Annotated in this window: 112 protein-coding genes and 1 pseudogene (1 of these 113 only partly in view); 2 read left to right on the top strand and 111 right to left on the bottom strand. The window is 53.5% G+C overall.

The annotated features are described in order from the left end of the window. From BCV73_RS07150 to BCV73_RS07135, 4 genes are all read right to left on the bottom strand, one after another. Positions 1-126 carry the 5' end (the start) of a PqqD family protein gene (locus BCV73_RS07150; RefSeq protein ID WP_089546584.1) on the bottom strand. 273 nt of this gene lie to the left of the window's left edge, so the window shows 126 of its 399 coding nt (coding positions 1-126); its start codon is at positions 124-126; its stop codon lies off the left edge, out of view. Between the two features lie 4 nt (positions 127-130). Further along, the gene (locus BCV73_RS07145) at positions 131-2,044 is read right to left on the bottom strand and encodes an OPT family oligopeptide transporter (protein ID WP_089546583.1); all 1,914 of its coding nucleotides are present in this window, start codon (positions 2,042-2,044) and stop codon (positions 131-133) included. A gap of 167 nt (positions 2,045-2,211) precedes the next feature. Then, the gene (locus tag BCV73_RS07140) at positions 2,212-2,550 is read right to left on the bottom strand and encodes a four-helix bundle copper-binding protein (protein ID WP_076169531.1); all 339 of its coding nucleotides are present in this window, start codon (positions 2,548-2,550) and stop codon (positions 2,212-2,214) included. A gap of 77 nt (positions 2,551-2,627) precedes the next feature. Continuing rightward, positions 2,628-3,737, bottom strand: a complete 1,110-nt coding sequence (locus tag BCV73_RS07135) for a CobW family GTP-binding protein (RefSeq protein ID WP_089546582.1) — start codon at positions 3,735-3,737, stop codon at positions 2,628-2,630. A gap of 211 nt (positions 3,738-3,948) precedes the next feature. Between BCV73_RS07135 and BCV73_RS07130 the strand changes: the two genes are divergently transcribed. Further along, positions 3,949-4,470: a MogA/MoaB family molybdenum cofactor biosynthesis protein gene (locus BCV73_RS07130; protein WP_089546581.1), complete on the top strand. Its 522-nt coding sequence runs from the start codon at positions 3,949-3,951 to the stop codon at positions 4,468-4,470. A gap of 77 nt (positions 4,471-4,547) precedes the next feature. Here the strand turns inward: BCV73_RS07130 and BCV73_RS07125 are convergent, their stop codons facing one another. The 103 genes from BCV73_RS07125 to BCV73_RS06610 all read right to left on the bottom strand — a co-directional run bounded on the left by BCV73_RS07125 (position 4,548) and on the right by BCV73_RS06610 (position 110,516). Continuing rightward, positions 4,548-5,057, bottom strand: a complete 510-nt coding sequence (locus tag BCV73_RS07125) for a hypothetical protein (RefSeq protein ID WP_089546580.1) — start codon at positions 5,055-5,057, stop codon at positions 4,548-4,550. 99 nt (positions 5,058-5,156) lie between these two features. After that, positions 5,157-6,167, bottom strand: a complete 1,011-nt coding sequence (locus tag BCV73_RS07120; protein WP_089546579.1) for an acrylyl-CoA reductase family protein — start codon at positions 6,165-6,167, stop codon at positions 5,157-5,159. 389 nt (positions 6,168-6,556) lie between these two features. Then, positions 6,557-8,008 (bottom strand): nicotinate phosphoribosyltransferase, encoded by a 1,452-nt coding sequence (locus BCV73_RS07115; protein ID WP_089546578.1) that lies wholly within the window; start codon positions 8,006-8,008, stop codon positions 6,557-6,559. Positions 8,009-8,073: 65 nt separating this feature from the next. Next, positions 8,074-8,622, bottom strand: a complete 549-nt coding sequence (locus BCV73_RS07110) for a cysteine hydrolase family protein (protein ID WP_089546577.1) — start codon at positions 8,620-8,622, stop codon at positions 8,074-8,076. A gap of 14 nt (positions 8,623-8,636) precedes the next feature. Then, positions 8,637-9,389: an NUDIX hydrolase gene (locus tag BCV73_RS07105; protein WP_076169533.1), complete on the bottom strand. Its 753-nt coding sequence runs from the start codon at positions 9,387-9,389 to the stop codon at positions 8,637-8,639. Positions 9,390-9,582: 193 nt separating this feature from the next. Beyond that, positions 9,583-9,999, bottom strand: a complete 417-nt coding sequence (locus BCV73_RS07100; protein WP_343219883.1) for a PaaI family thioesterase — start codon at positions 9,997-9,999, stop codon at positions 9,583-9,585. 304 nt (positions 10,000-10,303) lie between these two features. Beyond that, positions 10,304-10,747 carry a YlbF/YmcA family competence regulator gene (locus BCV73_RS07095; protein ID WP_076167971.1) on the bottom strand — a complete coding sequence of 148 codons (444 nt, stop codon included), beginning with the start codon at positions 10,745-10,747 and terminating at the stop codon, positions 10,304-10,306. A 32-nt stretch (positions 10,748-10,779) separates the two neighbouring features. Then, positions 10,780-12,342 (bottom strand): tRNA (N6-isopentenyl adenosine(37)-C2)-methylthiotransferase MiaB, encoded by a 1,563-nt coding sequence (miaB, locus tag BCV73_RS07090; RefSeq protein ID WP_076167973.1) that lies wholly within the window; start codon positions 12,340-12,342, stop codon positions 10,780-10,782. A 231-nt stretch (positions 12,343-12,573) separates the two neighbouring features. Then, on the bottom strand, positions 12,574-13,146 hold the full coding sequence (gene pduL / locus BCV73_RS07085; RefSeq protein ID WP_076167976.1) for a phosphate propanoyltransferase: 573 nt from the start codon (positions 13,144-13,146) through the stop codon (positions 12,574-12,576). Between the two features lie 185 nt (positions 13,147-13,331). Then, the gene (locus tag BCV73_RS07080) at positions 13,332-14,327 is read right to left on the bottom strand and encodes a dipeptidase (protein WP_089546576.1); all 996 of its coding nucleotides are present in this window, start codon (positions 14,325-14,327) and stop codon (positions 13,332-13,334) included. Positions 14,328-14,489: 162 nt separating this feature from the next. Then, complete coding sequence (locus tag BCV73_RS07075) at positions 14,490-14,750, bottom strand: stage V sporulation protein S (protein ID WP_006286829.1); 261 nt, start codon at positions 14,748-14,750, stop codon at positions 14,490-14,492. A 131-nt stretch (positions 14,751-14,881) separates the two neighbouring features. Further along, on the bottom strand, positions 14,882-15,676 hold the full coding sequence (locus BCV73_RS07070; RefSeq protein WP_089550131.1) for a TIGR00282 family metallophosphoesterase: 795 nt from the start codon (positions 15,674-15,676) through the stop codon (positions 14,882-14,884). 70 nt (positions 15,677-15,746) lie between these two features. Then, entirely contained in the window at positions 15,747-17,288 is a 1,542-nt protein-coding gene (rny, locus tag BCV73_RS07065; RefSeq protein ID WP_076167981.1) for a ribonuclease Y, read from the bottom strand. Between the two features lie 326 nt (positions 17,289-17,614). Then, on the bottom strand, positions 17,615-18,391 hold the full coding sequence (locus BCV73_RS07060; RefSeq protein ID WP_089546575.1) for a regulatory protein RecX: 777 nt from the start codon (positions 18,389-18,391) through the stop codon (positions 17,615-17,617). Positions 18,392-18,550: 159 nt separating this feature from the next. After that, positions 18,551-19,612 carry a recombinase RecA gene (gene recA, locus BCV73_RS07055; RefSeq protein ID WP_076167984.1) on the bottom strand — a complete coding sequence of 354 codons (1,062 nt, stop codon included), beginning with the start codon at positions 19,610-19,612 and terminating at the stop codon, positions 18,551-18,553. A gap of 332 nt (positions 19,613-19,944) precedes the next feature. Further along, the gene (locus BCV73_RS07050) at positions 19,945-21,231 is read right to left on the bottom strand and encodes a competence/damage-inducible protein A (protein ID WP_089546574.1); all 1,287 of its coding nucleotides are present in this window, start codon (positions 21,229-21,231) and stop codon (positions 19,945-19,947) included. A 128-nt stretch (positions 21,232-21,359) separates the two neighbouring features. Continuing rightward, on the bottom strand, positions 21,360-21,947 hold the full coding sequence (gene pgsA / locus BCV73_RS07045) for a CDP-diacylglycerol--glycerol-3-phosphate 3-phosphatidyltransferase (protein WP_076167990.1): 588 nt from the start codon (positions 21,945-21,947) through the stop codon (positions 21,360-21,362). 255 nt (positions 21,948-22,202) lie between these two features. Next, on the bottom strand, positions 22,203-22,694 hold the full coding sequence (locus BCV73_RS07040; protein ID WP_076169539.1) for a YajQ family cyclic di-GMP-binding protein: 492 nt from the start codon (positions 22,692-22,694) through the stop codon (positions 22,203-22,205). Between the two features lie 240 nt (positions 22,695-22,934). Further along, positions 22,935-23,105, bottom strand: a complete 171-nt coding sequence (locus BCV73_RS34960) for a hypothetical protein (RefSeq protein ID WP_163872676.1) — start codon at positions 23,103-23,105, stop codon at positions 22,935-22,937. A gap of 100 nt (positions 23,106-23,205) precedes the next feature. After that, positions 23,206-24,312 (bottom strand): RodZ domain-containing protein, encoded by a 1,107-nt coding sequence (locus BCV73_RS07035; RefSeq protein ID WP_089546573.1) that lies wholly within the window; start codon positions 24,310-24,312, stop codon positions 23,206-23,208. A gap of 25 nt (positions 24,313-24,337) precedes the next feature. Continuing rightward, on the bottom strand, positions 24,338-25,084 hold the full coding sequence (locus tag BCV73_RS07030; RefSeq protein ID WP_179232129.1) for a DUF3388 domain-containing protein: 747 nt from the start codon (positions 25,082-25,084) through the stop codon (positions 24,338-24,340). A gap of 210 nt (positions 25,085-25,294) precedes the next feature. After that, a complete protein-coding gene (locus BCV73_RS07025; RefSeq protein WP_076167995.1) occupies positions 25,295-25,549 on the bottom strand; it encodes a DUF3243 domain-containing protein in 255 nt (84 codons plus the stop codon). A 103-nt stretch (positions 25,550-25,652) separates the two neighbouring features. Next, a complete protein-coding gene (ymfI, locus tag BCV73_RS07020) occupies positions 25,653-26,426 on the bottom strand; it encodes an elongation factor P 5-aminopentanone reductase (protein ID WP_076167998.1) in 774 nt (257 codons plus the stop codon). Next, on the bottom strand, positions 26,426-27,706 hold the full coding sequence (gene yfmH, locus BCV73_RS07015; protein ID WP_089546572.1) for an EF-P 5-aminopentanol modification-associated protein YfmH: 1,281 nt from the start codon (positions 27,704-27,706) through the stop codon (positions 26,426-26,428). Before yfmH ends, ymfI begins: the two co-directional genes overlap by 1 nt. 3 nt (positions 27,707-27,709) lie before the next feature. Beyond that, positions 27,710-28,990, bottom strand: coding sequence for an EF-P 5-aminopentanol modification-associated protein YfmF (gene yfmF / locus BCV73_RS07010; RefSeq protein ID WP_089546571.1), 1,281 nt, complete (start codon positions 28,988-28,990; stop codon positions 27,710-27,712). A gap of 181 nt (positions 28,991-29,171) precedes the next feature. Next, positions 29,172-29,996, bottom strand: coding sequence for a spore cortex-lytic enzyme (sleB, locus tag BCV73_RS07005; RefSeq protein WP_076168007.1), 825 nt, complete (start codon positions 29,994-29,996; stop codon positions 29,172-29,174). A gap of 220 nt (positions 29,997-30,216) precedes the next feature. Next, the gene (locus BCV73_RS07000) at positions 30,217-32,895 is read right to left on the bottom strand and encodes an FtsK/SpoIIIE family DNA translocase (RefSeq protein WP_089546570.1); all 2,679 of its coding nucleotides are present in this window, start codon (positions 32,893-32,895) and stop codon (positions 30,217-30,219) included. 78 nt (positions 32,896-32,973) lie between these two features. Further along, positions 32,974-33,192 (bottom strand): YlzJ-like family protein, encoded by a 219-nt coding sequence (locus BCV73_RS06995; protein WP_076168012.1) that lies wholly within the window; start codon positions 33,190-33,192, stop codon positions 32,974-32,976. After that, a complete protein-coding gene (locus BCV73_RS06990) occupies positions 33,189-33,947 on the bottom strand; it encodes a ClpP family protease (protein WP_275541916.1) in 759 nt (252 codons plus the stop codon). The genes BCV73_RS06995 and BCV73_RS06990 overlap by 4 nt, the downstream gene beginning before the upstream one ends. Before the next feature lie 257 nt (positions 33,948-34,204). Continuing rightward, complete coding sequence (locus BCV73_RS06980; RefSeq protein ID WP_076168017.1) at positions 34,205-35,884, bottom strand: ribonuclease J; 1,680 nt, start codon at positions 35,882-35,884, stop codon at positions 34,205-34,207. A 304-nt stretch (positions 35,885-36,188) separates the two neighbouring features. After that, positions 36,189-37,076, bottom strand: coding sequence for a 4-hydroxy-tetrahydrodipicolinate synthase (gene dapA / locus BCV73_RS06975; protein WP_076168019.1), 888 nt, complete (start codon positions 37,074-37,076; stop codon positions 36,189-36,191). A gap of 50 nt (positions 37,077-37,126) precedes the next feature. Next, complete coding sequence (gene dapG, locus BCV73_RS06970; RefSeq protein ID WP_076168022.1) at positions 37,127-38,344, bottom strand: aspartate kinase; 1,218 nt, start codon at positions 38,342-38,344, stop codon at positions 37,127-37,129. Positions 38,345-38,801: 457 nt separating this feature from the next. Continuing rightward, the gene (locus BCV73_RS06965; protein WP_076168024.1) at positions 38,802-39,398 is read right to left on the bottom strand and encodes a dipicolinate synthase subunit B; all 597 of its coding nucleotides are present in this window, start codon (positions 39,396-39,398) and stop codon (positions 38,802-38,804) included. Next, complete coding sequence (gene dpsA, locus BCV73_RS06960; protein ID WP_076168027.1) at positions 39,395-40,294, bottom strand: dipicolinate synthase subunit DpsA; 900 nt, start codon at positions 40,292-40,294, stop codon at positions 39,395-39,397. The genes BCV73_RS06965 and dpsA overlap by 4 nt, the downstream gene beginning before the upstream one ends. A gap of 250 nt (positions 40,295-40,544) precedes the next feature. Continuing rightward, entirely contained in the window at positions 40,545-40,991 is a 447-nt protein-coding gene (dut, locus tag BCV73_RS06955; RefSeq protein WP_076168030.1) for a dUTP diphosphatase, read from the bottom strand. After that, entirely contained in the window at positions 40,966-42,195 is a 1,230-nt protein-coding gene (locus tag BCV73_RS06950; protein WP_412974024.1) for a M16 family metallopeptidase, read from the bottom strand. The genes dut and BCV73_RS06950 overlap by 26 nt, the downstream gene beginning before the upstream one ends. Positions 42,196-42,385: 190 nt before the next feature. After that, positions 42,386-43,375, bottom strand: coding sequence for a polysaccharide deacetylase family protein (locus tag BCV73_RS06945; RefSeq protein WP_089546567.1), 990 nt, complete (start codon positions 43,373-43,375; stop codon positions 42,386-42,388). Between the two features lie 588 nt (positions 43,376-43,963). After that, entirely contained in the window at positions 43,964-46,060 is a 2,097-nt protein-coding gene (gene pnp, locus BCV73_RS06935; protein WP_076168037.1) for a polyribonucleotide nucleotidyltransferase, read from the bottom strand. Between the two features lie 150 nt (positions 46,061-46,210). Continuing rightward, the gene (rpsO, locus tag BCV73_RS06930) at positions 46,211-46,480 is read right to left on the bottom strand and encodes a 30S ribosomal protein S15 (protein WP_076168040.1); all 270 of its coding nucleotides are present in this window, start codon (positions 46,478-46,480) and stop codon (positions 46,211-46,213) included. Positions 46,481-46,641: 161 nt separating this feature from the next. Further along, positions 46,642-47,622, bottom strand: a complete 981-nt coding sequence (locus tag BCV73_RS06925) for a bifunctional riboflavin kinase/FAD synthetase (RefSeq protein ID WP_373309536.1) — start codon at positions 47,620-47,622, stop codon at positions 46,642-46,644. Beyond that, positions 47,622-48,542, bottom strand: a complete 921-nt coding sequence (gene truB, locus BCV73_RS06920; RefSeq protein WP_089546565.1) for a tRNA pseudouridine(55) synthase TruB — start codon at positions 48,540-48,542, stop codon at positions 47,622-47,624. The genes BCV73_RS06925 and truB overlap by 1 nt, the downstream gene beginning before the upstream one ends. Further along, complete coding sequence (locus BCV73_RS06915; protein ID WP_089546564.1) at positions 48,539-49,516, bottom strand: DHH family phosphoesterase; 978 nt, start codon at positions 49,514-49,516, stop codon at positions 48,539-48,541. Before BCV73_RS06915 ends, truB begins: the two co-directional genes overlap by 4 nt. A gap of 25 nt (positions 49,517-49,541) precedes the next feature. Next, complete coding sequence (rbfA, locus tag BCV73_RS06910; RefSeq protein ID WP_076168050.1) at positions 49,542-49,895, bottom strand: 30S ribosome-binding factor RbfA; 354 nt, start codon at positions 49,893-49,895, stop codon at positions 49,542-49,544. Between the two features lie 14 nt (positions 49,896-49,909). Next, the gene (gene infB, locus BCV73_RS06905; RefSeq protein ID WP_089546563.1) at positions 49,910-52,534 is read right to left on the bottom strand and encodes a translation initiation factor IF-2; all 2,625 of its coding nucleotides are present in this window, start codon (positions 52,532-52,534) and stop codon (positions 49,910-49,912) included. Then, positions 52,527-52,850, bottom strand: a complete 324-nt coding sequence (locus BCV73_RS06900; protein ID WP_076168054.1) for a YlxQ family RNA-binding protein — start codon at positions 52,848-52,850, stop codon at positions 52,527-52,529. The genes infB and BCV73_RS06900 overlap by 8 nt, the downstream gene beginning before the upstream one ends. Continuing rightward, positions 52,843-53,151: an RNase P modulator RnpM gene (gene rnpM / locus BCV73_RS06895; protein ID WP_076168056.1), complete on the bottom strand. Its 309-nt coding sequence runs from the start codon at positions 53,149-53,151 to the stop codon at positions 52,843-52,845. Before rnpM ends, BCV73_RS06900 begins: the two co-directional genes overlap by 8 nt. Positions 53,152-53,176: 25 nt before the next feature. After that, complete coding sequence (gene nusA / locus BCV73_RS06890) at positions 53,177-54,274, bottom strand: transcription termination factor NusA (protein WP_076168058.1); 1,098 nt, start codon at positions 54,272-54,274, stop codon at positions 53,177-53,179. Positions 54,275-54,312: 38 nt separating this feature from the next. Next, the gene (gene rimP / locus BCV73_RS06885; protein ID WP_076168060.1) at positions 54,313-54,774 is read right to left on the bottom strand and encodes a ribosome maturation factor RimP; all 462 of its coding nucleotides are present in this window, start codon (positions 54,772-54,774) and stop codon (positions 54,313-54,315) included. Positions 54,775-54,969: 195 nt separating this feature from the next. Next, a complete protein-coding gene (locus tag BCV73_RS06880; protein ID WP_089546562.1) occupies positions 54,970-59,286 on the bottom strand; it encodes a PolC-type DNA polymerase III in 4,317 nt (1,438 codons plus the stop codon). Positions 59,287-59,483: 197 nt separating this feature from the next. Next, the gene (proS, locus tag BCV73_RS06875) at positions 59,484-60,932 is read right to left on the bottom strand and encodes a proline--tRNA ligase (protein ID WP_089546561.1); all 1,449 of its coding nucleotides are present in this window, start codon (positions 60,930-60,932) and stop codon (positions 59,484-59,486) included. A 52-nt stretch (positions 60,933-60,984) separates the two neighbouring features. After that, on the bottom strand, positions 60,985-62,256 hold the full coding sequence (gene rseP, locus BCV73_RS06870) for an RIP metalloprotease RseP (protein ID WP_076168067.1): 1,272 nt from the start codon (positions 62,254-62,256) through the stop codon (positions 60,985-60,987). Positions 62,257-62,472: 216 nt separating this feature from the next. After that, positions 62,473-63,612 (bottom strand): 1-deoxy-D-xylulose-5-phosphate reductoisomerase, encoded by a 1,140-nt coding sequence (locus BCV73_RS06865; protein ID WP_089546560.1) that lies wholly within the window; start codon positions 63,610-63,612, stop codon positions 62,473-62,475. A gap of 18 nt (positions 63,613-63,630) precedes the next feature. Further along, positions 63,631-64,431, bottom strand: a complete 801-nt coding sequence (locus BCV73_RS06860; RefSeq protein ID WP_089546559.1) for a phosphatidate cytidylyltransferase — start codon at positions 64,429-64,431, stop codon at positions 63,631-63,633. A 21-nt stretch (positions 64,432-64,452) separates the two neighbouring features. Then, positions 64,453-65,220 carry an isoprenyl transferase gene (locus BCV73_RS06855; RefSeq protein ID WP_076168074.1) on the bottom strand — a complete coding sequence of 256 codons (768 nt, stop codon included), beginning with the start codon at positions 65,218-65,220 and terminating at the stop codon, positions 64,453-64,455. Positions 65,221-65,291: 71 nt separating this feature from the next. After that, the gene (gene frr / locus BCV73_RS06850; protein WP_076168076.1) at positions 65,292-65,846 is read right to left on the bottom strand and encodes a ribosome recycling factor; all 555 of its coding nucleotides are present in this window, start codon (positions 65,844-65,846) and stop codon (positions 65,292-65,294) included. Beyond that, a complete protein-coding gene (gene pyrH, locus BCV73_RS06845) occupies positions 65,846-66,574 on the bottom strand; it encodes a UMP kinase (RefSeq protein WP_076168079.1) in 729 nt (242 codons plus the stop codon). Before pyrH ends, frr begins: the two co-directional genes overlap by 1 nt. Before the next feature lie 201 nt (positions 66,575-66,775). Then, complete coding sequence (gene tsf / locus BCV73_RS06840; RefSeq protein WP_076168081.1) at positions 66,776-67,426, bottom strand: translation elongation factor Ts; 651 nt, start codon at positions 67,424-67,426, stop codon at positions 66,776-66,778. A 151-nt stretch (positions 67,427-67,577) separates the two neighbouring features. After that, positions 67,578-68,276, bottom strand: a complete 699-nt coding sequence (gene rpsB, locus BCV73_RS06835; RefSeq protein WP_076168084.1) for a 30S ribosomal protein S2 — start codon at positions 68,274-68,276, stop codon at positions 67,578-67,580. 206 nt (positions 68,277-68,482) lie between these two features. Continuing rightward, positions 68,483-69,118 carry an endolytic transglycosylase MltG gene (locus BCV73_RS06830; RefSeq protein ID WP_076168087.1) on the bottom strand — a complete coding sequence of 212 codons (636 nt, stop codon included), beginning with the start codon at positions 69,116-69,118 and terminating at the stop codon, positions 68,483-68,485. Then, positions 69,115-69,708: a hypothetical protein gene (locus BCV73_RS06825; RefSeq protein WP_179231917.1), complete on the bottom strand. Its 594-nt coding sequence runs from the start codon at positions 69,706-69,708 to the stop codon at positions 69,115-69,117. The genes BCV73_RS06830 and BCV73_RS06825 overlap by 4 nt, the downstream gene beginning before the upstream one ends. Before the next feature lie 45 nt (positions 69,709-69,753). Continuing rightward, the gene (locus tag BCV73_RS06820) at positions 69,754-70,065 is read right to left on the bottom strand and encodes a hypothetical protein (protein ID WP_076168090.1); all 312 of its coding nucleotides are present in this window, start codon (positions 70,063-70,065) and stop codon (positions 69,754-69,756) included. Between the two features lie 108 nt (positions 70,066-70,173). Then, positions 70,174-71,583, bottom strand: coding sequence for a DUF342 domain-containing protein (locus BCV73_RS06815; RefSeq protein WP_089546558.1), 1,410 nt, complete (start codon positions 71,581-71,583; stop codon positions 70,174-70,176). 30 nt (positions 71,584-71,613) lie between these two features. Then, positions 71,614-72,402, bottom strand: coding sequence for a FliA/WhiG family RNA polymerase sigma factor (locus BCV73_RS06810; protein WP_089546557.1), 789 nt, complete (start codon positions 72,400-72,402; stop codon positions 71,614-71,616). Positions 72,403-72,414: 12 nt separating this feature from the next. After that, positions 72,415-72,813, bottom strand: a complete 399-nt coding sequence (locus BCV73_RS06805) for a hypothetical protein (RefSeq protein WP_076168097.1) — start codon at positions 72,811-72,813, stop codon at positions 72,415-72,417. Between the two features lie 2 nt (positions 72,814-72,815). Continuing rightward, the gene (locus tag BCV73_RS06800) at positions 72,816-73,313 is read right to left on the bottom strand and encodes a chemotaxis protein CheD (protein ID WP_076168100.1); all 498 of its coding nucleotides are present in this window, start codon (positions 73,311-73,313) and stop codon (positions 72,816-72,818) included. Next, complete coding sequence (locus BCV73_RS06795) at positions 73,306-73,899, bottom strand: chemotaxis protein CheC (RefSeq protein ID WP_481855832.1); 594 nt, start codon at positions 73,897-73,899, stop codon at positions 73,306-73,308. The genes BCV73_RS06800 and BCV73_RS06795 overlap by 8 nt, the downstream gene beginning before the upstream one ends. 36 nt (positions 73,900-73,935) lie before the next feature. Further along, a complete protein-coding gene (locus BCV73_RS06790) occupies positions 73,936-74,397 on the bottom strand; it encodes a chemotaxis protein CheW (protein ID WP_076168106.1) in 462 nt (153 codons plus the stop codon). An 81-nt stretch (positions 74,398-74,478) separates the two neighbouring features. Then, positions 74,479-76,563: a chemotaxis protein CheA gene (locus BCV73_RS06785; RefSeq protein WP_089546555.1), complete on the bottom strand. Its 2,085-nt coding sequence runs from the start codon at positions 76,561-76,563 to the stop codon at positions 74,479-74,481. Positions 76,564-76,576: 13 nt separating this feature from the next. Next, positions 76,577-77,971, bottom strand: coding sequence for a protein-glutamate methylesterase/protein-glutamine glutaminase (locus tag BCV73_RS06780; RefSeq protein WP_089546554.1), 1,395 nt, complete (start codon positions 77,969-77,971; stop codon positions 76,577-76,579). A 35-nt stretch (positions 77,972-78,006) separates the two neighbouring features. After that, on the bottom strand, positions 78,007-78,921 hold the full coding sequence (locus BCV73_RS06775) for a MinD/ParA family protein (RefSeq protein WP_089546553.1): 915 nt from the start codon (positions 78,919-78,921) through the stop codon (positions 78,007-78,009). Further along, entirely contained in the window at positions 78,918-80,351 is a 1,434-nt protein-coding gene (gene flhF / locus BCV73_RS06770) for a flagellar biosynthesis GTPase FlhF (RefSeq protein WP_089546552.1), read from the bottom strand. The genes BCV73_RS06775 and flhF overlap by 4 nt, the downstream gene beginning before the upstream one ends. Further along, complete coding sequence (gene flhA, locus BCV73_RS06765; protein ID WP_076168118.1) at positions 80,348-82,381, bottom strand: flagellar biosynthesis protein FlhA; 2,034 nt, start codon at positions 82,379-82,381, stop codon at positions 80,348-80,350. Before flhA ends, flhF begins: the two co-directional genes overlap by 4 nt. Positions 82,382-82,402: 21 nt before the next feature. Further along, entirely contained in the window at positions 82,403-83,491 is a 1,089-nt protein-coding gene (flhB, locus tag BCV73_RS06760; protein ID WP_240913006.1) for a flagellar biosynthesis protein FlhB, read from the bottom strand. Positions 83,492-83,513: 22 nt separating this feature from the next. Beyond that, complete coding sequence (fliR, locus tag BCV73_RS06755) at positions 83,514-84,302, bottom strand: flagellar biosynthetic protein FliR (RefSeq protein WP_089546550.1); 789 nt, start codon at positions 84,300-84,302, stop codon at positions 83,514-83,516. 12 nt (positions 84,303-84,314) lie between these two features. Beyond that, a complete protein-coding gene (gene fliQ / locus BCV73_RS06750) occupies positions 84,315-84,584 on the bottom strand; it encodes a flagellar biosynthesis protein FliQ (protein ID WP_076168126.1) in 270 nt (89 codons plus the stop codon). Between the two features lie 32 nt (positions 84,585-84,616). Continuing rightward, on the bottom strand, positions 84,617-85,369 hold the full coding sequence (fliP, locus tag BCV73_RS06745) for a flagellar type III secretion system pore protein FliP (protein WP_089546549.1): 753 nt from the start codon (positions 85,367-85,369) through the stop codon (positions 84,617-84,619). Further along, positions 85,366-85,899 (bottom strand): flagellar biosynthetic protein FliO, encoded by a 534-nt coding sequence (locus BCV73_RS06740; RefSeq protein ID WP_076168131.1) that lies wholly within the window; start codon positions 85,897-85,899, stop codon positions 85,366-85,368. Before BCV73_RS06740 ends, fliP begins: the two co-directional genes overlap by 4 nt. Positions 85,900-85,907: 8 nt before the next feature. Beyond that, positions 85,908-86,273: a response regulator gene (locus BCV73_RS06735; RefSeq protein ID WP_076168133.1), complete on the bottom strand. Its 366-nt coding sequence runs from the start codon at positions 86,271-86,273 to the stop codon at positions 85,908-85,910. 26 nt (positions 86,274-86,299) lie between these two features. After that, positions 86,300-87,574 (bottom strand): flagellar motor switch phosphatase FliY, encoded by a 1,275-nt coding sequence (gene fliY / locus BCV73_RS06730; RefSeq protein WP_089546548.1) that lies wholly within the window; start codon positions 87,572-87,574, stop codon positions 86,300-86,302. Continuing rightward, a complete protein-coding gene (gene fliM / locus BCV73_RS06725; RefSeq protein WP_076168138.1) occupies positions 87,564-88,562 on the bottom strand; it encodes a flagellar motor switch protein FliM in 999 nt (332 codons plus the stop codon). The genes fliY and fliM overlap by 11 nt, the downstream gene beginning before the upstream one ends. Before the next feature lie 34 nt (positions 88,563-88,596). Next, the gene (locus BCV73_RS06720) at positions 88,597-89,064 is read right to left on the bottom strand and encodes a flagellar basal body-associated FliL family protein (RefSeq protein WP_076168140.1); all 468 of its coding nucleotides are present in this window, start codon (positions 89,062-89,064) and stop codon (positions 88,597-88,599) included. Beyond that, positions 89,061-89,285 carry a flagellar FlbD family protein gene (locus BCV73_RS06715; protein ID WP_076168142.1) on the bottom strand — a complete coding sequence of 75 codons (225 nt, stop codon included), beginning with the start codon at positions 89,283-89,285 and terminating at the stop codon, positions 89,061-89,063. Before BCV73_RS06715 ends, BCV73_RS06720 begins: the two co-directional genes overlap by 4 nt. A gap of 56 nt (positions 89,286-89,341) precedes the next feature. After that, positions 89,342-90,157 (bottom strand): flagellar basal body rod protein FlgG, encoded by an 816-nt coding sequence (gene flgG, locus BCV73_RS06710; protein WP_089546547.1) that lies wholly within the window; start codon positions 90,155-90,157, stop codon positions 89,342-89,344. Positions 90,158-90,240: 83 nt separating this feature from the next. Then, positions 90,241-90,630 carry a TIGR02530 family flagellar biosynthesis protein gene (locus BCV73_RS06705; protein ID WP_089546546.1) on the bottom strand — a complete coding sequence of 130 codons (390 nt, stop codon included), beginning with the start codon at positions 90,628-90,630 and terminating at the stop codon, positions 90,241-90,243. After that, positions 90,627-91,253 carry a flagellar hook capping FlgD N-terminal domain-containing protein gene (locus BCV73_RS06700; RefSeq protein WP_089546545.1) on the bottom strand — a complete coding sequence of 209 codons (627 nt, stop codon included), beginning with the start codon at positions 91,251-91,253 and terminating at the stop codon, positions 90,627-90,629. The genes BCV73_RS06705 and BCV73_RS06700 overlap by 4 nt, the downstream gene beginning before the upstream one ends. A gap of 18 nt (positions 91,254-91,271) precedes the next feature. Beyond that, entirely contained in the window at positions 91,272-92,738 is a 1,467-nt protein-coding gene (locus BCV73_RS06695; protein ID WP_089546544.1) for a flagellar hook-length control protein FliK, read from the bottom strand. Positions 92,739-92,816: 78 nt separating this feature from the next. After that, positions 92,817-93,692 (bottom strand): MotE family protein, encoded by an 876-nt coding sequence (locus BCV73_RS06690; RefSeq protein ID WP_256992762.1) that lies wholly within the window; start codon positions 93,690-93,692, stop codon positions 92,817-92,819. 102 nt (positions 93,693-93,794) lie between these two features. Continuing rightward, entirely contained in the window at positions 93,795-94,244 is a 450-nt protein-coding gene (gene fliJ / locus BCV73_RS06685) for a flagellar export protein FliJ (RefSeq protein WP_076168154.1), read from the bottom strand. Positions 94,245-94,253: 9 nt separating this feature from the next. Further along, a complete protein-coding gene (fliI, locus tag BCV73_RS06680; protein ID WP_076168156.1) occupies positions 94,254-95,573 on the bottom strand; it encodes a flagellar protein export ATPase FliI in 1,320 nt (439 codons plus the stop codon). Next, on the bottom strand, positions 95,560-96,405 hold the full coding sequence (locus tag BCV73_RS06675; protein WP_089546542.1) for a FliH/SctL family protein: 846 nt from the start codon (positions 96,403-96,405) through the stop codon (positions 95,560-95,562). Before BCV73_RS06675 ends, fliI begins: the two co-directional genes overlap by 14 nt. Continuing rightward, a complete protein-coding gene (gene fliG, locus BCV73_RS06670; RefSeq protein WP_076168160.1) occupies positions 96,398-97,414 on the bottom strand; it encodes a flagellar motor switch protein FliG in 1,017 nt (338 codons plus the stop codon). The genes BCV73_RS06675 and fliG overlap by 8 nt, the downstream gene beginning before the upstream one ends. 11 nt (positions 97,415-97,425) lie before the next feature. Then, on the bottom strand, positions 97,426-99,006 hold the full coding sequence (fliF, locus tag BCV73_RS06665) for a flagellar basal-body MS-ring/collar protein FliF (protein ID WP_076168162.1): 1,581 nt from the start codon (positions 99,004-99,006) through the stop codon (positions 97,426-97,428). Positions 99,007-99,105: 99 nt separating this feature from the next. Continuing rightward, positions 99,106-99,417, bottom strand: a complete 312-nt coding sequence (fliE, locus tag BCV73_RS06660; protein WP_076168164.1) for a flagellar hook-basal body complex protein FliE — start codon at positions 99,415-99,417, stop codon at positions 99,106-99,108. Positions 99,418-99,458: 41 nt separating this feature from the next. After that, positions 99,459-99,902 carry a flagellar basal body rod protein FlgC gene (gene flgC / locus BCV73_RS06655; RefSeq protein WP_234489631.1) on the bottom strand — a complete coding sequence of 148 codons (444 nt, stop codon included), beginning with the start codon at positions 99,900-99,902 and terminating at the stop codon, positions 99,459-99,461. Positions 99,903-99,914: 12 nt separating this feature from the next. Next, on the bottom strand, positions 99,915-100,322 hold the full coding sequence (gene flgB, locus BCV73_RS06650) for a flagellar basal body rod protein FlgB (protein WP_076168168.1): 408 nt from the start codon (positions 100,320-100,322) through the stop codon (positions 99,915-99,917). 526 nt (positions 100,323-100,848) lie between these two features. Further along, positions 100,849-102,252 carry an ATP-dependent protease ATPase subunit HslU gene (gene hslU, locus BCV73_RS06645; protein ID WP_076168169.1) on the bottom strand — a complete coding sequence of 468 codons (1,404 nt, stop codon included), beginning with the start codon at positions 102,250-102,252 and terminating at the stop codon, positions 100,849-100,851. Between the two features lie 16 nt (positions 102,253-102,268). Continuing rightward, on the bottom strand, positions 102,269-102,811 hold the full coding sequence (hslV, locus tag BCV73_RS06640; RefSeq protein WP_076168171.1) for an ATP-dependent protease subunit HslV: 543 nt from the start codon (positions 102,809-102,811) through the stop codon (positions 102,269-102,271). An 18-nt stretch (positions 102,812-102,829) separates the two neighbouring features. Further along, positions 102,830-104,170: an FADH(2)-oxidizing methylenetetrahydrofolate--tRNA-(uracil(54)-C(5))-methyltransferase TrmFO gene (gene trmFO, locus BCV73_RS06635; protein ID WP_089546541.1), complete on the bottom strand. Its 1,341-nt coding sequence runs from the start codon at positions 104,168-104,170 to the stop codon at positions 102,830-102,832. Positions 104,171-104,195: 25 nt separating this feature from the next. Continuing rightward, on the bottom strand, positions 104,196-106,298 hold the full coding sequence (topA, locus tag BCV73_RS06630) for a type I DNA topoisomerase (protein WP_089546540.1): 2,103 nt from the start codon (positions 106,296-106,298) through the stop codon (positions 104,196-104,198). Positions 106,299-106,351: 53 nt separating this feature from the next. Continuing rightward, on the bottom strand, positions 106,352-107,470 hold the full coding sequence (gene dprA, locus BCV73_RS06625) for a DNA-processing protein DprA (RefSeq protein WP_089550129.1): 1,119 nt from the start codon (positions 107,468-107,470) through the stop codon (positions 106,352-106,354). A 128-nt stretch (positions 107,471-107,598) separates the two neighbouring features. Next, complete coding sequence (gene sucD / locus BCV73_RS06620) at positions 107,599-108,528, bottom strand: succinate--CoA ligase subunit alpha (RefSeq protein WP_076168177.1); 930 nt, start codon at positions 108,526-108,528, stop codon at positions 107,599-107,601. Positions 108,529-108,562: 34 nt separating this feature from the next. Next, on the bottom strand, positions 108,563-109,723 hold the full coding sequence (gene sucC / locus BCV73_RS06615; protein WP_076168179.1) for an ADP-forming succinate--CoA ligase subunit beta: 1,161 nt from the start codon (positions 109,721-109,723) through the stop codon (positions 108,563-108,565). Positions 109,724-110,045: 322 nt separating this feature from the next. Next, entirely contained in the window at positions 110,046-110,516 is a 471-nt protein-coding gene (locus BCV73_RS06610) for a MarR family winged helix-turn-helix transcriptional regulator (RefSeq protein WP_089546539.1), read from the bottom strand. 337 nt (positions 110,517-110,853) lie between these two features. Here BCV73_RS06610 and BCV73_RS06605 point away from each other — a divergent pair, with 337 nt between their 5' ends. Continuing rightward, positions 110,854-112,446, top strand: a complete 1,593-nt coding sequence (locus BCV73_RS06605) for a YifB family Mg chelatase-like AAA ATPase (RefSeq protein ID WP_089546538.1) — start codon at positions 110,854-110,856, stop codon at positions 112,444-112,446. Between the two features lie 667 nt (positions 112,447-113,113). Here the strand turns inward: BCV73_RS06605 and BCV73_RS06595 are convergent. The 4 genes and pseudogenes from BCV73_RS06595 to BCV73_RS34955 form a co-directional block, all read right to left on the bottom strand. After that, positions 113,114-113,473: a phage holin family protein gene (locus tag BCV73_RS06595; protein WP_089546536.1), complete on the bottom strand. Its 360-nt coding sequence runs from the start codon at positions 113,471-113,473 to the stop codon at positions 113,114-113,116. A gap of 353 nt (positions 113,474-113,826) precedes the next feature. Continuing rightward, complete coding sequence (locus BCV73_RS06590) at positions 113,827-114,213, bottom strand: YraN family protein (RefSeq protein WP_256992761.1); 387 nt, start codon at positions 114,211-114,213, stop codon at positions 113,827-113,829. Continuing rightward, positions 114,210-114,512: an EscU/YscU/HrcU family type III secretion system export apparatus switch protein gene (locus tag BCV73_RS06585; protein WP_076168193.1), complete on the bottom strand. Its 303-nt coding sequence runs from the start codon at positions 114,510-114,512 to the stop codon at positions 114,210-114,212. The genes BCV73_RS06590 and BCV73_RS06585 overlap by 4 nt, the downstream gene beginning before the upstream one ends. After that, positions 114,509-115,343, bottom strand: a pseudogene (locus BCV73_RS34955) (DNA ligase); the annotation flags it as partial. The gene BCV73_RS06585 and the pseudogene BCV73_RS34955, both read right to left, overlap by 4 nt.

The following is a 115,343-nucleotide window of genomic DNA, read 5'->3' as shown; positions in this document are numbered from 1 at the left end:
CACGGACAACGTCACGATCCCTTCGCTCTTCTCCCACTTCACCTTCGAATGCAGCACCGGAACCAAGTCCAGCAAGTTGATCGGTATTTCCGCGGCGTCCTTCCGCTTTTTCCGGTAGACCAGCATATTGCTACACCTCCCGCTTCGTCACGACGGACTCTTTCTTTTGCCGGAGAGAGATCCAGGCCAGCATCACGACGACAAGCAGGAAAACGACCAGCGGAAGCACATTGCTGGAGACCAGAACGTCTCCAGGAATCGGAACGCCGAGCCAGATCAGGATCGCAATGATCACCCCGATCAGCGATTCGCCGGCGATCAGGCCCGAAGCCAGCAGCGTCCCCGTTTCCACCCTGGCTTTGAGCAATCCGGCGTCCTTCCGTGATCGCCATTCCACAAACCAGCGAACGATACCGCCGACCATGATCGGGGTGCTGACATGAATCGGCAGGTAGATGCCGACCGCTACGGTCAGCGAGTTGAGACCCAAGAACTCGAACACAACCGCCGAAGCCGCACCGATAAAGATCAGCTCCCACGGCAAATTGTTCGACATGATCCCCTCCACGATCAGCCGCATCAAAACGGCCTTTGGCGCAGGGAGCTGCTCCGATCCGAGTCCGTAGCTTTCGTTCAGTACGGATAGAATGAAGCCGATCACCAGGCCGGATACGAGTACGCCGATCATCATGGCCACCTGCTGCTTCCAAGGCGTCCCGCCCACCAGGTAACCTGTTTTCAAATCCTGGGAAATGTCCCCGGCCACAGCCAACGCGACGCAGACGATCGCTCCAACCGTCAGTGCGGCGATCATTCCGCCCATGCCTGATAACCCGGTCATTTTAAAAATAAACGTTACGATGAGCAGCGTCGCAATCGTCATGCCGGACACGGGTGAAGAGGAGCTCCCCACCAGGCCAACAATCCGGGAAGCGACCGTTACGAACAAAAAGCCGAAAATGGCGATGGCGATCGCGCCAATGATCCCCACGTCGGTCAGCGGGGCAAACGCGATGATAATGACGAGAAGCGCAATCATGATCGTCACCCAAAAGCCGGGAATATCAAACTGGGTGCGGTCAAGCGTTACCTTCTGTTCGTTTCGTTTGCTCAAGCCGGACAAAGTCGCCGCCAGCGAACTGAACAGCATGGGCAGGGTTTTGACCAGCGTAATCAATCCCCCTGCCGCCACTGCGCCCGCGCCAATGTAGCGGATGTAGCCTTCCCAGATGCCCCAGGCGTCCAGCTGCGGGATCGGTGCTTCGGCCGGTGACAGCACAGCCTGCGCGCCTCCGCCGAAAAAGCCGATCATCGGAATCATCACGAGCCAGGCCATGATCCCGCCGGCAAGCATCTGCCCCGAAATCGCCGGACCGATAATGTAGCCTACGCCAAGCAGCGCAGGGTATGTATCCATGCCGATGACCGCGTTTTTAAACCGGTAAATGCCGGTTTCGATCTCGGTCTTGAACCACTTGAAGCCATCACCCAGCGCTTTCACCAGCCCGCCGGCGATAAATCCGTACAGCACCATTTTTGCGCTCTTGCCCCCGGTTTCTCCCGATATGAGCACCTCGGCACAGGCGGTGCCTTCCGGGTAAGGCAGCGTCTGATGCTCGTTGACGATCAGCAGCCGGCGCAGCGGAATCATCATCGCGACGCCCAAAAATCCCCCGACGAGCACGATGAAGCTGACGGTTCCGATGCCCGGGACTTGATTCCACATGTACAGGGCGGGCAGGGTAAAGATCGCCCCGGCTGCCACCGCCTCGCCCGCTGTTGTCATCGTTTGCACGATATTGTTTTCCAGAATCGATTTTCGTTTAAACAATCCTCGCAGGACACCGAGCGATATGACGGCGGCTGGAATGGATGCGCTGACCGTCAGCCCGATTTTAAGTCCCAGGTAGGCGTTGGCAGCCGCAAATACAACCGCCAGGATGATGCCCAGAATGACGGCCAGCACCGTAAGTTCCGGCAGTGTTCTGGATGCAGGTATGTAGGGGATGAAACTTGAAGATTCCTTGGTCTTTTGCTTGTCCATGTTGTTCTCCCTTCTGCCGATACAGGTTGTAGTAACCATCCATATGTTACCCGGATCCATGGAAAAACAATCGCATAGACGGATGTGGAACCCTGAAACGAAAAAAGCCTGACCGCCGGGTCATCCCCCGGCAATCAGGCAGTCGTTCAATGCTGTATAATGATCGGTCAGGCCGCGACGAGCATTTGCCGGCAGGCTTCGGCGCAGCGGCGGCAGGCCTCGGCGCATGCTTGGCAGTGATCGTGCTCGTGCTTGCTGCATTCTTCGGCGCACGCTTCGCAGGCCGTGATGCACAGCTCGCAGATCTGCGTCACAAACGGGCTGTGGCGAAGCATCGATTGCGCCGCCAAATCGCAAATATCCGCGCATTCCCGGTCCAGACGGATGCATTCACGCAGCATGGCGAGCTCATATTCCTTCAGACTGGACACATAACACACATTACAGGCATTCATGCACTGCAAACAGGCTTCGATACAATCCTTGTACTGTTGTTCCTGATTCATCATGATCGATCTACCTCCCGTGATTGATTGCTCTGCACATCTATTAACCGTTTGGGAGGCGTTATAACCAGGAAAATTCAGTCTGTCTCCCGCAGCCCGCTTTGTTCGAGGCTGAGCAGAGCCTGTTCGAGCTCACTCCGCGAAAAGTGCTCGCCGATGAAAACCGCAACATCCGGAACATTTCCCTGCGGGGGGATTTTCATAAAATCGGACTCCCGGAAGGCATATTGGAATAGGAAGCGGCTGGCCGTATCGCTGAAGGTCAGTACACCTTTGGCCCGGTACACGTCCCGCGGAAGATTGGCGATCAACCGTTCAAAGGCCATGCTCTCAACGGGACCTTTAAAATAATGGGTGTAAACCATAACATGATCATGCGATTCATGGGCATGTGATTCATGGTCGTGCGATTTCTGGCCATGATGCGGGTGGTGCAAAGGTTGCGATTCCCCGCCATGATCCGAAGCTGATTCACCGTGCGGTTCGACGTTCTGCTCCCTGCCATTTTGCGGGAAGAGCTCTTCCGAAGCCTGCTTGCTCTCATTGTCCGCCGCGCCAGTCCAGTCTGCCTTGACTCCTCCCAGAGCATCAAGCAGCGCCGGGATGTCCACCCGGCACCGGACCGCCTTCCACACTCCAGCGTATCCGTTCCACCGTTCAACAATGCTTTGCAGCTGGCCTTCCTCCTCTTCTGTGACCCTGTCCATTTTGTTCAGGATCAATGCCGATGCACAGCGGATCTGTTCCTGCATGAGCCGGTAGGTTTTGCCCTTCTGAACGTTGTAAAGCTCCAGCAAGTGAGCGGAGTCCACGACCGTCATGATGCCCCTCAGGTCGATCGGCAAATAGAGAGCTGCCTCGGACACCCCCTCCAAAATTTCCATCGGATTGGCGATGCCCGTCGCTTCGACCACGATGACATCCGGTGCCTCGCGCTGGATCAGGCCCGCGATTTCCCCGCTCAAGTCCCCGCGGATCGAGCAGCAGATGCAGCCGCTCAGCATTTCCGTCATCGGGACCTGCTCCTGCACCTGCAGCCCGTCAAGGTTCACGTCACCAACCTCGTTCATGATGACGGCCGGCAGCAATCCCTCGCCTTGCCAATGGTCTATCAGCTGCTGCAGTAATGTCGTTTTTCCGCTACCGAGAAATCCGGACAATATGTAAATTGGCGTCGTTTTGCTCATATGATATCTCCTCCGTTATCCTTCCTTGCATGACTAGCACAGTGTACTACAGCACCCAGCACTGCCGCAAGGCACTCCGTTCCCCTCCCCTGCCACCCCTACAGCTTACCACTGCTCAGATCACTGCCGTTGTCACCTTCAGCTTGCAAGGCATTCTGGAAAAGACTATCCTAGTGAAATAGCGAGAAAAGATCGTAGGAGTTGATAACGTATGAACATGAAGTCAGTGGACGAGCATCGAAGCCAGGCACCCGAGACCGTGTCCTGCATGGTCGTGACCGTCTCGGATACCCGTACCAAAGAAACCGATACCGGCGGGCAGCTGATGATCTCCCTGCTGGAGAAAGCGGGCTACCGGATTGCCGATTATACCATCGTGGCGGACGATTACGAGGGAATCCGCGAGCTGGTGCACGCAGCGTCAGCGCGTCCGGATGTCGAGGCTCTGCTGCTCACCGGGGGAACCGGCATTTCGCCGAGAGACACGACGTACGAGGCGGTCTCTTCCCTGCTGGACAAGGAAATGCCCGGCTTTGGAGAAATATTCCGGTACCTGAGTTATACGGAGGATATCGGGGCGGCAGCGATTCTGAGCCGGGCCATCGCCGGTACGGTCGGTAAGACCGCCGTCTTTTCCATGCCGGGGTCCAGAGGGGCCGTCAAGCTGGCGTTGGACAAGATCATCGTGCCGGAGCTCCGGCATGTCATGCGGGAAATTTACAAGAAGGAATAGACTGCGGGTAAACGAAACGCAAACACAAAAATGCCGGACTCATCGCAGATGAGCCGGCATTTCGTTTTTTCCCTGAATTATTTCATCCGCTCGATCAGGGAATTAAACACCTTTTTCACTTCCGGGTCGTATTTGCCCTTCTCTTTGCCGGAGGACGTGTAAATCAGCGAAGCGGTAGAATAGTTATAGATGACCGTCCGGGACCGCGGCGTATCGATCAATTTTTGGTCACCGTACCAGTTATGAATCCGCTCGATCCGCTCCGCTTCGTTTGAAAAGACATGCAGCGTAATATACTGCAGCGGATTGCCGGCGATCATGTACATATAACTGATATTGCCTCTTCCATCCTCCGCGTACATCTCATGGGTCAGAGGGACCCCTTCATGCCCGAACTGAATTTGCATCTCCTTCAGAAACTTGCCGTTCAGCCCTTTGCCTTGGGATTGCGCCCGAAGGTTTCCCTCCGAATAAGACTGCATATTATATAGTTTGGTCTCTTTTTTGACGACTTCATGCGAATCGCATCCGGCCATGGCGGCTGTAACCAGCATACCGGCCAGAACTCCCGCTACCCGTTTCTTCATGATGGTTCATCCCTTCCAGATTCCTGTTGCCGATTGTAGCGGCACTAAGCTGATATAGGGTTAGAATGCCATCAAAGCATACGGTTTATGCAGCACGGTTCACTCGGACAAAGATTCCAAGCGGAGCAGCGTCCGCCCCACAGCTTTCCCGCGCAGAATAGCCTCCAGGACGTCCGGAAGGTCGCGCAATCCGCATTCGGTTAATCCCTGGGACAAAGCCATCTCTGGCTTCCACGCCGATCCGAGCAGCTTCCAGACCCGGCTCCGGGTTTCCATCGGACAGAAGACGGAATCGATCCCGAACAGGTTGATACCGCGCAGGATAAAAGGATGAACCGTACTGTCGAACGCCGTTCCTCCGGTCAATCCGGAAAGGGCAATGCCGCCGCCGTATTTCACGCTTTTCAGCAGCGTCCCCAGCTGTGGACCCCCGACAGGGTCGACCACGCCGGCCCAGCGGCTCTTGGACAGCACGCCTTGAACCGGGGCGGAAATCTCTTCCCTCCCGACTACGGCGCTCGCTCCGAGCCCGGTGAGCCATTCCTTCTGGGCTTCCAGCTTGCCTGTGCTGGCAGTCACTTGATATCCGAGCCGCGACAATATGCTGACGGCAAAGCTGCCGACACCGCCCGTCGCTCCGGTCACCAGCACCTCCCCGCTGTCCGGCGTGAGGCCGCTCCGGATCAACGCGTCCACCGATAAGGCGGCGGTAAACCCGGCCGTCCCGATTCCCATAACCTCACGCATGCTGAGTCCCTCCGGAAGGTGTACGAGCCAATCACCTTTCAGGCGGGCGTATTCGCTGAATCCTCCAAAGTGGTCGGTCCCTACACCGTACCCCGTGCACAGCACCTGGTCCCCGGGCCTAAACGCCGGGTGCTCCGAATGCGTGACTTCGCCAGCCAGGTCAATGCCCGGCACCATCGGATACCTGGAGACGACCTTCCCATCAGGCAAGCTTGCCAATCCGTCCTTGTAATTCACCCCCGAATAATGAACGCGGATCGTTACATCCCCCGGCGGCAGCTGACCCTCGGTCAGCGTTTCGATCCCGCTCCGGAATCCGCCATTCTCGTCTTTTCGGACCATAAAAGCCTGAAACTTATCCATTTGCGTCGTCCCTCCTTAAGATTGTCCATATTATACCTCTCAGCAGAGACTCTTTCAAAATATAAGGACGCAACCCGATGCCCTGTCCTCCCAGTATCAAATAGTTCATGGCATGAAATGTTGGGAGCTTGGCATGGTCAAGCCAGTCATCAACCTATCGCGTGATAGACAACTGTCGAATAATCGGGAAGTGCATCGGAGTATGCCTGATTGTGCGCTTTCCCGAGAAATAATGCCCTGCTTCCCACCTTAAATTTCCGCACGAGAAGAACCCGTCTCGATATTATTATTGGTTAAGCGGTAAGACTGACGGTCTCCAGATACTAATACAGTCTAATATATAAAAAAAGGGGCGACCCTTGGTCCCCCCTCATCGGCTCGTTCCGCAGCTACTCATCCTGCTGCATATATTCGGCCACCATCTTCTGCTTCAAGTCCCATACTTTCTCGCTGATATTGATGCGGTAAATTTCCGGGTTCAGCTTGCGTAAGTATTCCGGCCAAAATAAATCCATCTGCTCCCGGTGGTATTCCCGGATTTCATCCAGTGACGGCAGTTTGTACACCAGCAGGCCGTTCTCGAACACCGGTGTGAGCATTTCAATCGCATCATAGTTTTTTACGTATTTCTGCAAGTACGGATGCTGCGGATTAAACAGCTTCAGACGGAGGCCGTCATGCGGCTTCTCCTCGCCAGGGAAGGCGATGTAATCCGCCGTTGCTTTCCCGCTGACCCGGTCCACGATCCGGTAGACGTCCTTTTTGCCCGGCGTCGATACTTTTTCGGGATTGCCCGATATTTTGATCGTCGGAACCATCTCGCCTTTAATCTCGCGCTCCACCAGCTTATATACACCGCCCAACGCCGGTTGGTCGGCTGCCGTGATCAGCTGGGTGCCTACGCCCCACGTATCGATCCGCGCCCCCTGCGCCTTCAGGTTAAAAATGGTGTTCTCGTCGAGGTCATTTGAGGCCACGATCTTCACATAGTTCAATCCAGCCAGATCGAGCATCTCGCGCGCTTTGATCGACAGGTACGCCAAGTCACCGCTGTCCAGGCGGATGGCGTTCATCTTCTTGCCCATTGCCTCCAGCTTCTTGGCCGTTTCGATCGCATGCGGCACACCGCTCTTGAGCGTGTCGTACGTGTCCACGAGGAGCGTCACTTGATCCGGCATAACCTTGGCATAGACGTCGAACGCCGCCTGTTCGCTTTCGAAGGTCTGCACCCATGAATGGGCGTGCGTTCCTTTTGTCGGGATGCCGAACTTCTCTCCAGCGAGCATATTGGAGGTTGCGTGAAAACCGGCCACATAAGCGGCCCGTGCCCCCCATACCGCCGCATCGGCTTCCTGCGCACGGCGCGTGCCGAATTCGAGCAAAATATCGTCGCCGGCGACCTGCTTAATCCGTGACGCCTTCGTGGCAATCAGCGTCTGGAAGTTCATGAAATTGAGCAGCGCCGTTTCCACCAGCTGGGCTTCCATAATGGTGCCTTCCACGCGGACCAACGGTTCGTTCGGAAAGACGAGCGCGCCTTCCTTCATCGAGTGCAGTGTGCCGCAAAACCGGAACTGCTTTAATTCCTCCAAAAACGCCGAATCGTAATTCTCTTCCTGCTCGGATAAATATTTAATATCCTCATCGGTAAACCGGAGATTGGCTATGTAATGCACGATACGCTCCAGGCCGGCAAAAACCGCATACCCGTTTCCGAAGGGAAGCTTGCGGAAGTAAGCCTCGAACACCGCTTTCTGCCGGTGCGAGCCGTTCACCCAATGCGCGTACATCATGTTGATTTGGTATTTATCCGTGTGTAAGGCCAGACCCATCGTCTGCATCCCGAGTTCCTCCTTGCTGATACGCCTGTCATATCAGGCAGGCCCGGTGTCCCGGGCCATCGTCTTTACTGCTCTGCTCCTTTGACAACCTGCGCACCCAAACTGTTTTTAAAATGCTGCAATGCCCACGTATGCCCATCCGGGTTGAAGCTGGCTACAGCGTCTTCGTACACCGTAATGCCGAAGCCCTTATTGTACGCCTCTACAGCGGTGTGCAGCACGCAAATATCGGTACATACCCCGATCAGATGCACTTCGGTGATGCCGCGCTCCCTCAATTTGAGTTCGAGATCCGTTCCGCAAAAAGCGCTGTACCGCGTTTTGTCCATCCAGTAAATCATATCGCGATGGTCGTTGTATACCTTCTCCAGCGGGCCGTACAGTTCTCTTCCCCGCGTGCCGCGAAGGTTGTGGGGAGGAAACAGCTTCGTCTCCGGATGATGAGGATCGTCCTTCTCATGCAGATCCACAGCCATGACGACCCAGTCGCCGCGATCGATGAAGTCTTTAGTGATGGCGGCTACCGCCGGTGCGATATCCACCGCAGGCTGGCCTACAGGCAGGCTTCCGTCGACAAAATCATTCGTAAAATCGATAACGATCAGTGCTTTCATCTACCTTCACTCCCTTAGGTATAAATGGACAGCAGCGGTACGTAATCGGTGAACCGGTACAGTTGTGCCGGTCGCTGGGAATACTGGTTGGAGCTTAGCGGCTTTCCGTTCTCGTCGCGTACTTCTTCGAGGATCCCCTGCCGGCTGCGCGTAGACGTAATTTTACGGATAAAATTCGGCTCGCTGAATTCCGGAACGACGGTCTGGATGACCTGGTACAGCTCGCTTAACGTAAACTGCTCGGGCAAAAATTGGCGCGCAATCGTGGAATGCAGCATCTGCTGCTGAATCCGGTGGTACGCATCCTGGATGATTTCCCGGTGGTCAAAGGCCAGCTCCAGCTCGTTCAGCACCTCATCGATGCCGAACAGGCCAACCTCGCCGGCATCGTCCGCCGCCTGTCTGCTCTCCAGCATCCATTCTTCCACCAGGGCGAAGAAAGCGTTGCTGATAATCCAGCCGCGCGGGTCTCTTCCCGGCTTGCTGTATACGCCTAAATACTCGAGGTGTCCGCCGTCGACGCCGGTTTCTTCCTTGAGCTCACGCTTCGCCGCGTCGTAAATCGATTCGCTTTCCTGGCAGAATCCTCCGGGCAGCGCCCACATCCCCGCGAACGGCCACGACTTCCGGCGGATCAGCATGACCTTGAGCTCCCGGATCGGCAGCGTTTTGGTCACGGTCTTGCGCTCGCGCTTGGTCAGCGTAAACATCACGATGTCCGCGGGTACACCGTCAGGCGTGCGGTACTTCTTCGGGGAGTACCCCATCTCCTCGGCGGTCTTCTCTTTCGGTCTGCCGCTTGCTTTCTCATTTTCTGTCATCTTATCACCACATAACATCTTTTTGATACTTTCATTATGAACTATTGATAAAAAAAGTCAAGTCATTCTGTTTATGTTGTGTAAGCCGCGTTCTGTTTGTTTGGTCCTGCACAAGAAAGCAAGGATCCCCCTTAAATCGCTACTTGCGGTTTACTACCCGAAACGTAGCCGTCGCCATACAAGCCAAAGTGCCTTCACTGTCGTTAATTTTTGCTTCGGTGACGAGAGACCGGCCCGCTTCGTGCAGCACCTTGGCCGTGACCGTCAGCCTTCCGGGAACCATCGCATTCATAAAGTGTACGTTAATGTCGGTGGTAACGCAGCTGTCGATATTTTTAGCCGCCGTCGCTACCATACCCATCGCCTGGTCCATCAAGGATGTCAGCACGCCCCCATGGATGATGCCCATGGAATTGGTGTGGTGCTGCTTGGCATCGAGCGCAATGACTACTTCTTCCTTACTTGCGGATACCAGCTCGCAGCCGAGATACGCCCAGAACGAATCCTGTCCCCGGGCCACCATTTGTTCCAATGCGTTCATTGTCGTCTCCCCCATGCTGTCATTTTCGCGTACTTCCCCCAGCATCCTTTGCCGGAGGATCCGCCTTCGTTTCTCTATGTTGTCAGCGATAACTGTTTACGTTCATGTTTAACCAAATTCGTCTGCTCTATCCCACAAGTCGGCTGGATAGCCTACCGCCTGGCTTGATTCCCCCTCGTTTGCCGATGACGAAAAATAACCCCACAGCGGCGTGGGGCCTTCGCTCCGATGTTATTCTGGTACTCAGCGAAACCACGAAAGCCATGCGATCTGCATTTGAAAAAAAGGCGCGGACGTCTCGTCCGCAGCCTTGTAAAGGTTAGCCGCAGCTGGAAGGAGGCGCTTCCGTTCCCGCTTCCACGTTGACCTTTTCCGATACCGTATCATGGATGACGGAAATGACCAGCTGCAGCAAATAGTTAATATCGCTTTGGCTTTGCTGAAATTCGTTCACGAGAGGAATCGCATCGATCTCATCCTGCAGCGCTTCGATTTCTTTCTCGATTTTAGCAACCATTTCCTGATTTTGGAAGGATTCGAAGGCCACGATCTCTTTCTGCTTCTTCTTGATGGTGGCAATGAGGCTTTGTACGCGCTCATGATTGCGGATTTTCTCCTCCGCCTTCTGGAATTGCTGCACTTCTTCACTTCCGGAAATCAGTTCGGCCAGTTCCTTGGCCTTGGACATAATATCGTCGCGGATCACAAGATCCTTCGTATCATAGGACATCATGCCGTATTTATTGATATGACCCTTCTCCATCTCGGTTCAATACCCCTATTCTGTTATGGAATTTACTGAGTTATCGCTGCTTCGGCCTGCGGCACATCCACGACTTCGCCTTTGATGTACCAAGTCATCGCATCCGTAATTTTGACGTTTACGAAGCTGCCGATCAATTCCTTGCTGCCTTCAAAATGGACAAGCTTGCTGGTGCGCGTTCTTCCTGCCAGGATGGAGGCGTTGTTTTTGCTCTCGCCTTCCACCAGCACCTCGACGATCTGCCCGCGAAGATTTTCGTGGCTCTTGCGGCTGTACTCCTCAATCGTCCGGTTCAGGCGCTGCAGCCGCTCGCTCTTCACTTCCATGGACACATTGTCTTCCATGACGGCCGCTGGCGTACCTTCCCGAGGGGAATAAATAAAGGTGTACGCCGAGTCAAAGCCGACTTCGCGCACCAGGCTCAGCGTATCCTCAAACTGCTCTTCGGTTTCGCCCGGGAAGCCGACGATGATGTCGGTCGTCAGCACCAATCCTGGCACGGTTTCCTTCAGCTTGCGAACCAGCTCCAGGTAAATTTCGCGGGTGTACTTCCGGCCCATGATTTTGAGAATTTCGTTGTTGCCCGACTGCACCGGCAAATGGATATGCTCAACGAGGTTGCCCCCTTTGCCGAGGACCTCCACCAGATGATCGTCGAAGTCGCGCGGATGCGATGTTGTAAACCGGACGCGAGGGATATCGATTTTGCGGATATCGTCCATCAGGTCGGCAAACGTGTACCGGATATCGTCAAAATCCTTTCCGTAAGCGTTCACGTTCTGGCCGAGAAGGGTAACCTCCTTGAAGCCCTGGCGCGCCAAATCGCGAACCTCGGCGATCACGTCTTCCGGCCGGCGGGAGCGCTCTTTCCCCCGGGTAAACGGAACGATGCAGTATGTACAGAACTTGTCGCAGCCGTACATAATGTTCACCCACGCCCGCAGTCCTTCACGCTTCTTCGGCAGGTTCTCAATGATGTCGCCTTCCTTGGACCACACTTCCACGACCATCTCTTTGCTGAACAGCGCTTCCTTGATGAGCATCGGCAGCCGGTGAATATTGTGCGTACCGAAGATCATGTCCACGAAGCCATGCTTCTGCATAATCCGGTTGACGACGCCTTCTTCCTGAGACATACAGCCGCAAACGCCAAGCAGCATATCGGGCTTCTCCGTCTTCAGGTGCTTGAGATGGCCGAGCTCGCCGAACACTTTGTCTTCTGCATTCTCACGGATGGCGCATGTGTTCAGCAGAATGATGTCTGCTTCCTTGCGGTCTTCGGTAGCGGTGTAGCCCATCATCTCCAGCATGCCCTTGATCGTCTCGGAGTCATGCTCGTTCATCTGGCAGCCGAACGTGTATACGATATAATGCTTGCCTGCTCCAATCCCTTGAAGCTCTTCCGGCACCGCGTTCTCATACAGCACTTGAACGTCTTCCTTGCGCCGTTTCTTGCTTTGTCTATGGTTAGGCTCCGAAATAATATGAATCTCACGGCCCTTGATCCGGATCTTCTTTCCGAATTCGTCCTCTGACAGAACTTTGGCATCGGAGAAATCAAAATATTTGGAGTAATCCTTCGTTTCCTTCGCCATGCTGTTGACCACTCCTTTAATCCAGGGAACCCCTGTTAAACGACATTCTAATAAATTATAGCATGAACCTAATGGCATATCTACTGATTGCCCGGACTTCCATCTATGTATAAGCATAGCCGAATCGTTGCATCGAAAGACATCTTTCGTGCATCACGCCACTGGTTAAACAACAAAAAAACGGAGGATCGCTCCCCCGTTCTACAGGCCTGCCGGCCTGGTCAGTCGTTGTTAGTCAATGATTTCAGCCGTATCTCCGGTTTTGGCGCCAGCTGCGTTGGCCTCGTCCGTGTCGATATGCATGTCGAGCGCAAACGAATCGGATACGCGCGCAATGACGTTTTCAAACACCAGTCCGCGCTCGCCGCCGATGCGCACTTTCAGATGCTGCTTATCGGCAATGCCCCAGCCTTCCGCGTCGCTCGTGTGAAAATGGATATGACGAGCAGCAACGATCACGCCCTTTTCCAGTTCGATCTCACCTTGCGGACCTTTTACCTTGATGCCTGGGGTTCCTTCAATATTTCCGGACTCACGGACCGGAGCTTTTACGCCGATGGCGAAAGAATCCGTACGGGAAATTTCCAGCTGGCTTGCCGAACGGGCAGGCCCTAAAATTCTAACCTTATCAAATTGACCCTTCGGACCGATAACGGCCACCGTTTCATTGGCGGCGAATTGTCCGGGTTGGGATAGCGGTTTAAATTCGGTCAGCTGATAGCCTTGACCAAACAAAGCTTCAATATGTTCTTGGGTAAGATGGATATGTCGTGCGGACACGCCTACAGGTACAGTTTTACTCACGTGGATCACTCCTTAAATTTTCTCTATGTTCTGTACAGGCCAGACTCATTATACATCCTTTTACCCAAAAAAGAAAAAGACGTCACCGCTTTCATTCCAACTTTCATGCATTTCCTGCCATTCTGCTACAAGATTGTCAAAATGTCTGCTCCGTATTGCCAAAACATGGTTTAATTCCACTCGAATCAAACCGGTTTAGCCGGAAGATGCCTGCTCAGAAAAGAGAGCGCATTGCCCGACATCCATCCTTTGACCAGATCCTCCGGATAGCGGGTAAGCAGCAGATCGATAAACGCCGGATAGCGTCCGGGATGCTCCAGATCCTGAATCCATGTTTCGATCCCGTCAAAATCGGAGCCGAACATGAGCATGTTCCCCGCTCCCTGCTCGCACATCCGCTCAATATGGGGAAGAACATCTGCAGGAACGACCGGCCCTGGACCTTCTTTTACAAAATACGGCACAAACGTAATTCCAATGCGCCCGTCCATCGCGGCGATCGCCCGAATCTGCTCATCGTTCAAATTACGGGGATGCGGGCACACCATCTTTGCATTGGAGTGGGAAGCGATAAACGGCCGTTTCGATCGTTCGGCCAGCTCCCAAAACCCGGCCTCCGATAAATGGGATACGTCCAGCAGCAAACCGGTTTCGTTGCACAGCTCAATGAGCTGTTTCCCTTTTTCGGTAAAGCCTCCCTTGCGCTTCTCCATCACGCCGTCGGCGGCCCAGTTCGCATGGTTCCACGTAATCCCAAGGAACCTCACGCCCAGATCATAGCACACTTTGACATAAAACAAGTTTCCCTCGAATCCGTCGGCGCCCTCCACGGACAGAAGCCCCCACGGCTGAAGGGCGTGGCTTTGAGGCGGGTGCTGCTCCGCCGCCTTTACGGCATGCTCCAGCGAGGCTGCGTCTTCTCTCCATTTCATCCACCGGACGCCTTCCTGCACGGGAACGACGCGGGAGGTAAACACGTCGATCTGATCCAATATATGCTCAAAGCGGGGAATCCCCCGTTCCTCAGACAAAAAGATGGCGAAGGTTTGCAGCGCCACTCCTCCTTCCAGCAGACGCTTGTAGGTCACATCCAGCATCGGATCGTCCACAAAGGAGATGCTTTTATCCTTCACCATTTTACTTAATACATCACAATGATAATCCACCACCGGAATTGTCATGCTTATGCCTCTCCTTTCCGCGGTACGCAAGCAAAAAAACCTGTCTATCCCATATAAACTGAATCAAAGTCCGGGTACTCACCGAGCACCTCTAATCAGGCTTCATTCAGCTTATATCAATAAACAGGTTTCATCAAATGATGGCATATCCTGCCATTTCCCTTATCTGGGCTCTACGATCAGCTTGATCGCCGTTCGGTCTTCCCCGTCAATAACGATATCCGTAAAGGCTGGAATACAAATCAAGTCTACTCCGCTGGGTGCTACAAATCCCCGGGCAATGGCTACCGCTTTAATCGCTTGATTGAGTGCGCCTGCTCCGATGGCTTGCAGTTCAGCCGCCCCGCGTTCACGAAGCACGCCTGCCAGAGCACCGGCAACAGAATTTGGATTGGACTTTGCTGAAACTTTTAATACTTCCATGGTAAGTACCTCCCCTGGGAATGATGATAAGCTTCCACATACTAGATGTTATTCGGGAGTCCGGAAATAATTCCTTCTTTCTGACAATTTTTCAGCCATAAATCCGCCAATAGTCTCAGAGGAAAACTCGGTCAATCCATGATCCAATCGTCCTCGAGAATCCGAATTTTTTCCATTTTCAGCGCCTTGCCGGTTGCATCGTCCAGCTGGACAAATACGCCGTGGAAGTGCCATTTTCCGTTGTCGACCTGGAACCGGACCGGCAGCTGTGTTTTGAATTTGCGGAGTACCGCATCGCGTTCCATGCCTAAAATGCCTTCTCTAGGACCGACCATGCCGGCATCCGTGAGATAGGCCGTTCCGTTCGGTAAAATAGTATCATCATTGCTCTGCACGTGGGTATGTGTTCCTACGACGATCGAAGCACGGCCGTCCAGATGCCAGCCCATGGCGATTTTCTCGGATGTGGCTTCGGCATGGAAATCAACAAGAATGTGCTTGTGCTTCTTGCGGAGCTGGTCGACAATATCGTCGCTGGCCCGAAACGGGCAGTCAATGGCCGGCAGAAACGTACGTCCCTGCAAATTCACGATGGCCAGTTCTTTGCCGTTCGCTTTAATGATCGTATGTCCCAATCCCGGCGTCCCCGGCGGAAAATTGGCCGGTCTTACCATACGCGGCTCGTCGTCGATAAAGTCAAAAATCTCCTTGTTATCCCACGTATGGTTGCCCAGCGTAATCCCATGGACACCCCAATCGAAAAAGTCTTTGGCAATCGACTGCGTGATCCCTCTGCCGGAAGCGGCATTTTCGCCGTTCGCAATGATGATATGAGGGTTATACTTCGTTTTTAACGACGGCAGTGTCGCTTTAAGCGCCTTTCTGCCTACACTGCCCACGATATCTCCAATAAATAATACGTTAATGTTGGTCTCCCCCTTAAGATGAACAAATATGAAAAGTGGCCCCCAAAGCGGCCACTTTTCATCATTTACATTATTTCGCGTATTCAACCGCGCGAGTCTCGCGGATGACCGTCACTTTGATATGCCCCGGATAGTCCAGTTCATTCTCAATCGTCTTCGTAATATCCCGAGCCAGGCGGAATGCTTCGGCATCATCGATCTTCTCAGGCTGTACCATGACGCGGACCTCGCGTCCTGCCTGAATCGCGAACGATTTCTCGACGCCTTCGAACGATTCGGAGATTTCCTCCAGCTTCTCCAAACGCTTGATATACGTTTCGAGCGTTTCGCGGCGCGCTCCCGGTCTTGCAGCTGACAAAGCGTCGGCTGCGCCAACCAGCATCGCGATGACCGAAGTTGCCTCTACATCGCCATGGTGGGATGCGATACTGTTGATAACCACCGGATGTTCTTTGTATTTCTTGGCCAGCTCCACGCCGATTTCAACATGTGAGCCTTCCACTTCATGATCCAGCGCTTTACCGATGTCGTGCAGCAAGCCTGCACGCTTGGCCAATACGATATCCTCGCCGAGCTCTCCGGCCATCAGACCGGACAGATAAGCCACTTCCATGGAATGCTTCAGGACGTTCTGACCATAGCTGGTGCGGAATTTGAGCCGTCCCAAAATTTTGATCAAATCCGGATGCAGACCATGTACTCCCACTTCGAATGTCGCTTGTTCGCCATACTCGCGAATCCGCTCATCAACCTCTTTACGGGATTTCTCCACCATCTCTTCAATCCGAGCGGGATGAATGCGTCCGTCTGCCACCAATTTCTCCAAAGCGGTCCGGGCAATTTCCCGGCGGATCGGATCAAATCCCGACAAAATTACAGCTTCAGGCGTATCATCAATAATGAGGTCAATACCGGTCAGAGTTTCCAGTGCACGGATGTTCCGGCCTTCACGCCCGATAATCCGTCCCTTCATCTCCTCATTCGGCAGCGTCACCACAGATACGGTGGTCTCCGCCACATGATCTGCAGCGCAGCGCTGGATGGCGAGCGTTACGATTTCACGGGATTTCTTGTCAGCTTCTTCTTTCGCCTGCTGCTCAATATCTTTAATCATTTGAGCGGTTTCATGGCGAACTTCCTGCTCTACATTGCTCAAAATAATGCTTCGTGCGTCTTCCATGGTCAAACTGGAAATGCGTTCCAGCTCCGTGACCTGGCTTTTGTAAATCAAATCGATCTGCTGTTGAGTTTCTTCGATGCGTTTCTCCTTGTTGGCCACTTGCTCTTCTTTACGTTCAAGCGATTCAATTTTTTTATCCAGCGACTCTTCTTTTTGCAACAATCGTCTTTCCTGCCGTTGAATTTCATTTCGACGCTCACGAGTGTCTTTTTCAGCTTCGGTCCGGATTCTGTGTACTTCGTCTTTAGCCTCCAGTACCGTTTCCTTCTTCAGTGCTTCTGCTTCCTTACGCGCGTTTTCCACGATCTGTACAGCAGCTTCTTCAGCACTAGAAATTTTAGCCTCTGCAAGAGATTTGCGAATAAAATATCCAATCACGAACCCCAAGAACAATGCGGCAACAACGAGAACGACCCATAGCCATATAGGCATTCAGTTCACCTCCTCGTTGGTTCCTCCAAGGTATTCCTTGGGATCTTCTACAGTTGTCCATTCATTTCAATTCATCATACGTACTTCAATCATTTTCCATCTGCACAACTTCCCCATGGGAAGGTTGTACAAAACCCGTGCTACCCTAGAGGCGGGATAAGGCGGGGGTAGTTCATATGAATTGGAGAGAAATTAGAATCTTTCATTAAAAAACCTTTTTTTGGAAGGAAAAAAGATCTTTTTACAGGAATAGATTCATCTTCATTTTAGTATTTGTGAAAAGATATTGTCAAGAGAGGGCATTTCATATTGTGTCAACTTCTTCCTCAGTCGAATGAAAAATATTCCTCTTCATCCTCGGGATAAGCATCCTCCTTGAGCAGCTGATTAATGACCTTTCGGACCAGCTCTCCGGAGTATCCCCGCCTCATCAAATAAGCCCCCGTTTTGCGCTTGCGATCGGCGGCTTCGCCCTTCGTCTGGTTCCATTTCTTTCGGCCGGCTGCCAGGGCTGCCTCAAATTCCTGATCGGAACTGACTTCAGCCAGCGCCTCGGATATAATCGACTTATCGACGCCTTTCTGCTGAAGCTCCTGCCTGATCCAGGCCTTGCCTTTGCGGTGGTTCCTGATTCGCTGCTGCGCCCACTGCCTGGCATAGCTTTCGTCGTCCACCAGCCTTTCTTCCACCAGCCGGTTCAGCGCATACTCAATCGATCCCGTTTCGATGCCTTTCTGCCGCAGTTTCATTTCAATTTCCTTGCGTGTCCGTGGCTTCCGCTCCAGCGCCTTTAAGCCTTCGACATAAGCCTGCTGCCGCTCGTCCGCTACGACGATTTCCTCCAGTTCCTGCTTCGTAAAGGCGTTCCCCTTGACCATCCGGTACTTCACGAGGACGTCTTCGTGGACGGAAAGGGTGTAGGGTCCGAACGATATCAAATAACGCCCTCTCGGCTTGGCCAGACGCTCTACCTCCGTGATCAAAAGGGTTTCATCGTCCGGGAACCCGGCCAGTCCTTCATGAATTCCCTGTTCTTCATGGATTTCCTGCTCTTCATGAATCCCTTGCCCTTCCTGATGTTCATGGCTATTTCCTTTTCGCATCTCTCTCACATCCCATCACGTGTTCAATGTAAGTCGTATAACTGAACCGCATTCTTAACGTACTCTCTATATGAGAAAAGACGCCCAGTGACAGGTCATCACGGAGCGTCCTCATTATAGTCTCAATTCATTCACGGAATACGATTTCAAACGATAACCCTATTCCAGCTCTAACAATTCCTGTTCTTCGCGTTCCTCGGCCGCTGCTTCCTCTGCGGTCGGCGCGCTCACCGTCGTCGTCAAATTGCTTGCCTCACGGATCTTGTTCTCGATCGCTTCCGAAATAGGCTGATTTTCTTTCAGGAACTGCTTCGCATTCTCGCGGCCCTGACCCAAGCGCTCGCCTTCATAGGAGTACCAGGCACCGCTCTTATTGACGATATCCAATTCCGTACCGATATCGATAATGCTGCCTTCCTTGGAAATGCCTTCGCCGTACATGATGTCGATCTCCGCCTGCTTGAACGGAGGAGCCACCTTGTTCTTGACGACCTTGATCCGCGTACGGTTACCCACGACATCATTGCCCATCTTGATGCTCTCAATACGGCGTACATCCAGACGAACGGAAGAATAGAACTTCAGGGCACGGCCACCCGGAGTCGTCTCCGGATTCCCGAACATGACGCCGACTTTCTCACGAAGCTGGTTGATAAAGATCGCGATCGTCTTCGACTTCGCAATCGCACCGGACAGCTTACGCAGTGCCTGGGACATCAGACGAGCCTGCAGACCTACGTGGGAATCACCCATTTCGCCTTCGATTTCCGCTTTCGGTACGAGCGCGGCAACCGAGTCCACGACGATAATATCAACGGCGCCACTGCGTACGAGGGCTTCCGCAATTTCCAACGCCTGCTCACCGGTGTCTGGTTGAGACAGCAGCAGCTCGTCAATGTTGACGCCAAGCTTGTTGGCATACGACGGATCAAGCGCATGCTCCGCATCGATGAAAGCAGCTTGTCCACCGACCTTCTGTACTTCCGCGATGGCATGGAGGGCCACCGTCGTTTTACCGGAGGATTCCGGTCCATATACTTCAATAACGCGGCCTCTTGGAAGTCCGCCAATACCAAGTGCTATATCTAGAGCCAGGGAGCCGCTGGGAACAACTTCCACCTGCATATGTGTCGACTCACCGAGTTTCATGATCGAACCTTTACCGAATTGTTTCTCTATTTGACGAAGCGCCATTTCAAGCGCAGCACGACGATCTGACAATAAACTCACATCCTTCACCGTTTATACTATTATGATACCTTGTTTTGGAACGTTTGCCAAGCATTTTTTCGAACATACATTCGTTTTTTTTTGCCGGGCATTCTCCTCTCATCATCATGCCGCCGTACCTCAAACCAACCTCCGCAAGGAAAGCCTGCCAAATATGGGGGTCCCCGCTGGGTTTTTTTCTATGATGATCGGATGCAAGAGTCCGAACTGGAACAGGCTTCCACCCCTACTCCAACCAAAAGAAAAAGAACCGCGGCAAACTTATTTTTGCACGGTTCTTCCGTATGGTTATATTATAGCGCCTGGCTGGCGGCTGCACAACTTCAAACCTGATCCTTGGACTCCCCGGTGGCCGGATCAGCAGATACCAGTCTTTGCCACAACCGGTACAGCAGCGTTTTGACCGAGCGGACCCGGATCGTTTCGCGGTTGCCGTTCAGCTTCAGCTCAAACACTTCAGTCTTCTGCCCGCGCTGGGCGATCCCGACGTACACGAGGCCGACCGGTTTGCGTTCGGAATACCCCGGCCCCGCGACACCCGTGACGGATAAGCCGAAGTCGCTGTCCGTGATCATCCGCACGTTTTCGGCAAGCACTTCGGCCACTTCGGCGCTCACTGCTCCCGGTGCGTCGTCTCCCTCCAGCAGCGCATGCGGGACATGCAGCAGCTTCTCCTTCATTTCGTTGGAGTAGCAGACGATCCCTCCCACGAACATGGTGGCGCTGCCCGGAATGGACGTGATGCTCTCCATCAGCATGCCTCCTGTGCAGCTCTCAGCGGCGCTCAGCGTAATCCCGCGGTCCGCCATCATGTCAACGATGATCCGTTCGATTGGCACGTCCATGCTGGCGTACATATGGTCTGCGAGCCGGCTTTGAATTTGCCCCTGCATCGCATTCAGTTTCTCCATGGCTTCCTGCTCTGTAGGCGCTTTGGTGGAGATTCGTACGGTCACTTCACCCTCCTTCGCATAAGGAGCGATCGTCGGATCGGTCTGTCCGTCGATCAGGTCCAGAAGCCGATCCTCCAGCAGCGATTCGCCGATGCCGGCAAACTTGAGCATTTTGGAGTAAATCGGCATTTCGTCGGTCAGGGCATGCTGAAGGAGCCACGGCTTCGCCTGCTGGTCGAACATCGGCTTCATCTCTTTTGGAGGACCCGGCAGAACGATGTAGAAGTTACCCTCCTGGGCAAGCGCGAGTCCGACGGCCAATCCTGTTTCATTCGGCAGCGGCGTGCTGCCGTCGATGACGAGCGCCTGACGGCGGTTGTTCTCCGTCATGTTGATCCCCCGCCCTGCGAAGAATCTCTCGATTTGATCCATCGCCAGCCGGTCAATGTGCAGGGAGCGGCCGACATGCGCGGCCAGGGCATCCTTGGTCAGGTCGTCCTGGGTCGGGCCGATGCCTCCGGTCAGGATCAGGATATCCGCGCGCTGCGAAGCAAGCTCAATGGCGCCCTGAAGCCGCGAGGCGTTATCGCCGACGACCGTCTGGTAATAGACGTCTATTCCCATTGCCGCAAGCTCCTGCGACAAGTACTGCGCGTTGGTATTCACAATTTGTCCAAGCAGCAGCTCCGTACCGACTGCAATGATTTCTGCTTTCATCCTTGATTGGCCTCCCTGTTATCGTAAAGTAGAATGGATATACCTATATTGAACACTTTACACGTTTTTAGCCTATCCGTATCACAGCGTTTGGTGGAAAGAAAAAGCAATAGGATATCCCTATTGCCTTACACATTGGAAAGCTGAAGCAGTTTTTTATTTTTGACAAAATAATCGATCCCCGAGTATATCGTGATCAAAGCCGCTGCCCAGATGGCAATATCGTCGAACGGCAGGCCGATCATCTCGAACGGGAAGTTGTTGATCAGAATCGCCACGATGGCGACAATCTGAATGACTGTCTTCACCTTGCCCCATTTGCTGGCCGCCACGACAGCCCCGTCAAGCAGCGCAATCTGGCGCAGGCCGGTAACGGCAAACTCGCGGCTGATAATAACCACAGCGATCCAGGAGTCGCACTTTCCCATTTCGACGAGCGAAACCAGCACCGCTGTAATAAGCAACTTGTCGGCCAGCGGGTCCAGCAGTTTTCCGAGATTTGTAACCAAGTTGTTTTTGCGCGCCAAATAACCGTCTATACCGTCTGTGCTTGCTGCCAGAATAAAAATAATTACAGCGATCAGCTGATTGTACGGCAGCTCGAATGAATTCCAGGTAATCGGTTCCGGATAGAACTTGAAGTCGACCAGAAGAAACACCATCATGACCGGAATCAAACAGATTCTTGAAATGGTAATACGGTTGGGCAGATTCACTGTAAACCCTCCCCGGATAAATCAAACTAAGAAACGACATTCACATGTACGGCAGGCCGAAAATGAATAATAATGCACCCAGACCATCCATTATGTATGAATCCTCTACTTGGGGGCAGCAGGCACAGCTTGCGGCAGGCCGGCAACCCCGCCAAGACAGCGGGACAAGTTACAGTATAATATATCAATTTATACACTGTCAAAAGAGGAGTAAGCTCCTCTTCCCGCCCGTTTGCCGTTCGGTATACGCCCGCATTACTTCAGATTGGTAAACTGCAGGTCCAGCGGCAGATCCGCCTTGCGGAGCAGCTGCATGACCGCCTGCAGATCATTTTTGCTCTTCCCGGTCACCCGGATCTGATCGCCTTGGATTTGGCTTTTAACCTTCAGCTTGGAATCCCGGATCAGCACGTTGATTTTCTTGGCGTTGTCCTGATCGATTCCCTGCTTCAGGGTGATCCGCTGGCGGACGGTTCCCATCGAAGCTGGCTCAACCTTGCCGTAATCTACGTTTTTGAGCGACAAACCACGCTTGATCATTTTGGACTGCAAAATGTCAATTACCGCATTGAGCTTATACTCGTCATCGGAGGTAATGACCAGCGTCTCCTTCTCCAGCTTCAGGCTGCTCTTGCTCCCTTTAAAATCAAAACGGGTTTCGATTTCACGCTCCGTTTGATTGATCGCGTTGATCATTTCCTGGAAGTCCAATTTGGAAACAATGTCAAACGAATTTTCCGAACTCATCATTACACGCCCTTTCAGTTCCTTTTCATGTCATATTATATGAAATTAACCGGGACAAGTCTAATCCTAAACAGCGTTCCTACCGTTCACAGATATTATCTCAAGGCGTTCGGTACTGCTTAGGCAGGGCTTAGGCAGAAGACAGGACGCGATTAGCGGAAGCTTACAAGCAATGAACACGGACCTCAAAAAAAAGACATTCGCCGGCTCATGGGTCCCCGGGAATGCCTTGTTCTTATTTTACGATCGGCTGCGGTCACGGGTTGGCTGGCGGAACATATCCAAAATGCCCAATACGATCCATGCCAGTCCAAATCCAAGAATGCCGTACCCCCAAGCGCTGGGAGTGAGGTAATAACCGAGCAGGCTGACGATAATCCCCACAATCGTGGTGATCCAGCTGACTGTCATAACCATACACCTCATTTCTATCCGGAATAAGAAGGACTTAAAGCTAGAACTATTGTCCCCTGGAGTGTATGGCATTATTCAGCCGAGCCTGTCCCGCCGTTTAGCCGTTGCTGTTATCCGATTGATCGGAGGAATCCCCTGTCGACGAATCATTACCGGTTGTCGTACCGCCCGTACCGGAATCGTCCAGCTTCAGCAGAATGCGCGAAGTCGATTTACCGTCCTCCACCGTCTGCCCTGCTACCGTAATCGTCGTTGCGGGAGAATATCCCGATTTAATGTACATGCCGGAAGAATCCAGCGTAAACGTCAGCGTATCCCCCTCTTTCGTATTACCGAAGGAAAGCTTCTCACCGGACGTATTTTCGCCTTTGTACACTTCAAGCCAGCTCTTGCCCGTCGCTTTGATTTCCACCTGAACCGGTGTTCCCTGGGCTGCTGCTACCTTAAAGATCGTGGTTTTGCCTTTCTTGCCGTCCGGAGCTACGGTTACGCCTTGATTGCCTTGGTTCGTCGTATCCGTCGAGTCCGTACCGGTTCCCGTTGTATCTGTTCCGGTGCCTGAAGGGTCCGTGCCATTTTGATCCGGCGGCGTGGTTGTGTCTTGGCCTCCGGTATTTCCGCTGTCGGTATTCGTGTTATCCGTCGTTGTGGTATCCGAATTACCGGAATTGTCCTTATTGCCGTCATCCCCCGGATTGGTGGCATTGTCCGGCGGCGTAGTAGTTGTTGCAGGCGGATCCTGATTCTGCGCCGTTGCCGGATCCTGCTGCTCCGTAACCTTGGACGAATCGATGCTGTTGTCTTTCTTTGGCGAACTTGCGTTGTTCGCATACAAATAAATAACGACAATGATCAGAATCGGGAACGTCCACATCAACACGGTTGACAGCCATTTCACATTACGTTCAGGCGAAGAAGAGCGGCTGCTGGACCGCTTCTGAATGACCGGCTCCATCGTCGCTTCCGGCTCCGGAGGAGCTTCCTTCTTGTGGCCTTCGAGCAGAACGTCCGGATCGAGTCCCACGGTTTCGGCATATGTTTTAATAAAAGCCCTCACATAAAAACTGCCGGGGAGCACCTTGTAGTCCCCTGCTTCGATGGCTTCCAAGTATCTTTTGCGGATTTTTGTCATTTCCTGCACGTCGTCCAGGCTCATGCCCTTCTGCAGTCTGGCTTCTCTTAACTGTTGACCCAGTTCAGACAACACCATCACCTCCTCATCAAATTACTTACAGATCGTCGTTGTATGTGCTTGTGAAAGTGTCATAAATAATTTCTTCATTCGGATTGTTGCGCAGCTCGATAATAATATCGAAATGATCGTACGTATACTCGGACTCCTGCACGAATACATCGGGATGCTCGATCACTTTCGTGCTCGGCATGTTCATGATATCCTGCAGCAGGTTGTAGTGGCGTTCGTTGGAACGGATCGTGCTGACGATTCCGTCGATAATAAACACATTGTTCCGGTTCATTTCGTCTTCAGAGAGCTGGCTTCGGACCGTCTGCCGCAGCAGTGTCGAGGATACGAACGTCCAGCGCTTCATGGCGCACACGCTCCCCGCGATGATGGACTCGGTTTTGCCTACGCGGGGCATCCCGCGAAGCCCGATCACCTGATTTCCTTCCTTCTTAAATATTTCACCCAAAAAGTCAACCAGTAACCCAAGTTCGTCACGCGTAAAACGGAATGTTTTCCGGTCATCGGAATCGCGGTCGATGTACCGGCCGTGGCGCACAGCCAAAATATCGACAAGCTTCGGCGTCCGCAGCGCGGAAACCGTTATGCTGTCGACCTTTTTCAGCATGGCACCCATCAATTGGATTTTCTCATCATCATTGGTTTCCAGCAGCATTCCCCGCGTTTTGCCTTCAACCCCGTTAATTGTCAATATGTTAACCTCCAGCATACCGAGCAGGGATGCAATATCCCCGAGCAGACCCGGACGGTTCTTATGTATCTTATACTCCATGTACCATTGTTTCGCTTCCACTTCGACACCCCATCTGACCTTTTCCCATGTTTTCCAATAAAATAAACCTGCAGCCCTTTCGGGTGAGGCTTCCAAAAAATCGCCTTTATTTCATGGGTCACGTTAATGATATATAAAATACATATGAAAAACAAGGTCAACTCTGTAAACATTAGAGAAAAGCCCCCAAATGGGGGCTTTTTCCTAATGTTAAGCGTTTTTCTTGGCTAATTTAACCATCAGCCGGGCAATCGTCTGGCGCTCTTCACGGTTGCCCACTTCCCACAGCTCCTTCAGCGCACGGTTGGAAGCGTTGGCCGGATCGACTTTCTCATCGAGAAAATCACCGATCTCGTAAGCCAGCTTGGCGATGGTGTCTTCGCTCATCCCCATTTTTTCGGCTTGTGCGACGCGTTCCCCAAGAAACTTTTTCCAGGCATCAAAGTTCTTTACTACTGTTGACATATTGATAAGTCCTCCCTTTGCTGTGGCGCATGAGATTTGAAATCAACAGTTGTAATATAACCTGTTTGGGGCGCGCCTATGCAGGGAAGACCGTCCTGGCGGCTCAGGTAATCCATCCACCGTTGGGGCTTATTACCTGACCGTTGATGTAGCCGGATTCGGGCAGCGCGAGAAAATAAACGAGGGACGAAATTTCGTCGGGTCTGGCCAGCCGTCCGGCCGGAATTTCATCCTCGAGCATCCGTTTTTCCTCGTCGTCCAAATGGTTCAGCATTTCGGTATCCACCGCGCCCGGAGCTACCGCGTTCACCGTGACGCCAGAAGGGCCAAGTTCTTTGGCAAGCGCTTTGGTAAAAGCGTTAATACCGCCTTTGGTGGTCGAATACAGCACTTCGCAGGAAGCGCCCGAAATCCCCCATACGGAGGATATGTTGATAATGCGGCCGCTCCGCTGGGAAATCATATAGGGCATAAAAGCTTGTGTACACAGAAACATGCCTTTTAAGTTAACGGACATCACTTCGTCCCATTCTTCCTCGGTTACGTCCGAAAGAAGACCGTAGTGAGAGACGCCCGCATTGTTCACCAAAATGTCCGGCAGCAAACCGTGGGTGTCCAGCTTGTCGCGCATGCGCAAAATCTGGTCTTTATCCCGCAAATCGGCGGAGACCGTCATGACCCTGGCTCCGGACTGCATGCAGCGCCGGGCCACGTCATTGGCGGCTTCGTGCGACGAACCGTAGTGGATCACTACGTTCATCCCCACCGCTGCAAAACGCTCGGCGATGGCTGCACCGATGCCGCGGCTCGCCCCGGTGACGAGCACCGTCGTCTCTCCGATCGGCTTATGCAGGCTCTCCTCTCCCCTATGCTGCATTAAGGATTCACCACGACCGATACCGCCAGCTGATCCCAGTCCACATGCTCTTTCAGGCGGTTGTTCACATCGCTGAGCGTAATGGACTCATACAGCTGAATCACGCTGAAGAAGTCGCCGCCGCGGAACTGGTAGCGGGTGAATTCATGCGCGATATTTTCCGGAGAATTCAGCATGCGCAGGTATCCGCCGATTTTTTTCTTGCGGGCACGCTCGAAATCTTCTTCCTTGAAGCCGGATGCCAGAATGCCGTCGACCTCTTCGCGGATCCGGGCAAGAAGCTGATCGGGATCACGGGTGTCTCCGCCCGCGGCCGAAAAGGCATACTGCGGAGAACTGCTGTATTCATGCGAGAAGCTGTCGGAAATCAGGTCCTCGTCGTACAGCTTTTGATACAGCTCCGTACTTGACCCGAACAGCAAATCAAGCATAAGCTTTGTTGTCAGGTCGCGCTTCAGCAGTTCCTTGCCGGTCAGCCCCACTTCTTTTTCCTTAAACCCGAACAGGCATTTCGGCATGGACACCTGCAGCTTGTTAACCCGGCGTTTTTCCGCCACACCGACCGTCTCCGGCTCAAAGATACGCTCGATTTTGCCTTGAGGCGGATAATCTTTCTTCGCCTGGTTGGCGCGGACGAGGTCGAACACTTCTTCCGGCTTTACTCCGCCGACGACGAACAGCAGCATGTTGCTCGGATGATAAAAGGCGTTATAGCAGGTGTACAGCGTCTCCTTCGTAATCGTGCTGATGGATTCCACCGTACCGGCAATATCGATATGCACTGGATGGATTTTATACATCGCTTCGATCAGGCCAAAATAGACGCGCCAGTCAGCGTTATCCTGGTACATGTTGATTTCCTGCCCGATAATCCCCTTTTCCTTGTCGACGTTCTGGTCGGTGAAATAAGGATTTTGCACAAAGTTCACGAGCGTCTCAAGATTCTCTGGAATGTGCTCGGTTGCTGAAAACAGGTACACGGTCTGGTCGAAGCTCGTAAATGCGTTGGCGGATGCGCCGTGGGAGGCAAATGTGGCGAAAATGTCGCCTTCCGGCTCCTCGAACATTTTATGTTCCAGGAAATGGGCGATCCCGTCCGGAACCGATATTTCGTCCTGTCCCTCCACCCGGAAGTGGTTGTCGACAGAACCGTATTTAGTGGCAAACGTCGCATAGGTTTTCTGGAAACCCGGCTTCGGAAGCACGTAGACGTGAAGGCCGTTATCCATCACTTCATAATAGAGAGTCTCCTGCAAATTGTCGTACTGAAGTTTTTCCACCGGCTATTCCTCCTTCTGACCCTTCAGAAAATAAATCGTATCCAAATCAAAAGTCGACGCGGCCGCCTGAACATCCGCGACTTGAATATCTTCCACCTGCTGCAGCAGCTCTTCTCTTGACCGGTCTTTGCCGGAGAATTGACGGTTGAAGTCGTAAGCGATCATTTCAAAAGCCGAATCTTCAATTTCAAGAAGCAGATTCCGGATCATCGCCTTCGTCTGCGACATCTCCAGATCGGTAATGCGCCCGGAGCGCATTTCCTCGAGCTGGCCCTTGATAATATCGAGCGCTTTTTCGTAGTTCTGCACTTCAATGCCGGACTGGATCGTTCCAATTCCCTTGTGCCCGTCATAGCGGGAAGAGCAGTAGTAGGCGAGGCTTGCTTTTTCCCTTACGTTCAAGAACAGCTTGGAATGCGGATATCCGCCCAAAATGCCGTTGTACATTAATGCTGCCGCATAATGATCATCCCCATAAGTGATGGAGGTGCGCAGCCCCAGATTCAGCTTGCCCTGGCTCACTTCCATTTTCTCCACTACGGTACGAGGCACGCCCGACTGGCGCACTGGCGTCTCGGTCTTATACGTAATTCCCGGTTCAGAACCGAGATCAAAGTGCGCGTTGACGAGCTTTTCCACTTCCTCGAGCGTCGTGTCCCCGACCACATACAGGTCCATGCTGGCTTCGCTCAGCCATTTGCGGTACCCGTCGTGCAGGCTCTCCGGCGTAATTTTCTCCAGGTCCTGACGCTGTCCGAGCGCGTGAAGACGGTAAGGCTCGTTGCGGCACATCTCTTCGATACAGCGCTCGGAGGCGTAGCGGATCTTATCATTGACGATGGATTCCAGCTTCTTGCGGACGTTCTCCTTCTCCGCCTGAACGTAAGAACTGCGGAAACGGCCTCCCTCCAAAACGGGACGCGTCACCACTTCGCCGAGAAAAGCAAATGAGGATGCGAGCAGGCTCTCCTGGCTCTTTACGAACGAATCGTTAATTGTGTCCATCCGGAAGTGCACCATCTGGTAGTTGCCTCTTTTATACACATCAAAACCGAAGCCGGCCCCGTACATTTGCTCCAGCTGCTCGCGGAACTGGCGGGTCTCCGGATATGTAACGGTACCCCGGCGGAGTACAAAAGGAGTCAAGGCCGTAGGCGTTACGGTGTCCTCTGCAAGCGGGATGCCTGCGTAGAGCGATATTGCAAACGTCTTAAAGCGTTTCGTCGGCAGAACGTGAATCCGGATCCGCTTGGCGTTTCCATGTTGAAAAGCAGTTGTATTCAAGGTCCAAAACTCCTTTAGCCATGAATTTATAAAGCGTCACGCTTTTGATTAAGTTCCATTCTATACCATTGGAAAGTGAAGAAGCAACCGAAGACAAACCCTCCGGTTGCTGTTTTCCCTCATGCGCAATCTGCTTCGGGGAACGAACGAAGTTACGGTGCCAAACTTACGTTCAATCCTTTTACATGCAGAAAATATGCTGCCCGATCGTCAAGACTTGAGGCCGGGACCAGATCCACTTCGAAGTGGCTGTTTTCGGGTTAAAGTAGTACAGGCATCCGCCGGTTGGATCCCAGCCGTTTAACGCCTGCTGCACCGCTTTGCGGGCCGTTTCGTTCGGCGTGAGATAAATTTGTCCGTCGGCTACCGCCGTGAATGCGCCCGGCTGAAATATAACGCCATGGGGCGTATTCGGAAAGCTTGGCGATTTGACACGGTTCAGTATGACCGCCGCCACGGCAACCTGTCCTTCAAACGGTTCACCGCGGGATTCGCCGTACACCGCATTAGCCATAATTTTCAGATCATTTTCGGACAGGCCCATCGTGTTGGCCGAGGCCATCGGTTCGCTTGTGTTTTTCTGATTGCCGCTTGTGCTCGGTTGTTTGCCGGCGGCGTTTCCGGACTCGGCTGCGGATGGCTGCCAATTTTTGGTGGCATTGTACAGCTTCAGTTTGGTTTTGGCTCCGACCGTTCCGTCCACCTTCATCCCGAATTCGGACTGGAACCATTTGACGGATTTCAACGTGCTCCATCCGTATTGTCCGTCAATCTTTCCGTTATAAAAGCCCAAAAATTTCAGGCGCCCCTGCAGTTCATACACATCCTGGCCTGAGGATCCATACTTTAAAACCGTTGATCCGAATGTAGGTATGGTTTGTTCCGCAGGCTCCACCGCCGCTTTGGACGAAGCTTTGGAATCCGTATGGGGTCTTACACCTGCATAGACCGCCGCAGACAATAGAAACACCAAACCGATGATGATCCATAATTTTGCGTTTTTCATGGGTTAGCTCTACCTTTCTCTTGTGGGTTTGACAGGATGGCTACGGTTATTATGACAACAGGCCCCATTTCCTATACACCCTGCCCAAGAGAAAGAATGTGTACCGCCGATAGAAGCTTTCAAGCGTATTCCCATGCAAATCACCGCCAAAAAGGCCCCTCATGAACGATCATGAGAGGCCTCCAAGGAAGATATAGCACATCCGGCAATAATTACCGGACTATGAGCTTATGCGGTTCTGCTGCTGATACTGCTCCAGGGAGACGAGCACCTCACGCGGTTTGCTTCCCTCGTAAGGTCCGATAATTCCCCGCGCTTCCATCGAATCAATCAAGCGGGCTGCACGGGTATACCCCACCCGCATCCGGCGCTGCAGCAGCGACACGGATGCCTGTTTGGATTCCAGCACGATCTGAACAGCCTGATCGTACAGCTCGTCCAGCTGGTCGTCGGCATCCTGCGACGTTTCCTCCACTTCGGGAACGAGACTTTCATCGTATTTGGCTTCCCCTTGGTCGCGGACATAGTTAACGATGATCTCGACTTCCTGATCGGTCATAAATGCCCCCTGCACGCGGATCGGCTTGGACGCTCCCATCGGCATGAAGAGCATATCCCCGCGGCCCAGCAGCTTCTCGGCGCCCGCCATGTCGAGAATCGTTCGGGAGTCGACCTGGGACGATACCCCGAAAGCGATCCGCGACGGGATATTCGCCTTGATGACACCCGTAATGACGTCGACGGACGGCCGCTGGGTGGCGATGATCAGGTGAATGCCCGCGGCCCGCGCCATTTGGGCGAGGCGGGTGATCGCTTCCTCGACGTCATGCGCGGCGACCATCATCAGGTCGGCCAGCTCGTCGACGATGACCACGATATAAGGCAGCACCGCTGCCGGATTGTCCTTCATCAGGTTGTTATAGCCTTCAATATTGCGCGTGCCGGATTTGGAAAACAGCTCATAGCGCTTTTCCATCTCGACCACGATCTTCTTCAGCGCCAAGGAAGCACGCTTCGGATCGGTCACGACAGGCGCCATCAAATGCGGAATGCCGTTATACACATTCAGCTCGACCATCTTCGGATCGACCATCAGAAATTTCACTTCATCCGGCTTCGCCTTATACAGGATGCTCGTAATGATGCCGTTAATACAGACCGATTTACCGGAACCGGTGGCACCGGCGACGAGCAAATGGGGCATTTTTGCCAGATTGCCGACGATCGTCTGTCCCGAAATGTCCCGGCCGAAAGCGATCGACAGCTTCGACGAGGCGTCTTGAAAGACCGGCGTTTCCATAACTTCGCGCATCGTCACGAGCGAAACCTCATTGTTCGGCACCTCGATGCCGATGGCCGATTTGCCCGGGATCGGCGCCTCCATCCGGATATCCTTCGCGGCCAAAGCCAGCGCGATATCGTCCGTAAGCCCGACAATCCGGCTGACCTTCACGCCGATATCCGGCTGGATTTCGTACCGCGTCACCGCTGGCCCGCGAACGACCTCAAGCACTTTCGCCCGTACGCCGAAGCTCTCCATCGTCGCCTCCAGCTTGCGGGCGGTTTGCTTATAATCGTTCTGATCGCCTGCCTTGCCGCCATTCTGGGGCTTGGAGAGCAGCCTGAAGGGCGGGAGCTTGTACGGCTTCGGCGGAGGCGCAGGCGGGGTCATCGCAAGCTCCAGCGCCTCCGCCGGCTCAGCCGGACTTCCCGCGGATTCTCCCTGGAGATCCGCAGCGGTTGCCGGCACCCCGCCTTCCGGCGTCCCAGCGGTATCCTCATGGAATTCCGTGCTGATGCCTTCAGGCGGAAAAGCGGCCCCGGCAGCTCCGGCGTATGCTTCATCCGATTCCTCCGGATCGACGTTGCCTTCGGATTTCACATGCTCGAAAAAGTCGCGGATGATCGGCGAAGATTCGTTTCGCTTCGGTTCCGGCCACAGCGGCTCCTCGTGCAGGTCGAATGCATCGTTCTCCTCCGGCTCCACCGTCTCGCTGAACCGCCCGCCTGCTGCGGGACGGGTGTCCCTGACCGGTTCAAGAATATCGCTGCCGTCCAGTTCATCATCAGCAAGCGGCGGCTGCGCTTCGTTCTTGGCAAACCTGCTGCCGAACAGCTGGAAGAACACCGGGGCGCTCCGCTTCGGCTTCGGCGGCACGAAATCCTCGTCCAATTCATCCTCATCGTCGTCAGCCGGGAGCGGCTGCGGTTTCTTCTGCCTGGACGAAGCCGCCCGTTTGGAAGCGACCTTGGCCGACTGGCGGCGGTTGTCCATCCGCTTCTGGACATTCTCGCCGGCCTTCACCAGCCTGCTGCGGAAGATTCGCATCAGATCGACATACGACAGATTCGTAATCAGCATAAAGCTGATAATAAACATAACGATCATCATCAGCTTCGAGCCCAAGGTACCAAACAGCCAATAGAGCGCCGCAAACTCGATGGCGCCGATGTAGCCTCCGCTGATGTCCTTATTCAGCATGGAGTGGTCGCCGCGGGCCGATGGCGACAGCAGCGCTCCCTGCAAGTCCGTATGTACCTGGGATAATATGTTCCCGGTGCTCAATGCGCCAACCGGACCCAGTTTCTTTTCCAATGAAGAAATGCTGCTCATAAGTACCAAGGCCAGGATCAACAGCAGAATTCCGCTTCTCCGCGTATTCCACCGTTTCGGCCATTTTCGCTGAATCATGACGCTGAGGCCCAAGTAGATTCCCACCAGGGGGATCACAAAATAAAACCGCCCTAACAGCAGTCCGAACATTTTGGATAATGACCACCCTACCGTCGCTTCACCGGATAAGGCGATAACGGAAAGGGTGATCAGTATAATTCCGTATATTTCGTATTTCAGCACATTGGTCAGTACTGCCTTCTTCTTCTTTCTTCGCTTAGCCAAAATGTCACCCCCGGCCAATATTATACCATATAATACCGTGGGGCACCTATGTTCTGTTTCTGCTGCTAAAGGTCCATTTTACAGTGTCGGAATGTAGCGTATTACCTGTCCTGGGGCAAACGCCGGGTTGAGGTACGATTCAAGCGGGCAGTCGAGCAGCCGGACGATTTCGGCCCGGCCCGCATCAAGCGGTTTGACTTCCATCAGGACGCCCTGCAGCCTTACCTCCGCCGTTTGGACAGGGGTAAAGCCCTCCTCCCACACAGCATCAAGCGGCATAATGGTATGAAGCGTCATTGAGTAATCCCCTCCGCCTCAATCGGTTGTTTACGCTCATCGATCAGCTTGTTCAGCTTGGCCAGAGCCTGGCCTATGCCTCCTACTTCGTCCATCAGGCCGTATTTGACGGCATCCAGTCCGCCCACCGCCGTACCGATATCCCGGTTCAGCTCGCCGGTGCGGAACATTAATTCCTTAAACCGCTCCTCCGTAATCCGCGAATGGGAGGTGACGAAGCGGACGACGCGCTCCTGCATTTTCTCCATATATTCGAACGTCTGCGGCACACCGATCACAAGTCCGTTCAGGCGGATCGGGTGAATGGTCATGGTGGCGCTCTCGGCGATAAGCGAGTACGTCGAAGCTACCGCGATCGGCACACCGATGCTGTGCCCGCCCCCGACGACGACGGTGACGGTAGGCTTGGTAAGGGACGTGATCATTTCGGCGATGGCCAGTCCAGCCTCCACATCACCGCCTACTGTATTGAGAATAATCATAATTCCGTCCACCTGTTTGCTTTGCTCCGCAGCAACCAGCTGGGGAATAATGTGCTCGTATTTCGTCGTTTTGTTCTGCGGCGGAAGGACCAGATGCCCTTCGATTTGCCCGATGATCGTCAGGCAAAAAATGTTCGACTCGGTTCCCTGCGGCACGTTCATTTGTCCCAGCTGCTTCAGCGTATCCAATGCCGTCGGTTCCGGGTTTACAGCAGGGGCTTGTTCCGGCGCCTCCGTTTCGCTCATCGGCGCACGGCGTGTATTTTGTGTCATCATGTCCTCGTCCTTTCCTAACCATATAATTTCCTGTCATTGTAGTATGGTGGAGGAAAGACATGAATTATACCGAAAAAATAACCCTATTCACAGAGCCTATGCCCGGCCGTCTCTTCAGGTTCCAGTTCCTTTCAGAATCTCCTATTATATCGTCATTAAACGACAAAAAGCCCCCTTCCGCAGGAAACCGTCCAATATTGCCTGCGGAAAGGGGGCGACTGTGTGCTGTTCAAGACGCTGGTTTATTCAATTGATTACACTTCCATGATGATCGGCAGAATCATCGGTCTGCGGCGGGTCTGCTCATAGAGGAACCGGCCCAGTGCATCCTTCACGCCTGTCTTCAAGGAAGCCCATTCATTAACATTTTCACTCATCAATTTCTGCAGTGTACTGGAAACAATGCGGTTCGCTTCATCCAACAGCCCTTCCGATTCGCGAACATATACGAATCCTCTGGAGATAATGTCCGGTCCGGACATGATCGTGCCGTCTTGTTTGCTCAGCGTAACGACTACAACCAGAATTCCGTCCTGTGACAGCAGTTTACGGTCGCGGAGGACGATGTTGCCAACGTCTCCAACGCCCAATCCGTCAATCAGCACGTTGCCAGCTGTTACTTTACCGGCTTTACGGGCAGATCCGTTCTGGATTTCGACGATCTCGCCGATATCCGTAATAAAGATATTGTCCGGATCTACGCCGACAGACTCGGCCAGCAGTGCGTGACGGCGCTGCATGCGGTACTCACCGTGGATCGGGATGAAGAATTTCGGCTTCATTAAATTCAGCATGAGCTTCAATTCTTCCTGACTGCCGTGACCCGATACGTGTACTCCGGAATTCGAACCGCTGTAGATGACATCCGCTCCGAGACGGAACAGCTCGTCGATCGTACGGCCGACATATTTCTCATTTCCCGGTACCGGTGTAGCGGCAATGATAACGGTATCACCCGGCAGAATATCAACCTTGCGGTGTGTGGAACGGGCCATCCGCGTCAATGCGGACATTGGCTCTCCTTGGCTGCCTGTGCACAATACGACGACGCGGTCAGCGGCCATCTTGTTAACTTCTTCAGGCTCGATCAGCATGCCGTCCGGCACGTGAAGGTATCCAAGCTCGGCTGCGATGGAAACGACGTTTACCATGCTGCGTCCGATGACGGTAATTTTCCGTCCTGTGGATTCCGCCGCATTGACCACCTGCTGAATCCGGTGAACATTCGAAGCAAAAGTAGCGATAACTACGCGCTGGGATGATTTCCGGAAAATATCTTCAAGGACGACACCCACGTTTTTCTCCGATGGCGTGAAGCCCGGTTTCTCAGCATTGGTACTATCCGACAGAAGCGCCAATACGCCTTCTTCTCCAATAGCGGCCATCCGCTGCAAGTTCGCATATTGTCCGTTAACCGGCGTATGATCGAACTTAAAGTCGCCTGTATGAACCACGTTGCCTTCCGGCGTTGAGATGCAAATCCCGACCGAATCCGGAATACTGTGGTTGGTTCTGAAGAACGTTGCTTTCAGCGTGGAGCCGAGCGCCACTTCGGAATCTTCGTGAATCAGAATCCGCTTCGTTTCGCCAAGGAGATTGGCTTCTTTCAGCTTGTTCTCCACCAGGCCAAGCGTCAGCTTGGTTCCGTATACAGGAACGTTCAGATGCTTCAGCACGTAAGGCAATCCACCGATGTGATCCTCGTGTCCGTGCGTCAGCAAAATGCCTCTCACCTTGTCACGATTCTCCGTCAGGTAGGAAATATCGGGAATGACGATATCGATCCCGAGCATGTCCTCCTCTGGAAACTTCAATCCGGCATCTACGACTACGATGTCATTGCCGTATTGGATGACATACATGTTTTTCCCGATTTCACCGACGCCGCCCAACGCGAAAATCGCCAATTTATCGTTATTATTTTTTTTAGACAAATGAATCTAACCCTCCTATGGTTTTGGACGTCGTACCATTTAATATTTATATTTCAAAAATATACCGCACCCAGTCACTTGACCTCATTATACATGATAAAAAAGTCAAAACACAAGTCACCCTGAAAGTAGGCATTAGAGTTCCCCAAATCCATGCTGTTTATTTGAAATATCCTTATGGAGAAAAAGCCCGTTCGAAAGCAGCGTCCCTGCTTAGGCCTTAACCCAAAGGCATGCATCCTAAACACAAAAAAACAGCGCCCTGGTAAGGACGCTGTTTCTGTCAGCTTATAAGAGGATTCAATTATTCCGCAAGCGAATGAACCAACCGTTCGATAAATTCCGCTTCTTTTTCATTCGGTCCGATGAGCGGAAGCCTTACGCCTCCGACGGAGTGACCCAACAAATTGAGCGCATACTTGACAGCAGCCGGATTCGGCAGCGGAGTCGGGGACTCAAACAGGCCCTTGAATACAGGAAACAGCTTCTGGTGAAGCCGTGCGGCCTGCACCTGCTCACCTTCCAAATAGGCCGTAATCATGTCCTTCATGGAAGCGCCGATAATATGTCCGGCCACGCTCACGATACCGTATGCTCCTACGGCCATAGCCGGCAGACCCGATGCATCGTCACCGGAATAAACCCGGAAATGCGCCGGCGCCCCGGCTGCGATCTGGGTTACCTGCTCGAGCGAAGCACATTCCTTGGTGGCGACCACGTTCGGAATTTCAGCCAGTCTAAGCGTCGTTTCGGTGCTCAGGCCTACGACGGTCCGTCCAGGGACGTTATACAGCATAACCGGCAGTTTCGTGCTGCGGGCAATGGCTTCGAAATGACGGTACAACCCCTCCTGGTTCGGCTTGTTGTAATAAGGCACAACGAGCAAAACGCCATCGACCCCAAGCTTCTCGGCTTCCTGGGTCAGATGGATCGAATGCGCGGTGCTGTTACTGCCGGTACCGGCAATAATTTTGCAGCGCCCTTTGGCATGGTCTACCGCAAATTCGAACAGCTTGAGCTTTTCTTCCTCCGTCAGCGTCGGGGACTCACCGGTCGTTCCGCAGACAACCAGTGATTCGGACCGCTGGTCCTCAATTAAGTAATCGATCAGCTTGGCGGTTTCTGTCCAGTTCACATTTCCCTGCTCATCAAAGGGAGTCACCATGGCCGTAATCAACCTACCGAAATCCATCTTGTACAACCTCCTAATAGGACGTAAAAGTGCGTTTTCCAGATTTATGACTACCGATGCAGCTCGAATTTGGCGTGCAGCGCCCGAAGAGACTGTACCATATCCTCTTTTTTCACCAGCACCCATATGGTCGTATTCGAATCTGCCGACTGCAGAATTTGGATATTTTGTTCACTTAGGGATTCGACGATTTTGGCCATGATTCCCGGCACTCCGTTGATCCCGCCTCCGATGACGGAAACCTTGGCGCAGCCGGAAAGGCTCTTAGGCCGGAATCCCAATTCCTGAAGCACCCGGATCGCTTTCTCCGAATCATGGTCAAAAACGGTATAGACCGCTCCTGTCGGGGTAACATTAATAAAATCGACGCTGATGGAATTTTCAGCCATGGCTTTAAACACTCTGAGCTGAAGATTATCTCCTTCGTTCTCGCATTCCACCGTGATTTGAGTGACGTTGCTCACGTAGGCGATTCCCGTCACATACCGGTCCATGAAGCCCAGCTGAACGTCCCTGAAGCCTTCCGGCTGGGTAACCAGCGTTCCTTCATCTTCCGAAAAGGTGGACCGCACCCGCACCGGCACATGCGCCTGCATCGCAATTTCAACGGCTCTCGGGTGGATAACCTTGGCTCCGTATTGGGCCATGTTGCAAATTTCAGCGTAACTTACGACGGAGAGCGGTTTGGCGTCTTCGACGATCCGGGGATCAGCTGTCAGAATCCCGTTGACGTCCGTGTAGATGTCAACCATTTCGGCACGCAGCGCCGCACCCAGCGCCGTTGCCGAAGTATCGCTTCCGCCCCGCCCCAAAGTGGTAAAGTCCCCGGTTTCGGTCTGACCCTGAAAACCGGTGACGACGACCACCTGATGCGTTTCGAGCTCCTTCACAATCCGCTCCGGACGGACGTCCTTAATCCGCGCGTTGCCGTATTGATCATCGGTGACAAATCCGGCCTGAGCCCCGGTCAGCACCGTGGAGGTGATGCCTTCATCCTCCAGTAGGCTGCACAGCGTGGCAGCCGATATGATTTCACCGCAGCACAGCAGTAAATCCCGCTCACGCGACGGAAGAGCGTTCCCGTTCTGGGATACCCAGTCCAGGAGCGTGTCTGTCGCATACGGCTCCCCCTTGCGTCCCATGGCGGAAACGACGACAACAAGCTGATAACCGTTGTCCAGTTCGCGTCTAATGTGCTTGATGACGAGTTCCCTTGCTTGCGGAGTCGACAAAGATGTACCGCCGAATTTCTGTACTAAGATGCTCATTTCAATTCCCCCATGCTAGATAAGAACGGCAGAACGTTTAGCTGCGTCGATTTCCTGTGACGTGTACAGCCGTGTCGGCTGTACCCTTCCTCAGAGCCAAAGCATGAACACATGCCTTTGGCCAGCAGTTCGTAATCGCAGCCTAGTTTCCTGTTCCCGCCCGAATCGGCATCCTCACAAGATCCGGTGCCGCATCCAACCGGGATAAGCAAAACAGGCTGCGATCACTTCGATCGAGTCGTCCTACATTTACTATTTGGTCTCTACGACCATTTGGTTCATTCAACTTATGTCCTGTACACTGATATTTATCCGATTACGGCGGCCCGGAATAAACGATGCAAACAGCCCCGTGTCTTACGGCATGGGGCGCAAAATTACCGCCCGCAGCATCTGCTTGGGGCTGGACAATGCAGTTTCGGGTGCCGGAACTCGAAACGAATGCAGCCGATCTGGATTACGCGGAAAACATGCGTTGAATCAGCATAGGCTGCAGTTGTCTTCCTTCAAGAGCCGCATCGCACGCTTCGGGGATCAGCTCCATGTTCGCAACCAGCGAATTGGGCTTCTGCACCGGATTATCCTGACCGAACGGAACAAAATAAATGTTCTTGGTCACAAGCAGCTTGGCGATATTCGCTGCGTTTAATCCCAATCCGTCATTGGTGGAAATCGCCAGCACCAGCGGACGCAAATTCCGCATTTGTGCCTTGGCGGCCATCAAGACAGGACTGTCCGTAATGGCATTGGCCAGCTTGCTTGTCGTATTGCCCGTGCAAGGCGCAATGACCAGCACGTCGAGCAGTTTGGACGGTCCCAGAGGCTCCGCATCCACAATTGAGGTGATGATGTCGCTCCCCGTGATGTTCTTCAGCTGTTCCAGCCAGCTCGCGGATGTGCCGAAGCGGGTGTCCGTTACCTGCACCGAATTGGATACAATCGGCACCACTTTGGCACCGGCGTCCATAAATCGTTGAATCTGCGGCATAATTTCAGCAAGCGTACAATGTGAACCCGTAATCGCATAACCTACCGTTTTACCCTGCAAGTTCATTCCCCATCCCCCCGAATCTTGATCTCGTCCGAAATCAACTGTACCAAAGCATTGGCAATAATCATTCCAGCTGTTTTGGGAGCTACGATTCCAGGTAATCCGGGAGCCAGCAAGGCCTTAATACCCCGCTTCTCCGCATACCGGAAATCACATCCTCCGGGAGCCGAAGCAAGGTCAATAATGACGGCGCTTTGGGGCATTCTTGACAGGATTTGCGCTGTGACTATCATAGTCGGAATCGTGTTAAAAATCAAGTCGACACTTCGCACATGATCCTCCAAATCCCTTGTCAGGAAAGGCTCCCAGCCCATGACCTCCGCTCTGGCAAAATCCTTTTCCGACCTGACGCCGGCCCTCACCTTCGCCCCGAGTCCCTGCAGGCTTTTCGCCATCGTAAACCCGGTTCTACCCAATCCCAGCACAATACAATCCGAACCGTGGATCGTAAACGGCGTATTCTGGATTGCCATCACCAGTGCGCCTTCCGCCGTTGGGATGGAATTAAAAATGGCAACATCATCCCGGTCCAGCAGTTCCAACAGGCGTACCTCGTGGCTTGCGCATAGGCTGCGCAGATAGGGTTTGGCCATTCCCGTATAAACGGTACAATGCGACGGAAGAGCGGCCAAATGCTCATCCAGCAGCTTTAAGGACTCTCCAGAATATGGCGTCTGGATCGCTCCTGTATCATCACACCCGACAACAGGCAGCACGAGAACGTCTGCCGCAGAAAGCAGTTCAGAAGAGAGGCGTTCCCACGAGACTCCCAGGACCCTTTCATTCAGCTTGTCGAATCCGACCACGCTGACGGTGGCATCCATCTCCGAACATTTACGGATCACCTCGATCTGCCGTGCATCCCCGCCTAGGAACACAATATGAACTCCAGTCAGCACAAGGATGTCACTCCTTTCAAAAACACTGTTATGAATCCATCATATGCCGCTGCCTAAGGAGGGGTGAAAGACGCCCGTCAAATAAAAAACGTCTGTAGGCTCACTGTTCAGGAAGCCGGACCGCATGTAGCAGCAATTTCGCTTGCGGTATAGGAAGCAGGGTCTCTGAAGCCTATATTTCCTTCTATGTAAAAAAGCCTGGAGACCGAACCCTTTCGGGAACGAACTCCAGGCTGTATTGAACTATAAATTATTTGCCGGTGTGTCCGAATCCGCCCTCACCGCGAACGGTTTCGGACAGCACGTCCACCTGCTCAAACGTCACCTGCGGCACTTCCATGAACACCATTTGGGCGATGCGCTCGTTTCGGGTGATCGCAAAAGGCTCCTGGCCGAGGTTGATCAGCAGCACCTTGATTTCCCCGCGGTAATCGGCGTCGATCGTTCCCGGCGTATTAAGGCAGGTGATACCGTGCTTCAGCGCCAGCCCGCTTCTCGGGCGAATTTGTGCTTCCAGCCCGTCGGGCATGGCGATGGCAAACCCGGTCGGGATGAGCCTGCGCTCCCCCGGCTGGAGGACGACTTCTTCTTCAACGGCGGCGTACAGGTCATAGCCGGAGGCGGAGCCGGACATTTTCTCCGGCAGCCGCACATCCTCGTGACCCGGCAATTTATGAATTTGTACGTAGTGTGACAAAATCGTCCCTCCTTAACCCAGCAATGGCGCGGTCCGTCGATCCGACCATCGCCAGCGCGAACGGCTGGCTGAACATCCGGTCCAGCACCGCGTTCACGTCGTTCATCGTCACGTTTTCGATCTTTTCGATCATGTCATCGAGCGAAAAATGCTTGCCCAGCATCAGCTCGTTTTTGCCGAGCCGGTTCATACGGCTTCCAGTGCCCTCAAGGCTCAGGATCAGACTGCCCTTCAGCTGCTCCTTGCCTTTCCGGAGTTCGTCCTCGGTCATCCCGTGTACGGCCACATCCGCCAGCACCTCTTTGGTTAAGCCCATGACCTCATTGGTTTGCTTCGGCGCGGTTCCGGCATAGATCGTAAACAAACCGCTGTCTTCGTTGGAGCTGTGGTAGGAATATACCGAATAAGCGAGTCCCCGCTTTTCCCGGATTTCCTGGAACAACCGCGAGCTCATCCCGCCGCCGATGCTGTTATTGAGCAGAATCATGGCATACTGAAGCGGATCGTGAATCGAGCATCCCGGGAAGGACAGGCAGATATGATTCTGCTCCGTCTTCTTTTTATGATACAAGATCCCGCTCTGGAATGAAGGCACGGTCAATTCGCTCACCCGCCCGCTGGTTTGGAAACCGCCGAAATGGCGTTCCAGCAGCTCCACAATGTTATCGTCAATGTTACCTGCCACGCTGATGACGGTGTTCTCGATCGTATAGTGGTCATCCATGTAGGCGCGAAGGTCGGAAGATCCCATGCTTTCCAGCTGTTCCTTCGTTCCCAGAATCGGATAGGCGAGCGGATGATCCCCGTAGACCGCCTTAGCCATCAGGTCGTGCACCATGTCGTCCGGCGTATCTTCGTACATCGAAATCTCTTCCAGAATGACGTTCTTCTCCTTGGCCAGCTCCTCACCGTCCAGCTTGGAACGGAAGAACATATCGGCGAGCACGTCTACGGCGATCGGCAGATGCTCATCCAGCACCTTGGCATAAAAACAGGTATATTCCTTAGAAGTAAAGGCATTCACATTGCCGCCAATGGCATCGAATTCCTCGGCAATCGCCTTGGCGTCAAACCGTTCAGTCCCTTTAAACAGCATGTGCTCGATAAAATGGGAAATGCCGTTGTTGGCCAAGGTTTCGTGGCGGGAGCCTGTCTTTACCCAAATGCCAAAGGAAACCGACCGCATCGTCGGAATTTTCTCCATGACTACTCTAAGGCCGTTGCTTAAGTTTATTTTTTTCACGCGAGAGGCCCTCCTAAAATTAATCCAATGAACCTCCAGGCTGCCCCTGTCCAGTTCTAACTAGTAATCCGTTCTTCATGCAAATGATGGCCGAGCCGTAACTTTCCTGACTAAAGCCAGCGCAATCCCTATCCTATCAAAAAAAGCCGTCTCACTCAACCTTGGGCGCCGTGACTCTCTCGGGGGACAGCGTCTGGCTGACCGTACCCAGTACAAGGCCTCTCGCCTTGATCACCCGGATCATGCCCTTCAGCGCCTGGGAGGAGGAGGAGGTCGGATGCATCAGAATCAAGGTGCCCGGCTCCACTTTGGCCGAGATCTTGTTGACGATGGAATCCGGTGAAGGCTTCCGCCAATCCACCGTGTCCAGTGTCCACAGAACCGTCTTCAGGCCGAGGCTGGCGGCGATTTGGACTGTCTGCTGATTAAAATCTCCGGAAGGCGGGGCAAACCACTTGTTCGTCACACCCAGTGTATCCTTCAGCAGCTGCTGGGTTTTACTGATTTCGAGCGTGGCCCGTTCGCGGCTCAGCTGGCTCATGTTGGGGTGCGTATACGCATGGTTCTCCAGCTCATGCCCCCGCTTTTGGATCTCCTTGGCCATCTCCGGATTTTTCTTCAACCAGCTTCCGTCAAAAAAGAAGGTTGCCTTTACGTTCTCCGCATCCAGCGTATCGAGCATCGGAACGATGTACTCGTCCCCCCACGCGACGTTAATCATCAGGGAAACCATCGGCTTTTTCGGGTTCCCTTTATAAATCGGTTCAGCCGCCAAATCGCCCAGGTTCACCTTGGGGGGAATTTGACGGTACACATATGTAATCGGAGCCGTGGCTCCCTGGGCCTTAGCCCGCTTATAGGTCTCGTCTACGTCGATCTCCAGGCCGTTGTACCCCGGAATGGCCTTCCAGACGCGGTCCACGACCGCATCCACCGGTAGAATCCTCGTGGCCTCGGCCTTCTCCTGAATCTGCTTGTACAGCGGATCCAGCTGCTTCTCGTCCGTCTGGGGCTCAAACGCGGTTTGAGCAGTCAGGTGGTGCCGTACGTCCTGAAAATAGTCCCCGACCGCACCGGTCTGCGCGAGCCCGACGATGGTGGCAAAACAGGCAAGCACGATGGCTGTCCGTCTCCCGTTCATTTTTCCGCTCATCTCCCTTAACATACTTTGTCCCATCATATGAAGGGACGAGCGGGATTATGAATGGAGGCCGCGAGAGAGCGTCCGGAGGTTTTGACCGCATTCAAAGGTAATTTTTCTTGCAATATCAGAGGCAATGGCTTTGGAGTATATCCATTCTGGTCTCATAAGAAAAAGTCTATCGAAGCACCTCCAGAGAAGACAGACCGCGTTTAAAGGTGTTTTTTCTTGCAATATCCGGAGGCAATGGCTCTGGAGTTTATACTATCTGATATTATAAGAAAAGCGTCTATCGAAGCACCTTCAAAGAAGACAGACCGCGTTTAAAGGTGTTTTTTCTTGCAATATCAGGAGGCAATGGCTCTAGAGTTTATACTATCTGATATTATAAGAAAAGCGTCTATCGAAGCACCTTCAAAGAAGACAGACCGCGTTAAAAGGTGTTTTTTCTTGCAATATCAGGAGGCAATGGCTCTGGAGATTATACATTCTGATCTCATAAAAAAAGAGCCAGAAGTGAGTACTTTCTGTCTCTTAGACTGCATATGGTAGCAAGCGTGGCTTCTTGACGAAGCCGCTCCGCTTGATTTAAGCCTTGGATTCTGCAACCAATACCGCTTTGCGCGACAGGTTGATACGCCCCTGCTGGTCGATCTCGGTCACTTTGACGGTGATCGTATCTCCGACATTCACGACGTCCTCAACTTTGCCGACACGCTCGGTCGAGAGCTGAGAAATGTGCACAAGTCCCTCTTTATTCGGAAGCACTTCGACGAATGCGCCGAATTTCTCGACCCGTTTGACGGTGCCGACATAAATTTCGCCGACTTCGACTTCACGGACGATGCCTTCAATAATAGAGCGGGCTTTCTGGTTCATTTCCTCATTGGACGATGCGATGAAGACGCGTCCGTCCTGCTCGATGTCGATCTTCACGCCGGTTTCCTCGATGATCTTGTTGATGATCTTGCCGCCTGCGCCGATCACGTCGCGGATCTTGTCCGGATTGATGTTCATGACGATGATCTTCGGAGCATATGGAGACAACGTCTCTCTTGGCTTCTGGATCGCTTCCATCATTTTGCTCAGGATAAACATCCGGCCTTCTTTGGCCTGCTTCAGAGCGTCGTTCAAAATCTGGCGGTCAATGCCGGCAATTTTGATGTCCATCTGAATGGCGGTTACCCCTTCAGCCGTACCGGCCACTTTGAAGTCCATATCGCCCAGATGGTCTTCCATCCCCTGAATATCCGTCAGAATGGATACATGCTCTCCGTCTTTAATCAGACCCATGGCTACGCCGGCAACCGGCGCCTTAATCGGTACCCCGGCATCCATCATGGCCAGCGTGCTTGCGCAAATACTTGCCTGGGATGTAGAACCGTTCGACTCCAGCACTTCGGAAACGAGACGAATCGTGTACGGGAACTCGGTCTCCGATGGAATGACCTTCGACAGAGCGCGTTCACCCAGCGCGCCGTGGCCGATTTCGCGGCGTCCCGGTGCACGAAGCGGACGAGCTTCGCCTACGCTGAACGGAGGGAAGTTATAATGGTGCATAAAGCGTTTGGTTTCCTGCAAATCGATGCCGTCCAGAATTTGCACGTCACCGAGCGCACCCAACGTACATACGCTGAGAGCCTGGGTTTGACCACGAGTGAACAAGCCTGTACCATGCGTGCGCGGCAGAATGCTCGTATCGCATTCGATCGGACGGATCTCGTCCAGACCCCGGCCGTCAGGACGGACTTTATCGTGGGTGATCAGGCGTCTTACTTCTTCTTTGACAATATCATGCAGCACTTCTTTGACATCTTTCAAGAGCTCAGGCGTCTCTATGTATTTTTGTTCAAAGAAAGTTACCGTTTCTTCGTTGATCGCATCGATCGCATCCTGGCGCGCATGCTTCTCGGCAATGCGTACCGCTTCTACGAGGCGCTGTGCAGCGAATTCGCGTACTTCGGCATTAACCTGAGCGTCAACCGCATGAAGCTTCACTTCCATTTTCGGTTTGCCGGCTTTTTGCGTCAGTTCGTCAATGACGGACACGATCTTTTTGATTTCCTCGTGACCGAACATAATTGCTTCCAGCATCGTTTCCTCAGGAACCTCGTTCGCCTCGGCTTCAACCATCATGATGGCGTCTCTGGTGCCTGCGACGACCAGGTAAATGTCACTTTTCTCCTGCTGCGCGATGTCCGGATTAATAATAAATTGTCCGTCTACGCGTCCTACGATGACACCGCCGATCGGTCCGTCAAACGGCACGTCCGAAATGCTCAGCGCTGCGGAAGTACCGATCATGGCCGCAATATCCGGCGAGCAGTCCTGATCCACGCTCATGACAAGGTTCAGCACCTGCACATCGTTACGGAAGCCTTCCGGGAACAGCGGACGAATCGGACGGTCGGTCAGACGGCTGGCCAGAATGGCCTTCTCGCTCGGTCTGCCTTCCCGTTTGATAAAGCCGCCCGGGATTTTACCTACGGCATACAATCTTTCTTCATAGTTTACAGTCAGCGGAAAAAAGTCCAGATCCTTCGGTTCGCTGGAGGCGGTCACTGTACAAAGTACGGCCGTTTCCCCGTAGCGGACCATCACGGCGGCGTTAGCCTGCTTCGCGAGGCGTCCGGTCTCCATGACCAAGGTTCTGCCGCCCAACTGCATTTCAACACGACTTTCCATGAAATCCCTCCTTTATTACTCAATCAGTATTCCCCAGATGGGGATAATTCATATAGTCCTGCATAAAAAGCAACCCGGTTGCCCCGCTGTCACTCCTAGAAGGACAAACGGTGAACAACCAGGCTGCTTTCCGTAGAACAATATGGATTATTAACGACGCAATCCAAGTTTTTCAATCAGAGCGCTATAGCGTTTAACATCCTTGTTTTTCAAGTATGCCAACAGCTTACGGCGTTGACCGACCATTTTCAAAAGACCGCGACGGGAATGATGATCCTTCTTGTGCGTACGCAGGTGGTCTGTCAAATTAACGATGTTCTCCGTAAGGATAGCAATTTGCACTTCAGGAGATCCTGTATCGGACTCATGAGTTTTGTGCTCTTCGATCAGTTGTTGTTTGCGTTCTTGAGTCAATGCCATCCTGTTCACCTCCTTAACATAAATAATCGCCGTTAGCCTAGAAACCGTCGGTGAGATCGTGTATCCAAGCTAAGGTTTCCTTCAGCCCATGGGCATCCAGCAACGTTTATCAGTATAGCATACTTCACCGGCAAAAGTAAATGTTCGCCAGCGCGTAAGCTTTAGCGGCCCGACTTCAAAAGTTCTCTGGCGCGATCCGCGTCCGCCTGGATCTGGGCGATGAGTTCCGGTACGGAAGGAAACTTCCGCTCATTCCGGATAAAATGGACCAGCTCCACCGAGACATGCTCGCCGTAAATTTCCCGGTCAAAGTCAAACAAGTGAACCTCAAAGCTTGGCACCGTTTCGTTCTCATGAAACGTCGGTTTAACCCCCACATTCATGACGCCGGGAAAAATCCTTCCGTTCAAAAAGGCTCGTACCGCGTAGACACCCTTAACCGGAATGACGAACTTATCGTCCAGTTTCAGGTTGGCCGTCGGAAAACCGATGGTACGGCCGCGTTTTTCTCCGCCGACAACGGTTCCGCGCAGCCGGTAGCTGCGGCCGAGCAGACGGCCGGCCCGCTCCAGGTCACCCCTTTGCAGCGCTTTGCGAATTTCCGTACTGCTGACCTTGCCGCCTTCCAGTTCGAACGGCGGGATGACTTCGACGTTCAGCCGGCCGTCCCCCAGCAGGCGAAGCATCTCGGCATTGCCTTCCCCCTTGTGGCCAAAGCGGAAATCGAAACCGACCACGGCCGCCTCGATGCCCAAGGGAAACAGCACACCTTCCACAAATTCCTGCGGACTTACATGGGAAAAGGAATCGTTAAACTCAACGACGTATACGATATCGACCCCCAGGCCGGCCAGCAGCTCCTGCTTCTCCTGCAGGGGCGTCAGGCTGCCCTCGTAGTCCCCTTTCTTCATCACGTCCTTCGGATGCGGATGGAATGTCATGACTGCCGAAGGGATGTGCTTGCCCTTTGCCAGATTCACCGCAGAAGAGATGACGCTGGCATGACCAAGGTGCACTCCGTCGAACTGTCCGATGGCTGCGACCTGCGGCTGGGTATGCTCCCGGATGACCTCCGCAGGCAGCGGGTACGATAAATATACGGTCTTCACTGTTCTTTCACCTGCAATTCCATAGATAATCATTATGACTCTGGCAGAAATACCTTGACCGGAGCGATGGCCCCCGTCTCTGCCTGTTTTTCGAAAATGCCGAGAAACGTTCCCTTTGGATCATACAGTCGTATGCATCCGGGCAGCATGACCTCCGGCGTTACCGCTCTGCCCGAGAGCCTCTGACCCTGCAAGGCGGCTGCCGCCTTGTCCTCGGCTACGGTATGTGCCGGAAGATGCCGGACCGCTTCGTCGACCGGAATCAAATGCTCGTCCAGCTCACCCGTCGCCGTCAGGCGCTCGATATCTTCGAGCGTGAGGCACTTCGAAGCGGGAATTCCTGCCGACATCGTGCGCTCCAGCTTCACCATCGTTGACGGCAGATGCAGAGCCCGCCCGATATCTACGCATAACGTCCGAATGTACGTCCCCTTGGAGCACAGAACCCGAAAGGAAATGTCCAGATAAGGCCCTTGCCAGGCCGAGCCGGTCATTTCAATTTCGTGAATCGTCACCTCGCGGCTTTTGCGCTCAACCGTCTTGCCCTCCCGGGCCAGCTCGTAGAGCCGTTTGCCTCCGACCTTGACCGCAGAGTACATGGGGGGCACCTGGGAAATCGTCCCTTCAAAAGAGCGGAGCACCTTCTCCACATCTTCCGGCGTGACATGGACCTCGTCCACAGATTCCGTGACCGTACCGGTCAAATCCTCAGTATCGGTGGCAATGCCCAGCCGCAGGGTAGCTGCATATTCCTTCGGAAGCTCCTGCATGTACTCCACCACCCGGGTCGCCCGGCCAAGGCAGAGCGGCAGAACACCGGTAACTTCGGGATCCAAGGTTCCGGTGTGCCCAATCCGCTTCATTTTCAATATACGGCGCGCCTTGGCAACGACATCGTGCGAAGTCATCCCCGCCGGCTTGTCGATGGCCAATACACCTTCTAAGCTGCTCATAAAAATTGTCTCACCCGTTCTATAACCTGAGGAATAATCGTATCCAATGTTCCTTCGATCCGGCACCCCGCTGCGCGGACATGCCCGCCGCCACCAAACGTCTGCGCCAGGGCAGCCACGTCAACTTTACCTGCAGAACGCATGCTTACTTTGACCGCTTGGTCATTGATCACTTTGAATAAAATGCCGACCTCGACGCCCTGAATATTCCGCGGATAGTTCACGATTCCTTCCAGGTCATCGTTGGCCGCGCCGGCTTCCACCATATGCTCGGGAGTGACGTATACCCAGCTGATTTTGCCGTCCGGCGTCATCTCGAGTGTATTCAACGCTTTGACCAGCACTTTCATCTGGGGCAGGGTCATTGCTTCAAGCAGGGTCTCCGACAGCTCCGGCCCGTTGACCCCATAGCCGAGCAGCTCGGAAGCCGCCGCCATCACTTTAGGGGACGTATTGGAATAACGGAAACCGCCGGTGTCCGTCAGCAGCCCGGTGTAGATCGCGGTCGCAATCTCCTTCGTCCATTGAAATCCGAAAGCATGGATCAGGTCATACAAAATTTCGGCTGTCGCCGCAGCGTCCGGCTTAATCAGCGTCGTGCTCCCGTAGCCGTTGTTGGTCGGGTGATGATCGATGTTCAAGATCAAGGCATCCGGAGCGAAGCATTGCTGCGTCAATCCCACTCTCCCAAAATCGGCGCAATCCACACAAATGACATGCTTGAATGAACGTTCCGGTGGATGAAGCTCCATATTCACGATCTGCTCTGACAGGCATAAAAATTTCATCCGTTCAGGAATCGGCCCTTCATTGATCAGAGTAAATTTTTTGCCCAGACATGAGAGAAGCCAGCCCACGGCAACTGTGGAACTGACTGCATCTCCGTCCGGCTGAATATGAGACACTACAAGATAATCATCATGCGTCAGCAAAAACTCCTTTGCCTGCTCAAGCGATTGTTCATAGGTCTGCATTGGCCGTCTCCTTTAAATCTTTTATTTAGTTATCTTCGTTTTTTCCGATTTCACCGAGGAGCTTCTCGATGTGACTGCCATACGCGATGGATTCGTCAAACTTAAAAATCAGCTCCGGGGTATGGCGCAGCCGGACTCGCTTGCCGAGCTCCGAGCGGAGAAAGCCGTTCGCCTTCTCCAGAGCCTTCAGCGTGTTGTTCTTCTGCTCGTTATCCCCCAGAACGCTTAAATAAACTTTCGCCTGCGACAAATCGTTCGTCACATCCACACCGGTTACGGTAACGAAACCGATGCGCGGGTCCTTCAGTTCGCTTTGGATCAGCTGGCTCAGCTCTTTCTTGATCTGCTCTCCAACCCGTCCAGCCCGAATTTTAGCCATGCCTGTTCACCTCTCTACTTGCGCTCCACCGTTTCCATGATGAACGCTTCAATAACGTCGCCTTCCTTGACGTCATTATAGCTTTCCAAAGTAATGCCACATTCATAACCCTGTGCCACTTCTTTAGCGTCGTCCTTGAAACGTTTGAGCGTATCGATCTTACCTTCATGGATGACGATGCCGTCGCGGATCAGGCGGACTTCGGCGTTACGCGCGATCTTGCCTGACGTAACCATACATCCGGCAATCGTACCCACTTTGCTGATTTTGAAGAGGTTGCGCACTTCCGCGTGGCCGATAACCACTTCTTTATATTCCGGATCCAGCATGCCCTTCATGGCCTGCTCGATTTCTTCAATGACGTTGTAAATGACGCGATGCAGGCGGATATCCACTTTCTCCTGCTCGGCGGTTGCGCCGGCCTGCGGATCTGGACGGACGTTAAAGCCGATAACGATCGCATTGGACGCCGCTGCCAGAATGATATCGGACTCGGTAATAGCCCCTGCGCCGCTGTGGATGATTTTGACGCGAACGCCTTCCACTTCGATCTTGGAGAGCGAGCCTTTCAGCGCTTCGACCGAACCCTGCACGTCGCCTTTGATGATGACGTTCAGGTCCTTGATCTCGCCGTCCTTGATGTGCTTGAACAGATCGTCCAGCGTGACGCGGACGTTGCTGCCAAGATCGGACTGACGCTGGGTGATGGCACGTTTCTCGGCAATCGAACGGGCCTTGCGCTCGTCTTCAAATACCATGAACGGATCGCCGGCAAGCGGAACCTCGGTCAGACCGGTGATTTCCACCGGCGTAGACGGTCCGGCTTCCTTCAAACGGCGTCCCTTGTCGTTGACCATCGCCCGGACGCGGCCAAAGCAGTTGCCTGCCACAAACGCATCCCCGACTTTCAGCGTACCGTGCTGTACCAGCACGCGGGCTACCGGTCCGCGGCCTTTATCCAGCTCGGCCTCGATCACCGCACCGCGGGCGCGTTTGTCCGGATTCGCTTTGTATTCGTTCACTTCGGCGACCAGAAGGATCATCTCAAGCAGATCCTCAAGCCCCATTCTTTGCTTCGCGGATACGTTGACGAAAATCGTGTCTCCGCCCCACTCTTCCGGAACGAGACCGTATTCGGTCAGCTCCTGCTTCACTTTATCCGGATTAGCATCCGGTTTGTCGATTTTGTTCACCGCCACGATGATCGGCAGCTCGGCTGCCTTCGCGTGGTTGATAGCTTCCACCGTCTGCGGCATGACGCCGTCGTCGGCAGCGACCACAATGATCGTAATGTCGGTAATTTGCGCACCGCGCGCACGCATGGCCGTAAACGCTTCGTGGCCCGGCGTATCAAGGAAAGTAATCTTCTTGTTGTTGATTTCCACCTGATAAGCACCGATGTGCTGGGTGATGCCTCCGGCTTCGCCGCCGGTTACGTTCGTGGAACGGATGGCATCCAGCAGCGTCGTTTTACCATGGTCGACGTGACCCATGATGGTGACAACCGGCGGACGCGACTTCAGATCAGCCGGATCGTCGTTCTCTTCGACGGTCTCGAAGCGATCGTCCTCGACCACGATCTTCACTTCGACTTCGACGCCGAATTCGCTGGCAAGCAGCAAAATCGTATCGATGTCGAGTTCCTGGTTGATCGTTGCCATGACGCCCATCTGGATCAGCTTCTTAATGACTTCGGAAGCATCCTTATGAAGCAGTTTGGCCGTTTCGCCAACGGTCATGTTGCCGCGGACGATAATCTTCTTCGGCGTGTTGTCGATCTTCTCGCGCGGCGGCTGCTGAGACTGTTGTCTGCCGCGGTTGTTCTTACCGCCGCGATTGTTCCGGTTAAATCCTCCGCCCTGGCGGTTGTCGTCAAAGCGTTTCGAACCGTTGTTATTGCCGCGGTTCTGACCGCGATTGCCGCCGCCGCGGTTATCGTTGCTTCTGGAGAAGTTGTTGTCGCCGCCGGCGTTTCCTTGAGGACCGCGGTTTCCGGTGGATTGCTGCTGCGGGCGTCCTGCGCCCGAGCGCTGGCCGCCACCCTGCTGCGACCCTTGAGGGCGATTGCCGCCTTGACCGGATCCTTGGGGGCGATTGCCGCCCTGGCCGGATCCTTGCGGACGGCCTCCTTGAGAACCTTGATTCCGGTTATTCGATCCGGCACCCGCGCCTTGCGGACGGTTGCCCGATCCATTCGATTGACCTTGCGGTCTGCTTTGCTGAGATCCTGAGTGACTTCTGCGGGAATCTTGCCCGCCCTGCGGTCTTTGCGACCCTGTTTGTGTGGTGTTATTCAATTTATTATTCATACCTACCTGCTTTTCCTGTTGTTTTTGTGATGGGTCCGATCCGGCTGCCCGGCCGCCCTGGTTACGCTGAGTGCCTGCCTCGTTTCTGACCGCGGAAGTGCTCGCCACGGTCTGGCGGTCTCCGCCTTCCCGCTTGGCGGCCGCATTCGACTTAATATCCTTGAAAAATTGTTCCACCTTCGAGACCGCATCATTCTCCATAACGCTCATATGATTGTTAACGGGAATATCAAGCCTTTTCAAAATGGTTATGATTTCCTTACTGCTCATATTAAGTGATTTTGCATATTCGTACACGCGCAGCTTATCTTTACTGTCCTGTTTACTCAATATACTCCACCTCCGAATTATCTCCAAGACTCTTGGAGATCATTTCTGCGAATCCTTGATCCGTAATGGCGAGCACAACCCTTTCGGGCTTTCCAATGCTTGTGCCCAGGCTTTCCCGGTCAAATCCGATCACCAGAGGAATGTTGTATGTTCCGCATTTGTCGCGGAACTTTTTTTGTGTATTGGCTGAGGCGTCAGCCGCCAGCATGACCAGTTTCGCTTCGGAAGACCGGATCGCTTTCAGGACGATTTCGTCGCCGGTGACCACTTTCCCCGCCCGCATGGCAAGACCCAGGCGGGATAAAGTTTTACTCATCAACCGAACGTTCCTTTACGGCCAAAAATTCGTCTTCCACGAGCACAAAGTCATCTGCGAGCTGTTCGTAAATTTCCGGTTTGACATGATGCTTCAGAGCCCGATCCAGTGATTTGTTCTTCTGTGCCAGTTTAAAGCAAGATACTTTGCCGCAGAGATAAGCCCCCCGGCCCGACTTCTTGCCAGTCAGGTCGATCAGTACTTCATCTTCCGGCGTTTTGACAATACGGATCAGTTCCTTCTTGGGCATCATTTCCTGGCATGCCACGCATTTGCGCAGCGGGACTTTTCTTTGTTTCATGCCGCGACCCCCGTCCTGTTTGGAATTAATCGACGGAGACGGAATCTTGGTGCATTTCACCCGAGGATGTTTTCGGTCTGCCGAATTCCTGTTCCGCCTGGCTCTCACTCTTAATATCGATCTTCCACCCTGTCAGCTTGGCTGCAAGGCGGGCGTTTTGCCCTTTGATCCCGATGGCGAGAGACAATTGATAATCCGGCACGATGACACGTGCCATCTTCTCGTCTTCAAATACAATCACTTCCAGAACTTTGGAAGGGCTGAGGGCATTGGCCACATACTCTTCCACCTGTTCGGAATAACGGACGATGTCGATTTTTTCACCGCGCAGCTCATTGACAATGGTCTGCACACGCAAGCCCTTCGGCCCGACGCAGGAGCCGACAGGATCCACTTCCGGGTTGCGGGAATACACCGCGATCTTCGAGCGGAATCCGGCTTCACGGGCGACGGAGCGAATTTCCACGACACCGTCAAAAATTTCCGGGACCTCCAGCTCAAACAATCGCTTCAAGAGCCCCGGATGCGTCCGGGACAGCATAATTTGCGGCCCCTTGGTCGTATTCTCCACCTTCGTGATGTAGGCTTTGATCCGGTCGCCGTGCTTGAACTTTTCGTTCGGCATCAGCTCGTTGAGCGGCAGCACCGCTTCCACCTTGCCCAGATCCACGTAGAAGTTGCGAGGATCCTGGCGCTGGACCGTACCGGTCACGATATCCTCTTCTTTGTCGACGAAGGCGTTATAAATCAGGCCGCGCTCCGCCTCGCGGATCCGCTGCGTAACGACCTGTTTGGCCGTCTGGGCGGCAATCCGTCCGAAATCCCGGGGAGTGACCTCGATTTCCGCAATATCGTCAATTTGGAAATGCGGATTGATCTCGCGAGCGGCAGGCAGGGAAATTTCGGTGCGGGGATCCAGCACCTCTTCCACGATCAGCTTGCGGGCAAACACTTTGATAACCCCGGTATTCCGGTTCATGTCGACGCGAACGTTCTGCGCCGTGTTAAAATTCCGTTTGTAGCTGGAGATCAGCGCCGCCTCAATGGCTTCGAACAAAATGTCCTTGCTGATTCCTTTCTCTCTTTCCAACTCATTCATCGCTTCAATAAAATCCATACTCATTGGAAATCAATTCCCCCTTTCAAAGTGCAGCCTTGTATTTAAAAAATAATCGCCAGTCTGGCGCTGGCAACTTTTGCATACGGGATGCTGTATTCCTTCTTGCCCGCAGAAATGACAAGAACGTCGTCCTCGAACGAAAGAAGCCGGCCTTCAAATTCCTTCTGGCCTTCTACCTGCTCGTAAACCGTTACAAAAACATCTTTGCCGACGGCTTTGGCTACGTCTTCCTTCTTCTTGAGCGGACGTTCGGCGCCAGGGGAGGAGACTTCCAGAAAGTAAGCTTCGGGAATCGGATCGTTCTCGTCCAGCTTCCCGCTCAGATACTCGCTGATCATCCCGCAGTCATCAATGTCGATGCCGCCTTCCTTGTCAACAAAGACGCGAAGAAAGTAGTTGCTGCCTTCCTTCACGTATTCGATGTCGACAAGCTCGAAGTTATGCTCATCCAAATAGGGCTGTACCATTTGTTCCACAATTCCTTTGATCTTCGGTGTGCTCAAAGATTATAACCTCCAAGGCTTCAAATATCCTATATACCAAAGAGTAAAGAGTGGGTCGCCCCACTCTTTAAACAACGGTTTTATCTACATGATTACCAAAAAAATTATAACATAGTCTGGCAGTACTGACAAGTATGATGCCTTGACTAAACCTTGTGCAGCAAGGGGTTAGGGCGTTGCACACAAAAGACGGAATTAAAATAACGAAAGCTGGTTGCTCTCCGGAAGCCCCCTGAAGCAGCCCATTCCCGTGAGCAGCTCGATGATCGTCTTGCTCGCTTTGGATTTCTGCTGGAAATCCTCAATGGAGAGAAACTCCCCGTATTCGCGGGCGGCGGCGATGTTCTTGGCCGCGTTATCCCCGATACCGGCCAGCGCCGAGAACGGTGGAATCAGCGATTCTCCGTCCACCGTAAACCGGGTAGCATCGGAACGATACAGATCGATCGGCTTGAACGTAAAGCCGCGTGCGGTCATTTCCAGCGCCATCTCGAGGATCGAGAGCATGCTTTTTTCCTTGGTCGTCGCCTGGAAGCCCTTCTGCTCGATCTCTTCGATTTGCCGGTAGATGGCCTCATAGCCCTGGCAGCACAGCTCGATATCGAAGTCTTCTGCCCGGACCGAGAAATAAGTGGCATAATATTCGATCGGATGGTACAGCTTGAAGTAAGCCGTGCGCACCGCAGAGATAACATATGCAGCGGCGTGCGCTTTCGGGAACATGTACTGGATTTTCAGACAGGAATCGATATACCACTGCGGCACCTTGCACCGCTTCATCTCCTCGATCCATTCCGGCGTCAAGCCCTTGCCCTTACGTACGCTTTCCGTAATTTTAAACGCCAGGCTCGCATCCATGCCGGCTTTATAAATCAGGAACAGCATGATGTCGTCACGGCAGCCGATCACCGTTTTGATGTTGCAGGTGCCGTTCTTGATGAGCTCCTGTGCATTGCCGAGCCATACGCCCGTTCCGTGGGACAGGCCCGAGATTTGCAGCAAGTCGGCAAAGGAGGATGGCTTTGACTCAATCAGCATCTGGCGGACGAACTTCGTCCCCATCTCCGGCACGCCGTAGGTGGCCACCGGTGTCCGGATTTGTTCGGGCGTTACCCCGAGCGCCTCCGTTGAGTTGAACATGCTCATGACCTTCGGATCGTTCATCGGAATCGTCGTCGGATCGACCCCTGTCAAATCCTGCAGCATCCGCATCATGGTCGGATCATCGTGCCCCAGAATATCGAGCTTGAGCAGGTTCGCGTCGAAGGCGTGATAATCGAAGTGGGTCGTCTTCCATTCCGCGTTCGTATCGTCAGCAGGGTATTGAACCGGCGTGATGTCTTCCACTTCCATGTAGTCAGGGACAACGACGATACCGCCCGGGTGCTGGCCCGTGCTCCGCTTGACGCCGGTGCATCCGGCGGCGAGCCGGTTCAGCTCCGCTCCGCGCCACTTTTTATGGTATTCCTCTTCGTATTTCTTTGTATAACCGAATGCCGTTTTTTCCGCCACGGTACCTATGGTTCCTGCGCGGAAAACACATTTTTCGCCAAAAATCTCTTTTGTATAGTTGTGTGCCGTCGGCTGATATTCCCCGGAAAAGTTCAAGTCGATATCGGGAACCTTGTCGCCCTTAAAGCCAAGGAACGTTTCGAACGGGATATCCTGGCCTTCGCCCTTCAGCATTTGGCCGCAGTTCGGGCATTGCTTGTCCGGAAGGTCAAATCCGCTTGGCACGCTGCCGTCCAGGAACCATTCGCTGTGCTTGCATTCCGGATTTTTGCAAATATAATGCGCGGGCAGCGGGTTAACCTCGGAAATGCCGAGGAAGGTTGCGACGACGGACGATCCGACGGATCCCCGCGAACCGACAAGGTAGCCGTCCTGGTTCGACTTTTTCACCAGCCGCTCGGAAATGAGATAGTTGGCGGAGAAGCCGTATTTGATAATCGGCTCCAGCTCCTTCTCCAGCCGTGCGACGACAACTTCCGGCAGGTCTTCGCCATAAATCGACCGCGCCGTGGCATAGCAAGTGTTGCGGATTTCCTCATCCGCCCCCTCGATAATCGGCGTAAACAGCTTGTCCGGGAACAGCTCGTATTCCTCAAAGCGGTCGGCCAGATCGTTGGTATTTTTCACAACCACTTCCATCGCCTTCTCCGGACCAAGGAACTCGAATTCCTCCAGCATCTCTTCCGTTGTCCGGAAATGGGCATCCGGCTTGCGGATATCTTTCAGCGGGCTGAAGCCTGTGATGCCGTGAATCGTAATGTCCCGGAACAGCTTGTCCCGCGGCTCCAAGTAGTGCACATTGCCGGTGGCGATCACGGGCTTGTTCAGCTTTTCCCCGATCTCGCACACGGTTTTGATGGCGTTCTTCAGCTCTATTGTGCTTCCGACGAGCCCTTTTTCTACAAGGTGCATGTACATCGTCAGCGGCTGAATTTCCAAAATATCATAAAACTCCGCCACCTCGGTCGCCTCCTCCACCGTCTTGTTCAGCACGGTTTCGAAAAACTCGCCCTTCTCGCAGCCGGAGATGACCAGCAGCCCTTCGCGCATCTCTTCCAGCTTCGATTTCGGGATGCATGGCACCCGTTTGAAATATTCGGTGTGCGACATCGACACCAGCTTGTACAAGTTTTTCTTGCCGATCGGGTTCAGCGCGTAGATTCCGCAGTGGAACGGACGAGAATTGGATAGATCCTTGCCGACGTAATCGTTCAGGCGTTCCAGGCGGGTCAGCCCTTTGATCTTCTCGGCATCGGCCAGCAGTCCGTCCAGAATGCCGGCGAGGGCAATCGTATCGTCAATCGCCCGGTGGTGGCTTTCCAGCGCAACTTTATACTTATCCGCCAATGTGTTGAGGCGGTGGTTTTTCATCGTCGGGTGAAGCAATCTGGCCAGCTCCAGCGTATCCAGCGCCGGGTTGTCCAGTTCCGGCATGCCGAGCCCCTTCAGGGCAGCCTGGATGAAGCCCACGTCGAACCGTGCGTTGTGAGCCACAAGTACGCCATCACCGACAAACTTGACGAAGTCCTGGATGACGGGCTCAAGCTCCGGCGCATCCTTGACCATCTCGTCGTTAATGTTGGTCAGCTGCTGGATGTGATACGGTATTTTTTCATGCGGGTTAACAAACGTTGCGTAGCGGTCGACTTCCTTGCCTTCATGCATTTTGACGGCCGCAAGCTCGATGATTTTGTTGTTCGTGATCGACAGGCCGGTGGTCTCGATATCGAATACGATGTATGTCGCAGACTTCAAGTCCATCGGCTTCGGCTGCATGACGACCGGAACGGAATCGTTCACCACGTTGGCCTCGACGCCGTAAATCATCTTGATGCCGTTTTTCTTCGCGGCTTTCGCCGCTTCGGGATAGCACTGCACGCCGCCGTGATCGGACACGGCAATCGCTTTGTGGCCCCACTTGGCGGCTGTCTTGATGTACTGGTCGATTGGCGTCACGGCGTCCATTGTGCTCATCGTTGTATGCAAATGGAATTCCACCCGCTTCTCCGGAGCATTATCCTTGCGGGTAGGTGGCGCCTGGACTTCGATCAAATCCGAAGGGATCATGACCAGCTCGGGAATCGTCATAAAGCGGTCCATCTCGACGCGTCCGCGGGCTTTCACCCATTTGCCGTTGGCGAGCAAGCTCAGAACTTTGACGTCTTCCTTCGTCTTGGCAAACATTTTCATCTGCAGGGAATCCGTAAAGTCCGTCAGGTTAAACATGAACAGCGTGCTGCCGTTGCGCAGCTCTTTGCGGTCCAAGCCAAAAATCGTGCCCTGAACCGTAATTTTCTTCTCTTCGTCCTGGATTTCCTGAATCGGAACCGGCTGCTCCTTGATATCGTAACCGACCTGAAGAAAGACTTCCTCATCGTCACCCTCGGCAGCGCGCGATTCCGCCTCCATGCTGGAAATCATCTTCTGGATAACCTCACGCTCTTCCTCGAGCTTCTTCTGCTCGAACTCCTCGTACATTTCCCGCTGGATTTCGCCGACTTGGATTTTGACGCGAAGAGGAACCTCGAAGTAATGCGCGAAGAAACGAGTGAGCGCCTGGTCGATCTGCTTCTTTCTCGCCAGCTCCAGCGACGTATTGTCGGACATCGTGACCATCAGGGTTTCCCCGTCCAGCTCATGCTTAGCCCTGGCCATCCAGCCGTTGACGGAAGGTATTTCGCGGTGTACCCATTCCAGGAAAAGGTTCCAGTATGCGCCGACGATGTCTTTGCGGTCTACTTCGTCTGCATATCTGAACACAAACGACAGCTTTGCAATATGCTGCATTTTCTCCTGAAGCCTCAGACAGAACGTCCGGTACACCTCACCGGGGACCAAGGTTTCCTTCCAAATGGTGATTCTCCATTCCTGATTGCTCCGGCTGATCTCCACCTGTTCGATATGACCATCCAAAAAATAGGGATCCACGATCGCGGGCGGTATTTCCCCCTGCTTCATCAGCAGCTCGAACCGTTTTCTCTTTTCCCCCACGTTTTCCATGCTCTCCTCCCCCTTTAAAGCGCTAATCCATAAACATGAAGAGCCTCTGTTCACAAAAATGTCTCGATCTCGTGCACCGACTCATTTCTGGCAGAAGCTCCTCATTCATTATTTCATCCGGCCTCTCTACCGATCCGCCGGGTTCTTCCCTGCTTATGCGGGAAACGAATCAAACTCGCAGCTTGGCTGCCGCAGTCTTAATACGCTCTGGCAAAAACGACGGTGTGCTTGGCAGGCTGCCCGCATACCAGACAGGTATGCTTCTCTTCCGCAGGCTCGAAAGGAATGTTCCGGCTGGTTGCCCCGGTCTCTTCCTTCACCTTGCTCTCGCAGGCTTCCGAACCGCACCATCCTGCCAGTGTAAATCCGCGCTGCTGTTCCATGCTGTTCTTCATTTCCTCCAGCGTATCCACCGAATAGAAATGGTCGTTCATAAACTGCTTCGCACGATCGAACATTTCCTTCTGTACCTGATCCAGCATCGTCTGAACTTCTTCAACCAGGTTGGCCTGCTGAACGACCTTCTTCTCGCCGGTAATCCGGGAGACGAGCACGCAGACGCCGTTCTCCATGTCACGTGGACCGATTTCCAAACGGACCGGAACGCCGCGCATTTCGTATTCGTTGAATTTCCATCCCGGACGAAGGTCGCTGCGGTCGTCCACGCGCACGCGGATGCCTGCCTGCTTCAGCTCGGCGAACAGCTCGTCCGTACGGCCAACGACAGCATCCCATGTTTTCGGCGGGCCGATCGGAATCATGATCACCTGCGTCGGAGCCACCTTAGGCGGCAGCGCCAGGCCGCGGTCATCGCCGTGCACCATAATCATCGAGCCGATCAGGCGCGTGCTAGTACCCCAGGATGTCGTATGCACGTATTCCTGCTTGTTGTCTCTGCTTAAGTATTGAATGTCAAACGCCACCGCAAAGTTCGTGCCCAGGTAGTGGGAGGTTCCCGCCTGAACCGCGCGGCCGTCCTTCATCATCGCCTCGATGGAGAACGTCTCCACCGCACCGGCGAATTTCTCGGAAGGCGTCTTCTGGCCGGTAATGACCGGAATCGCCAAAAACTCTTCCACGAATTGACGGTACACTTCCAGCATCTTCATCGTTTCTTCGCGTGCTTCGGCTTCCGTCTCATGAGCGGTATGGCCTTCCTGCCACAAAAACTCGCTCGTGCGGAGGAACGGCAGCGTGCGCTTCTCCCAGCGGACGACGTTGGCCCACTGGTTAATGAGCACCGGCAGGTCGCGGTAGGATTGGATCCATTTGGCGTACATGTGCCCGAACATCGTCTCCGACGTCGGACGGATCGCCAGACGCTCCTCCAGCTTGTCTCCGCCTGCCTCAGTTACCCAGGGAAGCTCGGGATTAAAGCCTTCGACATGCTCTTTTTCTTTCTGGAAAAAGCTCTCCGGAATAAAAAGCGGAAAATAGGCGTTGCGATGACCCGTTTCCTTGAAACGGCGGTCCAGATCACGCTGGATGTGCTCCCAGATTTCGTAGCCGTCCGGACGGAAGACGATGCAGCCGCGGACCGGCGAATAATCCATCAGATCGGCTTTCTTGATCACATCAATATACCAGCGGGAAAAATCTTCTCCCTGCGGCGTAATCTCCGTCACAAATTGTTTATCGTTTGACATAAAAATGGACTTCCTCCCAAGTTCACCCCGTTCTAGCCGGGGACATCATTAGTTATCCGTTAATCAATCGTAATATATCATTGTAGGTTACGGCAATCATTAATAGGAACAGCATGGCGAAGCCCACAAAATGGACCATGCCTTCCCGGCTCGGATCGATCGGCTTGCCCCGCAGCGCTTCGACACCGAGGAACACCAGCCGGCTTCCGTCCATCGCCGGTATCGGCAGCAGGTTGAAGATCCCCAGGTAGAGGCTGAGAATCGCCGCCCAATACGTCAGCTGCACGATGCCCTGCTTCGCGATCTGGCCCGTCACCTCGAACGTCCGGACAGGTCCGCCCAGATCGTCCATGTTAAACTGCTTGATCAGCTGGCCGAAGCCCTCGAAAATAATTTTGGTCGTATCGACCATCGCAACTCCCGCTCCGCTGAACGTTTCGCCGATCGACGCCTTGCGGCTTGGCAGCTGCGGCGTAATGCCTACCTTGCCGCCTTCCTGGCCTTCCATTGCACGCGGAGTCAGCGTCACATTAAATACCTCGTCTCCCCGCCGGATCGTCCATTCCATCGGCTTGTCCTTGGATTTGGAGGTCAAATCGATCATTTTCTGATAATCCGCGCCGATCTTCACGCCATCGATCGAATCGATGATGTCGCCCTTCTTCAGGTTCGCTTCATAGGCAGGCATTCCTTTGGAGATGTCGCCGATCTGCACGTACGTCGGATTTTCCAGCGGAATCCCCGCCATCTGCAGATGGACCCCGAAGAGTACGAAGGCCAGAATAAAATTCATCAGCGGCCCCGCAAAAATCGAAAGCGCGCGCTGCCCCACCGTCTTGCTGGCAAACTGGCGGTCTCTCGGGGCTATTTGCGTCTCATGGGATTTGGCGACCAGCATCGCCTTCGGATAAATCGGATACTGCTGGCTCTCACCGTCCACGTTCAGGCGGACCTTCAAATCATCGACCATATCGATGAATTCCACTTCTCCGCGGATGACGTTCTTTCGGTTGTCCAGCTGATCCAGATATATTTTCTTGACTTCGCCGCCGCTGACGCGAACCGCGATGGTCTGACCGGGGTGAATTTCCACAATTTCAGGATCTTCCCCCGCCATCCGGGCATAACCGCCAAAAGGCAGCAGCCGCAGCGTAAACTGCGTTTCATTCCGTTTATAAGAAAACAGTTTCGGACCGAAACCGATCGCAAATTCCCGTACCAGTATGCCGGCGCGTCTGGCAAAGTAAAAATGGCCCCATTCATGCACCGTCACGATGACGAAAAACATGAGTACCGTCAAAAATACTACCTGCACCATTTCCAAGCGTCGCATCCCCCTTAATTTGTCTGAGACCGAAGTTTCTGTCGCATCTATATCATCAGATGGATTAAAGCCCACAGCGCGAAAAGAAGCTCGTCTTTAATTCAGTCTATATAGATTATCATTATTCTCCGGTCCCGCACAAGAGAATCACATTCTCGTCATTTTTTAAAATCAGGGGAGTAGAGTGATGTATTGTTATGCCGCTTGCGTGCCCGCCTACAGCTTGGCAGCAAGAAGCCGCGTATTCCGGTCGCACTCCTCAATGTCCGCCAGCTGCGGATTCGAAATGTTGGCGTGCCGGTCAAGCACTTCCTCAATAATATCCTCTATTTGTAAAAACGAAATCTCCCTGTTTAGAAACCGGCCTACCGCCACTTCGTTGGCTGCGTTAAAAGCGGTGGTTGCTGTACCACCCATTTTACCACATTCAAAGGCAAGTCTTAAACAAGGGAACCGCTCCATGTCCATTTCTCTAAAATGCAGCTTGCCCACTTCGGCCAGCGACAGCCGTTTTGCAGGCGAATCCCAGCGTTCCGGGTAGGTCAGTGCGTACTGGATCGGTACGCGCATGTCCGGATTGCCCAGCTGGGCGATGATACTCGTATCGCGGAATTCCACGAAAGAATGAATGATGCTCTCGGGGTGAAGCAGCACGTGGATCTGCTCATACGGCAGGCCGAACAGCCAATGGGCTTCAATCACTTCCAGCCCCTTGTTGACCATCGTCGCCGAATCGATGGTGATTTTCGCCCCCATCGACCAGTTGGGATGCTTCAAGGCATCCTCCACCGTCACCGATTGAAGCTGCTCCCGGGTCAAATCCCGGAACGAACCGCCGGAAGCGGTCAGCGTGATACCGGCCAGGTCATCGCGGCGTTCACCGTTCAGGCATTGAAATATAGCCGAGTGCTCACTGTCGATCGGCAGCATATTCACGCCTTTTCGCTTAATGGCCTCAGTGACAAGATGTCCTGCGGTTACAAGCGTCTCCTTGTTGGCCAGTCCAATGTGCTTCCCGGCTTCGATCGCCGCCAGCGTGGAATGCAGCCCCATGCTGCCTACCACTGCCGTTACGACCGTATCGGCGTCCGTGCCGGCCGCTACCTCCACCAGCCCTTCATTTCCATAGAAAATTTCCGTACTTGGCGAAACCTGCGTCTTTACCTGTTCAGCCAGTTCTTTGGTCGCGACCGAAACCTTCTTCGGTCTGAACTGATGAACCTGCCGGAGCAGCAGCTCCACGTTCGACCCGGCCGCAAGCCCTTCAATTTGAAAATGCTCCGGATGCTTCGACACGACATCCAGCGTCTGCGTGCCGATCGAGCCGGTAGAGCCGAGAACGCTTAATTTCTTCATATTGAACCTTCTCTCGTATTAATAAGGCATCAGCATCATGATATGTACGAACGGAAATACGATAATCCAGCTGTCGCAGCGGTCCAGGATTCCCCCATGACCCGGCAGCAGATTTCCCGAATCTTTGATGCCGTATACACGCTTGTACGCCGATTGGACCAGATCCCCAAGCTGACCGGCCACCGCGCATGCCAGGCCGATCGCCAGGGCTCGTCCGATCGTGAGCAGACCGCCCGACAGAAGCGCAAAGACCGCCGATGTCAACATGGCGATGATGACACCGCCAAGGGCGCCTTCGATCGTTTTATTCGGACTGATCGCCGGCCACAGCTTGTGGCTGCCAATCCATTTGCCCACGAAGTACGCTCCCGCATCGCTCGCCCAGATCGACACCAGCAGCAAAAACGTCCAAAACACCCCGTGCCCGTCCGGGGCGCTGCGGGATTCGGCTATGTACGAAAAGCCGACGCCCACATAAACGGCTCCCAGAAAGAGCAGGGAAGTCATCTGAATGTCCATCTTGTTTTTGGTAACGACGGTCACCAGCAGGAACAGGAACAGAAGCAGCCAGATGACGTGCCCGAGTGGAAGCGGAAAACTGATATCCAGCAGCTTCCACGGGAACATAAACACAAGCACGCCCAGGTATCCCAGCATGGCCGTACCGCTAAACGGGGATACCCGGGTCATTTTTACAAATTCATAATATCCGATCATTGCCATCGCCAGGACTAGAATGTGGTACGGCAGGCCGCCAAGCAGGCAAAATCCCAGAAAAACGACACCCGCAACAATTCCTGTGATCAGTCGTTGTTTCAACGGTATTCATCCCCCATCAGGCTAAGTCAGTCCGCCGTATCGACGCGTTCTGCGCTGGTATTCAGCAACCGCTTCGTATAAATGATTTCGGTTAAATTCAGGCCAGTAAATATCGGTAAACCACATTTCGCTGTACGCGAGCTGCCACAGCATGAAATTGCTGAGCCGCATTTCGCCGCTCGTCCGGATAATGAGGTCCGGATCCGGCATGCCTCCCGACAGCAAATGACGGTCAATCAGCTCAGGGGAAATCTCGTCAGGCGACAGCCTGCCTTCCTGAATCTGTTTACCCAGCTCCTTCATGCAATCCGTCATTTCCTTGCGGCTGCCGTAGTTGAGGGCGAAATTGAGGACAAGACCGTCATTGCCGGCCGTCCGGCGCATCGCTTCCTCCATGGCATTCAGCGTGTGCTGCGGCAGACCGTCGCGGTCACCCATCATGCGGACTTGCACATTTTTTTGGATCAATTCGTCCAACTCGATCGCCAGAAATTCCTGCGGCAGACGCATCAGAAAGTCGACTTCGTCTTTGGGACGCTTCCAGTTTTCCGTAGAGAAAGCATACAGCGTTAAATATTTAATGCCCAGCTCGTCGGCAGCAATGGTTGCCCGCTTCACTGCCTTCATCCCGGTCTGGTGCCCGACGATTCGCGGCAGCCCGCGACTTTTGGCCCAACGCCCGTTGCCGTCCATAATGATGGCCACATGCTCAGGAACGTTGTCCATGGATCGCTCTGGCAAAAGCTGCGGGTCCTTCTGTTTCCACCACGATCGAACTCGTTTGATCATTCTAGTTCCTCCAAGCGGGTTTCTGCAAAAAAGACACAAACCCCACCATAAAAGGAGGGGCCGCAAGTCTCTTATACTTCCATGATCTCTTTTTCTTTAGCTACGAGCACCTTGTCGACTTCCGCAATAAATTTATCCGTCGTCTTCTGGATGTCTTCCTGATGACGGTGCGATTCATCCTCAGAAATATCGGTTTTCTCCATCTTTTTGATGTCGTCGTTGGCATCTCTGCGAATGTTGCGGATCGCCACTTTCGCCTCTTCGCCGAACTTCTTCGTCAATTTCACAAGTTCCGTGCGGCGTTCTTCGGTCAGCGGCGGAATCGAAAGACGAATGATGTTGCCGTCATTGGCCGGCGTAAGTCCGAGGTCGGACTTCATAATCGCTCTTTCGATATCGGCCAGCGAAGATTTGTCCCAAGGCTGGATGAGCAGCGTGCGCGGATCCGGCGTGCTGATGTTGGCCAGCTGGTTCACCGGTGTCATCGCTCCATAATACTCCACTTGGATCCGGTCAAGCAGTGCCGGGGCGGCGCGGCCGGCGCGCAGTGTGGCGAGGTCTCTCTTCAAAGCGCCGATGGCTTTTTCCATGCGTTCTTCTGCGTGTTTTTTTACCGTTTCTGGCATTAGTCTACGCTCCCTTTAACAATCGTTCCGATTTTTTCACCCAAAACGACCCGTTTGATGTTCCCTTGCTCAGTAACAGCAAATACGATCAGCGGAATGTTGTTGTCCATGCAGAGGGATGATGCCGTGGAATCCATCACACCCAGATTCTTGTTCAGCACGTCCATGTAAGTAAGCTGTTCATATTTCTCGGCCGTACTGTCTTTGAACGGATCGGCGGAGTACACGCCATCCACTTTGTTTTTGGCCATCAGAATCACTTCGGCCTCGATTTCAGCCGCACGCAGGGCAGCGGTAGTATCGGTCGAGAAGAACGGGTTACCCGTTCCTGCGGCAAAAATGACCACGCGGCCTTTCTCCAGATGGCGGATCGCTCTGCGGCGGATATATGGCTCTGCAATTTGCTGCATGGCAATCGATGTCTGTACGCGCGTCGGCACGTCGATTTGCTCCAGGGCATCCTGAAGCGCCAGCGAATTCATGACCGTCGCGAGCATCCCCATGTAGTCGGCTGTCGCGCGGTCGATCCCGCTGGAACTGCCGGCGATGCCGCGCCAGATGTTGCCGCCGCCGCAGACGATTGCAACCTGAACGCCAAGATCCACCACTTCTTTGACTTGCTCTGCAATGGATCCGATCGTTTCCGCATCGATACCATAACCGTTCTGACCTGCGAGGGATTCCCCGCTGACCTTCAAGACAACTCGTTTAAATACAGGCTGTTCCAAATGTTTACCCTCCACTTTAAAGACATCACCATATGGCGCCAGTTGCTGCAACTAACGTTCGGCGGGCCCTATCCGGTAAACACCACACCAAACCGATGTCATTCTCTTCAGAAAAAAACGTCTGCTCTTTTAAAAAAGAGGGAACACTGCGTGTTCCGCTCTTCTCTTGTTCTAGTTATAGATGCCGCAAAAAAAGGGCTCTTATTGTTTAACTTGCGCCATAACTTCTTCAACGAAGTTGTCGACTTTTTTCTCAAGACCTTCACCCAGTTCGTAACGAACAAAGCGGCGGATGGAGATGTTTTCGCCGATCGTGCTGATTTTTTCGTTCAGCAGCTGAGAAATCGTTTTGTCCGGATCCTTAATGAAGGATTGCTCCAGAAGGCAGAACTCTTCGTAGTATTTACCGATGCGGCCTTCAACCATTTTTTCAACGATTTTTTCAGGCTTGCCTTCGTTCAAAGCTTGGGCTTTCAAGATTTCTTTTTCTTTCTCTACTTCTGCTTGAGGCACTTCTTCGCGGGAAACGTAACGCGGGCTCGAAGCCGCGATATGCATCGCGATGTCGCGTGCGAACTCTTTGAACTGGTCTGTTTTACCAACGAAGTCGGTTTCGCAGTTGATTTCAACCAGAACGCCGATTCTTCCGCCAGCGTGGATGTAAGCTTCTACAACGCCTTCTGTAGCTGCGCGTCCAGCTTTGTTTGCTGCTGCAGCCAGACCTTTTTCACGAAGGAGTTCTGTTGCTTTGGTGATATCACCGTTTGCTTCTTCCAGCGCTTTTTTGCAATCGAGCATACCTGCGCCTGTTTTTTCACGAAGTTCTTTTACCGCACTAGCACTTACTGCCATCGAATATTCCCTCCAAATAGGATGCTAATTTTTCAGCCAGGCGTCACACCTGATCTTTGTTTTCATCTTAAAAAAAGGGCAGTGAGAGGTTATCCACCTACCAACCACCCTTTTCATTTAATTCATGTCTATATTACGTAACTGTTGAAACTTAGGCAGAAGTTTCTTCGCCTTGGTGAGCTTCCACCACAGCGTCAGCCATTTTGCCAGTCAACAGCTTAACGGCACGGATCGCGTCGTCATTACCAGGAATAACGTAGTCGATTTCGTCCGGATCGCAGTTCGTGTCAACGATACCTACGATTGGGATACCCAATTTGCGGGCTTCGGCAACCGCGATGCGCTCTTTGCGCGGATCGATGATGAACAGGGCGCTTGGCAGGCCTCTCATGTTCTTGATGCCGCCCAGGAATTTCTCAAGACGATCTTTCTCTTTGCGGAGAAGGATGACTTCTTTCTTAGGAAGAACGGAGAATGTGCCGTCTTCTTCCCATTTTTCGAGTTCTTTCAAACGGTTGATCCGTTTTTGGATCGTTTCAAAGTTAGTCAGCGTTCCGCCGAGCCAACGTTGGTTGATGTAGTACATGCCGCAACGTTCTGCTTCTTCTTTGACGGAGTCTTGGGCTTGTTTCTTCGTGCCGACGAAAAGAATTGTTCCGTTCTCTTCTGCCACGCTTTTCACGAAGTTAAAAGCTTCTTCGACCTTTTTAACTGTCTTTTGCAGGTCAATAATGTAAATTCCGTTTCTTTCAGTGAAGATATATTTATCCATTTTCGGGTTCCAGCGACGTGTCTGGTGACCGAAGTGAACGCCAGCTTCGAGAAGCTGCTTCATGGAGATAACTGCCATCTTCACACACCTCCTAAGTTTGGTTTTTTATTGTGTCCTCCGCTGCTTTCATTTCCCGTCAAGACTCCCCATATGGAAAGCACCCTTTACGAAATCCGACAGCGTGTGTTTTAACACCGTCATTTAATATACCATATCTAAAAGCTCGATGCAACGCCTAAGGGACGGCTTTTTTTACATGCAAAAAACCGTCCAGCCGATTGTCGTTAGCGTGACGGTTTTGTCGTAATTTTAGCGATAATGGAACTGAATTCCTCGCCGGGTGAAAACGTGTATTGGCCTGTCTGGATTTTCGTGCTGATCTTGAGCGATCTGCCTTTTTGCACGAATTGGTCGGCGTCGGCGATGACCCCCGCCTTCTCCAGCTTGCCGGCAACGTCTTCCAAGTTGTTCCCGCTGGCGATTTTCACTTCAACCGCTTTTGCCGCCGGCACAGAAGGCGTTTGCGGCTGCTTGGCTGCTGAAGCCTCACCGGATCCCGGAGTGACCGACTGCGGCTGCTTCGAAGCGTCAGGCTGCTGCGGCTTATCCGGCTGAGCCGGCTGTTTACCCGCGTCCGCGGCCTTCGGCGCCTTCGCTGCGTCACCTTTGGGAACTGAGCTCTGCTCAACCATCTGCTGCTTCCATTCCTCCTCGGTCATCAGCTTGTCCTCCTTGCCGACGACCTTCAGGTCCATCGTCTCCGCCTGCTGCTCAAGCTCTTCCTTCGTCAGGCTGGCAGCTGACGGGACCTCTCCGGCCGGGCGTCCGGCACCCTGCCCAAGGATCATCAGCTGCAGCAGGAGGGCTCCAAGCAGGAGACCGAGGCCAAGTCCCATCATGAATGTCCGATTTCTGATCACAGCGTCTCCTCCTGTTTCGCAAGCTGAAGAATCAACTGGATTTCGCCGCGGTGCATACCGGTCATTTTTCCGATCGCATCAATGGATTTGCCTGTGCTGTACAACTCGAACAGCTCCGGGTACCTGTCCCTGATCGATGGCTGCTGCTCAGGCAGCGTTGATTCCGTTCCATCCTGACCCTCTGAATCTGCACCAGCCGCAGCTGCTGACCCCAGGAAAGCTTCCGGCTCCACGGCCGCGGCCGTTTCACGGCTAACCGTGGCCTGTCCGGCAGGCAGGCTCTCCATTTGCGAAAGCCTGGCATCCTGCTGCGCACCCTGCTGTTCAAGCGAAACGAGCCGCTGACGCATCTCCGACAGCTGTTCCTGCTGGGACAGCTGCTTGGCCGCCATATCCTGCTTCATTTGGGAAACCAGCTCGACGAGCTGGACGTTTTCATTTTCAATTTCGGCCATGTACTGCTCCAGTGTAGCCTCGACCTGCTTGACCACGCTGCCCTGCTGGCTCTGCTCCTCCTTCCGTTTAGGAAGCATCATGGCATATACCAACGCGGCAGCACCCAATATAACGACGATTAACCAAGGTTCCAAGTAACGGCTCTCCTTTGACTGTGATATTCATGACGGGGCATCGGATCATAGGGACACATCCAGATGATGTCCCTTGAAGGGGTGCTGCGCATTTTGCAGGTCCTCATGCTCCTCTGCCGATGTGCTTGCGGTTTGATTTCGCCGTTGCCTGTTCCGTCCGCCCTCATCCCGGACGGCGGCGTCCGCCGCCTCGTCCACCGATTCGCTGCGCTTGCTCATTTCCGCCGTTTTCTTAAGCTGCTGTTCAGCCAAAAACTGCTGATCCTGTGCAGGCCGGTGCTGGAGCTCATTTTGCACCTTCCCGACCTCGCTGGTCCGTGGGATCGCAATTTGCATTTCAACCGCCTTCATACTCATTCGTCTTCCCCCTCTTATCGATAGGAATCGTATCCAGAGTACTTTGCTTCTTTTTAGAGATTGTTCAAAAAGACCGCTTTTGACACCTTTTTGAACTCGCACTTTATATTAAATGTACGGAGCCATCGTAATATCGCCATCATGGTAATAAAATGAAACCCGTTCCGCCGGGTCCTTAATAAATCTGGTGTATCTGCCGATAACTATTTTAGAGCCTCCGTAGACCACTTTCACGACGTCGACGCGGGCCCTCACCGAATCTTCCAATGTTTTCTCGATTTCCAGTATACGTTCTTTCGCTTCCATCTGCTCTCGGTCATTCGATTTCTTGGTGGCGTTCAGTTTAAGCCTAAGCGCCATCTTGTCGGGCGGCAGCTGTCCTGAAGCAGCCAGCTGATTCAACAAATACAATGCCTTGTCCGTCTTGTCCTGCCCCTCCACGAGCTGCCTGATCTTGCCCCGCAGGTCGGCCAGCTCGTTTCTAAGCTCGGGCAGAACCCCCACCTCAATCGTCGTCATGGTGGACATGCTGTTGCCGATAGTTCTGGCAATGACCCGCTCTCCCGCCTGAATGACGCCGCCGACGATCAGCCCTTTGGTAGCGTTGCACAGCACGTTTCTTCCTGCCCGGATGTTGGAGTGCATGATGCTCTGCGAGACGATGACATCTTCCCCGGCGATGACGTTTCCGTCCTGGATGAAAGAGCTTTTTACATGATGGCCCGCTTTCACATAACCTTTGTTGTAACCGATGATCCCGCTCGTAATTTCAATGGACCCTTCCGCTTCCAGCTCCGCGCCCTCTACGCCACCGACCACGCGGATATCCCCTGCCGCTTTCACACGGAATCCGGTCAGAACGTTCCCGCGGATGACCACGGTACCGACAAAGTCGATGTTGCCCACGCTGTAATCCACGTCCCCATTCACCTCATAGACGGGAAAAACGTTGATTTTTCCTTTATCCGTCGTGGCGATCAGGCCGTCGATGGCGGCATACATGGCTGTGTTTTCCGGGTCGACCACCACATTTTTTCCTACCTTAAAATAGGCTTCTTTGCCGGGCTTGAACGGAATCATTTCCCCGGTAACGCTGAGTCCCGGTTTGCCTGGCTCGGGCGGAATCCGTTTGGCGATCAGCTGGCCCTTCATGACATTGTTGAGACTGATCAGTTCTTTATAGTCCACTCTGCCGTCTTCGGTCTCGAGCGGCCTGTGCTCCTTGTCATCTCTGAGGTTGAAGGCAAACTCGATCCGGCCGTCCTTGCCGCTGACCGGCTGCTCACCGAAGGCAATCGCGGTCCGTCCAAACATGTACTCCTGAGGATGGCTGCAAATCCGGCTCAGGACCGCCTGGTCCATGCCGAACTGGACTTGATGGCTCCTCAAAAAGAGCTGAAGCTCTTCCTCTGTCACCTCAAAATCCTCGGAACGCTTGGAGAACTGCAGATAGGCCACGCTTTTATCCTCCGAAAAGGTAATATCCAAATAGGTTTCAAGCGCGATTGGAGCTGTCAATCGTTTTCCTCCTTTCTACTCGTGCAACGGTTAATCGTTTTGCATCAGTAAATCCCGGTTCTTCTCCAGCGTTGCGCGCAGCCGCAAAATGGCCTTGGAATGAAGCTGGGATATTCTTGAAGGTGAAAGTGACATGACTTCGGCGATTTCGCTTAAAGATAAGTCCTCATAATACAGCAGGGATACGACGGTTCTTTCTTTCTCGGTAAGCTTCTCAATTCCTTTAATGAGAGACTCCCGCAAATAAAACTCGTTAACTTTGTAATCCGGATTTTTGGCCTTGTCGTCGACCATCACGGAGAGACGCGTCTCGGATTCCTCCTCGCGAATCGGGTCTTCCAGCGAGCAGAGCGACATCACGGCAACTTCCTGGAGCATTTGGTGAAAATCTTTCTCGGACACGTTTAAATATTCGCTCATCTCCGAGTCCGTCACCGTCCGAAGGTGCCTCTGTTCGAGCTGCTGATAGGCGTCCTCAATCCGTTTTGCCTTCTCCCGGACGGAACGGGGCACCCAGTCCCCCTGCCGCAGAGAATCGAGAATAGCTCCCCTTACCCGGAAAGAAGCGTAGGTCTCAAACTGCAGTCCGCGTTTATAGTCAAATTTGTCAATAGCATCGATCAGCCCCATGACGCCGTTGCTGGCCAGATCATCCTTGGAAACATTCCTTGGAAGGCCGATGGCAAGGCGGCTGGAAACATAATCCACAATGTGGAGGTGTTTCTCGATCAGGGACTTTTTTGCTTCAATATTTCCGTATTCTTTCCATTGCTCCCAGAGCTCGGCATGATTCAGGTGAGAAGCTTTGCGCTCGCTCATTTCCCCCACCCCCTATTTTTCTGACAGGTGTCGAACGGCTTTCGCCAGTTCTTCCGGATCTTTCGCCGAAACCAGCTTCGGCGGATTGAGTGGTGTAAAGCCTCCCCCATCCTCTTGAACGGAGGCGGGCTTCGGCGTCAACAGATCATTTAACTCATCGCTCTCATCCGGGGTCGTCACATCGAACCGGGCACCCCGCTCCTGTTCGGCTGCTGCCTCCTGCTCCGCTTCGGGAACGCTGACCACACCCCATACCCAGCGGAGCAAAAAAGCGAGCAGAAACCAGATGACAAAGGATATCAGCCCTCTGATCAAGCTGGTCATAAACAGGTTGTTTCCCATCGAGATCAGCAGCGTCAGCACGAATCCGACAGCACCAAACACAAGGTTAAACAACAAATTTCCTTTCATGGCTACAATTCCTTTATACCCATTTGTACACTGCGCACGGACAGGATTCCGCTGCCTGAATCCAGTTCAATGGTTCGTCCGTGACTTCCGCCCGTGTCTTCGGCGATTAACGGGATATGAAGATTTGACAGCATCATTTTGCATGATTCCACATTCCTGGGGCCGATTCTCATCGTATCCCCGGTCCCGGCCATCAGGAACATTTGCGATCCTCCGGCCATCTTGGCGACAATTCTGGAAGGCGAGGCCCCCATGGCCACCAGCCGCTCCAGCAAAGCAGGCACTGCGGTATCCGCATATTTGGCGATATTCAGCTGCCCTTCACGGGCGATGTCTGAGGACGGCAGCATAATATGAGCCATACCTGCGATTTTAAGCAGCGGGTCATGCAACGTAATTCCGACGCATGATCCGAGGCCCAGCGTGCGGATGACCCCGGGATCGCGCACGACGTTCATGTCGGCCATGCCTACTTTAACGATGCTTTGCTCTTCAATCATTCTCTAGAGGCACTCCCAGGGCTTGAAAAATTTTCGCGAACGAGTCCGGATCGGGGATCAGAAAGAACTTCCCTTCCACCTCATGATCGCCCTCGAGAAAAGTCGTATCGATCAGCAGCGCATCATCGCCCATTTGGCCAAACTGGAGCAGCCCGTAGCTCAGAATGGCGCCGGCCATGTCCATCGCCAGGCCAGGGACTGTCGGGGACAAATCCAGCTTCGTAAAGTCGGCGAGCGAGGACAGGTACGAGCCGGCCAAAATATTGCCGATCTCGCAGAGTGCCGATTGCTCCATCTCATCGAACATCCCGTCCTGGTCGACCTGCATGCCGGCCAGCCTCTTCAGCAGGCTTTTGGCTGCTTCCGGGCTTAGAATAAAGAACAAATTGCCTGGAGCGTCGCCTTCCACCCTCAGAAAAATAGCAATGACGATTCGCTCGGCCCCGCCGACCCTGTCGGCAATCTCTTCAAAGGGAAGCAGCTGCACTTTGGGAACCGCCATATCGACTGGCTTATCGAGCAGGCGGGACAGCGCCGTTGCCGCATTGCCCGCCCCGATATTGCCGACTTCCTTCAGGACATCCATTTTGAATTCCTTAAAATGCTTAAAGACCTCCACGAACTACTCCTCTAGGCTTTCCAGCTGAATGATTTCGCTCTTCTTCAGCACTTCGGACAAGTTCAGCATAATGAGCAGACGGTCATCGCCGATTTTTGCCACGCCGTCCAGGTATCTGGCTTTAATGCCTCCGACGACTTCCGGCGGAGTCTCGATCCGGTCTCTGTTCAGATCGATGACGTCATTGGCCGAATCGACGATAAAGCCGACTTCCATTTCACCTACCACCACGATGATGATCCGCGTTTGATCCGTATATTCGGTTTCCGGAAGACCAAAGCGTCCCCGGAGGTCGATCACCGGAATGACGACGCCCCGCAGGTTGATGACGCCCCTAACGAACGTGTATGTCTTCGGAACGCGTGTAATGGGAAGCATGCGCTCAATCGTTTGGACTTTGTCGACTTCGATTCCGTATTCTTCACTGCCCAGCTTAAATACAATGACTTTGATATCTTCTCCCATGCCCTAAACCTCCTTATTTAAATGCGGCGTATTTGCAGTTCTTTACTGTCGCCGCAAGCCTTCCTTATATCGCAAACCTTCCTATTTAATGAAGACGTTCGGGTCCAGAATCAAGGCCACCTGACCGTCGCCCAGAATGGTTGCCCCCGAAATCCCTTTGATTTGCGGCAGATATTTGCCAAGGTTTTTCAGGACGATTTCGTTTTGTCCGATAAATTCGTCGATGGCCAAAGCCGCCAAACGGTCTCCCTTATGGATGACGATGATCTCGGTTTCGCTTTCGTCCTCTTCATTAAAGTCAGGAACCTCAAAAATGCGGCTGAGCGAAATGAGCGGGATCATCGATCCGCGGAAATCCACCATTTTGTTGCCATGCACCTGGCGGATTTGCTCCTTCTTGACGATGCCGGTTTCCACGATCGAGCTGAGCGGGATGGCATATTTCTCGGATCCCATCTTCACGAGCATCGCGGCGATGATCGACAAGGTGAGCGGCAGCTGCACCGAGAAATTCGTTCCTTTCCCCGGTGTCGAATAAATGGTCACCTGCCCGCCGAGCGAAGTGATCTTTGCCTTCACGACATCCAGTCCGACTCCCCGGCCTGATACGTCGGAGATTTTTTCGGCGGTGCTGAAGCCCGGCGCGAACAGCAGCTGGTGCACCTGCTCGTCCGACATGCCCTTCGCTTCCTCCTCGGTGACGATGCCTTTCTTCAGCGCGGATTTCAGGACGTTGTCGCGATAGATGCCGCGCCCGTCTTCTTCAATTTCGATAAAGACGTGATTCCCGCTGTGGAAAGCCCGAAGGTGTACGGTACCCGTCTCCGGTTTGCCGGCGGCAACCCGGTCCTGGGGCGACTCGATGCCGTGGTCGACCGCATTGCGCAAGAGGTGAACGAGCGGATCCCCGATCTCATCGATAACGGTACGGTCAAGCTCTGTTTCTGCGCCGGTAATGACCAGCTCCAGCTTTTTATCCAGCGATTTGGCCAGGTCGCGGACCATCCGCGGAAACCGGCTGAACACCGTATCGACCGGGACCATTCGCAGCTTCAGGACAATATTTTGCAAATCGGAGCTGACGCGGCTCATGTGTTCTACGGTCTCGGTCAAAGCATGGTTCTGCACCTCCGAAGCCAGCTGTTCCAGGCGTACCCGGTCGATCAGCAGCTCGCTGAACAGGTTCATGAGTACATCGAGTCGTTCGATATCAACCCGGATCGTGCGGGCCGGGGCACCGCCGGTTTTCGCGGCCGGCTTGGCGGCTGCCGCTGGTTTATTATCCTTGCTCTCTGCCGCTGGCGCAGCGGCTGCCGGAGCGGCAGTGTCAGGCTTCGTTTCTTCGGCCACAGCCGCCGCGGATTGAGCGGATGCCGCCCCCATCTCGGCCATTTGCTGCAGGGATTCGTGATCGAGTTCTACTACTGAGGCTTGGTCAATCTCCGAAACGTTCAAAATTTGCTGTTTGAGTTCGGCAGGATCTTTTTGTGTTATGTAGTAGAGTGAGAAGCTTTTTTCGAATTTTTCCTGCTCAATATCCTGCACGGTTGGATGGGACTTAATAACTTCGCCGGACTTCTCCAGCAAATCAAACACCATATAGGCGCGGACCGCCTTCAGCTGGCAATCGTCCCGAATGGCGACGTCAATATACAGTACGCGGTGCCCTTCCCCTATGGACTGCTGTAAAACGGAGTATTGAAATTCATCAAGCTGGATGGCGGTATTGGTTTCTTGCTTGGCCGGAGCGGAGCCTGCGGACTTCGCGCTGCCGGTGGAAGGGGCTTCTCCGCGAACGATCGCCTGAAGGTCGGCAACGATTGCCGATACGTCGGCTTTCCCTTCGCCGCCCTGGGTAATATCCTCCACCATAGCCTCAAGTGCATCAAGCCCTTTAAACAGCGTGTCGAAGATAAAGTCCTGCATTACCAGCTTTTCGTTCCGTACCAGGTCGAGCACGTTCTCCATTTGGTGGGTCAGCGACGCCAGGTCCTCAAAGCCCATCGTAGCCGCCATCCCTTTCAGCGTATGAGCCGAGCGAAAAATAATCTGGACGATGGAGAGATCATTCGGTGTCTGTTCGAGCAGCAGCATGTTTTCATTCAAGGATTGCAGATGATCATTGGACTCATCGATAAACATGGATAAATACTGATTCATGTCCATTATGAGACACCTCCTAATAAGTTTGCTTTCCGTTGCCTACAGCCTGGACGAGCCCTGCGGCAATATTGTGAAGCGGTAACACATGACTCACGCAGCCAAGTTCCACTGCGGAACGCGGCATGCCGTATACGATACAGGTCTCCTCGCTCTCCGCGAACGTGCTGGTAACGCCGGCATCGTACAGCCGCTTCATCATCTTTGCCCCGTCGCTTCCCATCCCGGTCATCAGCACCACGTGGCGTTTCAGGGATGGAAGCTCAAGCAGGGATTCGAACATGACATCCACCGACGGACGGTGGCCGCCCACCGGACTCTCCTCCGTCAGCGAGATCATTAAGCCCCGGCTCTGATCCGGCACGATTTTCGTATGATAGCCGCCCGGGGCAATATAAGCGAACCCTGGCTCCAATGCCATTCCCTGCTCGGCTTCAACCACGGTCAGCGGGCTGAACGTATTCAGGCGTTGGGCGAGGGATTTCGTAAAATTGGGCGGCATATGCTGCACGATGACAACAGGTGCCGGAAAATCGGCCGGTATGCCCTCAAGGAGCGTCTTCAGCGCCCGCGGTCCGCCGGTGGAGCAGCCGACCGCAACAAGCTGCGTATACGTGGTTGCTGCCCTGCCCTCCGCTGTCCGGCTGGGCTTGGCGGCATCCGTTCCCGCCGGCTTGGTTGGTTTCGCTTCTTGCGCCGAAGGAGCGGATTCCAGCACTTGGTGCGTCAGTTCGCGCGTTGTCCTGCTATTCGGGGAGTCCTGATGTTTCTTTCCTGCTCCAGGCTTGGAAAGCTTCGTCGCCTTGGGCTTGTCAGGCTGCTGCAGGACAACCTCCTTATCGGGCGCGCTCTCCTGTGCGGCTGCCCCGTTACGAGCGCCGGTTTCCTTCGCCAGGTCCGGGAGCGGCCGCTTCCGCCCAAGCTTTGGCAGGACTGGCGTTGAAACCGGTGCAGCCACGGCGGGCTTGTTCTTCCGCTTCTCTTCCTCCGCTTTCCAAAGCGCTCTCCGTTCCTTGGCCGCCATAGCTGCCTTCATCTGCTCAAGCAGGGCATCCCGAACGTCATCGATCTGCTGCGCATGCGCTACGGATGGCTTGCGGATAAAATCAAACGCTCCGGCTTCAAGCGCCTTGATCGTCTCCCTCATGCCGGCCTCATTGATGCCGGACAGCATGATTACCGGCAGCGGATGCGCCTGCATGATGACCGTAAGCGCTTCGAGTCCGTTCATCACCGGCATCTCCACGTCCATCGTGACGAGGTCCGGCTGCTGGCTTAAAATTTTGTCTACGGCTTCCTTTCCGTTAACGGCCGTATCAACGACCCGAAATGCGGGATCCTTTTCAATGAGATCGGATACGATCTTCCGCATGAAAGCCGAGTCGTCCACTACTATGACTTTGTATGGCGTCATGCCGCTTGTTCACCTCTGTTCCTTAGTACAGAAAATCATTTTGTACGACGAAGCCATTTATGCATAAACCCTTTGATTCCTGTCAAGGCACTTGGTTCCGGGGGAGCCGGTACGAGCAAGTAACGGTATGCGATCCGCTGCAGATCCTTCGCTGCATTGCAGTTCGGGTATGCAAGGGAAAAGGGAACCTGCTTCTTCACGGCTTGTACAACATGACTGTCATCGGCGATGTAACCGAGCATGGTCGTTTCCACGCCCAGAAAACGCCGGGCTGCCATGGCGATTTTGTCGGCGGTTTGAGCCGCTTCCTTCTCATCGCCCGCCCGATTAATGATCAGTTTGAAGGTAACGCCCGGTTCCGCGCCGCTGACCACCTTGATTAAAGCGTAGGCGTCGGTGATTGAAGTCGGCTCCGGGGTGGTCACAACCAGGCATTCATCCGCCGAACGGATAAAATTCAGGTTCTCCTTGGACAGCCCAGCGCCGGTATCGAAGATGATATAGTCCATCTCGTCTGCCAGCCCTTCAATCTGCTCCGTAAAATAAGCAAGATCCTGCTCGGAGAGTGACAACAGCTCGGATAGCCCGGAGCCGCCGGCGATAAAAGACAACGAATGCGGTCCTTTCTCGATGATTTCGCTCGCCGACTTCTCACGCTGGAGTAAATGATACAGGTTGAATTTTGGCGAGATGCCCATCAGTACATCGATATTGGCCATACCGATATCGGCGTCAAACACCAGCACTTTCCGTCCCATCGCCTGCAGGGCAAGGGCAAAGTTGAGCGTAAAGTTCGATTTGCCTACGCCTCCCTTTCCGCTCGTAACTGTGATCAGCTTGGCGGTTTTCCCCTTTCCGGTCAGCCTGGGTTCCATTCCGGCTTCGGCTCCTCTCCCGCCGGATCCCCGCTGCCGGATCAAATCCCTTAATGCTTGTGCCTGGTCCATCATGGCGCCTCTTCTCCAAGCAGCATACCGCACAGCTTCTTGCTGTCCGGAAGCAGAAGGTCTTCAGGCACGTTCTGGCCGTTGGTCATGTAGGACAGGTACAGCGGGTATTCCCGGATCAGGTTAAAGACGGAGCCGCAGCTTCCGGTCTCATCCAGCTTTGTGAAGATCACCTTGTCCAGCCCATACTTGCTGAAGTGTTCTGTGATCTTCTTCATATCCTGGCTCTTGGATGTCAGGCTGAGCACCAGATAGGTTTCGCTGTGGTCCGTTATGGCGGAAAACAGGCTTTGCAGCTCCGAAACGAGCAGCTCGTTACGATAGTTGCGGCCGGCCGTGTCCATCAGGATGATGTCGCAGTCCTGAAGGCGCTGAAACGCCCGCTGCATATCACCGGGCGACTGCACCACCTCCAGCGGGACATTCAGAATGGAAGCGTACGTCCGAAGCTGGTCAACCGCCGATATCCGGTAGGTGTCGGATGTGATCAGGCCAACTTTCCGGTGAAAACGCAGCAGCTGTTCCGCAGCCAGCTTGGCGATGGTCGTCGTTTTGCCGACCCCCGTAGGACCTGCGACATAGACGATCCGTGTCCGGTTGGCAATGCCTCCGCCAAACCGCTCCGAAAGGAACGCCAGCACCTGGCTGCGTATATGTGCAAACAATTCTGCATCCCCAAGCGTACGGCCGCTCTCTTCCCAAAGATCGAAGGAGGAGGTAATCCATTTCTCGATGAGGTCGAAATCGACCTCCTGCTGGATCAACCGCTCCTGCAGCTTCTCCAGCACAGCCGGCAGCTGCTGCTTCATCATCGACTGACGGGAGATTTTGGCCATCCACGCCTTCATTTCCTGCAGCTCTTCCAGCAGCTTGGCCTCCACGCTGTTTCTGGCCTCCGGCTCTCTTTCCCCCGCCTGCTGAGGCTGTTCAGAGTGGCTTAGCGCTCCGGTGATCTGCCCCCGTTCCGAAAGAGGGAACGTTACGTTGGAAGGCGGCGTCTCGTTCGCAGCTGCTGATTCCCCATAGCCTGCCGCCTGGGTCACGGCCTCGCCGGCTTGAACGGATGTCATCTCCGCCCCCCGAGGCTCCAGACGAGCAGGAGCGGTCTCCGGCTGGGCTTGATCAGTAGAAACCTTGGCGCCGGTTGCGGCAAGGGTCAGCTCGGCGGTCTTCTTGTATGCCTGCGGCACGGCCTTCTGTGGGACGGCCGCCTTTTGAGGAGCCGGGGCCTGCCACTGTTTCGTTGCTGTATTCGCCTGTTCGTCTGCTTCCACCGCGGCGATGACCTCGATTTTTTTCTTCTTAAACATGCCCAGGAAGCCGCCCAGCTTGGTCTCCTTCGTGCTCAGAATGACGGCATCGCTGCCCAGGTCATTGCGGATTTGGAGCATAGCTTCAGGCATCGTATCGACCACATATCGCTTTACTCTCATAAGTTCACCACTCCGACACTTTGAATTTCTACATTGGGTTCAAGCTCGCTGTAAGAAAGAACCGGAATATCCTGCATGGTCCGCTCAATCACCTGGCGCAAATACATCCGGATGGTCGGCGAGGCAAGCAAAATGGGCTGCTGCCCCGATTGAAGCAGGCGGTTGATCTGCTCGCTGAGCTTCTGGTACACCGTCTGGGTAGATACCGGATCCATCGCCAGATAGCTCCCCTGATCCGTCTGCTGGACGCTGTCGGCAATCTTTTTCTCAAGCGTTGGCCCTACTGTAATGACCTTGAGCGTCTCGCCTTCCCTTGAGAACTGCTGCGTAATTTGCCGGGATAATGCCTGCCGCACATACTCGGTCAGCACATCGGGGTCTTTCGTATATTGGCCGTAATCAGCCAGCGTTTCAAAGATCGACACCAAATCCCGAATCGAAATTTTCTCACGAAGCAGCTTGGCCAATACTTTCTGAACATCTCCGATCGACAGCACCGACGGAATGAGCTCGTCGACGAGAACCGGATAATTTTCGCGCAAATTGTCGACCAGCGTTTTCGTCTCCTGCCGTCCAAGCAGCTCGTGGGCGTGCTTTTTGATCAACTCGGTCAAATGAGTCGCCACGACGGACGGCGGATCCACTACCGTATAGCCCGAAAGCTCCGCGCGATCCTTCGTCGCTTCGTCAATCCACAAGGCCGGGAGTCCGAAAGCTGGTTCCAAAGTTTCAATTCCCGTGATCGATTCGTCATCGTAACCGGGACTCATGGCCAGGTAGTGATTTAATAGTAATTCACCGCTTCCGACGGTATTCCCTTTAATTTTGATGACATATTCGTTCGGTTTTAGTTGAATATTGTCGCGGATCCGGATCACCGGGACCACAAGACCCAGCTCCAAGGCGCACTGCCTGCGGATCATAATGATCCGGTCAAGCAAATCTCCGCCCTGCTGTGTATCCGCCAAAGGAATCAATCCGTAACCGAATTCGAATTCGATCGGGTCCACCTGCAGCAGGTTGATGACACTTTCCGGACTGCGCACCTCTTCGATCTGCTGTTCCTCTTCCAGCTGTTCCACCTCGATCTGCTTTTTGTCCATGTTCCGCTGCATCCGGTAAGCAGCAAAGGCGAGCAGCCCGGCCAGCGGAAGCGTCGTGATGAGATGAATCGGAGTAAACAGCCCGAGGAGGGCAATCGTCGCCGCCACAATGTACAGCAGCTTCGGGTACGACAGCAGCTGTTTGGTCAGATCGTTCGCCAAATTGCCTTCCGAAGAAGAACGCGTCACGATCAAACCGGAAGCCGTTGAAATTAAGAGTGCGGGAATTTGACTGACCAGACCATCCCCGATAGTTAATACCGAGTAGGTGGACATCGCATCCTGGAAGGACAGGCCCCGCATGGCGATCCCGATAATAAAACCGCCGACCAGGTTGATCAGCAGGATGATGATGCTCGCAATCGCGTCCCCTTTGACGAACTTGCTCGCACCGTCCATCGCGCCGTAAAAGTCCGCTTCGCGTTCCACTTTGCGGCGCCGCTCCCTGGCCTGCTGCTCATTGATCATGCCGGCGTTCAGGTCGGCGTCAATGCTCATCTGCTTGCCGGGCATCGCATCGAGTGTGAACCGGGCGGCGACTTCCGCCACGCGTTCCGATCCCTTCGTGATGACGATGAACTGCACGACGACCAGAATCAGAAAGACGATAAAGCCGACGGCGATTTCCCCTCTGGCGATCCAGCTGCCGAACGTTTTGACGACGTCGCCGGCAAAGCCCTCGGACAGGATAAGCTTGGTCGTCGAAATGTTCAGCGCCAGCCGGAACAGCGTCGTAATGAGCAGAAGCGAAGGGAAAATGGAAAACTGCAGCGCTTCCTGCGTATTCATCGCGACGAGCAAAATAATGAGCGCGAGCGAAATATTGATGACCAGCAGCACGTCGAGCAGCCAGGACGGGATCGGAAGAATCATCATCATTACAATGCCGATGACGCCGGTCAGTATCGTTATCTCTTTTAATTTCAAAGCTTCCTTACCTCCGATCCCTTATCTCACTTTGCCTTTTAATTTATATACATAAGCCAGTACTTCAGCCACGGCTTGAAACAAATCGGCGGGAATCGAGTCCCCGATCTCCGCCCTTTGAAACAGCGCACGGGCCAGCGGCTTGTTTTCCATCGTAATCACGCCGTTTTCCTTGGCGATCTCCTTGATCCGCAGAGCCACAAAATCCTGCCCTTTGGCTACGATTTGCGGGGCTTCCATGTTCGAGCCCTCGTACTTCAGGGCCACCGCGAAGTGGGTCGGGTTCGTGATGACGACGTCGGCCTTCGGCACTTCCTGCATCATCCGCTGCATCGCCATCCGGCGCTGCCGCTCCCTGATCTTCCCCTTGATCAGCGGATCCCCCTCCATTTTTTTATATTCATCTTTAATGTCCTGTTTCGACATCCGAATGCTTTTCTCGAACTCATACTTTTGATACAAAAAATCCAGTGCGGCCATCACAAACAGGGCGGCCCCTATTTTTAGGCCGAGCGTCATCGTCAAACTGGCCACGAAATGAAACGTCTTCTCAATATTAACCTCGGACAGCTTGCCGATATCCGCGATAGCTCCTCTAAGCGTTTGATAAACGAGAAAGCCGATGATCACCAGCTTTAAGATCGATTTCGCGAACTCGACCAGAGAACGGACCGAGAATATATTTTTAAACCCCTTGATCGGGTCCAGCTTGCTGAATTTGGGCTTCAGCGATTCCCCAGTCAGCATGAAACCGACCTGCATCAAATTGGCGGCGAGCGCCATGACGACGACGGTAAGAAACACCGGCGCCAGCAGCAGCAAAATGTCGATGCCGTATTCCACGGCGAGGCTCATGACGTTGTTAATCGACAAATCCATGGTCAGGCGGTTCAGAAAAATGTCCTTGAACAGTCCGACAAGCCGCTCCTTGAACGATGAGCCGAACATGAGAAGGCTGAAAAAGGAAGCCAGCAGAACGACCGCGCCGGTTAAATCCTGGCTTTTGGCGACCTGGCCCTTTTTCCGGGTATCCTGCCGCTTTTTCGGGGTCGCTTTTTCGGTTTTTTCTCCGCCAAACAGCTGCAGATCCAGGGGATACCTGTAGGACACGTTCCTTCCCTCCATCCTCACATTACGCAGGCTTGTGACCGATAATCCCCAGAAGCGTCTGCATCGACTCAAACATGATTCCGAACAAGTCGCCGAAAATATAGGAAAAGCTCGGTACCAGCAAAAAAAGAATCATCAGTCCGACAATAATTTTCAGCGGCATCCCGACGGCAAATACGTTGAACTGCGGTGCGGTGCGTGCCAGAAATCCCAGCCCGATGTCAGTCAGGAACAGCGCTGTGACGAGCGGAGCCGACATTTGAAAGGCAAGGACAAACGACTGGCCGAACGTCTTGATCAAAAATTCCGACAAGCTGCCATCCGCCATTCTCATAAACAACTCGTTGGAAAGCGGAACCCAGTCATAGCTCCGGATGATGCCGTCCAGCAAATAGTGGTGCCCGTTCATCGTCAGAAACAGCAGCAAGGCGAACATGTACTTGAAGTTGCCCAGCATTGGCGCTGAGGTGCCCGTCATTGGATCCAGCACGTTCGCGATCCCGAAGCCGATCTGGATGTCGATGAAGGAGCCGGCCGTCTGGATCACCATAAACAGCACATAGGCGACGAATCCGAGCAGCAGCCCGATCAGCACTTCCCTGATGATCAGAAGGACGTACGTCACATCTGCCGGAACGCTCTGATGCACGCCATAAGTTAGGTACACAAGCGCAGATACGAAAAAAGCGATGCCTATTTTGAAAATATTCGGGACTCCTTTAGAAGAAAGCACCGGAACGACAACAAAAAAGGCTGTAATTCGACAAAAAATAAGCATAAAAACCGGCAGACTTTCCAGCAGCATGTTCATGAATAAGTCCGCCTATCCGATATATTTGTACAAGTTGTCCAAAATGTTAAAAGTGAAGTCCACCAGCGTCGTCAGAATCCATGGCCCAAAGAAAAGAATCGCCAGCAGTACGGCCACGATCTTTGGCACAAATGCCAGCGTCTGCTCCTGAATTTGGGTTGTCGCCTGGAAAATGCTGATCACCAGACCGACGATGAGTCCCAGCAGCAGCATGGGCGCACTGACCTTCAGCACGGTATATACCGCCTGGCCGGCGAGACCAATAATAAATTCCGAATTCATGGCTGAACATCCCGCCCCTTCTTCATACTCATTCAGGTATTAAAGCTCATCAGCAGCGACTTGACGACCAAATACCAACCGTCCACCAGCACAAACAGCAAAATTTTAAACGGCAGCGAGATCATGACCGGCGGGAGCATCATCATGCCCATCGCCATCAAGGTACTGGATACGACGATATCTATAATAAGAAAAGGAATAAAGATCATGAATCCCATCTGAAAGGCCGTTTTGAGCTCGCTGATCGCGAACGCCGGCACCATGACCGTGAGCGGAATGTCCTTGTAGGTATTCGGCTTTTCGATCTTGGTATATTTCATAAACAGCAGCAGGTCCTTCTCCCTTGTGTTGGAGAACATGAACTTTTTCATCGGTTCCGCCGCTTTGTCCAAAGCCTGCGTCTGTGTCAGTTCTCCTTTTAAATACGGCTGCAGGGCCACATCATTGATGGAGGAAAAGGTTGGCGTCATGACAAACAGCGTCAAAAAAAGAGCCAGCCCTACGATGACCTGGTTAGGGGGCATCTGCTGAGTTCCAAGCGACGTTCTGACAAAACCGAGCACGATCACGATCCGCGTAAAACTGGTCATCAGCACAAGCAGCGCCGGCGCGATGCTGATGACCGTGATGAGAAGCAGAATCGAGAGCGAGCTGGTGCTTGGCTTCCCTCCGGAGTCCCCTACCTGGATATCGATATTCGGTATCGGATCCGCAAAGGCGGCCGTCACCGAGAGCAGGCTGATCAATGTAACGATGATACAAACGAACAAAACCTTCTTTTTCATGGCTCCCTCAACCGATCTGTAGTATTGTCTTCCCGCAGGAGCTCTTCCATCTTCTCTTTACGGTTTGACATCCGGCGCAGCTTCTCGTCAAATACTTCATGAAATTCCGGCGTTTCCTCCAGGCTGATCTCCTCGGATACCGGACCCGTTTTGCGCAGCTTTGCAGCAAGCTTGGCCACCAATGGCGATAACCCGTTCTGCGAGTATGCCGGATCCTGTTCAAACGATGCCAGGATGACGGCGACCTCGTCAGGGTCGGTAATTTTATCGACGAGGCGAATATCTTCGCCTACGCCGACCAAATATACGCTGCTACCGATTTCAATGACCTGGAGCGATTTGTTCGGCCCCAGCCCGACAGCCCCCAGCGTCCGGATCGAACGGCTGCTGAACCAAGTTTTATTTTTCCGGCCGAGAAAACGGATCAGAAGAATAATGAGTGCAATAATCACCGCCAGGACGATGATGACATAAACCAGGCTGAGAGCGTAATTACCGGAGCCGGGAAGCGGCGTATCTGGATTACTCATCTAAAGTCCTAAACTCCCAGCGTCTTATTGATGGCTTCAATAACGCGGTCGGTCTGGAACGGTTTGACGATAAAATCCTTCGCGCCTGCTTGGATGGCGTCGATGACCATCGCCTGCTGCCCCATGGCGGAGCACATGATGACCTTCGCGGCCGGGTCGATCTTTTTGATTTCTTTCAGCGCGGCGATCCCGTCCATTTCCGGCATCGTAATATCCATCGTAATCAGGTCCGGACGAAGCTCTTTAAACTTCTCGATCGCCTGGGATCCGTCCTGGGCCTCTCCGACTACCTCAAAACCGTTTTTAGTCAAAATATCACGGATCATCATTCTCATAAATGCAGCGTCATCCACGATAAGAATTCGATTTGCCATTGATTAAAAATCCTCCCTAAATTTTGCTATTGTAATTTTTGTATTCGGTCCCACTGGCTGAGAATATCCGTGACACGCACCCCGAAATTTTCATCGATAACGACAACCTCGCCTTTGGCGATCAGCTTGTTGTTGATCAGGATGTCAACCGGCTCGCCCGCCAGCTTGTCCAGTTCGATGATTGAACCTTGAGACATTTCCAGGATATCCTTAATTTGCTTCTGGGTCCTTCCTAATTCTACGGTGACTTTAAGAGGAATGTCCATCAATAAGTTTAAATTATTTTGATCGACCTGGCCGAACGAGCCACCTTGTAAATTCGCAAATTGCACAGGCTGCACGTTGACGTTCCGGTTAGGCATAGCCCCGTAATGCTGCGGCATGGCCGTATAAGGATTCTGCATGTTCGGATCGTACGCTTGCCCCGGCATGGAAGCGGGCATCCCGGCAGCTGGAGCACCGTAGCCCGGCGCGCCGGACGGCATTCCGTAATCCTGCTGCTGCGGAGCCGGCTGACTGGCTGTCGGAGGCGGGTAAGAGGCCTCAGGCTGAGATGCCGGCCGCTCAGGCGCTTCAACCGCTGGAGCCGCCTGCTGCATCGACTGTTCCGCCTCGTCCGAACCATGAATCAGCATGCTGACCATATCCTTGGCGAACTGGACCGGAAGCAGCTGCATGATCGTGGAATCGATCAATTCTCCGATTTTGAGCCGGAAAGAGATCTTGATCAGCGTCTGCTCGGAAGGCAGGCTGTTGACCCCGTCGCCGTTGGCCATGTCCAGAATGTCGATGCCTGGCGGCGAAATATTGACGAACCGGTTAAATATCGTCGACATCGAAGTGGCCGAAGAGCCCATCATTTGGTTCATCGCTTCCTGAACCGCGCTGATATGGATTTCGTTCAGCTCCGCATCCTGCGGATCACCTTCTCCGCCCAGCATCAGGTCGGCGATGACCTGCGCGTCACGCGTTTTAATAACCAAAGAGTTGATCCCTTCAAAACCGTCCACATACGTGACATGAACAGCCACATGGGGCTTGGGGAACTCTTCCTCAAACTGGCTGCGGGTAATGATGGACACCTTCGGCGTCGTAATGTCCACCTTCTTGCCCAGCAGCGTCGAAAGTGCAGTGGCTGCACTGCCAAACGTAATGTTGCCGATCTCTCCCAGTGCATCCTGCTCCAGAGGCGTTAAATAATCGTCTACCGTCGAACCCGCATTTCGGGAGAAGTCGGCCGCTTCGGTCTGTTTCAGCAGGGCGTCGATCTCTTCCTGGGATAAATAATCTTTACTCGTCAAGTTCCTCAGCTCCTTCGCTGACAATTTCGTCGATTTGCACGGCCACGCGGTCTTTGACGGTACCCGGGCTTCCTATAAACTTCAACCGGTCACCAACCTTGATTTTCAGTCCCGAATGTACCGGCTTGGCCAGGCTGATGACGTCCCCTACATTCAATCCCAAAAACTCGGATACGGAGATATAAGACTCCCCAAGCTCGGCGATCATGCTCAGCTTGGCTTGGCTGATCCGGTTTTTGAGCGACTCGGCTTCCTCCGGCACGCTGGACTTCTTCTCCGATACAAACCACTGATGGGCCGAGAGCTTCGACATGATCGGCTCCAGCACTACATGCGGAATACAGAGGTTGATCATGCCCGTCGTATCGCCGATTTTAGTACTGAGCGAAATCAGGGCGATGGTTTCGTTCGGTGAGACGATCTGCATAAACTGCGGATTCGTCTCCATCGCTTCCATCCGTGGAGAGATATCCAGCACCGTTTTCCACGCTTCCGCCAAGCTCTCGAACGCCCGGCTGAAAATCCGCTCCATGATCGTCGTTTCGATTTCGGTGAGCGAGTTGATTTTGGAAGGAGCATTTCCGACTCCGCCTAGCAGCCGGTCCAGCATGGCATAAGCCACGTTGGGGTGTACTTCCAGCACCATTCTTCCTTTCAAAGGTTCCGCCTCAAAAATATTGAGAATCGTCATCTTCGGAATCGAGCGGATAAATTCGTCATAAGGAAGCTGCTCAACCTGAACCACGTTAATTTGAACAAACGTCCGCAGCTGTGCGGAAAAATAGGTCGTCAGATAACGCGCGAAATTTTCATGAATCCGTGTCAGACTTCGGATATGATCCTTGGAAAAGCGGACGGCCCGCTTGAAATCATAGGAACGGATTTTTTTCTGGGTCTCTTCTTTTTTAAGTTCCTCCGCATCCATTTCACCGGACGACAGTGCGGCGAGCAGGGCGTCAATCTCATTTTGCGATAATACATCAACCAATCATCTCACCCCCTTACGGTTTCCGGTCGTTATGTTACAGCGGCGTCAAAACAAAGTTCGTGATGGAGATTTGCGTCAGTTTCCCTCGTGTCAAGGTTTTATTGATCAGATTGATCAATTTTGCGCTTAATTGGTCTTTTCCTTTGGAGCCCTTCAGTTCCTCGGGTCTCGTATCGGCGAGCGTCTTAATAATGATGGGCTTGATCTCGAATTCTTTGATCTTATCGAATTCTTCCTTCGATTTTTTGTCGTTCAATTGGAACGCAAAATTCATCAATACGATATAATCCTGATCCGCGAGATTGGTCTTGATATCCGTAATCTCCGAAGTGATTTCCACAAGCTCGTCTGCCGATAATTTTGGAGCCTCGATCGTTTGGGCGGCCGATTTCGTTTCGTTTGAACTGCTCCCGAAATATTTATCCATCAGCAAAAATGCGGCAAGCACGATCAGTGTAATCGCCAGCAGTATCGTTATTAGCCAGGGCAGCATCTTTTTCATGGGGATTCCTCCGTTTGTTGCACTTTAATAGTTGCGTTGTGAACGCCGATTTCCTGATTGTATTGCTTCACCAGGGAAATGACTTCCGCCGCTTTTTCCAAAACAATCATTCGTTTGCCCGTAACCAGGGTAATATACGTGTCCGGCGTTTCTTCCACTGTTTCGATAAGCAGGGCATTCAGCCATAATGGTGAGCCGTTTAACCGGGTAACTAAAATCATAGCAGGCCTCCTATGGAAATCGGAGGAGGACAGGCCTCCCCCGTCACTTCACTCTACTAACGCTTCAGATTGACGACTTCCTGCAGCACCTCGTCGGAGGTCGTAATGATCCGCGAGTTCGCCTGGAAACCGCGCTGGGCGACGATCATTTCGGTAAATTCGCCGGTCAGGTCGACGTTGGACATTTCCAGCTGACCTGCAACGATCGCACCGGTTCCGGTGGTTGCATCATTTGCTTCTCCTGCTTCAAAGTCTCCGTCTGCGATAGCGTTTGGCGTAATACGGTACAAGTTTCCGCCGATTTTCTCGAGTCCTTCCGGATTCGTGACTTTGCCTACGCCAATCTTAAGGGTCGTATCGGTTCCGCCATCTGCCAGCTTTTGGATGATGGTGCCGTCCTGAGAAATGGAGAACGAAACGGCATCCCCAAGGTTAATCGGAGCTCCGCCTGAATCGCAGACAAACATCCCGTCCGACGTAACCAGATTCTTCAGTGCATCGACGTGAAAATCACCTGCTCTGGTAAGGAACGGTGGATCCTGATCTTCGGTCATGCTTACAAGAAAAAAGCCGTCGCCGTCAATTCGCAGGTCCGTCGGGTTGTTCGTCGTCTGCGCGCTTCCCCCGGTGTGCAACGTATCAATCGATCCGATCGACACGCCAAGCCCAATTTGCTTGGCATTGACACCGCCGTTTTCACCCTCAACCGGCGCTGTCACGCCAGATACGGTCTGGCTCATAACATCCTTAAACATGACTCGGCCTGCCTTGAAGCCGGTCGTGTTAACGTTGGCGATATTGTTGCCGATTACGTCGAGCTTGGTTTGGAATCCGCGCATCCCTGAAACGCCTGAATACATCGATCTCAACATGGGTCTGTTTCCTCCTAGGTTTGTGAAATGAACTGCGTCAGTCGGTCAGCAGTTCCCTGGCTTTCCGGTTCGGGCCAGCCAGCTTACGACAGCACGACCGCGCTGTCGATTTGGGTAAACACGTTGTCTTTCATCGATTTGCCGTCTATCGCCGTGACGACCGTCCGGTTAGGAACGTTGACGATGAGCGCCATATCCTTCATCAGGATCAGCGATTCCTTGCTGCCTTTGGCGGCAGCCTTTTCAACGGCTTGGTTCAGCTTGTCCAGCTGCTCCCCTTTGATCTCGATCCCTCTTTGCTCCAGCCGCTTGGCCGCATGATTGCTGAACTTGAGCAGGCTTCCCTGCAGCAGTTCATCAAATGACGTCTGGGACGAGGCGTCCGGCGTTGCGGCCGGTTTCGAAGTCTTGACGGGTGCGGCCGGATATATCCTTCCGGGATAGAGCTGTCCGATCGTCATCCGTTCGTTCATGCCGATTCCCCGTTCCCGCCTGTCGTGCCCTCTCCTGCCGCTGCGCTTGCTGCCTCGGCGCCTGTCTCTCCGGTTTCAGAGCCGCTGCCCGCAGAACCTTCTGCCGTGCCGCCCGCATTCGACGCACCGTCAGTTGATGGCGTTTCAGTATCCGCAGGCGGAGTACCCTCTTCCTGCTTGGCATTCATGATTTCGACGATCTTCGTAATCGGAATCGCTACTGACCCAACGGAAGCGTACTGAACGCCGTCCTTGACGATAATAGAATCCACGATGCCCGTTTTGATCTCAGACGTACTTTCGCCTGATTGATCGGAGCTGCTTCCGCTATCGACCCAGCTGATCTGTTTGCCGATCAGTCCCGATACGTTGCCAAGGGACTGACTCATGGCGTTCAGCTGGCTGGATATGTTCATCAGCTGCTCGACCGAGGTGAATTGGGCCATCTGGGCGATAAATTCCTTGTCCTCCATCGGCTGCATCGGATCCTGGTTTTTAAGCTGGGTCACCAAAATGCTCAGAAACTGGTCCTTGCCGAGCGTCTGCGTCTTCGTGCTGGCCTTCTGCACGTTGGAAGCCGAGTAGTTAGGCCAAATGTTGCTTGTCGATACGATATCTGACATGGTTGTTCACCTCCGTTTTTACGCTTTGGCTGTAAACGTATTTCCTTGGTCCGCCTGCTGCCGGGCAAGCCATTCATTCAGCTCGTCTCCCAGCTCAGCCACGGCCAAGGCATCTTCGGAGGAAGCGTCCTTGTCCTTTTGCCGGCGGTTCGGCTGCTGCTGACCCGATTGGGATTGACGGCCGTCGTGATACATTTGGGACTGCAGCGAAGGGTTTTGCGTTACCACAAGTTTCTCAACCTGCACACCCTGCGACTGCAGCGTACTGCGGAGCTGACTCATCTGCTGTTCCAGCAAATCCTTGGCTCCGGCGTGCTCGGTCGTAAATTGGGCAACGAGCTGTCCGTTTTGCATCGTCAGCTTAATGTCGACCTGGCCCAGGTGTTCCGGGTACAGCGATATTTTCGCTTCCGAGATGCCTTCTTGCTTCACGATTTCCAGCTTGTTTACGACAAATGTGCTCATTTCTTTGGCAAACTGCGTAACGGGCACCGCTTGCGCCGCTGCTTTATGAGGCGACTGAATGCCTTCTTTCATCACGAGATGCCCTGCCGTTACCGTCGTCTGGCTGGTAAGCGGATCCTCCGGCTTCGCCGCCGCTTCCACCTCTTCTCCGGAAGAAGGGCTTGCAGCGGATGCTGCTGTTTGCGCATCGGCATACGGCTGCTGTCTTGTCAAGATCGTACTCAGCACGGCCTTGCCGCTTGCAGCGGATGCAGTATCGCCTGCCGGCTGCTGCCGGATCGCTTCCAGCAACGCGGAGATGCGGCTGGCTTGTCCTTCCGCTTTAGGCTGGAATATTGGTGCCGTATCCTGTTGCGCTGCCGATTCCGAGTCCTTGACCAGAGCCGCCGGTTTGCTTTTCCCAGGAGCTGTGGCGTTCTGAACCAGGTTATGGAACGTTTCCAGCAGTTCTGCAGCCTGCGCCGTGGTGTCCGCCCCCGTATTTGGCTGCTGCAGCACCGTGATCAGCTGGGCCAACGCATCCTGTGCGGCAAACCGTGCCGTCGCCGGGTGGCTGGCCAGTGCCGTCAAGGCTTGATCTCCCTCATTAGCCGGGGTGTCTTCAGGCTGTGCTTCGCCGTTTCCTTGAACGTTCAGCAGCAAGGTGGTTACCTGCTGAATCCAGCTTTGCAGGGCGCTCAGCACTTCAGGGTCTTCGGCAATCGCTTCATCCAGCTGATCGGCATCCAGAAGAAGGCTTTGCAGCAGGGCTGCGGTATTCTGCTCATCATTGTCCCCGTTCCCTTGAACCGCCGTCGTTTGAGCATTTTTCAGCAGCCCTTCCAAAAGTGACGCCACGCCGTTCATGGCCGAAGCTTCCTGCGAACCGCCTGCTGTACCTGTCATCAGCAGAGTCAACGAGACTCCAAATGCCGGTACCGGTGCCGTTCCCGCCGAGGCGTTTGCCGCACCGCCGCTTGTTCCTGCTGTCTTCGCTCCGGCTGACGCACCTGCGGAAATGTTTTGAAATATCAGGCTCATCTTTGTTTTCACCTCCTTTCGCGTGCAGTACTACATTCAAGTACTCTGTTGAAAAGAAGCTCTGGTTGAAAAGAATCACTACTTGCTGCTTAGCAATTTGTTGAGAATGACAGCGCTCGTCTTCTGGTCTGTTTTGCTCATCGAATCCAAAATGCTTGACCGTGTCGAATCTGCCACGGCGCCCAGAATAGTCAGTACTTTGTCCGGACTGATCTTGTACATGGCCAGCAGCAGATTGGCCGCGCTATCCGCGTTCATCGACCCGAACGTCTGGCTGATTTGAGCCTTGTCCAGCCCGGTTGACGACGGTGTCGTCTGCGCGGCGCTGTCCTTGTTCACTCTGGACTGAAGCGCCGCGATCGCCAAATCGCTGGACGATACGGAATCCTTCATTTTCAGCGTGATATCCGCCGCCATCTTTGGATCCATCTTGGCGAGGATGTTCATCCGGCTGTCCGCATCCATAGCGCTAAGCAGCTGAACGACCTCTTCCGTGGTCATATTCTGCAGAATCGGCGCCGCTTTGCTCGGGCTCATGCCGGCGTACATTTTCGCCAGGTTTTTGACCTGCTTCTCGTAATCGTCGGCGGTATTTCCCGCCTGTGCATCCGTAGACTGCGCGCTGCTCTCTTGGAGCTGATCGATCTGCGTCTGCAGCGATTTGATTTTACTGTCCTGCTGCTTCTGGTCTTCCTTAGCCTTCTGAAGGTCCGCTTCCTTGGCTTCCAGCTGGCTTTTCAGCTCCTTGATCGTAGCGGTCGCGCTCTCCACCTGTGCTTTCGTTTTGTCCAGCTTGGCCGCTGCCGGATCCTTGACCGGGTCAGGGACCCAGTTTTTCACAACCGGAATTTTGTTGGCAACACCGAGCACTTCGTTCCGAACGTTGGTGTTCAGCAGCATCAGAAGCACGCCCAGGAGCACCACCGTAAAGATGATTGGTATAACAAGAAACAAAAACCGTTCAAATCCCCCTGTTGATTCTTTCTCTAATTCTTCAAAACCTGTTCTTGCCACAGTTGTTCCACCCCCAAGCCAGCAGCTCTATATCACGTTCACTCATCTCGCCCTAGCGCCCATGGCAAACCGTACGGTCGCCATCTCGTCAAGCTCGTTCTGCTCATGCAGGAGCGCCTGCTGCTGAAATGCCGTCTTTGCTTTGTCCCGCGCTTTTAACCAGACGTTTTCATCCAGCATCTTTGTGGACAAATGCTTCTGCTGTATCTGAACCTTCATATTGGCTCTGTTCACATCCACATGCTTCATCCGTATGCATTGGTCCAAATATTCGACATACGCCTGAATTTCCTGAATCATGGAGACAGGAACGCATTGGCCGGCAGCTTCCTGAAGCTGCTTGACCATGCTCTCCCGGATATCCAGCAGCTCCCCCAGCGACTTTTCTTCCGCCTGAAGCTTGCCGATGGCGCTGGACAGCATCCATTCCGCCTGGGTACGTTCGTTGCTTTTGAGGTCGACAATTTTTTGGAACGCGTACTGAAATCTCATCCCTTATGGTCATCTCCTTGAAAATTCGGAAATCAAACGTTCTTGAACCTGCTCCAGCGTCACTTTTTCGTCTACGCGCTGCTTGGTAAAATCCCAGATGGCCTGGATGGAATCGATGGCTTCATCGATTTGCTCGTTCGAGCCTTTTTGGTAAGCGCCGATGTTGATCAGATCTTCGGACTCTTTATAGACAGCCATCAGCCGCTTCAAATTATCCGCAGCGTCCGTCTGCTCGCGCGGCGCAATATCCTTCATCACCCGGCTGATGCTGGCAAGCACGTCGATCGCGGGAAAATGGCCCTTGTTCGCGATACCCCGGTTCAGCACGATGTGCCCGTCCAGGATTCCCCGCACCGCATCCGCGATCGGCTCATTCATGTCGTCGCCGTCGACGAGCACGGTGTAAAAGGCGGTAATGGAACCTTGCGGCCCTGTCCCCGCCCGTTCGAGCAGCTTCGGCAGGCTCGCGAACACCGACGGCGTATAACCGCGCATCGCCGGCGGTTCGCCGATCGCCAGCCCCACTTCCCGCTGCGCCATCGCATACCGCGTCACGGAATCCATCATCAGCATGACGTTCATGCCCCGGTCCCGGAAATACTCGGCGATCGTCGTCGCGATCAGCGCTCCCTTGATCCGGATCAGCGCAGGCTGGTCGGAGGTGGCCACGATGACCACCGATCGCTGCAGCCCTTCAGGGCCCAGGTCGCGCTCGATAAAATCGAGCACTTCCCGTCCCCGCTCGCCAATGAGCGCGATCACATTGACATCCGCCGCGGTGTTGCGCGCGATCATGCCCATCAGCGTACTTTTCCCGACGCCGGATCCGGCGAAGATCCCGACACGCTGCCCTTTGCCGATGGTCAGCAGGCCATCGATGGCCCGTACGCCAATGCTGATCGGCTCCAGCACCCGGGGCCGGTTCAGCGGGTTCGGCGGCGTGTTATACGTCGAGCTGTGCGGCATTCGGGTAGGAATCAGGGAGCCGTCGAGCGGCTGCCCCAAACCGTCCAGCACCTTGCCAAGCAGCTCGGAGCCTACCTGAACGCTTAGCGGCTTGCCCGTGCCGACCACATCGCACCCCGGTCCGATCGACTGCAGCTCACCGAGCGGCATGAGCAGAACCTTGTTGTCGCGGAAACCGACAACCTCCGCCTGCAGCGGCTTGGCGCCTTTGCTCGGATAAATGTAGCAAACGTCTCCGACGCTGGCGTCAGGGCCTTCCGACTCGACCATCAGTCCGATGACCTGGGTGACTTTCCCGTTGATCCGGACCGGATCAATGTTCCGCAAATGCTCCATATACCGTCCGCTGTCAAGCACCTTCATCTTGGTCTCTCCGTTCCCCTTCGTCCAGAGCGATACGTATCAGCTCTTTTTTGATTTCGGTCAGCTGAGTTTCCACGCGTGCGTCGACGCTGCCGAACGAGGAGCGGATGACGCAGCCATGATCATGGACCGTAGCATCCGGCAGGATCTGCAGCTCCGCTTGCGAATCGATCGCCACGCTCAGCTCTTCCCGGGCTGCCTGGACAAAAGCGAAATGCTCCGGCGCCACGCAAAGCGTAATCACACCCTGCTCCCGTTTGCGGGACAAGTTCTTCCGGATGAGATCGATCGCATAATCCCGGTCCACGGTCAGCTGCTTGTCGATCACCTTTTCGGCGATGGCACAGCTCAGATCTACGAGAAAGGGCTCGGCTTCCTGAATGATCTGCTCCTTGATCATATAGGCATGCCGCAAAACCGACTGGGCTTCGGCCATCATTTCCTGAAGCTTGGCCGCAAGATCCGCTTCCGCTTTCTCAGCGCCTTCCCGGTATCCTTCCGCGTAGCCTTCCGACTTCACGGCCTCGATCAAGTGCTCGTCCTGCTCCCTGCGCTCCTGCCACCACGCATTGATCTTCTCCTCGTTCTCGGCCAGTATCCGCTGCGCCTCTTCAGACGCCTCACGGATGTGACGCTCCGCGAACTCCTTGGCATCCTGCAGCATTTCCTGGCTGAGCCGTTTGCTCTCTTCATCCGCCTGGGCCCGGATCTCTTCAATCTTTACCTCGTTGTTCACCTCATCCTGCTCCGGAAGCGCATAGTGCCTTGCCAGATCCAGCCGTTTGAGAGCTTCCACCGGTACGTACTGCGAAGATTTAATCAAATTAGACAATGATGTCATCTCCTCCGCCGCGGGCGATGATGATCTCCCCGGCTTCTTCCAGTCTGCGGATGGTGCCTACGATGCGGGTCTGAGCTTCTTCGACGTCACGCAGCCGCACTGGTCCCATATATTCCATCTCTTCCTTGAAGGTTTCGGCCATCCGCTTGGACATGTTGCGGAAAATGACGTCCCGCACCTCTTCGCTCGCCACCTTGAGGGCAAGCTGAAGGTCGGCGTTCTCGATGTCGCGGATGATCCGCTGAATGGAACGGTTGTCGACGTTGACGATATCCTCGAACACGAACATTCTCTTCTTGATTTCTTCGGCCAGCTCCGGATCCTGAATTTCGAGCGAATCGAGGATCGTTCGTTCCGTTCCCCGGTCGACTCCGTTCAAAATCTGGACGATCGATTCGATGCCGCCGGCATTCGTGTAATCCTGTGTCACGGTCGCCGACAGTTTCTGCTCCAGCACGCGCTCTACCTGGGCGATAACTTCAGGTGAAGTGCTGTCCATAACCGCGATTCTTCTTGCCACATCCGCCTGCTTTTCCTGCGGCAGAGAGGACAGAATCGCCGCCGCCTGCTCAAATTGCAGATAGGACAGCACCAAAGCGATCGTCTGGGCATTTTCGTTCTGTATAAAGTTCAAAATCTGGTTCGGATCCGCTTTGCGGGCAAAATCGAATGGGCGTACCTGCAGCGTCGCCGTCAGACGGTTGATGACTTCCAGCGCTTTTTGCGAGCCGAGCGCCTTTTCGAGAATTTCCTTGGCGTAGTTGATGCCGCCCTGCGAAATATATTCCTGGGCCAGACAGATTTGATGAAACTCGGACATAATCAGGTCCTTTTCCACACTGTCCACTTTGCGCACATTGGCGATTTCCAACGTCAGCTGCTCGATCTCATCATCACGCAAGTGCTTGAAAATTTGTGCGGACACTTCCGGTCCCAGCGTAATGAGCAGGATGGCCGCTTTTTGGCGCCCGCTCAGTGCCTGGCTGTTTGCTTTTGCCATAAATCCACCCCCTATTCATCCGCGAGCCATGTGCGCAGCAGGTTGACGAATTCATCCGGCTTTCTCTTCGCCAATGTTTCCAGCTGTTTGCGCACCTGACTTTCGTTCGTCACGCTCTCCAGATTAATGGAAGGAAACTCTGCCGCAGGCGGCAGCGGAAGATCTTCTTCGATTTCCTCTTTGTTCTTGCGGCGGCGGTAAATCAGGTATCCTCCACCCGCAAGCAGCGCAAGCGCGGCAAGGCCGATTCCCCACAGCATGCCTTGGGAAAGCTTGATTCCGCTCGGCTGGGTAACATTACCACTGAAAGGTTGCGAATAGACCGAAACTTTTTTAGCCAAATCAGCGTCTGTATATGTAATACCGGAATCGGCAAGCGATGCCCTTACGATATTTACCAAGATATTCTGAATGGCATCTCTGGTTTGTTGATCTACACTGGTTTGTCCCGTTGGTGGTTCAACTGCTACGTTTATGGTTAAATCTTTTACGGTATACGGACTGGCAACGATGTCTTTGGTAATATGGTTAACCTCGTAATTGATCGTCTTGGACAAATCCTCGGAAGTTACGTCACCTGTAGACGAGTTACTTGGATACCCCGGCACCTGGGTTTGGCCCGTGCCTGCCACTCCGCTATCCGGATTGCTCTTACCCGTATAATTCTTCGAAATTTCCTGAACGCTGATTTCAATGCCTTTCATGTTCTCCGTATCTACCGGTGTCACCATGTTTTCCTTGCTCTGAACTTTATCGAAATTCAGCTTGGAGACGACGAGGACATCGACTTTATTCGGTCCCATGAACTGGCTCAGAAATTCTTTGACGTTCTGGCGAACTTCGCTTTCGAACTTTTTCTGAAGCGCAAAATTTTCTTCGACGGACGAGGACAGCGTTCCCGAACCGCCTTGGGCCGACGACAGCAGCTCCGTATTGCCCTCTGATTCGGTGATGGTGATATTCTCTACCGGCAGATTCGGTACGGCGGTCTTGACCAAGTTGAAGTACCCGTCGATCGTTTGCTGGCTTGGATGATAACCCGGCTTAAAGGTAAGCACGACTGATGCGCTTGCTTTCTCCTGGTCTTCTTCGCTTGCAAACACGCTTTCTTTCGGCAGGTTTACTAGGACTTTAGCCTTACTTATGCCGTTCATGCTCGTGAGCAGCTGCTCAACTTCTCCGTTCAATGCGTTGTTGTACTTGACGTTAAACTCGCTGTCGGTTGTGCCGATCGATGATGATTGATCGAACGTTTTGAAACCGATGGATCCGTTCTGAATGAGTCCCTGTGAGCCGACATCGACCTTGATGCGGGCCGCCTCCGTACTCGGTACCGAAATGGATGTTCCGTTAGGACTCAATTTATACGGGATGTTGTTCGTATCGAGGTAGTTCATAATCCCAGCGGAGTCGCTGGCATTCAAGTCCTTGAAGGCCACTTCATACTCCGTTTTGGAAAACTGCATGGTCAGCACGACAATGGCGATGATAATAAAAGCGATCGTAGAAATGAATAAAATTTTCTGTTTTTTGCTGAATTGATTCCAGTACTGAACGACCTTGTCCTTATACTGGACGATTCTTTCGTTCACAACGTCACCCACCCCACCCGAAAACTTAGCATAAATCTATGAATGAATAGGTTCAGGCGATCCGCCAAAATCCTTCGTTCACTCTTTTGTCTGCAGCCTTTAAATTTGCGTCCGCATGATCTCCTGGTACGCTTCGATCGCTTTGTTCCGAATCTGCGTCGTCAGCTCCAGGCTGAGAAGCGCTTTTTGCGAAGAAACCATCACCTGGTCCACATCAACTTGTCCGAGCATGAACTGATTGCTCATTTCTTCGGCGGCTTTCTCTTGCCCGGCCACCTGGTTCAGCGCATTTTCCAGATAAGATCCGAAATCGCTAAGGGATTGGGCTGGCGTCTTGCTTGCGCTTGATGCGCTTTGCTTCATGTCGAGCGGTTGGATGCTTTGTGTCGAAAACATCGAGTTTTGAATCATCAATGTCCCTCCTTACCTACATTTATTTATTCAGACTAGGCTTATCGACCTATTTCCAAGGCCTTCGTGATCATCGCTTTTGAGGAATTCAGTGCTGTGACGTTCGCTTCGTAAGATCTCGTGGCCGAAATCATATCGATCATTTCTTTGGCGATATCCACGTTAGGCATGTAGACATACCCTTGTGCATCTGCATCCGGATGAGTCGGATTGTATACCGGCTTCAGCGGCGTCTGATCCTCCTGGATTGCAGCCACTTTCACACCTTTCCCCGCACTTTGTCCGTTCATTTGTGCTTCCAGCATGCTGGAGAAATCCGATTCATTCGGCGAAAGCACAACCATCTTTCGGCGGTACGGCACCGCTTTGCCGTCAACCACCGACGCTCTCGTCGTTTCCGCATTCGCAATGTTGGACGAAATGACGTCCATCCGCAAACGCTGTGCCGTCAGCGCCGAAGCGCTGATCCCAAAGCTGCTGTTCATGTTCACCCGCGATTATCTCCCTTCAATGGCTGTCCGCATCATTTTGATCTGGTCGTTCATCTGCTGGATGTAGGCGTTGTACTGAAGCTGGTTGTCAGCCAGTGCGGACATCTCCCGGTCAATATCCACATTGTTCATATTGTTGTTCATCGCTGTCGATTGGTCCTCCGTTACAACTGGATCCGGGACCGAATTCGTAGGTCCAATGGCGAAGTGCCGGGGATCGGTGACCCTGCCGCGAAGCTGAGGTGCAGATCCATTAATTTCCTGCTGGAGCAGGCTTTCAAATGACACTTCGGACCGTTTGAAATAAGGCGTGTCGACATTGGCAATGTTGTTCGCAATGACTCTCTGGCGCGCGTTTGCGGCCTGAAGTCCGCCTTCCAAACGTTGAAAGCTGACGCTGTTCAGCAAATCCATTCCGTATCCCCCTTATTTTCCATAACTTTACTATTTGTCCGTGGGGAACTTTCTTCCCAATTTCACTTTTTTTCGACAAAAGTCCTTAGAAATATTGCTTATTCTAGGTCTAAAGTAGAAAAAATTACTATATTGTCGTATATCCTAAGTTTCTTAAAGATTGGGACATATTACAATAAGAAAAAAGCCCTATCTTTTACCAGAAAGAAGGTCTTTGTTCTTAATTTCTCTGAAATTTTTGCTAAATCTTTGCAGGATAAGGGTTTGTGGGCTTACATAGGACAGGCCTGTTGTCACATTTCGATAAAAACTCAGCTTGAATAGTCCTAGAATTTCAGATTTGCGAAAGTGTCGTAAAATAACCCCTCCCTTGCATACGAGCGCAGGATTATAGTTATACCTCCCAGAGAGGTTCTTACGATGTCGGCACTGTCTTTCCTGTGGTCCCTTCCTCAGCACAACAAAAAAAGACATGCCCGAAGGATCTTCATCCTTCTGACATGTCCCCGCTGTGACGGTTGTCGGTTTACAATATATATTGGCTCAAATCGCGGTCTTGGGCGATGTCGCCCAGCTTTTCGCGCACGTATTCCGGCGTGATGGTCATATTCTCCAAGGTCAATTCAGGCGCCTCAAACGACAAATCCTCGAGCAGCTTCTCCAGAATCGTATGCAGCCTGCGCGCACCGATGTTCTCGGTATTCTGGTTGACGGTCGCGGCAATTTTGGCAATTTCCCGGATCGCTTCAGATGAGAATTCGACCTCGATGTCCTCGGTTTTGAGCAGCTCGGTATACTGCTTGGTCAAGGCGTTCTTCGGCTCGGTCAGAATCGACACAAAGTCGTCGAGAGACAAGCTGCTCAGCTCCACGCGGATCGGGAACCGGCCTTGAAGCTCGGGAATGAGGTCCGACGGTTTGGCGATATGGAATGCACCTGCGGCAATAAACAAAATAAAGTCCGTCTTCACGGGGCCGTATTTGGTCATGACCGTCGACCCTTCCACGATCGGCAGAATATCCCTCTGGACGCCTTCACGGGACACGTCAGGCCCAGAGCCTTTGCCCTGGCTGGCAACTTTATCGATTTCGTCGATAAAGATAATGCCCGACTGCTCAGCGCGAAGAATCGACTCGGCGATGACGTCGTCCATGTCGATCAGCTTGGTCGCTTCCTCCTGCGTCAGCACCTTGCGCGCTTCCCGGATCGGCAGCTTCCGCTTCTTCGTCCGGCGCGGCAGCAGGCTGCCGAACATTTCCTGCATGTTCATGCCCATCTGGTCATTCCCCTGCCCGGCCAGCATATCCATCATCGTCGGCGAGTTGTCCTCCACGTCGATTTCGATCATGTCGTCTTCCAGGCTGCCGGACTGAAGCTTAAACTTCACCTGGCGCCGGCGTTCGGTCACGGTGCTGTCCTGCTCCTTATCCTCTTCCGTATCCTGTGCGTTCTGGTTGCCATTGCCGAACAGCATTTCAAACGGGTTGCGCTGCGCCTTGTTTTTGCCAGCCGGCGGAACGAGAATTTGCACGATTCGTTCGTTGGCGAGCTCCTCGGCGCGGTCTTTTACTTTTTCCGTACGCTCCGCTTTGACCATGCGGATGGACGTTTCGATCAAATCGCGGACCATGGATTCCACGTCGCGGCCGACGTATCCCACTTCCGTAAATTTGGTGGCTTCGATCTTCACAAACGGCGCATTGACCAGCTTCGCCAAACGTCTGGCGATTTCGGTCTTGCCCACACCCGTCGGACCGATCATCAGGATGTTCTTCGGTACAATCTCATCCCGAACATCCTCGGGAAGCCGGTTGCGGCGGTAACGGTTGCGCAGTGCGACGGCGACGGATTTCTTCGCCTGCTTCTGGCCTACAATGTATTTATCCAGTTCGGCCACGATTTGTCTTGGCGTCAAACTTTGGTTATCCATATGCATTCCTCCACCCTTACAGCTCTTCCACAATGATATTTCCATTGGTGTATACGCAAATTTCCGAAGCAATTTTCAAAGCTTCCCGCGCGATATCCTTCGCTTCCAAGTCCTGGGCGTGACGCTTCAGCGCCCGTCCGGCGGAGAGCGCAAAATTGCCTCCCGAGCCAATGGCCAGCACGTCGTCGTCCGGTTCGATGATTTCACCGCCTCCGGAAATGAGCAGCATGCCAGTTTTATCCATAACGATCATGAGTGCCTCAAGCTTGCGGAGAACGCGATCCTGGCGCCAGTCCTTGGCGAGCTCCACGGCGGCACGCTGCAGATTGCCGTGATGCTCCTCCAGTTTGCTTTCGAATTTTTCAAAAAGAGTAATGGCGTCCGCCACGGAGCCTGCAAAGCCGGCAACGACCTGGCCTCTGTACAGGCGGCGCACCTTTTTGGCGGTCTGCTTCATAATGACATTTTCACCGAAGGTCACCTGGCCGTCACCGGCGATCGCCGCTTTTCCGTTATGGCGTACAGCACAAATGGTTGTCGCATGAAAAGATAAATCCATACCTACAGACCTCCTAATCTATACTTCCTGATGTTCGGTTGCCAGTCCGGCTTCCTTGATAAACGCGGCAATCGTCTCCAAAGCCCGATTGGCCAGCGCCTCGTTCTTTTCCTTTTTGTTGCGGATCTTCTTCTCCAATTTCGGCAGCAGGCCGAAGTTGGCGTTCATCGGCTGGAAGTGCTCCGAATCCGCGGTCGTAATATAATGAGCCATGCTGCCGAGTGTGCTTGTGTCAGGGAACACGACAAGGTCCTGTCCAAGCGCCTTTCTCGCTGCATTAATGCCCGCTATAAGCCCGGATGCGGCAGATTCCACATATCCCTCTACCCCTGTCATTTGACCGGCAAAAAACAGGTTCTCATTCGTTTTCAGCTGATAGGTCGGTTGGAGCAGCTTCGGTGAGTTGATGAACGTATTGCGGTGCATGACGCCGTAGCGCACATATTCCGCGTTTTCCAATCCCGGAATCATAGAGAATACGCGCTTTTGCTCTCCCCATTTGAGATGGGTTTGGAAGCCGACCAGATTGTACAGCGTACCGGCGGCATTATCTTGACGCAGTTGCACGACCGCATAAGGCAGTTCACCCGTGTGCGGGTTGACCAGCCCTACCGGCTTCATCGGCCCGAACAGCGCCGTCTGCTTGCCGCGCTTCATCATGACCTCGATCGGCATGCAGCCCTCGAAGTATACTTCCTTCTCAAACTCTTTCAACTGCGCGACTTCCGCATTGACCAGCGCGTCATAAAACGCGTTGAATTCCTCTTCGGTCATCGGACAGTTCAAGTAAGCCGCTTCGCCTTTATCATAACGGGAAGCCAGGTATACTTTGCTCATATCGATGGAGTCTTTCTCGACGATTGGAGCCGCAGCATCGTAGAAGTAGAAATACTCTTCGCCCATAAGTGCTTTGATCTCGGCGGAGAGTGCAGGCGAGGTCAGCGGGCCTGTGGCGATGACGACAATCCCTTCTTCTGGTATATGCTGAATTTCTTCGTTTACGACTTCAATCAGCGGATGGTTATGGAGAGTGCTCGTAATATCCCCGGAAAAACCGTCGCGGTCCACCGCCAGAGCGCCTCCGGCAGGAACCGCATTTTTATCGGCGGACTTCAGGATCAGCGAATCCAGCATCCGCATTTCTTCTTTGATAACGCCGACTGCGTTCGTAAGTCCGTTGGCGCGCAGCGAATTGGTGCAGACGAGCTCGGCGAACTTGTCCGTATGGTGCGCGGGCGTCTTCACGACCGGGCGCATTTCGTATAATTTCACGGGAACCCCCCGGCTTGCGATCTGCCAGGCAGCCTCGCTGCCTGCCAGACCCGCGCCGATGACGGTTACCTGCTGTACTTCTGTCAACTTCATTACCCCCTGCTGTTTACAATTACATCAATTCTTCGTTGTCTTCGTTCTCTTCCAGGGGCTCGGTATGGTCGCATGCCGTGCATTGGAGACGTGCTCCCTGCTTGTTGCGCTTCTCAACCATCAGAGAGCCGCATTTCGGACAAGGCTTCGGCGACGGTTTATCCCAGGATACGAAATCGCATTCCGGATAACGGTCGCAGCCATAGAAAATCCGCCCCTTCTTGCTGCGGCGCTCGACCACATGCCCTTCCTTGCATTTCGGACAAGTGACGCCGATATCTTTGACGATCGGCTTCGTGTTCCGGCAGTCCGGAAATCCGGAGCAGGCGAGGAATTTGCCAAACCGCCCCAATTTGTATACCATCGGTCGGCCGCATTTGTCGCAAATCTCGTCCGATACCTCGTCCTCGATTTCGATTTCCTTCATTTCTTCTTCGGCTACTTCCAGGCGCTTTTCAAAGGAAGAATAGAACTCAGCAAGCACCTTGACCCAATCCTCCGAGCCTTCCTCGACATGGTCGAGATCGTCTTCCATGTGGGCCGTAAATTCCACATCAAGAATTTCCGGGAAGAATTGTTCCATTTGCTCGATGATCAATTCACCCAATTCTGTCGGAACGAACTTTTTCTCTTCGATCGCGACGTAACCGCGCTTTTGGATCGTCTCCAGCGTCGGCGCATACGTACTTGGCCGTCCGATGCCGAGCTCCTCCATCGCCCGGACCAACCGGGCTTCGGTGTAGCGCGGAGGCGGCTGCGTGAAGTGCTGCTTCGGCTCGATATCTTCCTTCTTCAGCTTATCCCCTACGGCCAAGGCAGGCAAAAACTTCTCTTCCTCCGTCGTGCCGTCGTCGTTGCCTTCTACGTATACCTTCATAAAGCCCTGGAAGCGGACTTTCGAACCGGATGCGCGGAATACGGCAGGCCCGGCCGCAATATCAACGGAAAGCGTATCCAGTATGGCGGAAGCCATCTGGCTGGCAACGAAACGTTCCCAAATCAGCTTGTAAAGACGGTATTGGTCACGGCTCATGAACGACTTCACAGAGTCGGGATCGCGCATGACCGAGGTCGGGCGGATCGCTTCGTGGGCGTCCTGAGCGTTCGCCGATTTTTTCGAATACTCCCGCGGTGTTTCAGGGACAAACGGATCCCCATACTTCCCGCTGATAAATTCCTTGGCTTCTTCCTGGGCCGATCCGGCAATCCGGGTGGAATCCGTACGCATATAAGTAATGAGGCCGACGGTCCCTTCTTTCCCGAGCTCTACGCCTTCGTACAGCTGCTGGGCGACGGACATCGTTTTGGCGGCACGAAAATTAAGCTTCCGGGCAGCTTCCTGCTGCAGGGAGCTTGTCGTAAACGGAGGCGAAGGATGCCGCTGGCGTTCCTTTTCCTTTACTTCGCTGACTTTAAAGGTGGCTCCCTTAATGGCAGCGAGCACTTCGTTTACTTCCTCCTCTCGCGACAGTTCTTTCTTCTGGCCGTTCAGCTGCTGGAATTTCGCCTCAAAAACGGAATCTCCCTTGGCGAGCTGGGCCGTAATGGACCAGTATTCCTCCGGAATAAACGCGTTGATTTCGTTCTCCCGGTCGATGATAATCTTGACCGCAACCGATTGAACGCGGCCCGCGGACAAACCTTTCTTTACCTTTTTCCACAAAAGCGGACTGATCTTGTAACCGACGAGCCGGTCCAGAATACGTCTGGCCTGCTGTGCGTTGACCAGGTCCATATTGATCTTGCGCGGCGTTTTAAATGCATCCTTGACCGCTTGCTTCGTAATTTCGTTAAACACGACGCGGCAGCTATCCGTATCGTCGAGCTCCAGGGCATGGGCAAGATGCCAGGCAATCGCTTCACCCTCGCGATCGGGGTCAGCTGCGAGATAAACCTTTTTCACTTTTTTGCTGGCGTCCTTGAGTTCCTTTAATACGGAGCCTTTTCCGCGGATCGTAATATATTTCGGATTAAAGTCATTCTCGACCTCAACTCCGATTTGGCTCTTCGGGAGATCACGCACGTGACCCATCGAAGCTTTTACGATATACTTGCTGCCTAAATATTTGCCGATCGTTTTCGCCTTGGCCGGCGATTCGACGATGACAAGTGAGTCAGCCATAGGTTCATCCCCCTTTCCGAACAATTCTGTGAATGTTAGTCAATAGACTCTTGTTATATAAGCTTGTATATAGCACCAGATAATTGGGTAATCTGCTTTTTTATGATTAAAGATAACAGAACTGAATGCAAATGTCCAAAATCCCATCCGGTCTGCTGCAGCAGCTCATCCAATGTAGACGGCCCTTGTTCCAATATATGGTATATCCCAAGCTCATCCATTGTCAAATGATCTGCAGGCAGCCGCGTGTCCTCCAACATCTGACGCTCCCTATTGTATGTATCTTCAAACCCTTTTGGCAACCATGAATCATATTCTTCGATGACGTCTTCGGCATTCAGCACCATTTTGGCCCCTTGTTTAATCAAATTCAGCGCCCCGCGGCTCTTGGGCGAGGTGACCGGCCCAGGCACGGCGAACACATCCCTGCCGGCTTCGAGCGCCAAATCCGCGGTAATCAAAGATCCGCTGCGTGAGTCCGCTTCGACGACCAGCGTCCCAAGCGTCAAGCCGGCGATGATACGGTTGCGCTGCGGAAACAAACCGGGATGCGATTTGGTCCCGGAAGGATACTCCGTCAGAATGAGTCCATCCTCGGCGATCCGCTCATACAATCCTCTGTTCTCCGGCGGATAGATCACGCCATGCCCGGTCCCCATCACCGCAATCGTATTTCCGCCGCGTGCTAGAGCGGCTTCATGGCACACGCTGTCGATGCCTCTGGCCATGCCGCTGACGATCGTGAATCCAGCCGCACTGATGCCCTCCGCCAGCTCCTGGCCGACCTTACGGCCATAGGCCGTCGGTACCCTTGTTCCGACCATGGCGACGCCGGGTGTTTGCAGCAATCCCCGTTTTCCAGTGCAGTACAATACCCATGGAGGCTCCGCTATCTCCTTTAAATACGCAGGGTAATCCTCATCCAAAAAAGTCAGGATGCCGGCGCCTCCCTCAAGCTTACGGGATTTCAGCTCTTCGATCAAATCGGTTGTGATTCGTTCAGATAAAAGCTTCGCCTTTTCCTCGGGAAAACCTGCTTCCTCCCAATCTCTACTATTATAATGGAGCATGTCCCCGGAGAACATACGCTGCCCGCGCAGCCTGGCAATACTCTTCCTCCCGATCCCCTCGGTCTCGTGCAGTGCGATCAACAGCCACCGTTCGTCCTTCACGCCAATCCCGCCCTTCCTTATATTTTCCAGTTTTTTGGTGTTGAAAACACAAAAAAGCAACCCTTTATTCCCCGGATGGAGAAATAAAAGGTTGCTTACCTTTGAACCGTAAATAACGCCGGTTTATATTAGTGAGTCGTGCATTTTTCCAGCAGGCCGCGTTCTTCCAGAACGCTTACCAGCGTAGATCCCATTTCCGAAGGCGTCGGAGCGACTTTGATGCCGCATTCCTCGAGCTTGGCGATCTTTTCTTTCGCCGTGCCTTTACCGCCGGAAATAATAGCGCCCGCATGTCCCATGCGCTTGCCTGGAGGCGCAGTAACGCCGCCGATGAAGCCGACGACCGGCTTGGTCATGTTGGCGCGGATCCATTCCGCCGCCTCTTCTTCCGCCGTTCCGCCGATTTCGCCGATCATGATCACAGCATAAGTGTTCGGATCATCGTTAAAGCGGCTCAAAATATCGATGAATTCCGAGCCTTTTACCGGGTCGCCGCCAATGCCTACCGCAGAGGACTGGCCGATGCCGCGGGTCGTCAATTGATGAACCGCTTCGTAGGTCAGCGTTCCGCTGCGGGATACAACGCCCACATGTCCCGGAGTATGGATGTACCCAGGCATGATACCGATTTTGCATTCTCCAGGTGTAATGACCCCTGGGCAGTTTGGTCCGATCAGGACGGTTTTCTTGCCTTCCATGTAACGGGACACTTTGACCATGTCCAGCACCGGAATGCCTTCCGTAATACAGATGACCAGTTCCATTTCCGCATCGACGGCTTCCATGATGGAGTCGGCCGCAAATGCCGGCGGTACGTAGATAACGCTTGCAGTTGCGCCAGTCGCTTCCTTGGCTTCTACAACCGTGTTATATACGGGCAGGCTGACCGTTTGGCCGTTCTCCAGCGTAATGTCAACCTTGGTGCCGCCTTTGCCCGGAGAAGTTCCTCCGACCATTTGCGTGCCGTAGTCGAGGGCGCCTTTCGCATGGAAAAGGGCGGTTTTGCCGGTGATGCCCTGTGTGATGACTTTTGTATTTTTATCGACCAAAATACTCACGTTTGTTCACATCCCCTATCGTATTTTAAAGATTCTATTTTACGAGTGAGACAATTTTTTGGGCGCCGTCAGCCATGGAGTCGGCAGGCACGATGTTCAGGCCGGATTCGGCCAAAATTTTCTTGCCCAGATCCACGTTGGTTCCTTCAAGACGCACAACCAGCGGACGGGTCAAACCGAGCTGCTTGGCAGCTTCAACCACGCCTTCGGCGATGACGTCGCAGCGCATAATTCCGCCAAAGATGTTGACGAAAATGCCTTTGACCTGCTCATCCGACAGAATGATCTTGAACGCCTCGGTAACCTTCTCTTTCGTGGCACCGCCCCCTACGTCGAGGAAGTTGGCCGGGTCTCCGCCGTAGTACTTGATAATATCCATCGTGGCCATGGCAAGGCCTGCGCCGTTGACCATACAGCCGATGTTGCCGTCGAGAGCTATGTAGCTCAGGTCGTATTTGGAAGCTTCGATTTCTTTTTCATTCTCTTCGTCCAGGTCGCGAAGCTCTTGAATGTCTTTGTGCCGGAACAGTGCGTTGGAGTCAAAGTTCAGCTTGGCATCGAGTGCCATGACATTGCCGTCACCCGTTACAACCAGAGGGTTGATTTCTGCAATGGAGCAGTCCTTGTCAACAAAAGCTGTGTACAGGGCGATCATAAACTGAACCGCCTTGTTGACCAGTTCGTTAGGGATGTTGATCGCATAAGCCAGTCTGCGTGCTTGGAAAACCTGCAGGCCTACGGCCGGATCCACCACTTCTTTGAAAATTTTCTCAGGCGTTGCAGCGGCAACCTCTTCGATTTCCGTTCCGCCTTCTTCCGATGCCATCATCACGACACGTCCGGTAGCGCGGTCAACGACGACGCCGACGTAATATTCCTTGCGGATATCGCAGCCCTCTTCGATCAGAAGCCGCTTGACTTCTTTACCTTCCGGGCCTGTCTGATGCGTTACGAGCACTTTGCCGAGGATTTCCTCCGCGTAAGCACGAACCTCGTCCAGGTTCTTGGCCACTTTGACGCCGCCGGCTTTACCGCGGCCACCTGCATGGATTTGCGCTTTGACAACCGTGACTTGGCTGCCCAGGGATTTAGCGGCTTCAACCGCCTCTTCCACGGTGTAGGCCACCTTTCCGTTCGGAACGGTAACGCCGTACTGCTTTAACACTTGCTTTCCTTGATATTCATGGATATTCATTTACGGTATCCTCCTATCAACATGACTGCTACAAGGCGGGTTCTGATATCTCTTGGAAAATAATATAAACCCAAGCTATTGTAACATGTTTTTAAAACGCTTACCTTAAGAAACTGCGTTTCCATCGACAGCTTTTTGATATCGGTTTAATCCGTTTGAGAGAATATTTGGGATTTGATGGTAAAATCCGCCCTCCAAGTAACGTCTTAGGTCCGATATAATTCCACCTGGAGCCTTGCATCGTTCCAACATGGTTTCATGGATAACAGGGAAAAAGAGCGACAAATTTGCAGATGTTGGTCTGCAAAAATCGCTCTTCACTTCACATCTTGCCCTCTTGCTGTTCGTTGTTGTGATGGACACGGTTCAGCAGACTCTTGAACTGGCCCAGCAAATGCCCGAATTCGCTCTCGTTCAGGCACAGCTCCTGCTGCATGGCGGCCGGAACGTTCAGCGCCTTCTCCTTCAGCTTGTTTCCTTCGTCCGTCAACGTGATGATGACCTTCCGTTCGTCCTGGGCAGAGCGCTCACGGTGAATCAGACCAGCGGCCTGAAGTCTCTTCAGCAGGGGCGTCAAGGTGCCGGAGTCCAGGAAAAGAGCCTCCCCAAGCTCCTTCACGGTACACTGTCCCCGCTCCCAAAGCACAAGCAGGACCAAATACTGGGAATATGTCACACCGAGCTTCTCCAGATGGGGCTGATACAGCTTGGTGATTTCTCGCGAACAGGCATAGATGGTAAAGCACAGCTGATTTTCCAGCTGCAGCTGCGGATTCATTTCACTTGGTTTCATCACTTTCGTCTTCACCTGCCTTCTTGTCATAATATTATCATAATTTTGTCACATTATCATAGTAATTGCGCGATATCTTCTACAGAGACAACTGATTCCGCCCAATTATATTGTATACTTTTAAATTTTAAACAACAAATCGGTCTTGAATCACTCCCTTACAAGCATACCTCTATTTCCCATCCCCGATGCCTCCCATCTTGACTTTTACTGCTTACGGTCCTACAATTTTTGTAAACTTAAGCGAAAATAAGGAAGCACCTTTTTTCCGTCAACTACGGCGATCCCGTTCTCGTTTGTCCAGGGAAACCGCCGGGGAATAGGGGTGCTTTATTGTATGTATGGAAAAATGCACAGTACATGTTTATACGGAATTGACGGGGTTATCATTCAGGTGGAGGTCGACATTTCCAACGGACTGCCGCAGACGAGCATTATCGGACTGCCGGACTCCGCCATCCGGGAAGCGGTGGAACGTGTCCGGGCGGGCATCAAAAATTGCGGCTTCACCTTCCCCCTTCAGCGCGTCACGATCAATCTCGCACCGGCCGATCTGAAAAAGGAAGGCTCCGCGTTTGATCTGGCCATTGCCCTCGGCATTCTCGTAACGAGCGGACAGCTTCTGCTGCCGCAGGATGAGAAGCTGCTTCTCATCGGAGAAATGGCGCTCGACGGCAGCCTGAGGCCCGTTAACGGCGTCCTGTCCATGGTGGACAGGGCGAAGCGCGAGGGATTCACCGCCGTTCTGCTGCCGGAGGAAAATGCCGGTGAGGCCGCCTTAATCGATCAAATGAATATTTATGCCATCCGGCATTTAAACGAGCTGCGAGAGCTGGCCGCAGAACATTCGGCTGCTGATGTGCCCGGCAAAGACCAGCCCCTCCGGATTCAAAGCCTGTCCCCGCTGCTGAAAGCACCGGGCACTGCCGCTGATTCCGTATCCGATCACATTCCTGCAGAAGATTATGCCGACGTGCTCGGCCAGCTCCATGTCAAAAGGGCGCTCACGATTGCTGCCGCCGGCATGCACAACATTATGCTGATCGGACCGCCCGGAACCGGCAAAACGATGCTCATCAAACGCCTGCCGACCATCCTGCCCTTCATGACCGAGCAGGAGGCGCTCGAAACGACCAAAATATTCAGCGCAGCCGGAAAACTGAAGGAACCCGGCTCCGGACTGATCCGCAGACGTCCTTTTCGCTCCCCGCACCACACTATCTCTTCCGGAGGACTGATCGGTGGAGGAACGATACCCAAGCCGGGCGAAGTGAGCCTTGCCCACCGGGGCATCCTGTTTCTGGACGAGCTGCCGGAATTCAACCGGCAGGTGCTCGAAGTGCTGCGGCAGCCGCTGGAGGACAAAACGGTGACGATCAGCAGGGCGCGTGCCGTGCACACCTTCCCGGCGCACTTCATGCTGGCGGCTTCGATGAATCCGTGTCCGTGCGGATACCTCGGAAGCGATCACCCGGAACATCAATGCACATGCAGCTTCAGCCGGATCGCCCAATACCGCGCCAAAATCTCCGGTCCGCTGCTCGACCGGATCGATCTTCAAGTCGAAGTCCCACGCCCTAAGGAATGGTCCACCGATGCACCGAGCCTGTCATCGGCTGAAATGCGCAGTCAGGTGCTCGAAGCTCATGCCCGTCAGCAACAACGATACGGCAGCGGTTACGGCGGATGGAACAGCGAGCTGACCGGCAGTGCGCTCCGGCGCTTTGCCAGGCTCGACTCCGCTTCAGCCGATATGCTCCATCAGACGATCGAAACGCTGGGCCTCAGCATGCGGGCATATGACCGCATCCTGAAACTGGCCCGGACGATCGCCGACCTGGACGGCCAGGAGAATATCGCCTCCAACCATGTGGCGGAAGCGATCCAGTACAGGAATTTGGACCGGCCGCAGATTACGGGGGTGGGGTGAAAGGAAGCAAATTTGCGGTATAAACGCTAGTAAGGTGATTCATGGTTTAAGTCAATATTTTGCGTACTATTACGAAAATAAAATGATGCAGACTGCCCTTCGACCCCTTCGGCCTTCCGGCTTCATAAAGGCAACGATATCTAAACTCCAGAAAACAAACGTTGAGCTCTATCAGCAGATAGATGCGCAGCCTCAGACGCTACAGGGATATAAGGCGCCTTATTGTAAATCATCTGAAGAAACTGGACACTGGGGTTCACAACAAAAAATAACCTGCCATTTGAGGCAGGTTATTTCCGTCAATCCAGTCTCTTATTAAAACCCAGTCATCTCTTCTGGATCTAATTTAAAAACTTGGCAGGTAAATCATCGGGCAGCCAAACGCCTTTTTTGGCAGGATAGAACTTCGCGTTTTCTAATTCAATATTTGTTCTATCTATCTTTTTTTCTATTCTCCATTGCGATCCATGAATAATACAATATCCAGAATATGGATGGACAAATACTTAGTGCAATAGGCTGTTTATCATGTGGAAGCATAAATATAAAAACAATATAAACGGGCAGCGTAATGGCAAGTAGAATGAGATACTTTTTCCAGTGTCTATTTTTAAACACAGGTTCCTCCTCAATTCGTAAATGTTCTCACAGGCTTTTTGCCATATCGTCAATCACGCCTCTCTTTTACTTTCACTGTGAATAGGCTGAGAACCAAAGTAAGAATGACATATGTCCACAATCCATGTACTTCAAATCCATACAGGTATTTGTCCAGAAGCCAAAGTTTAATGGGTGTCAGCACGATGGAAGCCAACATTAAAGCCGGAGTGGTTAAACACCCAATCCCTACAGTGATCAGCATCACCGACATTACCATGGCTAAACTGAATAAAAGACTAATGAGGAACATAAGAAGGGATGCAATCAGCAAAGTTTTAGTATCTGTTATCGAAAGATATGGATTAAAGTACTCATTGCCTATCCAGAACACCAAAAAGGTAACAAGAAAATTCAGAATATTCCTCATGATACCTCCCACGAAATCGTCGTTTCCCCTTTCGATGAAGAACGGGTTGAAGTAAGCTCAAAAAAAGATACTGTCATCCTCTGATGTTGATACCTAGGAAAAATTCTCTTTTAGGCAAGTTCACACATCCCTCTTACTTAGCTTATTCTATGACGAGTTCAAATCACCTTCACCATAAGGTAAATAATTACAATAATACATCCACTTTTCCACCTCTCGGATAAAGCCGGCCGATCTGGATGCACTGCCGCTGTTAGTTGTCTATTGAGAGGATCGTGCTAGCTCAGTGAAAATGGGGTAATAAAAAAACTTCCAATCGCATGGTATTGGAAGTTTTTGATTAGGGGCTGGTCCTAAAACGCCCCCTGTATATGATTAATCGCGGCAATGCTTAGATCGCGCCCCAGTTCCACGGCGACGACGTCAAAGCGTACCTCGCGGCCTTCCAGCCGGTGTGCGTGAAGATACACTTCGGCCGTGCTGCGGACCTGGCGGATTTTGCGGAAATTAACAGATTCTGCGGCTGTGCCGAAGGAGGTGCCGGCGGTCCGGCTGCGCACCTCCACAAAAACAATGACGCTGCCGTCCTCGGCGACCACGTCCAGTTCGCCGCTGCGGCAGCGCCAGTTCCGGTCGCGGATGCGGTAACCTGCGGAGAGCAGCAGGTCGGCAGCCGCCCGCTCAGCGGCTGCTCCTTTTTGGCGGCGGTTATCCTTCATTTTTCCTTGCCGTCCGTTCATTCGAACGGCCTTTCCCGAGCGAGCCGGTCCGCCCGGTAAATATAGCTGAGAACCTCCGCGACAAGGTGATACAGCTCCGGCGGAATCTGCTGGTCCAGGTCCAGCTTGGAGAGAACCTCCACCAGCGCGGCGTCCTCCTGAACGGGAACCCCGTGTTCCTTCGCCGTCTCGAGAATCGTATCCGCCACTTTTCCCCGGCCCTTCGCCACGACGACCGGGGCATCGTTGTCACCGGGCGCGTATTTGAGGGCGACGGCCTTTTTCAAACTTGGGGACGGCTCCTGCGGCTTGCTGCTCATACCCTCATATCCACCCCCTTGTAGCTCTGCGGCACGAAGTCCGCCACGCGGTGGCCGCCCATGGCCGCACTCAAGCCAGCTGGCAGTTCAGCGGCCGGAGACGGTAGCGAAGCGGCTTTAAGCGTCAGAAGCTGATAGCCGATGGAGGATAGGGCGTCAGCGATTTCAGGCCGTCTGTCTTCCACCAGGGACTGAGCCCATTCCTGATCATTATGGACCTTCAGGCTGACGATCCGGTCGACGATCTGGACGTCGATCAGCGTCTGCCCGAGATGCTTCATCTGAAGGTCGAACCACAGGCGGCAGTTGGATGCATCCAGTTCACCCTTGGGGCCGCGCCTGGACTGGACATGCACCGACGCCGTCTCCTGGCCGTCCGGCCCGTTCAAGGGCAGGAACAACGTGACCTGGGCGAACGGCGCCGTCCGGTCCGTGTTCAGGAGCAGCTGCTGGCCGGTCAGCTGCGAGATGACCTGCTGCGCCGCCTCCTTCAAGGCCGGCGGCGCAGCGTCGTCCTGGACGAGCTGAAGGAGGAGCCCCTTCAGCGTGTCGCGCTGCCCGGTTTCCTGCAGCGCCTGCTCCATCCGCGCGGCGGGCTCAGCCAGCTGCTCCGGCCGGACGGCGTGATGCGCCGTGCCGGGAGGCTGCTGCTGAACCGCATGCGGCCGGACGGTCAGCTCCGGACCGTCCGCGGCTTGGGGAGCGGGCTGCGCGGCGGCGGCCCCTGCCGCGCTCGCCGCTCCCGGCGCAGGCCCCGGCTGTGCAGGGCCTGCCTCTGCCGCTGCACCCTGGCCTGCGGCCGGTGCAGCCAAGGGCTGCCGCGCGTTCCCC

Origin of the sequence: Paenibacillus sp. SSG-1 (genome assembly GCF_002224835.1) — a bacterium.
Lineage (GTDB): Bacteria > Bacillota > Bacilli > Paenibacillales > Paenibacillaceae > Paenibacillus_AQ > Paenibacillus_AQ favisporus.
This window is presented reverse-complemented; position numbering and strand designations above follow the sequence as displayed.

Bases quoted from the DNA above. Each gene is read 5' to 3' on its own strand.
- BCV73_RS06785 (WP_089546555.1), bottom strand. From the start codon at position 76,563: ATGGACATGAATCAGTATTTATCCATGTTTATCGATGAGTCCAATGAT.
- BCV73_RS06705 (WP_089546546.1), bottom strand. From the start codon at position 90,630: ATGAACGAACGGATGACGATCGGACAGCTCTATCCCGGAAGGATATAT.
- BCV73_RS07145 (WP_089546583.1), bottom strand. From the start codon at position 2,044: ATGGACAAGCAAAAGACCAAGGAATCTTCAAGTTTCATCCCCTACATA.
- BCV73_RS06945 (WP_089546567.1), bottom strand. From the start codon at position 43,375: ATGAACGGGAGACGGACAGCCATCGTGCTTGCCTGTTTTGCCACCATC.
- BCV73_RS06915 (WP_089546564.1), bottom strand. From the start codon at position 49,516: ATGCAGACCTATGAACAATCGCTTGAGCAGGCAAAGGAGTTTTTGCTG.
- fliQ (WP_076168126.1), bottom strand. From the start codon at position 84,584: ATGAATTCGGAATTTATTATTGGTCTCGCCGGCCAGGCGGTATATACC.
- BCV73_RS06855 (WP_076168074.1), bottom strand. From the start codon at position 65,220: ATGATCAAACGAGTTCGATCGTGGTGGAAACAGAAGGACCCGCAGCTT.
- BCV73_RS06990 (WP_275541916.1), bottom strand. From the start codon at position 33,947: ATGACACAAAATACACGCCGTGCGCCGATGAGCGAAACGGAGGCGCCG.
- BCV73_RS06995 (WP_076168012.1), bottom strand. From the start codon at position 33,192: ATGACGCTTCATACCATTATGCCGCTTGATGCTGTGTGGGAGGAGGGC.
- frr (WP_076168076.1), bottom strand. From the start codon at position 65,846: ATGCCAGAAACGGTAAAAAAACACGCAGAAGAACGCATGGAAAAAGCC.
- flgC (WP_234489631.1), bottom strand. From the start codon at position 99,902: ATGAACAGCAGCTTTGGGATCAGCGCTTCGGCGCTGACGGCACAGCGT.
- BCV73_RS06610 (WP_089546539.1), bottom strand. From the start codon at position 110,516: ATGAAACCAAGTGAAATGAATCCGCAGCTGCAGCTGGAAAATCAGCTG.
- flgG (WP_089546547.1), bottom strand. From the start codon at position 90,157: ATGTTGAGATCGATGTATTCAGGCGTTTCAGGGATGCGCGGATTCCAA.
- BCV73_RS06735 (WP_076168133.1), bottom strand. From the start codon at position 86,273: ATGGCAAATCGAATTCTTATCGTGGATGACGCTGCATTTATGAGAATG.
- proS (WP_089546561.1), bottom strand. From the start codon at position 60,932: ATGTCAAACGATAAACAATTTGTGACGGAGATTACGCCGCAGGGAGAA.
- flhF (WP_089546552.1), bottom strand. From the start codon at position 80,351: ATGAGAGTAAAGCGATATGTGGTCGATACGATGCCTGAAGCTATGCTC.
- BCV73_RS06950 (WP_412974024.1), bottom strand. From the start codon at position 42,195: ATGGAGAAAATTCCGACGATGCGGTCGGTTTCCTTTGGCATTTGGGTA.
- BCV73_RS34960 (WP_163872676.1), bottom strand. From the start codon at position 23,105: ATGACAGTCAGCTGGATCACCACGATTGTGGGGATTATCGTCAGCCTG.
- BCV73_RS07050 (WP_089546574.1), bottom strand. From the start codon at position 21,231: ATGAAAGCAGAAATCATTGCAGTCGGTACGGAGCTGCTGCTTGGACAA.
- rpsB (WP_076168084.1), bottom strand. From the start codon at position 68,276: ATGGCAGTTATCTCCATGAAGCAGCTTCTCGAAGCTGGCGTTCACTTC.
- BCV73_RS06595 (WP_089546536.1), bottom strand. From the start codon at position 113,473: ATGAGGAATATTCTGAATTTTCTTGTTACCTTTTTGGTGTTCTGGATA.
- BCV73_RS07130 (WP_089546581.1), top strand. From the start codon at position 3,949: ATGAACATGAAGTCAGTGGACGAGCATCGAAGCCAGGCACCCGAGACC.
- BCV73_RS07120 (WP_089546579.1), bottom strand. From the start codon at position 6,167: ATGGATAAGTTTCAGGCTTTTATGGTCCGAAAAGACGAGAATGGCGGA.
- BCV73_RS07140 (WP_076169531.1), bottom strand. From the start codon at position 2,550: ATGAATCAGGAACAACAGTACAAGGATTGTATCGAAGCCTGTTTGCAG.
- topA (WP_089546540.1), bottom strand. From the start codon at position 106,298: ATGGCTGACTCACTTGTCATCGTCGAATCGCCGGCCAAGGCGAAAACG.
- BCV73_RS06805 (WP_076168097.1), bottom strand. From the start codon at position 72,813: ATGAAAGGAAATTTGTTGTTTAACCTTGTGTTTGGTGCTGTCGGATTC.
- BCV73_RS07030 (WP_179232129.1), bottom strand. From the start codon at position 25,084: ATGGAGTATAAGATACATAAGAACCGTCCGGGTCTGCTCGGGGATATT.
- BCV73_RS06700 (WP_089546545.1), bottom strand. From the start codon at position 91,253: ATGTCAGATATCGTATCGACAAGCAACATTTGGCCTAACTACTCGGCT.
- BCV73_RS06695 (WP_089546544.1), bottom strand. From the start codon at position 92,738: ATGAGCCTGATATTTCAAAACATTTCCGCAGGTGCGTCAGCCGGAGCG.
- BCV73_RS07025 (WP_076167995.1), bottom strand. From the start codon at position 25,549: ATGTCAACAGTAGTAAAGAACTTTGATGCCTGGAAAAAGTTTCTTGGG.
- dapG (WP_076168022.1), bottom strand. From the start codon at position 38,344: ATGAGCATCTTAGTACAGAAATTCGGCGGTACATCTTTGTCGACTCCG.
- fliG (WP_076168160.1), bottom strand. From the start codon at position 97,414: ATGGCAAAAGCAAACAGCCAGGCACTGAGCGGGCGCCAAAAAGCGGCC.
- rbfA (WP_076168050.1), bottom strand. From the start codon at position 49,895: ATGGCTAAAATTCGGGCTGGACGGGTTGGAGAGCAGATCAAGAAAGAG.
- BCV73_RS06925 (WP_373309536.1), bottom strand. From the start codon at position 47,622: ATGATTATCTATGGAATTGCAGGTGAAAGAACAGTGAAGACCGTATAT.
- BCV73_RS06590 (WP_256992761.1), bottom strand. From the start codon at position 114,213: ATGAACGGACGGCAAGGAAAAATGAAGGATAACCGCCGCCAAAAAGGA.
- tsf (WP_076168081.1), bottom strand. From the start codon at position 67,426: ATGGCAGTAAGTGCTAGTGCGGTAAAAGAACTTCGTGAAAAAACAGGC.
- hslV (WP_076168171.1), bottom strand. From the start codon at position 102,811: ATGGATTTATCTTTTCATGCGACAACCATTTGTGCTGTACGCCATAAC.
- dapA (WP_076168019.1), bottom strand. From the start codon at position 37,076: ATGGATTTCGGTAGGTTGATTACGGCCATGGTGACTCCCTTTGATGAG.
- BCV73_RS07080 (WP_089546576.1), bottom strand. From the start codon at position 14,327: ATGACAATTCCGGTGGTGGATTATCATTGTGATGTATTAAGTAAAATG.
- fliJ (WP_076168154.1), bottom strand. From the start codon at position 94,244: ATGAGATTTCAGTACGCGTTCCAAAAAATTGTCGACCTCAAAAGCAAC.
- BCV73_RS06810 (WP_089546557.1), bottom strand. From the start codon at position 72,402: ATGAGCGAGCGCAAAGCTTCTCACCTGAATCATGCCGAGCTCTGGGAG.
- nusA (WP_076168058.1), bottom strand. From the start codon at position 54,274: ATGAGTATGGATTTTATTGAAGCGATGAATGAGTTGGAAAGAGAGAAA.
- rnpM (WP_076168056.1), bottom strand. From the start codon at position 53,151: ATGAAACAAAGAAAAGTCCCGCTGCGCAAATGCGTGGCATGCCAGGAA.
- BCV73_RS06740 (WP_076168131.1), bottom strand. From the start codon at position 85,899: ATGAGTAATCCAGATACGCCGCTTCCCGGCTCCGGTAATTACGCTCTC.
- BCV73_RS06865 (WP_089546560.1), bottom strand. From the start codon at position 63,612: ATGAAGAAATTAAGCGTTCTCGGCTCTACCGGCTCGATCGGCACGCAG.
- BCV73_RS06880 (WP_089546562.1), bottom strand. From the start codon at position 59,286: ATGGAAAACGTGGGGGAAAAGAGAAAACGGTTCGAGCTGCTGATGAAG.
- miaB (WP_076167973.1), bottom strand. From the start codon at position 12,342: ATGGCGAAGGAAACGAAGGATTACTCCAAATATTTTGATTTCTCCGAT.
- BCV73_RS06605 (WP_089546538.1), top strand. From the start codon at position 110,854: ATGTATGGAAAAATGCACAGTACATGTTTATACGGAATTGACGGGGTT.
- BCV73_RS07115 (WP_089546578.1), bottom strand. From the start codon at position 8,008: ATGCAGACGATGGGTCTGGCCTTACACACGGATAAATACCAAATCAAC.
- BCV73_RS06820 (WP_076168090.1), bottom strand. From the start codon at position 70,065: ATGAGTATGAAGGCGGTTGAAATGCAAATTGCGATCCCACGGACCAGC.
- BCV73_RS06900 (WP_076168054.1), bottom strand. From the start codon at position 52,850: ATGAGTAAAACTTTATCCCGCCTGGGTCTTGCCATGCGGGCGGGGAAA.
- flgB (WP_076168168.1), bottom strand. From the start codon at position 100,322: ATGGATTTGCTGAACAGCGTCAGCTTTCAACGTTTGGAAGGCGGACTT.
- BCV73_RS07105 (WP_076169533.1), bottom strand. From the start codon at position 9,389: ATGGGGTACTCCCCGAAGAAGTACCGCACGCCTGACGGTGTACCCGCG.
- BCV73_RS06775 (WP_089546553.1), bottom strand. From the start codon at position 78,921: ATGATGGACCAGGCACAAGCATTAAGGGATTTGATCCGGCAGCGGGGA.
- BCV73_RS07095 (WP_076167971.1), bottom strand. From the start codon at position 10,747: ATGGAGAAGGGTCATATCAATAAATACGGCATGATGTCCTATGATACG.
- pnp (WP_076168037.1), bottom strand. From the start codon at position 46,060: ATGGAAAGTCGTGTTGAAATGCAGTTGGGCGGCAGAACCTTGGTCATG.
- sucC (WP_076168179.1), bottom strand. From the start codon at position 109,723: ATGAATATCCATGAATATCAAGGAAAGCAAGTGTTAAAGCAGTACGGC.
- BCV73_RS06795 (WP_481855832.1), bottom strand. From the start codon at position 73,899: ATGGATGTCCTGAAGGAAGTCGGCAATATCGGGGCGGGCAATGCGGCA.
- ymfI (WP_076167998.1), bottom strand. From the start codon at position 26,426: ATGCAGCATAGGGGAGAGGAGAGCCTGCATAAGCCGATCGGAGAGACG.
- BCV73_RS07075 (WP_006286829.1), bottom strand. From the start codon at position 14,750: ATGGAAGTATTAAAAGTTTCAGCAAAGTCCAATCCAAATTCTGTTGCC.
- fliR (WP_089546550.1), bottom strand. From the start codon at position 84,302: ATGAACATGCTGCTGGAAAGTCTGCCGGTTTTTATGCTTATTTTTTGT.
- rny (WP_076167981.1), bottom strand. From the start codon at position 17,288: ATGCCTATATGGCTATGGGTCGTTCTCGTTGTTGCCGCATTGTTCTTG.
- fliP (WP_089546549.1), bottom strand. From the start codon at position 85,369: ATGAAAAAGAAGGTTTTGTTCGTTTGTATCATCGTTACATTGATCAGC.
- BCV73_RS06715 (WP_076168142.1), bottom strand. From the start codon at position 89,285: ATGATTTTAGTTACCCGGTTAAACGGCTCACCATTATGGCTGAATGCC.
- BCV73_RS06800 (WP_076168100.1), bottom strand. From the start codon at position 73,313: ATGATTGAAGAGCAAAGCATCGTTAAAGTAGGCATGGCCGACATGAAC.
- BCV73_RS07110 (WP_089546577.1), bottom strand. From the start codon at position 8,622: ATGAAAGCACTGATCGTTATCGATTTTACGAATGATTTTGTCGACGGA.
- BCV73_RS06780 (WP_089546554.1), bottom strand. From the start codon at position 77,971: ATGACGCCATACAAAGTCATAGTAGTGGACGACTCGGCTTTCATGCGG.
- fliI (WP_076168156.1), bottom strand. From the start codon at position 95,573: ATGAAGGTGCTTGACAGCGGACGGTATATGGAGCATTTGCGGAACATT.
- sleB (WP_076168007.1), bottom strand. From the start codon at position 29,996: ATGAAAAACGCAAAATTATGGATCATCATCGGTTTGGTGTTTCTATTG.
- BCV73_RS06790 (WP_076168106.1), bottom strand. From the start codon at position 74,397: ATGGGAGAAGATATCAAAGTCATTGTATTTAAGCTGGGCAGTGAAGAA.
- BCV73_RS07060 (WP_089546575.1), bottom strand. From the start codon at position 18,391: ATGCGAAAAGGAAATAGCCATGAACATCAGGAAGGGCAAGGGATTCAT.
- BCV73_RS07040 (WP_076169539.1), bottom strand. From the start codon at position 22,694: ATGAGTTCGGAAAATTCGTTTGACATTGTTTCCAAATTGGACTTCCAG.
- BCV73_RS07135 (WP_089546582.1), bottom strand. From the start codon at position 3,737: ATGAGCAAAACGACGCCAATTTACATATTGTCCGGATTTCTCGGTAGC.
- BCV73_RS06965 (WP_076168024.1), bottom strand. From the start codon at position 39,398: ATGAACTTGCAGGGTAAAACGGTAGGTTATGCGATTACGGGTTCACAT.
- BCV73_RS07100 (WP_343219883.1), bottom strand. From the start codon at position 9,999: ATGGGGGAGACGACAATGAACGCATTGGAACAAATGGTGGCCCGGGGA.
- hslU (WP_076168169.1), bottom strand. From the start codon at position 102,252: ATGGATAACCAAAGTTTGACGCCAAGACAAATCGTGGCCGAACTGGAT.
- fliE (WP_076168164.1), bottom strand. From the start codon at position 99,417: ATGATTCAAAACTCGATGTTTTCGACACAAAGCATCCAACCGCTCGAC.
- BCV73_RS06585 (WP_076168193.1), bottom strand. From the start codon at position 114,512: ATGAGCAGCAAGCCGCAGGAGCCGTCCCCAAGTTTGAAAAAGGCCGTC.
- BCV73_RS07125 (WP_089546580.1), bottom strand. From the start codon at position 5,057: ATGAAGAAACGGGTAGCGGGAGTTCTGGCCGGTATGCTGGTTACAGCC.
- truB (WP_089546565.1), bottom strand. From the start codon at position 48,542: ATGAGCAGCTTAGAAGGTGTATTGGCCATCGACAAGCCGGCGGGGATG.
- rpsO (WP_076168040.1), bottom strand. From the start codon at position 46,480: ATGGCATTGACTCAAGAACGCAAACAACAACTGATCGAAGAGCACAAA.
- BCV73_RS06720 (WP_076168140.1), bottom strand. From the start codon at position 89,064: ATGAAAAAGATGCTGCCCTGGCTAATAACGATACTGCTGGCGATTACA.